Raw genomic sequence first — 101,806 nt, 5'->3', positions numbered from 1 at the left:
CACCGTGGCTTGCTCCTTCGTCGCCTGCGCCACGGCGCCTGATCGGCGGGACGGCCGCGACCCGCCGACTGCGTCGGCGGACCCTCCTCGAGGTCGGGTCGTGCGGGCCGGGTTCGGGCGGTGGGTGCGGCTCAGATCGGGGGCTCGGCCAGCCAGCCGCCCATCGCTACAGTGCGGAAATGGGTTGTGAGCGTGTTGGTCTCGTCGATGACGTGCAGCGCGACGGCCGGATCGGGGGCGTAGTCCATCACCTTGTGCGGCAGCGTCACCTCCCATTCCCCGCCGAGGACGGAGGCGGTGCTCGGGCAGGTGATCATCGGTTTGCCCGCGAAGGTGGTGGCGATGGGGGAGTGCGCGTGGCCGGTGAGGACGCCGATGACGCGGGGATCCCCGGCCACCACGGCGGCGAGGCGGGCGGGTTCGGCGAGGGCGATCACGTCGACGACCGGGCTGGCGACGGGACGCGGCGGGTGGTGCAGCGCGATGAGGATCGGGCCGTCCGGTGCGGTGGCGAGCGCGTCGGCGAGCCAGTCGTAGGTCTCCTCGGCCAGCAGGCCGCTCGGTTCGCCGGGGATGGTGGAGTCGAGCATGAGGACGGTGAGCGCGCCGACGCGGTGGACGCTGTTGATCGGTGCGTCCGAGGCCGGTTCGCCCAGCAGTTCGGTGCGGAAAGCGGTGCGATCGTCGTGATTGCCCGGCAGCAGGCAGACGGGGATGTCGGCGCGCAGTGCCAGCCGCGCCTCGGCGTACTGCTCCGGCTTCCCGGAGTCGGTGATGTCGCCCGTGACGAGGATGACGTCGGGCCTGCGGGGCAGGTCGGCCAGATAGGCCATCACCCGCTCCACGCGCTCGGTGTTGCGCGGGGTGAGATCGAAGTGGGTATCGCTGAGCTGAGCCGCCAGGATCATCGGCAGTCGCTTTCTTCTCTGGGATCGCTCCGTTGCGTCAGAGTGTGCCGGTATGACTCGTCGGCACCTCTCAAGGCTAGATGACCTGCGTATATCCGTCTTCATGAGGCGTACCACGGGTCGAAACCTCATCGGTGGTCTGTGTCACTTCTCACGCTCGGCGAGGTATTGCAAGACGCGCAGGAACGTGCGCCGATCCTCGGCGGGCACGTCGGCGAGCAGCCGCTGCTCCTGCTCCTGGATGTCGCGCTGGGCGCGGTCACGCAGACGCGCGCCGGCCGGGGTGCTTGCCCGGCACGCGCGGGCGGTGCGGATGAGCGCCGCTGCGGCGCGCGGCCTGGACGACCCGGCCGTGTGGGAGGTGCGCCCGGCCGCCGACCCGGTCTGTGATTTCCTGAGCTCGGCCAAGGACGTCGTCGCGGCCTTCGCCGAGCCCGGCGCGCTCGCCCGGACCCTGGCCCTGCCCGAGATCCCGCCCGGCCGGTTTCCGGCCACCGCCGCCCTCGGCTTCCATCTGATCGACAGCGTCGTCCACGCCTGGGACGTCGCCCGATCCGTCGGCCGTCCGGTCGAGCTCGACGCCGACCTGGCGCCGACCGCCCTGCGCGTCGCGCTGGCCGTGCCGGGTGGGACGTCGCGGGAGCGCCAGGGCGCGGCTTTCGGTCCGGCGCTCGACGTGCGGGCCGAAGCGGCGCCCCTCGATCGCATCCTGCGCCTGCTCGGCCGCTCGCCGCAGTGGCGGCCGTCGCCCGCGGGTGGCGCCGCCGCACCCGAATGGCCGACGATGGGGAGATGACGCGTACCGACCGAGCCGATGTCTTCGAGGCCGCGCGCGGCCGCCTCGAGGCGATCGCCTACCGGCTGCTCGGCTCGGCCGGCGACGCCGAAGACGCGGTGCAGGACACCTACCTGCGCTGGCACGCGGCCGACAAGGACCTGATCGAGACGCCGGAGGCCTGGCTGACGAAGGTACTCACCAACCTCTGCCTCAACCAGCTCACCTCCGCCAGGGCACGCCGGGAAACCTATGTGGGCCAATGGCTTCCGGAGCCGGTACTGGCCGGCGACCGGATGCTCGGTCCGGCCGAGACCGTCGAGCAGCGCGAGTCGGTGTCGCTGGCGATGCTCACCCTGATGGAGCGGCTCTCGCCCAACGAGCGCGTGGTGTACGTGCTGCGCGAGGCGTTCGGCTATCAGCATCGGGAGATCGCCGAGCTGCTCGACCTCACCGAGTCGAACTGCCAGCAGATCTATCGGCGCGCCAAACAGCACGTCGGCGGACGCTCGCGCGCGAGCGTCGACTCCGCCACCGCCCAGCGGATCGTCGAGGAATTCCTGGCCGCCGTCCTCAGCGGCGACACCGACCCGCTGATCCGGCTGCTCGCCGACGACGCGGTGAGCGTGGCCGACGGCGGCGGCCGCGTGCCTGCCCGCAAGACCCCGGTCGTCGGCGCGTTCGCGATCGCCCGCTACCTCTCGCACGTGTTCCGCCGGACCCCGGCCAAGCTCACCTACGTCGGCGGCGAACCGGTGTTCTACGCGGACGTGGTCAACGGGGAGCCCGCGGTGCTCGCGGTGGTCGACGACCGGATCATCACCGTGCTGAGTGTGGTCGCGACGCCCGACGGCGTCGCCGCGGTGCACCTGCAGGTCAATCCCGAGAAGCTGGACCGGCTCAACCGGCAGTGGGTGGCCGCGGGACCGCATCGGCCGCTCGCCGTCGTCTGGTGACCCACATCACAGCGCCGCGCTGTCAGGGATCGCGTGCCTGTCCGGTTCAGGAGGGGAGTCCATCCCGATAGGAGCGAGCCATGAAGCACCGCATTGTCGTCCTCGGAGCCGGGTACGCCGGAGCTACCACCGCCGGTCGTCTCGCGAAGCGGCTGCACCGCGACGACGTCGAGATCACCCTCGTCAGCGCCGACGCCGATTTCGTCGAACGGGTGCGCATGCACCAGCTCGCGGCGGGCCAGGAGCTGCGGCAGCGGCCGCTGCGTGAGCTGTTCGCGGGCACCGGTGTGCGGGTGGTGAACGAGCTGGTCACCGCGGTCGACGTGGACCGCCGGATCGTCGAGCCGGCCGACGCCGAACCGCTGGCCTACGACTCGCTCGTCTACGCGCTCGGCAGCACCGGCGCCACCGACGTGCCCGGTGTCGTCGAGCACGCCCACAGCGTGGCGGGCAAGCAGGCGGCCCTGCGGCTGCGCGCCCGGCTCGAGACGCTGGCTCCCGGCGCGACGGTCCTGATCGTCGGCGGCGGCCTGACCGCGATCGAAGCGGCCACCGAGATCGCCGAGGCGCACCCGGATCTCGCGGTGACGATCCTCGCGCGCGGCGGGGTGGGGGACTGGCTGCACGAGAAGGCGCAGCGGCACCTGCGCACCGTGTTCGACCGGCTCGGCATCACCGTGCGCACCGGCACCGACGTCACCCGGGTCACCGCGAACGGCGTGATCACCGGCGCGGCAACGGAACTCGACGCCGACGTCACGGTGTGGACGGCCGGTTTCGCCGTGCACCCGATCGCCGCGGCGTCCGGCCTGACCGTGTCGGACACCGGCCGGATCGTCGTCGACATCACCATGCGGTCGGTCTCGCACCCCGAGGTCTACGCCGTGGGCGATGCCGCCCAGGCCCCCGGACCGGACGGCCGTCCGCTGCGCATGTCCTGCGCCGCGGGCACGCCGATGGGCTGGCGCGCCGCCGACGCCCTTGCCGCCCGGCTCACCGGAGGAACGGCGCCCGAGGACCCGATCGGCTATGCCGCGCAGTGCATCAGCCTCGGCCGCCGCGACGCCGTCTTCCAGCGCGTGAGCTTCGCCGACGAGCCCACCTCGACCGTCCTCACCGGCCGGCTCGGCGCCCGCGTCAAGGAATTCATCTGCGCGGGCGCTGCCTGGGGCGTCGGCCACCCGACCGTGCTGATGCCGACCCGGCGTCGGCGGATCGTCGCGGCGGGAGCGCCCGACGGTAGAATCGCCGCACGCTGATCGCCTGCGAGGTCCGACCGGTAGCAGCGCCGAGGCGCGCCGAGCTGCCGGTCGGATTATGTTGCTGCGCAAGAGGTTACGGATGGCGCCGGCAAGCCTTTCACCGAGGAGCATTCGCGGCTCGAGTTGCTCCCCGTCGGCCGAGCTGGTTCCCGACGCCACCGGCCACGAACAGTCCGCGGGGCGCCGAGCCGCCGGTGGACCCGAATTTCGGCCGGCCGGGTCGCCGGGGCGCCGTCAGTGCCTGGCGGCCGTACCGCGAACGCGCTGAAACTCGCGGCCGCGAAAAGCGTTCGGTCGGCGCGGGTGCTCAGCCGTTGAGCGCTGACAGCCGCTGGTTCGCGGTGGTCAGCAGGTCGGCCGCCGCGGCCGGGTCGGCGCCGAGCGGTTCCCAGAAATCGGGGCCGGGGGTGGCCCGGACGTCGAGGACCGGTGGGGTGAGCCAGTCGGCGTCCAGGCGCAGCTGCCAGGAGTGCAGGTGGGTGCGGGGGAAGGCGGCGGTGCGGTCGAAGAGCGGGTCGCCCAGGATGGGGTGGCCGATCCAGGCCAGCTGGACGCGGATCTGGTGCCGCCGACCGGTGACCGGGGCGAGCGCGAGCAGCGTGTGCTCCCCGTGGGTGGCCACCGTGGCGAAACGGGTGAGCGACGGATAGTTCTTCGCCGCGAGCAGGTCGGCCTCGTCGACGAACCAGCGCCCGCCCGCACGGCGGATCGCCTCGCGCGGTGCCGCGATCCGCACCCGGTTCTTCCGCCCGACACTGAGCGGCAGGTCGAGTTCGCCGCGCTCGGGCAGCTCGGTGCCCGCCACGATCGCCAGGTAGGCCTTGCGGGCGGTCTGCTTGTTGAACTGCTTGGTCAGCGGCCCGTGCGCGGCCAGGTCGGTGGCCAGCAGCACCAGCCCGGAGGTCACCTTGTCGATCCGGTGCACCGGGTACAGCTGGGTGCCCGCCGCCTGCGCGAGCTCGACCAGGTCGGTGTCGTGCCGCTCGCCGGTCACCGAGATCCCCGCGGGCTTGTTCAGCGCGAGTACGGCGTCGTCGGCGTACACGGTGTACCGCTCGCGTACGGTCTGCCAGTCCATCTCCACGACGACACCCTAGAGAACGGTGTGCGTGGCCGCCGCTAGGAGGCCGAGCGCAGCCGGTGCGGGCGCAATCGGTTGAAGCCGCGGACCCGCACGCTGCGCAGATGCCGGATGGCGAATTCGGGGTCGCCGTCGAGCGCCTCGGCTGCGGCATCGTCGATGAGGATGTTGCCGGGCCGCGCTACACCGGTGAGGCGGGCGGCGATGTTGACCACCGAGCCGTACAGGTCGCCGAAGCGCTGCAGCACCTCGCCGTAGGCGAAGGCCACCCGCAGCTCCGGCGTCCCGCCGACCAGCATCGTCGATTCCTGGATGGCGAGCGAGATGCGCGCCGCGGCCACCGCGCTCTCGGCCGCGAACATCACCTCGTCGCCGACGTTCTTGATCACCCACCCGCCGTTGTCGGTGATCGCCGAGGTGGTGGTCGACTCGAAAGCCTCCAGCAGCGTGGACAATTCGTCGGGATGCAGGTGCCGGGTGAGCCGGGTGAAGCCGACCATGTCGGCAAATCCGACGGCCAGGGTGCGCAGCGTGTCGCCGCCCACCTCGGCGTCGATCGAACGGGCGACCGCCGCCGCCAGATGCCTGCGCCACACGTACGACTGCAGCTGCTCGATGCTCGACATGGTGGATTCGGTTGCGGCGCTGATCCTTTCCTCGAGCGGGATCGCGGGATCGCCCGCCGCGGCGCGCGCCTTGATCTCGGCGAGCACCAGATCGGCCTGCCATTCGGCCAGCCGCGCCATGCCCTGGCCGATCGTGCGCGCGGCGGCGGCCTGCTGGCGGATGTCGGAGGCCGCAACGACTTTCATGCTGCGGAAGTTGGTGACGGCGGTGATGTCGAGCTGGGTGTAGTCGACCTCGTCGTTCTCGTTGGCGGGGAAGCCGAGCGCCGTCCACAGCCGCCGTGATTCGACCTCGGGAACGCCGGACTGCTCGGCCACCTGGGTGCGGGTGTACCGGCGCGGCCCGGCCAGCAGCGCTTCCTCCACCGTGCGCTGGACCAGCTCGTTCATCTCGGCATCCGACATAGCAGTGACTCTACGGCGCGCGGCGTCGCCGCAGGTCACACCGATGCGGCGTTGGGTGTCGTCACAGTCGTGGCCGTGTCGAGAGTGACCCCGGGCACACTCGCCGCCCACCCGCGCCGCTGACCTGGATCCTTACCTCGAGGTGCGGAACTCCGGTGCCGAGTGCGTACTTGCCCGGCCTGTCCGCCGCGCCGACAGTGAGAACACCGCGGCGGTCATCGGGCCCGCCCGTTCTCGATCGGAGTGACCATGACGAAGCCGTCGGTGACCGTGCTCGGAACCGGATCGATGGGCGCCGCGCTGGCCCGCGCCCTGCTCGCCGCCGGTCACCCGACCCACGTCTGGAACCGGAGCCAGGAGCGAACGAAAGACCTGGCCGCGGCGGGCGCGACCGCGCACCTGTCCATCGCCGACGCCGTCGCGGCGGGTTCGGTGTCCGTCGCGATCATGACCGGTTTCGACGCCACTCGTTCGAGCCTCGCCGACGCGGACCTGACCGGCCGCGACATCATCACTCTCAACAGCGGAGCGCCCACCCAGGCAAGGGAATTCGCGCGGTGGGTGGAGCAGCAGGGCGGGCGCTATCTGGGCGGTGCGATCAAGAATGTGGCCGCGGCCGTGGGTGACCCGGACACGCAGCTGTACTTCGGCGGTGACCGCGCCGTCTTCGACGCCCATCGCGAGGCATTGCGCGTTTTCGGCGGTGACCTCGAATTCCTCGGTCCAGAACCGGATCTCGCCGCACTGTACGAGGCCGCCGTCGGCGCCACCCTGCTGCCGGCGCTGCTCGGTTTCGCCGAGGGCGCCGCGCTCCTCGCCTCGCGCGGGCTGCCGGCGCGCAGCATGGTCCCGTACTCGGCGAAGTGGCTGCGGATGATCGAGTCGCTGCTGCCGACCCTGGCCGAGGAGATCGACACCAAGGACTACACCCTGGTCGGCTCCTCGATCGATCTCTTCGCGAGCGCGCTGTCCGAGGACGCCGCCATCGCCGCCGAGTCCGGCGTCGACCTGTCCTGGCACGCCCCGATGCACGAGCTGCTGCGGCGCGCCGTCGCGGAGGGGCGCGGCGCACAGAGCGTCACCGCCCTGTTCGAATTGCTCGCCCCGCGTAGGTGATTCAGTACAGCACGCTGTACGTGGCGGACAGCGTGAACCCGTGCTCGCCGACCTCGCAGGTGACGGTGCCCTGATAGCCGACACCGCACGTGGCGTTGCCCGAGGTGACGCGGTGGCCCTCGGGCAGCACCTTCGCCTCGGGGTGGGTGAAGGTCGGGCTCGCACTGTCGACGTAGTGCGCGGCCTCCAGCGTCCCGACCCGCAGCTGGTCGGCCCAGTCGGGCGCGTCGATCGGGACCGCGTCACAGCCGGTCGGGCCGTTGTTCCAGTAGATCGCGCAGTGCCGTCCATCCGGGGTGCGGAAGAAGACGTTGCCGCCGTACGGCTCGGACACCACGTACTCCGCGCGGTCGACCGGCGTGTAGTCCCACAAGCCCGATTGCGCGTGCGCCGTGCCCGCCGCCAGCATCACCGCCGCCCCCGACAGCACCGCGAGCGTGGATCGATTCCCCATGAGAGCCCTCCCTTGTCTCGTCTACCTGGTGTTTCGCCGAGCGCGCCGACATCGTTAACCCGCGGGTATCCGTTCCAGGTCCGCGCCTGTGGATGTCTGGGTATGGTCGGCGCACAGTGCCATGAGCTGGAGGTGGAGTCGGTGGGTATCAAGCAGCGGGCCGCGGTGCGGATGACCGAGGAGGAGATCGCGCGCTTCCTCGATCGCAGCCGGGTGCTCACCCTGGCCACCCTCGACGCGGCGGGCAAGCCGCACCTGACGGCCATGTGGTTCGGCCACATCGACGGCACCATCTACTTCGAGACCAAGTCGAAGTCGCAGAAGGCGGTCAACCTGCGCCGCGACCCCACCCTCACCTGCATGGCCGAGGCGGGCGACACCTACGACCAGCTGCGCGGCGTCGCCATCGAGGGCACCGCCCACCTCATCGAGGACACCGACGACGAGGAGTACTGGAAGGCGGGCATCGACATCTACGAGCGCTACGTCGGCCCGTACAGTCCCGAGGTCCGCCCCTTCGTGGAGGCCATGATGAACAACCGCATCGTGGTGCGCGTCGAACCGACCCGCGTACGGTCCTGGGATCACCGCAAACTCGGGCTGCCCGCCATGCCGCTCGGCGGCAGCACCGCGGAGTCGCCCGCACCGTGACCGAGTAGTTCGGCCAGCATCGCCGACGCCTCGAGGAGCGCGAGCGAACGGGCCGTGACGGCGGCGTCCCTGGCGGCCAGCGCCCGCCGCACGTCGGCGGTGTCACGGCGGAATTCGGGCATGATCGCGCGGATCTGCGGGATCCGATAGCCCGCCCTGCGCAGCTGACGGACGATGCGGACATCGCGTACCTGGGCCGGGTTGTACTGTCGCGCAGTCCCTTTCGAGGCCGGGCGGTCCGGCACGGCCAAACCTTCCGCGTCCCAGTGCCGCAGCGTCGACGTCCGGACGCCGAGTGCCGCGGCGAGTTCGGCGATGTTCATCGCATCGGCCGCGCGGACATCGCTGATCTCCTCCGTGGCAATGGCTTCCGCGGCGGCGCGGGCCAGCGCGAGGTCGACGCGCTCGCCGTGCAGGCCTGCGTGGGCTTCGTCGAGCGCGGCCAGCGCACGTGCCCGCGGGCCGGTGTGCACGATCCGCAGGAGCCGCTTCGCCGCCACCGGGCCCAGCGCCGCCGCGAGCGCGCGATAGGCCAGCGCCGAGCGGAGGTGGATCTCCCGATACACCCGGTGGCCGCCCGCCGTGCGATCCGCCGGCGGTAACGCACCGTCGCGTTCGAGATTGCGCACCTGCTGCACCGAGTACCCGGCGCGGCGCGCGACGTCGACCGTACGGCCGACAGGCGAGTTGAGGTTTCGCATCCACAATCCCTCGTCAGTGCGGAAAAAGTCCACACTAGCGCTTCAATGAGACGCTCGAACCATGACGATAGACGACATCATCGAATTCCTCGGTTCGCTCGACGGCGTGCTGATCCTGCGCCCGGAAGCGGGCAGCGACGCACCGGAGATCAGCTGGGGCGATTCGTTCTGCTACTACGCGCCCGACGGCGTCGTCCCCACCACGGTCCAGCCCTTCGCCACCATCGTGACCAAGCAGTACCCCGACGAGCACGACACCGGCCTCGACCGCCCCGGCGCCTTCCGGGTCAATATCGCCGCCGGTCGTGACGTCTTCACCGAATGGACCGGCCACGCACCGGGCCGGGCACCAGCGCGACCCGCGACCGACGACACGGTGGTGGCGCATCCGACCTACGGATCGGCGGGCTGGCTCGCCGTCGTCAATCCGGGCGAGCGCACGGCCGCCGCGATCCGGGAACTCCTCACCGCGGCGCACGCCCGCGCGCTGACCCGTTTCGAGCGCCGGTCGTCGTGACGCGGGCTCCTGACACGCGGGAACAGTCCTGTTCACGAAGCGTGTTCGGTGTCAGCATGAGGGCATGAGATCGGACGAGGTCATAGTCGGCGGCCCCACCTTGTCGACCGCGGCGGTGTCGCGGCGGGAGTCGTTCGAGCTGTGGTCCTCGATCGTCAGCGACGCCATGGTCGGTTGCTCGATGGAGCCGCTCGACGACGGTCCGTTCCACGGTTCGCTGACCCCGAAGGTGAGCTCGGGGACGTTGTCGATCGCCCTCGTGACGAACTCCGCCGAGCGCGCCCGGCGCACGCGCGCCCACATCTCGCGCGCTCCGGAGTCGGCCGCGATCATCGGCGTGACGCTGTCCGGCGTCGCGCACGTGACCGGTGACGGGCAGACGATCCGGATACCGCCCGGCGCGATGTTCATCGTCGACGGCGAACATCCGCAGGAGGTGCTGACCTCCGCCTACCAGGGCATTCTCATGCGGGCACCCAAGGACGCGCTGCTGCGTTCGTCCGGGCTCGCCGCGGATGATTTTCCCGCCGTCCTCGGCGTCGAACCGGTCGCGCACGGCGCGCTGGCGACCGAGTACTTCCGCAGGCTCGTCACCTTGCCGCCCGAGACCGCCGGAATGGTCCAGCTGCTCGACGCGGGCATCGAACTGCTCGGTGCCGCGCTGGCCATCGGCAGCGGTCACGCGCCGTCGGGCCAGTCCGGTCAGACACTCGACCGTGAGCAGCTGGTCCGGTATCTCCGGGCGAACCTGGCCGATCCCCGGCTGACCGCGCAGAGCATCGCCGACGCGTGCGGCATGTCGCGCCGCAAGATGTTCCGTGCCATCGGCTCGGACGAGGGCGGTCCGATGGCCCTGCTGCGCAGCATGCGCGTCCAGCACGCCCGCGAGCTGCTGATCGCCGGCCCGGACCGGACCATCTCCTCGGTCGCCCGAGCGTGCGGCTTCTCGACCGACCGGCACTTCTACCGTGTCTTCCGCGGCGAGACCGGGATGACGCCCGCCGAGTACCGCGAGTACATCCTCTCCCGGCCGCGCCCCGCCTGACGCATTCGTGCGAATGAAGTGGCACGTTCTGTCGCTGAATGGTTGCTGAATGTCGGTTCGCGCGTCGGACCGGTCTCCGCGGAGCCGATTCCCCGCTGTCACGCGGTACCGTGATGTGACCGTTTCACAGGCTTTCGAGTACGTGAGCGAAAGGAACGTCATGACCGTCGACCATCGTTTGCTGCTGACTGGCTCGCGCTCCAGAGGTACCTTGGGTCCGGTCGAGTTGATCACCGGAGGTCTGCTGCTCACCGCGGCGGGACTCGCGATGGTCGGCCCGCTCGTCGCCGCCCTCCTGATCCGCCGCAGCGGCTCGGCCAGGGTGGTCGAGACCGCGGCGACCACGCCGCTGATCCTGCTTTCCGTCGCCGTCACCCTCGCCCTCACCGCGGGCATCGGCATGGTGGTGACGGCGGTGCGCCGCCGCTGATCTCTGCGAGAATGCGGCGGTGGGTGACTATTTCGAACGAATCGTCGATGTCGAGGTCTCCGGCGTCGACGCGGCCGCGACGGCCGAGCGGATGGTCGACTGGATGGTCTCGCGCGGGTGGCTGACGCGGGAGATGTCCGGCGACGTGATGTACAGCCTGCAGGTCTCGGAAGGCCATGTGCCCGGACCTGATTGGGGCCAGATCACCCAGGAATGGGGTGCGGACTGGATGCCGGGACCGGTCGCGGTGATCGCCGTCCGCGACGCCCACTATCCAGGGCAGGGCGGCATCCCGCCGTCCTCGGTGGACTGCCCGCGCTGCGCGGCGACCGCGGTCATCATCGACTACCCCAACGCGTGGGAACCCGATGAGGCTGTGTGGCAACCGTTCTCGGCAGCCATCGACAACTGGAGATACACCGGCGACGGCCCGATGACCTGCCAGGCCTGCGGCGTCGACAGTCCGATCACCAGCTGGGAGTGGGCCGACGGCTTCGCCCTCGGCGCGCTGGCGTTCGACTTCTGGAACTGGCCGCCGCTGTCGGATTCCTTTGTGGCCGAGTTCGCTTCGCGCCTCGGCCACCGGATCGTCCAGCACGGCGGCAAGTTCTGAGCGGCATCGCTCAGCCGCGGTAGACCTCGACGTAGGCGTTGGTGGCCACGGCGACGATGCCCGGCCCCATGCCGGTGCAGCCCGCGGTGACGCGCTGACCCTCGGGCGTGAACGGGTAGCTGAGCGAGTAGTACGGGCCGATCGTGTACATCGGGAACGGACCACTCGCGTACAGGCCGACGCAGTCGACGTGCAGCACGTAGTTGCTGCCGCCATCGGGCTGACACGTCGCCGACGCGCCGAACATGTCCCGCTGCACGGCGCAATCCTGCGGAGCCGCCTGCGCTGACCCCGTTCCGATGATCGCCACAGCGGCCAAACCAGAAATACCAGCGGCCGCGACACGCGCCGCGGCGAATACTGCTCGTTTCATAGGGAAACTCCTCCGGTGTCATGGTGATCTTCGGGCCGCTCCGGCGAATTGTTACTCGTCCGAACGACAAGCTTGACCTGAAGTTGGGTTGAGCTCCTAACGTCCGATCTCGAATGTTGTTCCACGAGAACGGAGAAGACGATGACGGTCACGGTACTCGGTCTCGGTGAGATGGGGACGGCCCTGGCTCTCGCCACGCTGGCGGCTGATCAGCAGGTCACGGTGTGGAACCGGTCGGCGGACAAGGCCGCTCCGCTGGTGGACAAGGGCGCGCGCGAGGCCGCGACGGTGGCGGCCGCCGTGGCCGGGTCCGAGGTGGTGCTCGTCAATGTGAAGGGCGGCGAGGTCGCTGCGGCATTGTTGCGCGAGGCGGGGTCGGCATTGGCTGGCCGAACCGTCCTCAACCTGACCGATGGTCCCTCCGAGCAGGCGCGGGCCACGGCGCAGCTGGTGGCCGAACTCGGCGCCGACTATCTGCACGGGCAGATCATGACCATCGCCCCGGCGATCGGCTCGCCGGACGCGGTGATCTTCCTCGGCGGTTCCCGCGCCGCCTTCGACCGGCACGAAGGTCTGCTGCGGGCACTTGGCGGGCGCGCCACCTACGTGTCACCGAACCCGACCGTTCCCGTCCAGTACGGAATGGCCGTGCACGACACCATGTGGGGCCTGCTCAACGGATTCCTGCACGCTTCGGCGCTGCTCGGGAAGGCCGGCCTGTCCGTCGGTGAATTCACCGAACACGCCGAGCCGTCACTGGCCGGGATGCTGGCGATGTTCCCGATGCTGGCCACCGAGATCGACCGCGCCGAGCATGCCACCCCCTACGGCGCGCTCGTGCACCATCTGCCCTCCATCGACGATCTGATCGCCGAGAGCGCGGAGCTTGGCATCGACACGGACCTGCCGAAGTACAGCCGCGGCCTCGTCGCGCGGGCCATCGAGGCCGGTCACCGCGACGACAGCTACTCGAGGCTGGTCGAGTACTTCCGGCGCTGACGGGGCATTGCCACTTCCTGCGGTGTCGGCGGACACTGGAGGAATGGTTGACAGAGAGCAACGCACACCGTTCTACGGGGTGGTGCTGATTCTCGCGGCCCTCGGCGCATCGATGGCGGTCAGTTACTACGGGCCCACCTGGATCCGCGTCACCGTCTACATCCTCACGGCGATGATCGTCGTGGTCGGCGGTGTGATGACCTTCCGCGACTACTCGCGCTGACCCCGCGACGACGCGTCGCCCCCGGTCCGCCAGGGGCGACGCGCTCCGGCGCGCGATGCCGAACTCAATCCGCCGGGCAGGAGACGTCGGCGGGCGGCATCGTTCCGTCGACCAGGAAGGCGGTGGTCGCCGCCTTTCCGCACGCGCTGTCGTGGTTGACGTAGGCGCCGTGGCCGCTCTGATCCACACTCACCAGCCGCGCCCGGTCACCGAACTTCGCCCGCAGCAGCTCCGCGTTGCGATGCGGGGTGACCGGGTCTCGCCGGTTCTGCACCAGCAGGACATTGCGCGGACCCGTGTCGTCGACCCGCACCGGTGGCTCGGCAGGCGCGGTCGGCCAGAAGGCGCACGGCAGCACGTTCGCACTGGCGGCGCCGAACAGCGGATATTTCGCCCGGTCCTCGGCCACGGCCTGTCGATAGGGTTCCACGCCTCGCGGCCAGGCCACATCGTTGCAGGTCACCGAGATGAACACCGACCAGCCGTTGTCGGCCGGGTGCAGGCTCTGCGCGGTCGGCGTGGCAGTGGCGTCGCCCGTTGGCTCGGCCAGTTCGCGCTGCAATGCCGCGTCGTCGTTGTCGCGCACCGCTCGCCAGATGTCGCCGATCCAGTCGTATTGGCGCGGGCTGTAGAGGCCGAAGTAGGTGACGAACCGGAAGGCGCGGCCGTCGAGGCTGGGCATCGGCTCCCGGTCGAGGCGGTCGGCCAGGGCGAGATAGGTCTCGCGCACCTGGTCGGGCGTCGCGCCGAGGTGGTCTTCGCCGTCGCGTTCGGCGAGCCGACGGGCCAGGTCGGGGAAGGTGTCTTCGGCCCCGAGGCCGAAGCGGCGCATGCCGTCCTGATCCAGGTGGGTGTCGGCGATATTGCTGTCGAGCACGATCCGGTCGGCGCGGTCCGGGAACATCGACGCGTACGCCGCGCCCAGCGCGGAGCCGTAGGACGCGCCGTAATAGCTGGCCTTCTCCTCGCCGAGCGCCGCCCGGACCAGGTCCAGATCGCGGGCCATGTTCACCGTCGACAGGTGGCGCGTGAGTGCGTCGTTCGCGCAGCGTCCGGCGACCTCCTCGGCGATCGCGGCCTGCGTGGTGACGGCCGCGTCGTTCACCGCGTAGGGCGGGATGTTGCCGGTGTAGTTCAGATCCGTGGTGAAGCCGCAGCTGACCGGCGCCGAATGGCCGATGCCCCTGGTGTCCATGCCGATCAGGTCGTAGCTCTCGGCGACGGCCGCCGGCAGTCCGTGCTCGACCAAGGACGCGCCGAACGTCAGCCCGGAGCCGCCGGGACCGCCGGGGTTCAGCAGCAGGACTCCGCGACGTTTGTCCGGGTTCGTCGCCGCGAGTCGCGAGACCATCAGTTCGATCGTCGGTCCCTTCGGGGCGGCGTAGTCCACCGGCACCGGCACGGTGGCGCATTGCAGGCGCGGTGCTGCCTCAGCGACCTCCGCGGGACACGCGCCCCATGGCAATTCCGGAGTTCTGGCCGAAACCGGCGCTGCGGCAAGCGAACCCGCGAGCACGGCCGCTGTCAGCAGGGCGGCCGCCGCCGGGGTGTTGCCGTTCGTGAGATTCCGGATCATAGGACTCCCTTTCGCCTGATCCGCATCGGAGTCGCGCGGTCCGTCGGTGGGCCGGGCCGTTCCAATACGCTGTACTAGAGCCGATGGGGCGAGACTAACACACTGTGCTAGTACAGTGTGTTGGTGACGGATGGGAGGATGGTGCGCATGCCGGAACGTGAGCTCAGCTCGAGAGAGAAGATCATCGTGGCGGCCGCCGAGATGCTCGGTGAGGACGCGGGCGCGAACCTGTCCGTGCGGGCGGTCGCGGCACGAGCCGGGGTGAGCACGGGTTCGCTGCGGCACCATTTCCCGACCCAGCGCGATCTCCAGGACGCGGTGTTCACCACCATCTACGACGTCGTCCTTTCCGACGACGAGCTGATCCGCGACCGCACGAAACCGGCCCGTGAGCGGCTGGTCGAATGCCTGCGCCAGGTCCTCGCGCTGGCAGGCGTCGGCGAGCAGGCGCGCGCGGCGTGGGGCAAGGTCTACGCGTCGTTCATCGCACCCGAACCGACCGATGAACTGCGCGCCTCGTACCTGGCCATCGAGCGGGAAGCGCTGCGCCGCACCGAACACTGGCTCACCGCGCTGGTCGAGGAAGGCGCCCTGCCCGAAGGCGACAACGTCCAGCGGGCCCGATTCCTGTGCACGGTCCTCAACGGCCTCACCGTCGAGCGAGCCCTTCCGGCCGAGGAATCGCTGCTGCGCTCCGAAACGCAGACTCTCGACGCCGCGGTCGACTGGGTCTTCCGGTCGGCGGAAAGTACTCGAGCGCGACTGATTCCCCGGCGCTTCCGGCTGCCTAACGTCGTGAGGACAGCAGCAGAACCCGAGGAGTCACCGTGAACGCCTACGTCATCGCCCGCCTGCGCGACGCCGCGCCGCACGCCGACATCGCCGAGTACATCGAGCGCATCCCCGGCACCTTCGAGCCCTACGGTGGGCGCTTTCTGGTCCACGTCACACCGCACGAGGTGCTCGAAGGCGAGTGGACCGGCGGTGTCGTGATGATCGGTTTCCCCGGCCTCGACCAGGCGCGGGCCTGGTGGGGCTCGGCCGCGTACCAGGAGATCGCGCCACTGCGCTCCCGGCACATCGAGGGCGACATCATCATGGTCGGCGGTGTTCCCGAAGGCTACGACCCCGCCGCCACCGCCGCCGGTATGCGGGCCGCGCTGGGGTCCTGACGCTCAGAGTCCGGACGCGTGCTGAGACGCCGCGTCGGTGTTGTGGGAGACCCGGCGCAGCAGGTCGGCCAGTGTGCGGCGCTCCTGCTCGTCGAGGCCGTCCAGCAGCCGATGGTCCCGCTCGGCCCGGCTCGGCAGTTCGGCGTCGACGAGTTCGCGGCCCGCCGCGGTCAGTCGCAGCAGCACCACCCGACCATCCCGCTCGAACGGCAGCCGTTCGATCAGGCCGATCTTCGTCAGCCGGTCGGCGTTCTTCGTCGTGGACGCGCCGCTGGTCATGGTCCGCTCGGTGACTTCGCTGGCGCGGAGTGGACGGTCGGCGCGGGCCAGGGCGCACAGCACCTCGAACTCGCCGCGGGTGATGCCCCGCGGCGCGAGCGCGCGGTCGAGCTGGTGCAGTGCCAGCGCGCTGATCCGGTTGATGCGCCCGATCACCTCGACCGTGAAGGTGTCGACCTCGGGATACGCCCGAGCCCATTCGGCCCGGACGCCGTCGACGAAATCGGGGGAGGTGTCGCCCATGGGTCCATCCTAGCGACCGGTTTCACACTATTTCAGATGTATTTTACTAGTGAAATATATCTAGGATGGTGGAGTGCCCACCGATCTGCTCAATCCTCCCCGCGCCACCTCCGCGCGTCTGCGGCACTCCGGCGGTGCCCTGGCGCACTCCGTCTCCGCGTCGACCTGGCGGCGCGCGCTCGAGGTGCGTCCGGCGGACGCGACCGTGGCCGCCTCGCTGCGCGTCGGGGCCGCCGCCGCGCTGGTGTTCGTCGGCTGTGGCCTGCTCGACCTGCGGCAATACGTCGGCTTCGCGGTCCTCGGCGCCCTGGCCTCCGCGTTCGCCAGGCACGAGCCGCTGGTCCGGGTGACGGCGAAGGTGTCGCTGGTCGGCGCGCTCGTCGTCGCCTTCGTCGCCGGGGGCGGGCTGCTCGCGCTCGCGCGGGTGCCGATGTGGGCAGAGGTCGCGCTCATGGCCGTGGGTGCCGCCGTCGCGGCCATGTCGGTGTCGGCGTTCCGGATCACCGGTCCCGGTCCGGTGATTCTCGTCTTCGCGGCGACCGCGGCGGTCGGCGCCGTCGCGGTGCCCGCCGACATCGTCCACGCCTGCCTCGCGGCGGCGATCGGCGCCGGGATCGGCCTGCTCGCACAATTGGTGCCCCTGCTGGTGCTGCCGCTCGGCCCGGCTCGGCTGGCCGTCGCGCGAGCGCTGTCGGCCGTCGCCGCACTCGCGGACGGCAGGCCCGTCGAACCGGCCCGCGCCGCCATCGCCCAGGCTCGGGAGAAGCTGGCGCTCAGCGGTGTTCGCGGTGCCGACGCTGCTCACCACCGCGACCTCGTCGCGCTGCTCGACGAGGCGGAAGCCGCCGTCGACGAGCTGGCCGCGGGCGACCCGGCCAGGCTGCTCGACGTGGTCCGGCACGAAGCGGAACTGCGAAAGATCAAGCGGCGCAGCGTCATCTTCGACCGCGTCCCCGAGGTCTCCGCGCTGCCGAGGCCCGCGGGTTTCGTGGCGACGGGCCTGTCCGGCCTGCGTTCGCGCCCGGTGCTCGGCAACGCCGCCCGCATCGCCCTCGCCGCGGCCTGCGCGGGCTGGTTCGCCGCCGCGGCCGGCCTGCACCACGCGCTGTGGGCGTCGATGGGCGCACTGGCCGCGATGCAGGGCGTCTCCTACGCGATGACCGTGCAGCGCGGCATCCAGCGACTGCTCGGCAACGTCGGCGGCGCCCTCATCGGCGCCCTGCTGATCGGCGCCGGCCTCGGCTACTGGGCCACCGCCCTCGTCATCGTCGTCCTCCAGGTGACCGCCGAACTCATGGCCACCCGCAGCTACGCCCTCACCTCACTCGCCGTTACCCCGATGGCCCTGCTCATGGTCGGCCTCGGCACCCCCATCACCCCCGACATCGGCGTCAGCCGCATCATGGACACCCTCATCGGCGTCGCCATGGGCGTCCTCATCGCGGCCCTCACCATCAGCCACACCGACCGCCACCACCTCCAGCCCGCCGGGTAGGTATCCCGCCGAATTTTGTCTAGAATGAGAATCACTATGCCTGCCGCAAGCCCCCTCATCGGGGATGTCGCTCGCGCTGAGCTCGCCACGCTCGGCGGGTTGCTCCGCGCTCATCGCAAGAGCCTGCGGATCAGTGCGACGGCGGCAGCGGAATCGGCGGGCATCTCGCGAGTCACCCTGCATCGGATCGAGCGCGGTGAGCCCTCGGTCACCATGGGCGCATATCTGAGTGTGATCGCGGCGCTGGGGATGAGTCTGCAGGTTACGCAAACCGGCCATCGGACCGATTCGCAACCGACGTCGTCAATGCCGGAAACATCGGGAATTCGGGTCGGGGACTATCCGGAGTTGCGCAGGATCTCCTGGCAGCTCGCGAAAAGCGCGGTTGTCACTCCACGGGAAGCGCTCAATCTCTATGAGCGCAATTGGCGCCACGTCGACCACGAGGCGATGGAAGCGCGGGAAAAGGAACTGATTCAGTACCTTGTCGATACCCATGGTGGCGGAGTGCTGCTTGTTTGAGCGCGAGCATCATCGACGTATCGCCGCCGTGCTGGAGTCCTTGGACGGCGATCTGCTGGCCGCCAACAGCTGCTACTTCGGTGGCGGCACCGCTATGGCATTGCGGTTCGGCGAATACCGGGAATCGGTCGACATAGATTTCCTGGTCTCGGACCTCGATGGCTACCGTGTTTTGCGCCAACTGGTCACCGGGCCGGCGGGGATCGGCGCGCTGGCTCGTCCTGGATCGGATCTGGCCCCGGCCCGTGAGCTGATGGCCGACCGCTACGGAATCCGGACCGCCGTGCGTGTCGACGCGGTGGCGATCAAGTTCGAGATCGTTCTCGAAGGCCGGATCGCCCTCGCCACCCCCACCGCCGACGACAAGCTGTGCGATGTGGCGACCCTGACGCCCTTGGACATGGCCACAAGCAAACTGCTCGCCAATTCCGACCGTTGGGCAGACAGCTCCGTGCACAGCCGGGATCTCATCGACCTCGCCATGATGACCCCGTCCCGTGATCTCCTACGGTCGGCCACCGAGAAGGCGACCGCTGCCTACGGCGACAGCATCAGCCGCGACCTCGGAAAAGCCGTCCAGAACCTCAAGGACCGACCGACGCGGCTCGACCGATGCATGGAGGCCCTACAGATCACCGCAGTGCCCAAGGCCCTCCTGTGGCAAAGGATCAGGTCCCTCGCTCCCAAACCGGGACAGGGCATACCGGGGTCTGTCGCGCTGGACTCTGAGGATTGATGCAACCATAGGGACCCATGGGAACCCGTGACCTTGATGCCGAGGACCCCGCCGCCGACGGAACCCTTGTCAGCATCGGCTACGAGGGCAAAACCGCGGGCGATCTCGTTGCTCAGCTCGCCGACTTGGGCGTGCGGGTACTCGTCGATGTGCGCCTGACCCCACTGAGCCGGAAGCCGGGGCTGTCGAAGACGAAACTCGCCGAAGCTCTCGCCGCGGTGGGCATCGAATACGTTCACCACCGTGCGCTCGGTAACCCGAAGGACAACCGGGAGGGATTCCGCGCCGGTGAGCCGGAATCGCGCGCCCGGTACCGCGACATCCTCGACAGCGCCGCGGCGACCGACGCGCTGGAGCATGTCTGCGAGCTCATCGATGGTGGGGTGGTGGCTCTGCTGTGCTTCGAGCATGACCACGCCGAGTGCCATCGGGACATTGTTGTGCGTCGGTTGCTGGAAGCCCGGCCTCGTGCCGCTGTCATGCACGTCTAGAACAAAGCGAGCTCAGCCTTGGGGTACCAGACACCGAGTACCGAGAAGGCTCGGCGGTATTGATTCTGATTGCCGACGTAGAAGTGGACGTCTCGGTCGGGAGCGAGCATCGTGTCGCGCCACTTCCCGAGAAGCATCTCGCGCGCCCTTGTGTCGCCATCAGATTTCAGCCATCTGCGGCTGGCTTGGCCCGCCTCCCAGTCGAGCAACTTCTGGTCATGGCCACGGCACCTCGGTGCTGCACAGCGATAGCGGTACCGCACAGCGAACGGTGCCGGTTCCAGTGGTGTGAGCGAGGTTCCGAAAAGATCCGGTGCAGAGGACTTATCGATCTTCGCCTGTTCTGCTTCGGTCCATGGGTCGCCCTCGACGACACTCACCTCGACATCGGTCGGCTTGATCAGGCCGAGCGAGGGCGAGGGGATTCCCATGCCCCCGACGGGATTTTGTGCGAGGAGCTCGCACATCGTAGTGGCGCCGACGAGTCCGCCGAGGTACATGCGCCGTCGCTGCCAATTGCCGCCTGTGCCGATCAGTTCGATGTGCGCCAGCTCATCCTGTCGTGGTCGGAACGATTCCGGGCGATTGTCGTTGGGTTGCCTGTAGGTCCCGTTGAGGCGCAGGACCTCGTACTTCTTGAACTGTTTGTCGAAGGCCTCGTTGCGGAATCTCACCGGGTACAGGCGAATCCACTCGGGCCGCCGTCGGTCGAGCCTGACGCCCGCGACACACACGGTTTCGCCGTACGTTTCGCTCGGCGTCGGATAGGTCTTGACGGTGATCATGACCTCTGCGGTTTCGTCGCCGGCGCGTGGTCGTCCGAGCTTTCCTCCGCGAGCGCCTGACAGATCGAACTCCCCCATGGATCAAGCGTAACGACTTTCGCGGCCCCTCGACGCGGGTTCTGCCGGTTGAATTATGTTCCCCTGCAACTGATCATGCTAAGAAGTGCGGTTCGACCCCCGCTTCGCAGCCAACAGTGTGACGGCCAGGACGACGGTCCCGACCGTCGCCGCCAGGTAGCAGAGGATCGCCACACCGCTGATCGTGTGATAGATCTCCGCCTGAGAGTTGGTCAATGTCCCCGACTCGCCGAAGAGCGCCACGATCGGGACACCGTTCTCGTCCGCCACATCGGTGAAGTCGGGCATGGTCGCCGCCGCTGTCAACAGTGCGGCGTAGACGGTGCCGAGTGCGGTCGCGCAAGCCGCCCGCGCTCGAGAACCGCCCTGCCGCATCACCGGCACCGCGACCGCGACAGCCAGCACCGACGGCGCGAACACCGCCAGGAACCCGCCGAAGAGGAAGATCACCAGCAGCCACCCGCCCGCCGAGAACCGCAGGGCGGTGACGGCGAGCATCACCAGCAGTTGCGTCCCGAGCGCTGCCCAGGTGATGGTTCCGGCGTCGATGCCGACCGGCTTCGGTCGTGTCGTGGTGGAGGTCATGCGAACCATGGTCGACACTTTGGCACCACCGGAACTCCGTACGACTACTCAATGGCGCCGGGTAGTTCCGCGAAACGTCCCCGCGGCGCGTCCATGGCGAATGCCGACCAGGTTCGCGTCGCGGAACCCGCTGGTGTCGACCCGAGCGTTCGGTGCCGCACACCGGGCACCAGGTGGTCGACGTGGGGAAGCGGCAGTGGCTCAGGTGGCAGGTGTGGTCCACAGGGCGCTGATCGGGATGCCGGACAGGCCGTCGCCGAAGGGGAGTTGCTGATCGCCGCAGTAGACCACGAAACCGGCGTGGAAGCGGTCGCCGAGGCGGCGTTGGAGAGCGCGAAGTCCCCGGAAATCATCGGTGCGGATGGTCTCGGCGGCCTTGACCTCCAGCGCGACGACACGGCCCGCGTTGTCTTCGAGGACTGCGTCGACTTCGTAGCCGTCGCGGTCGCGGTAGTGATGCAGCCTGGCCATGGTCGTACTCCAGGTGAGCTGGCGGGTCAATTCGCCGAGCACGAAGGTTTCCATGATGGCGCCGGTGGTCGCGTCGTTGGTGACGCCGGTCAGGAGATGGGCGGCGAGGCCGGAGTCGGTGAACGTCAGCTTCGGCGTCGAAATGGCACGGGCAGTGGCGTTGGCCGACCACGCGGGGACGAGACGGATGAGGTAGATGAGCTCCAAAATGTCGACATAGTCCCGGAGCGTTGTCACCGGTATTCCAAGGTCGGCGGACAGGCGGCTGTAGTTGAGCAGTCCGCCGGTCTGGGCGGCCAAGGCGGCGACGAGGCGACGCATGTCGGATCCACGTCGGATGTCGGCGATCTGGTGGACATCACGGCTCATGATGTCGTCGAGGTAGGAGCTGAAGAACTGGGCGCGTCGGCGGGGCGCCGTGCGGCGGATGGCTTCGGGGTATCCGCCCCTTGCCGCCAAGGCAAGGTAGTCCTTGCGCCTCAGGTCCGACGGGCCGGTGCGAAAATCGTTGCCCGCACCGAACGCGGCATCGATGAAACCATCTGGGGCGTGGTTGATTTCACCCTGGGAGAGTGGAAACAGCTCGACGGTCTCGGACCGCCCCGGCAGCGAATCGCCGAGACTGCTCAGCCCGAGCAGGCGGGCCGAGCCGGTCAGCAGAAAACGCCCGGGACGTGGGTCGCGGTCGACGGCGTGTTTGATCGACAGCCACAGGTCCGGGACGCGCTGCACTTCGTCGATCATCATCGTGCCGGGGACATCGAGGAAAGCCGCGGGATCGGCCGCCGCGGAGGTGCGAGTTCGGACATCGTCGAGATAGCGTTTGGTGGCCTCAGGGATGCCACGCAGGCACTGCTCAGCCAGCGTGCTCTTGCCGGTTTGGCGGGCGCCGTTGACGATGACAACTCGCGTGTCCGCAAGAGCGTCTTTTACCAGCTCAGACGCCTTTCTGGGCAGGAGGTCGGTGGCCTGATACATAGCCATACCCTATCCTGAGCTGTCAATCTGCCGGATGGTGTTCCGTCAATCCGCCGGGGTTGCTCCTGTCAATCTGCCGCAATTGTTCCCGTCAATCTGCCGAACCTGTCCGCTTCAGGTCAGTGGCCGGGGTGATTCGGGGACGATCGCCAGGCCCGTCGGAGCGCGATCAAAAGGGGGCTCCGGCACAGTGGTGCCATGGGTTCGTCGGTCGCTGACTCTTTCACTGTCGCCACATTCAATGTCAACGGAATCCGCGCGGCGCGGCGTCGTGGATTCGACGAGTGGTTGGGGGCGCGGTCGGTCGATGTGCTCGCACTGCAGGAGTTGCGTTGTCCCGCAGCCGATGTGGGAACTTTCCCGGGCTATGCGGCGGCGGTGGACGTCGGTTCCGTGGCCGGGCGCAACGGTGTCGGCGTACTGACGAGGGTTCCCGCCGCTGCCGTGCGGACGTGGGTGACCCACCCGCCCAGGGCCCGCGGGCTCGGTGAGTTCGCCACGCAGGGCCGCTATATCGAGGTCGATCTGGCCGATCGCCCGGTGACATTGGGCTGCGTCTATCTCCCCAAGGGCGGTCTGCCCGCGCACCTGCAGCGCCCCGGATCGATGCGCGACCAGCCCGACGGCGGCGTCAAGTACGAACGGAAGCAGCGGTTCCTCGCGGCCTTCGCCCGCGAAGTGCACCGGAACCGCCTCGCCGCGCTGAGTGCGGGACGCGAGTTCGTCCTCACCGGGGACCTGAACATCGCGCACACCCCGCACGACGTGACCAACTGGCGTGCCGCCCGCACGATGGACGGCTTCCTCCCCGCCGACCGCGAGTGGTTCAGCTCGGTTCTCGGCGCGCGCCGGCTCGTCGACGTGGTGCGACAGGTCCACGGCGACCGCCCCGGCCCCCTCACCTGGTGGAGTTGGGCGGGTGCGTCGTTCGCCAAGGATGTGGGCTGGCGAGTGGACCACCAACTCGCGACCCCCGGCCTCGCCCGCCGCGCCACCGCTGTCATCGTGGACAAGGAACCTTCCCCCGCCGAGCGACTCTCCGACCACGCGCCCCTCGTGGTGACTTACTCGGACATGCCTTGACGCCTGTTTCGCTCGCGAAGCACCACGCGTGATTCAGCCGGACCGGCGGGTCCACGCTGCCTGAACTGCGAAGTTCGGGCGCCCCGGTAGAGCACATCGATGGAAGCTATCGGGCTCGCCGCCAGGATGTATATCACTTTCGGGCGAACGATTTTCCAAGGTCGAGAGCCAGCGCATGGTGAGTACCGTTCGAAGTAAGCTGGCGAGAGATCTCGGCGGTTTTCCAACGAATTCGGCAGCGTCGGCGACCGAACACTGAATCAAGCCAGACAAGCTCGCGGAGGCAGGCGTCGAAACCCGCGCATCCAGGTAAACGCGGGACGGTTGTTCAGGCTGCGGATCGTTGCCAGTCATGCGATGTAGTGCCAGACAAGCTGACTGGTGCATGTCGGTGTGGCTGATACCCGCACCGGGGCAGCACCTCGACTGCCCCGGTTTCGGGTGATTCACCGGAACACGTCATCCGGGCCGTGTTGCGTAATCCCCAGCGGGCCGAGCCCTCAAGGTCGCTCGTTCGAGGGTCGCGTCGAACGCTTTCCGCGAGGCGGTTCTCAGCGCTCGTGCCCGTGGCTCCCGCGGACTGGGGCACGCCCGGTTCGGCACGGGCGATCACGAAAGCCTGTGCGGGGTAGTGGCTTGCGCTCTCAGTATTCGAGGTCGCCCCAGCTGAGGGCGAGTGGGAAGGGGTGGTTCAAGGTGATCTCCGGGTGGACGGTCGGTGACCACTCACTGACCAGGGCGTACTGACGCGGGCGCAAGGGGGTGACGCCGCGCGGAAGGTCGGTGGGAGTCGCCAGCACGTAGGTCAAGATGGTGTCGATCCGGCGGCCTTCGCGGTCCAGCAGTACTTCCCAGTACTCCTCGATCCCGGCCTCGGCGTAGCGCGCCTGTTTCGTCAGCATTTGGCCGATGTGGTTGGACGGAGAGAGCACTTCGCCGACGATGACGACGTCCTCGGCGAAGATCGGCGTCCACGGCTCGTCAGGGCAGTGATAGACCATGAAATCCGGGGTGAGGAAATCATCCTTTGCGCGACTCAGAAAAACATTGGTCTCTGTGTCGACTTGCCAGCACTCACCGGGGCGGGCTTTCATGCTGCGTCGCGCGGCGTTCTCCAGCGCGTTGCGCAGGCGAGTGGCGAAGCGCTGGTGTTCCGGCGGGCCGGTACGAACCCACACCGGGCGCCCTTTGATCAATTCGATGCGTTCTGACTGTTCGGGGGGCAGGGCGCTCAACTCGGCCCAGGTCATGCGATCAGGTAGCGGGGGGAACTTTGTCGACGGGTTCGACATTGTCGTTCCTCCTCGCGTCCTGCGGACTCTGGTGCCCTCGGCAGGATTCGAACCTGCGACACCCGCTTTAGGAGAGCGGTGCTCTATCCCCTGAGCTACGAAGGCGGGGTTGGTCGGGGTCGGGGTTGGGCCCGGTTCGACCGAGCCGAGTATAGCCTGCGGGGGCGGTGGGGTGGCAAAGCCTGGGGTGGGGTTACTCCAGGTGGCGTTCGGCGTCGGCGGGGATGCGTACCTCGCCGGCGCGTTCCGGAGCGTCGTCGGGTGGACACAGGTCGCAGGCGTGCAGGCCGAGGCAGTAGTTCACGTCCTGGAGCCGCTGAACGGTCGCGAGCTTGTCGACGAACTCGGGCGGGACCGGGCCGGTCGGGTACGGGTGGCCCGCCTCCAGCCAGCCGACGTTCAGCCGGGTGTAGGTCGGGTGGAACCAGGCTGCCTTGAAGCCGGACTCGACGTCGAGGAACGAATCCTCCTCGAGATAGGAGTATTCGCTGAGATCTTCGAAGAACACCAGGCCGTCATGCGCGAGTTCAGAAGCCGCCGCCTCCGTCGAAACCGCCGCTGTCGAACCCCTCGGAGCCGCCCCAGCCGCCGGGGTCCTGGCCTGCGTCGTATCCGGGGTCCTGGCCGAAGTCGTCGGGATTGGGCTGGTCGAGGGCGGCTTCGCCGGTGCCGTCTTCGAAGGCCTGGGTGTCGTAGGGGACGCCGGGCATGCCGGCGAAGAGGGCGGTGAAGAGGATGGCCGTGCCCGCGCCCCAGGCGCCTGCGACGAGGGCGGGTTTCCACCAGGGTTCGGAGTACCAGCCCGCGGGGACGGGCCGGCCTGCGACGCGGCCGCCGGGGAAGTAGTTGGGGGTGAGGGGGGAAGGGGTGGGGGCCGCGGTGACGGGGCGGCCGTTGTGGTTGACGGTGCGTGGCTGGTCGACCTGGCCCGCGATGTCCTGGCCGTCGAGGGTGGGGATGGGCGGGCCGGGGTCCATGTCCATCGCGGTGCGGGCGGCGCGGATGTAATAGAGGCCCTCCAGAGCGGTCTGTTTGGCCAGGCGCGCCTTGGCGGCGGAGTCGGCGCGGTCGAGCTGGCCGCCCGCGGCGTTGTAGCGCTCCGAGGCGTCGGCCAGGGCCTGGCGCGACGCCTCGTTGCGGGGGGAGAGCTGGTAGACCTGGCCGCCGAGCCGCTCGGTCGTCACCCGGGCGTCGGCCTGGGCCTCCTCGAGTTCGCGCGCCGTCCGCTTGTTCTGTTCGGCGCGCAGGTACAGCAGTGCCACCACGCATACCACCACGATCACGATCAGCCACCACAGCATCGCGCACCTCTTTCGTCCGAGGTCTCGAGACGCTGTCCAGTTTACTGAACGGTTGCCCGCTCGCGCGCAGGCGCGATGATCAGCGCGTTGCCGGGTAGCTCACCCGGCCAGGTGGCGGGCGATCACCAGGCGCTGGATCTGATTGGTGCCCTCGAAGATCTGCATGACCTTGGCCTCGCGCATGTAGCGCTCGACCGGGAAGTCCTGGGTGTAGCCGTAGCCGCCGAACACCTGGACGGCGTCGGTGGTGACCTTCATGGCGGCGTCGGTGGCGGTCAGCTTGGCGACGCTGGCCTGGCGCGAGTACGGCAGGCCCGCGTCGCGGCGGCGGGCGGCGTCGAGGTAGGTGGCGCGGGCGGTGTCGACCGCGGCGGCCATGTCGGCCAGCACGAAGCCGAGGCCCTGATGATCGATGATCTTGCGGCCGAACGCCTCTCGCTCCTTGGCGTAGGCGACGGCCTCGTCGAGGGCGCGCTGGGCGACGCCGGTGGCCACGGCGGCGATGCCGAGGCGGCCCGCGTCCAGGGCGCTGAAGGCGATCGAAAGGCCCTGTCCCTCTTCGCCGATGCGGCGTTCGGTGGGCAGGAAGGCGTCGTCGTAGGCGGCGGTGGTGGTGGGGATGCCGCGCAGGCCCATCTTCTCCTCGGGCTTGCCGAAGCTCAGGCCCGCGGTGTCGGCGGGGACGAGGAAGCAGGAGATGCCGCGCGAGCCTTCACCGGTGCGGGCGAACAGGGTGTAGAAGTCGGCGCGGCCACCGTTGGTGATCCAGGCCTTGGTGCCGGTGAGGCGGTAGCCGCCGTCGACCGCGGTGGCACGGCAGCGCAGCGCGGCCGCGTCGGAACCGGCGTGGGCCTCGGAAAGGCTGTAGGCGCCGAAGGTTTCGCCGGAGAGCATGGTCGAGAGCCACTGCTGCTTCTGCTCGTCGGTGCCGTAGGTGAACAGGGGATGGCAGGACAGGCCGTGCACACTCACCGCCACCGCGACGGCGGCCCAGCGGCTCGCGAGCTCCTCGAGCACCTGCAGGTACACCTCGTAGGGCTGCGCGCCGCCGCCGAACTCCTCCGGGTACGGCAGGCTCAGCAGCCCGGCCGCGCCGAGGGCGGGGAACACCCCGTCGGGGAAGACACCGGTCTTCTCGCTCTCGGCGACGCGCGGTTCGAGCACCTTGTCGGCGATGTCGCGGGTCAGCTCGATCAGGTCGCGCGCCTCGTCGGTGGGCAGCATTCGGTCGACAGCCATGCGATCACAGTACGTCCAGCACTGAATTGCGTGCAAGGGAGCACGGAATTTTCTGGGTCTATACTGGGGCGATGCCGGGGCTGCCACCGAACAAACATCAGGAGAAGAGTCTGCGGACGCGCACGCAGTTGCTCGATGCCGCGATCGAGAGCCTGGCCGAGGTCGGCTATGCAGGCGCCTCCATCGCCGACATCACCGCCAGGGCAGGGGTCACCCGTGGCGCGCAGCTGCACCAGTTCCACACCCGCGCCGAACTCTTCGCCCAGACCATCGGGCACCTCACCGAGCGGCAGCGAGAAGCCATGCAGCGCAAGGCCAGAGCGCTCGACGGCGCCACGGCGCCGGGCGCGGTGCTGGTGGAGCTGGTCACCGCGACCTTCGCCGGTCAGCTCGGGCGCGCGTCGGTGGAGCTCTACGTCGGCATCGCGCACGACCCGCCGCTGCGCCGGGAGATGTTGCGCGTGCAGCACGAGCTCACCGTCGAGCTGCTCGACCGCTGTGCCGGGCTGATCGACGCCGCGATCGCCCGCGAGCGGCTGGAGAGCGCCTTCTGGCTCACCATCAACCTGGTCCGTGGCGCCACCCTCGACGAGATGGTCGGTCGCGACCGGGTGCGTCGCAAGCAGGTGCTGGCGGACTGGACCGCCCTGGCCGAGACCGCCCTGCGCTGACGGCGGCGGTGCGCAGGCGCGACCGGCCTATCATCTGCGCATGGACGCAGCGCCCCGCCCGCCCCTCGACGAAGACCAGGTGGGTCTGGTGGTCGAGGTGTTCCGGATGCTCGCCGACGCGACCAGGGTGCGGGTGCTGTGGGCGCTGACCGACCGGGAACTGTCGGTGAACGAACTCGCGACCGAGGTCGGCAAACCCGGCCCCGCGGTCTCGCAGCACCTGGCGAAACTGCGGATGGCGCGGTTGGTGCGGACCCGGCGCGAGGGCACCACGATCTTCTACAGCCTGGACAACGATCACGTGCGCCGACTCGTCGTCGACGCCGTGCACAACGCCGAGCACGCCGGGCCGGGAGTGCCGGCGCATCATCGCGGACCCGATGCCGAGCCGCCGCATCGGTGACCGCACGGCTGACGCTGAACACTCGGTTCCACAGGAATAGTTGTGCTCAGGAACAGTTACCACCGGCCGACTCTTCGGTAGCATCCGGCGTGTGACGTGGCTCATGCCACCGCGGGACCGAAGGAGTTTTCGATGCTGAGCACCATGCAGGACGACCAGCTGTCGCTGGCCAAGCTGCTCAATTACGCCGCCACCTTCCAGGGGGATTCGACCGTGTCCACCTGGACCGGTGACGGGGTGCGCACCATGACCTTCCGCGAGCTCGGCGCCGACGCCGCGCGGCTGGCCAACGCGCTGCGTGGGCTCGGTGTCGAGGAGGGCGACCGGGTCGGCACCTTCATGTGGAACAACAACGAGCACATGGTCGCCTACATCGCGGTGCCCGCCATGGGCTCGGTGCTGCACGCGCTCAACATCCGCCTGTTCCCGGAGCAGCTGGTGTTCGTCGCCAACCACGCCGAGGACAAGGTCGTGCTCGTCGACGGCACGTTGGTCCCGCTGTTCGCGCAGTACCTGCCGAACCTGAAGACCGTCAAGCATGTCATCGTGGTCAACGGTGACGCGTCCGCGCTCACCGCGCCCGAGGGCGTCACCGTGCACTCCTACCGCGAGCTGCTCGACAGCCAGCCGGCCGAGTTCGACTTCCCGATCGTCGACGAGCGGTCGGCCGCCGCGATGTGCTACACCTCCGGCACCACCGGCGACCCGAAGGGCGTCGTCTACTCGCACCGGTCCAACTGGCTGCACGCCATGCAGGTGAACTCGCCCAACGGCATGGGCTTCCACGGTGGCGACTACGTGCTCGCGATCGTGCCGCTGTTCCACGCCAACGCCTGGGGCCTGCCGTACGCGGCGCTGATGTCGGGCGCCAACATCCTGATGCCGGACCGCTTCCTGCAGCCGGGCCCGCTGCTGGAGATGATGGCCGCCGAGAAGCCCACCTTCGCCGCCGCCGTGCCGACCATCTGGGGTGGCGTGCTGGCCGGGCTGGCCGCGCAGCCGCAGGACATCTCGCACCTGCGCACCGCCGTCGTCGGCGGTTCGGCGGTGCCGCCGTCGATGATGCGCGCGTTCGAGGAGAAGCACGGCGTGCGGATCCTGCACGCGTGGGGCATGACCGAGACCTCGCCACTGGGCAGCGTCGCGCACGCGCCCTCGGGCGTGGAGGGAGAGGAAGCCTGGGCCTACCGCTACACGCAGGGCCGTTTCCCCGCCAATGTCGAGGCGCGGCTCGTCGGCGACGACGGCAAGGTCGTCCCCAACGACGGTGAATCGCTGGGTGAGCTCGAGGTCCGCGGCGCGTGGATCACCGGCTCCTACTACTCGCCGACCGGCGCGGAGATCGACCCGGACAAGTTCGACGACGGCTGGCTGCGCACCGGTGACGTCGGCAAGATCAGCCCCAACGGCTACCTGACCCTGGTCGACCGCTCCAAGGACGTCATCAAGTCCGGCGGCGAGTGGATCTCCTCGGTGGATCTGGAGAACGCCGTGATGGGCCACCCGGCCGTCGCCGAGGCCGCCGTCATCGGTGTGCCGGACGAGAAGTGGGACGAGCGTCCGCTGGTCGCCATCGTGCTGGCCGAGGGCGCCGCCGCCGAGGCCGCCGAGCTGAAGGGCTTCCTGGCCGACAAGTTCGCCAAGTGGCAGCTGCCCGAGCGCTGGACCTTCATCGCCGAGGTGCCCAAGACCAGCGTCGGCAAGTTCGACAAGAAGCGGCTGCGCGCGCAGTACGCGGAGGGCGAACTCGACGTGGTCACCGCGGACTGACACACGAGAAAGGCGGGCGTGGAACGGCTTCCACGCCCGCCTTTCGTCTGCGGTGTCAGCAGTTGCGCAGCTCGGGGCTCTGGTTGAGCAGCTGGGCGCGCGGGCTGATGTAGCGGGAATAGGTCTCGCCGCCGACCGCCGAGAGCGGGAAGGCCGCGACCCGGTGGCAGTTCTGGAAGGCCAGCTTCACGCCGAAGTGGCGCTCCAGGCCGCCGCGGATGGCGTCGGAGGCCAGGGCGCGCAGCAGCTGACCGCGCGCCACCTCGTCCGGCGGCGGCACCACGTTGTCGGCGAATTCCGCGTCGCCGGCCCGCAGTTCACCGGCGACGCGGCTCACGACCTCCCAGGCGTAGGGCAGTGACGTACGGACGCATTCGACGAATTCCGCGTCGTCGATATCGCCCTGTTCGGCGCGCTCGAGCAAGGCGGCGGGAACATCGAGGGACATGGCGCTCTCCTCCTGCTTGGGGGTGGTCGGCGTGATGCGATGCGCCTATGAGTCTAAACGAAATCCGTTGTCAATAACCCTGGATTCATTCCGAAAGTGCTTTTCGGAGTGCGTTTTTCGCGTCCGCGGCCAGCTCCGCGACCAGTTCGCCCGCCGGTTGCTCCCGGGTCAGCGAATGGGCTTGCCCCGCCCACAGATTCACATCGTCGGAGTTGCCCGCCGCCCTGGCCGCGGCTCGCAACGGCGCCGTGGCGTAATGAATTTCGGGGTACGCGGCGGGTGCTGTCGCGGTGTGCGCTTCCAGAAAACTGTTGCGGATCCCGCGGGCGCGTCGTCCGGTGAAGGCGCGGGTGAGCATCGTCGGCTCCGTCGACCCGATGGCGGCGCGGTGCACGGCGTTGGTCCCCGCTTCGGGACAGCGCAGGAAGGCGGTGCCGAGCTGCCCGGCCGCGGCGCCCGCCGCGAGCACCGCGGCCAGTCCGGCGCCGGTGGCGATCCCGCCCGCGGCGATGATCGGCCGCGCGGTGACGGCGGTGAGCAGTTGCAGAAGGGTGAGCAGGCCGGGCGGGTCGAGCGGGTCCTCGGCCGGATCGTCGAGGAAGCTCGCGCGGTGGCCGCCCGCCTCCGCGCCCTGCGCGATGAGCGCGTCTGCCCCGGCGTCGAGGGCGATCAGTGCCTCGGCGGGGGAGGTGACCGTCACCCAGACCTCGGTGCCGACGGCGTGCAGCCGGTCGACCTCGACCGCGGTCGGGCAGCCGAAGGTCGTCGAGACCACCGCTATCGGATCGGCGACCAGCAGGTCGAGCTTGTCCTCCCAGGCGTCGGTGTCGTGCTTGGGCGTGCCGAGCGGATGGTCGACGCCGAGTTCGGCGAGGTAGGCGGCGTAGACAGCGGGCTCGGCGACCGGGCCGGGGGCGAAGAGGTTCATGCCGAACGGCGCCGTGGTGGCGGCCCTGGTCGCCGCGATCTGCGCGGCCATCGCGTCGGCGGCCAGGTAGCCCGCGGCCAGTTGGCCGAAGCCGCCCGCCGCCGAGACGGCGGCGACCAGTTCCGGGGTGGTGGGGCCGCCCGCCATGGGCGCGGCGACGATGGGGACACGCAAGCTCTCGATCACCATGGTCCGAGTCTGGCCTGTCGGGGTGCGCGACGACCGCGACAACGGCCCGGATAACGGTCGACGGGGTGCGATTGTTACCGTCCGACACGGCCCGTACCTGCGACTTCCACCCGGAAGGTTGCGGAATGGTCACGACCGGGTAGAGTTCCCGTCACAACGGATGCCGAAACGTTACGTCGAGTCGGCAGCGGGAACCGCGAGAGCGGCTTCCGGGCCGGGTCGCCAGAGCCGGTGTCGTTTCCTTTGTTGCCGGACGCTAGGACGAAACTTTGTCGCAGCACCGTATGGGCCCCGAATCCATCTCCGTCAAGGCCCTGCTGGGTGACGGAGGCGCCGGGCGCCCGAGCCGGCACCGCGCCGAACCGTCCAGGACCGATCGGGTGCGGGTCGCCGCCAGCGCCGCGGTCGCCACCGGCGCACTGGTCGGCATCGCCGCCCAGGTCGCGCCGACCATCGCCTACGCGGCGCCGCTGCTGCCGACGCAGAAGGACGACGTCGAGGCATCCGTCGTTCCCGATTCCGCTCGCGAGGCGGCCGAGGTCAGCCTGATCGCCGCGCAGCACACCGCTCCCGCAGCCGAGGCGCCCGCGCAGATCGACGCCGTCGCCGCGCCGATCGCCGCGCCCGTGGCCGCGCCGTTCGGCATCGGCAACCTGCCGCCCGAGATCTCCGCGCCGCTCGCCCAGGTCGAGGACATCATCCAGGGCATCCAGCACCAGGTCGCGCCGCCGCAGGCCGCCCGCCCGGTCGCAGGCCCGATCAGCTCCGGCTTCGGTGCCCGCTGGGGTGCCATGCACAGCGGCATCGACTTCGCCGATTCGCTCGGCGCCCCGATCCACTCCGTCATGAGCGGCACCGTCGTCGAGGCGGGCCCTGCCTCGGGCTTCGGCCTGTGGGTGCGCGTGCTCCAGGACGACGGCACCACCGCCGTGTACGGCCACGTCAACGACATGCTCGTCACCCAGGGCCAGCGGGTGAACGCGGGCGATGTCATCGCGACCGTCGGCAACCGCGGCCAGTCCACCGGCCCGCACCTGCACCTCGAGATCTGGGACCAGGGCGGCACCAAGATCGACCCGCTGCCCTACCTCGCCTCCAAGGGCGTGCCGATGGAGTGGGGCCCGTCCGCTCACTGAGCTTCCAGCGCGGATTTCACCGCGAAAACCAAAGTGACGGTGGTTCGCTATGAGCCCCGTCACTTTGCTGTGTGATGCGGCAACACCGCTGGTCGGCGGGCCGATAATCCCCAGGGCCCATGGAACCTGGGGCCCCGGAAACCGGGCTGGATATGATGGCTCGATCTGCACCGGGCGGCCGTCAGCGCGTCCAGGCTCGATGAGAGGTGAATGAACTCGAATGGAAACCGCCCGTCGTTCTGCCCGCGGTAACCGCCGTCGCCGGTCGAGCAGTCCGACATTCGGGCAGTTACTGACCGGGGCGGTCGAGTCGTCGGCCGATCGGGTCGCCGTCCGATTCAACCCGACCGGTGCGCCCGCGGACCAGCGCGAGCTCACCTACTCCGAGTTCGATCAGCGCTCCGCCCAGCTGGCCAGGGAACTGATCGGGCGCGGGATCGGCCCCGGCGACGTGGTCGCCATCGGCATCGCCCGCAGCATCGAATCGGTCCTCGCCGTGTGGGCCATCGCCAAGACGGGCGCCGCCTACGTGCCCGTCGACCCGAACTACCCGGCCGACCGCATCGCGCACATCCTGTCCGATTCCGGCGCCGTGCTCGGCCTCACCACCGGCGCGCATCGCGGTGTCCTCGGCGACACCCTGCCGTGGCTCGAACTCGACGACGCGGCGACCGCGGCGCGCATCGCCACCCAGCCCGCGCACCCGGTTTCCTACGCCGACCGGGTCCGCACGCTCGACGAGCGCCACCCGGCCTACCTGATCTACACCTCGGGCTCCACCGGCAAGCCCAAGGGCGTCGTGGTGACCCACACCGGTCTGGCGCCGCTGGTGGCCGCCGAGCGGGAGCACTACCGCGTCACCGCCGAGGCGCGGGTCCTGCACGTGTGCTCGCCGAACTTCGACGTCTCGGTGCTCGAGCTGCTGCTGACCTTCTCCGCGGGCGCCACCCTGGTGATCGCGCCGCCGCAGGTGTTCGGCGGTTTCGAACTCGCCGATCTGCTGCGCCGCGAGCGGGTGACGCACATGCTGATCACCCCGGGCGCGCTGGAATCGGTCGATCCCACCGACCTGGACGACCTGCGCGTCGTCGTGGTCGCCGGTGACAAGTTCGGCCCCGAGCTGGTCGGCCGCTGGGCGGTCGGCGAGCGCGAGTTCTACAACGGCTACGGCCCGACCGAGGCCACGATCCTCGCCACCAGCACCCCACCGATGGACCCCGCCGCGCCGGTGACGATCGGTTCCGCGATCGCGGGGGTCGGCGCCTTCGTGCTGGACGCGCGCCTGCGCCCGGTGCCCGCCGGGGTGATCGGCGAGCTGTACCTGTCCGGCCCCGCGCTGGCCCAGGGCTACCTGAACCGGCCCGGCCTGACCGCCGAACGGTTCGTCGCGAGCCCGTTCGGCGCGCAGAGCGGCGATGCCAACGCCCGGCTGTACCGCACCGGTGACCTGGTGCGCCGCACCGAATCCGGCGACGGCGTCATCGAATACATGGGCCGCTCGGACTTCCAGGTGAAGATCCGCGGCTTCCGGATCGAGCTGGGCGAGATCGACAACGCGCTCACCGCGCATCCCGACATCGACTTCGCGGCCACCCTCGGCAAGACCCTGCCCTCCGGCGTGACCGCGCTGGTGTCGTACGTGCTGCCGAGGGCGGGCGCCTCCGTCGAGGTGAGCGCGCTCGACGCGTTCCTGGCGGAATCGTTGCCCGGCTACATGATTCCGGCCTCGATCATGGTGCTCGACCAGATCCCGCTGACGCCGGTGGGCAAGCTGGATCGCAAGGCGCTGCCCGAACCGGTCTTCGCCGCAAGGGAATTCCGCGCGCCGTCGACACCGGTGCAGGAGATCGTCGCCGAGGTCTTCGCGACGCTGCTGACCGCGGGCGGAGCCGAGGAGATCCGCGTCGGCGCCGACGACGATTTCTTCGAGCTCGGCGGCAACTCGCTGCTGGCCGCCCAGGCCGCCACCCGGATCGGCGCCGCACTCGACACCAGGGTGCCGGTGCAGGTGCTGTTCGAGGCGAGCACCGTCGCCGCGCTGGCCGAGCGGGTGGAACGCCACATCGGCACCGGCTCCGGGCAGGAACTGGTGCCGCAGGAGCGACCCGAGATCATCCCGCTCTCGTTCGCGCAGCAGCGGATGTGGTTCCTCAACCGGTTCGACCCCACCAGCGCGGTCAACAACATGCCGATCGCGGTGCGCCTGTCCGGTGCGCTCGACGTCGACGCGTTGCGCGCGGCGGTCCGTGATCTGGTGGCGCGCCACGAGGTGCTGCGCACCATGTACCCGCAGGTCGACGGCGCGGGCCAGCAGCTGATCCTGCCGCTGAGCGATCCGCGCGCGGTGCCCGGCCTCGACTGCGAACAGGTCACCGAGGACCAGGTGCCCGCGCTGGTCGCCGAGACGGTCGGCGTCGGCTTCGACGTCGCGCTCGCCCCGCCGATCCGGCTGCGCCTGCTGCGGCTGCGCGCGGACGAGCACGTGCTGGTGTGCGTGGTGCACCACATCGCCGGTGACGGTGTCTCGATGGGCCCGCTCACCCGCGACCTGATGGGCGCCTACGTCCAGCGCAGCGCGGGGCAGGAATCGCGGCTGCCCGAACTCGCCGTGCAGTACGCCGATTTCACGCTCTGGCAGCGCGCGGTGCTCGGCACCGAGGACGACGCGGATTCGGTGCTGGCCCAGCAGATCGACTACTGGCGGGCCCAGCTCGCCGGACTGCCCGATCAGCTCGACCTGCCGACCGATCGCCCGCGCCCGGCCGAGGCCACCTATCGCGGTGCCACCCTCGATTTCCGGATCCCGGCCGAGGTGCACGCGGGGCTCGACAAGCTCGCGCACACACACAATTCGACGCTGTTCATGGTCGTGCACGCGGCGCTGTCGGCGCTGCTCGCGCGGCTCTCCGGCAACACCGACATCGCCGTCGGCACGCCGGTGGCCGGTCGCGGTGACGCCGCCCTCGACGACCTGATCGGCATGTTCGTCAACACCCTGGTGCTGCGCACCGAGGTGGACCCGGCGGCCAGCTTCGACGATCTGCTCGTGCGCACCCGCGCCACCGACATCGCCGCGTTCGGCCACGCCGACGTGCCGTTCGAGCGGCTGGTCGAGCTGCTCGACCCGGCCCGTTCCACCTCGCGGCACCCGCTGTTCCAGGTGATGCTGGCGTTCCAGAACATGGCGCGCACCGCGCTCGAGCTGCCCGGCATGACGGTCAGCGGTGTCGACCTGAGCATCCCGTTCGCCAAGTTCGACCTGCAGTTCGAGATGGTCGAGGACACCGACCGCCACGGCGTGCCGCACGGCATCGCGGTGGGCCTGACCTACTCGACCGACCTGTTCGACGCGGCAACGGTCGAGGGCGTCGCCGATCGTTTCGTGCGCCTGCTCACCGCGATCGTCGCCGACCCGGCGGCTCCGCTGGGCGGGCACGAACTGATGGATCCGGCCGAGCTGGATCGAATCCTGGTGCGCTGGAACGACACCGACCACGAGCTCGCGCCCGCGCTGCTGCTCGACGGCTACCGGCGCGCCGTCGCCGCGCACCCCGATGCCGTCGCGGTGGCGTACGAGGGCGCCGAGCTCACGTACCGGGAGTTCGACGAGCGGGTCAACCGGCTGGCTCGGCGGCTGATCGCCGACGGGGTCGGCCCGGAATCATATGTCGGTCTCGCGGTGCGGCGTTCGCTGGATCTGGTGGTCGGCATGTACGCGATCGTCACCGCGGGTGGTGCGTACGTGCCGCTTGACCCGGATCATCCGGCCGAGCGGATCGCGCACATCCTGGAGACGGCGGCGCCGGTGTGCGTGCTCACCACCACCGCCGACGCGGTCGAGGTGCCCGCGCACACGCCCGTCGTTCTGCTCGATACCGTTGCGCTGCAAGACTTCGCGGGCGAACCGGTGACGCAGGCAGAGCTGGTGCGGCCCGTGCTGCCCGCCCATCCGGCCTACGTCATCTTCACCTCCGGCTCGACCGGCAGGCCCAAGGGCGTCGCGGTCTCGCACGCGGCGATCGAGAACCAGACCAGCTGGATGCTCGCCGAGTACCCGCTCGGCCCCGGTGATGTGTACCTGCAGAAGACCGCGACCACCTTCGACGTGTCGCTGTGGGGCTACTTCATGCCGCTGCGCACCGGCGCGAAGCTGGTCGTCGCCACCCACGACGGCCATCGCGATCCCGCCTACATCGCCGAAACCATTGCGGCGCAGGGCGTCACGGTGACGGATTTCGTGCCGTCGATGCTCACCGTGTTCGCCGCGCACACCACCCCCGGTGCCATTCCCACCCTGCGTGAGGTCTTCGTCGTCGGCGAGGCGCTGCCGCCGGAGACGGTCGCGGCGATGAACGCGGTGTCCACCGCGCGGGTGCACAACCTGTACGGGCCGACCGAGGCCGCGGTCTCGGTGACCTACTGGCCCGCCGAACGGACGGGCCGGGGCACGGTGCCGATCGGTGTGCCGGAGTGGAACACCCAGGTGTACGTGCTGGATTCGCGGCTGCGCCCGGTGCCCGCCGGGGTGGTCGGCGAGCTGTACCTGGCCGGTGACCAGCTCGCCCGCGGCTACGTCGCCAGGCCCGACATCACCGCCGACCGGTTCGTCGCCAACCCCTTCGCACCCGGTCTGCGGATGTACCGCACCGGCGACCTCGTGGTGTGGCGGACCCAGGACGACGGCAGCGGCGCCCTGGAATACCTGGGCCGCACCGACTTCCAGGTGAAGTTCCGTGGTCAGCGGATCGAGCTCGGCGAGATCGAGACGGCGCTGCTGGCCCAGCCGACGGTGAGCCAGGCCGTCGCGCTCGTCGCCGATTCGCCGGCCGGTGAACAGCTGGTCGCCTACGTGGTGCCCAAACCCGGCGCCGAGATCGAGCAGGCCACACTGCTGGCCGCCATCGGTGATTCGTTGCCCACGTACATGATTCCCGCCGCGCTGGTGGCGCTGGCGGAGTTCCCGCTCAACCCGAGTGGCAAGCTCGACCGCAAGGCGCTGCCCGCGCCCACGTTCACCGTCGGCGAGTTCCGTGCCCCGGCGACGCCGGTCGAGGAGATCGTGGCCGGTGTCTACGCCGAACTGCTCGGGATGTGCCGCGTCGGCGCCGACGACGACTACTTCGCCCTCGGCGGTAACTCGCTGCTGGCCACCCGCGCCATCGCCAGGATCAACGAGGCGCTCGACGCCGACATCACCATCCGCGACCTGTTCGAGGCGCCCACCGTCACCGCGCTGGCCGCCCGCGTCGGCGCCGTCGGTGGCGCGGCCGCCCGGCCCGCGCTGGTGGCTGCCGAACGGCCGCAACGGATTCCGCTGTCGCTGGCCCAGCAGCGGATGTGGGTGCTGAACCAGCTCGACCCCGCGTCGGGCTCGTACAACCTGCCGTTCGCGATCCGGCTCACCGGCGCGCTCGACGTGGCCGCGCTCGACGCCGCCGTGACCGATGTCCTCGGCAGGCACGAGTCCCTGCGCACCCGCTTCCCGTCGGTCGATGGCACGCCCACCCAGGAGGTCGTGCCGGTGGCCGAGGTGCTGCCGAGCGGGCTCGAGGTCGAGACCACCACCGACGTGCTCGCCAGGGCCGCGGAACTGACCGGCGCCGGATTCGACGTCACCCGCGAGGTCCCGGTGCGCGCCCGGCTGCTCACCGACGGCGCGGCGGCTGACTGGCTGCTCGTGTTCGTGGTGCACCACATTTCCGCCGACGGCGCCTCGCTGGCCCCGCTGGCCCGCGACCTGATGACGGCCTACGTCGCCAGGACCGGGCAGCAGAGCCCGGCCTGGACGCCGCTGCCGGTGCAGTACGCCGACTTCGCGCTGTGGCAGCGCGAGGTGGTCGGGTCCGACGACGAGCCGGGCTCGGTCGCCGCCGCCCAGCTCGCGTACTGGCAGCAGCAGCTGGCCGGTGTTCCGCCGCTGCTCGAGCTGCCGCAGGACCGGCCGCGCCCCGCGGTGCCGACCCTGCGCGGCGCCACCACCGAACTGCGTCTGCCCGCCGAGGTGCACGCCCAGCTGAATCACATCGCGCGCGAACACAAGTCGTCGCTGTTCATGGTCGTGCACGCGGCGCTGGCCGTGCTGCTGGCCCGGCTGTCGGGCACCACCGACATCGCCATCGGCACCGCGGTCGCCGGGCGCGGGGAACGGGCGCTCGACGAGCTGGTCGGCATGTTCGTCAACACGCTGACGCTGCGCACGCCGCTGGACCCGGCCGGGTCCTTCGACGAGGCCGTCGACCTGGCCCGCGAAACCGACCTCGGTGCCTTCGCGCACGCCGATCTGCCGTTCGAGCGGGTCGTCGAGGTGGTCGCGCCGGGCAAGGGCAGCGCGCACAATCCGCTGTTCCAGGTCGCCCTGACCTTCAGCAACAACGAGGTGGCCGCGCTCGAGCTGCCCGGTCTCACCGTGGCGGCGCTGGAGACCGCGGTGGCGGCCAAGTTCGACCTGCAGGTCGACGTGGAGCCGCGGTACACCGCCGAGGGCGCGCCGGACGAGCTCGTCGCGCTGTTCAACTACGCCACCGACCTGTTCGACGAGTCGACGGTGCACACCCTCGGCGAGCGGTTCGCCCGCATCCTGACCGCGGTCGCCGCCGATCCGCAGCAGCGCGTCGGCGACATCGACATCCTCGACGAGCAGGAGCGGGCGCGGCTGCTGGCCGGCGCGGCGCAGGCGCCCGCGCCGACGGCCCCGACCGGCGGAACCACGCTCGCGCAGGCGTTCACGGCCGCCGCCGAGGACGACCCGGACGGCCCCGCGCTGGTCTGGGGCGAGGAGTCGCTCACCTACGAGCAGCTCGACGCCCGCTCCTCGCGCCTGGCCAGGCTGCTCATCGGCCGCGGGTTCGGTCCGGGAGCCGGTGTGGCCGTTGATCTTCCGCGCGGTATCGACTGGGCCGTCGCGGTCTGGGCGGTGCTCAAGTCCGGCGCCGCGGTGGTGCCGGTCGCGGGCCCGCTGCCAGGGGAGCCGACCGCCAAGATCGGGATCACCACGGGCGCACCGGGTTCGGGCGATCTCGACTGGCTGGTGCTCGACGATCCGGCGATTCGCACCGAATTGTCCACGCAGTCGGCGCGTCCGGTGACCTACGCCGACCGCACCAGGGCACTGCGCGGCACCGACCCGGCCTTCGTAGGCGCCGACGGAGTCCGCAGCTACGACGAACTCGCCACCGCGGGCGCCCGGGTGCGCACCGGCGCCGAGCTGACCTTCGAGTCGCGGACCTTCGCCAGCGGCGCCGCGGACAGCTTCGCCGCGCTGGTGGAGCCGGTGGCGGCGGGTGTGGCCGGCGCGTCCATGGTGCTGGTTCCGGCCGGGACCGACCTGTCCGGCGCGCTCGCCGACGAGTGGGTGAGCCACCTGTTCGGTGACCGGGCGGGTCTGGAGACGGTCGAGACGGCCGGGCTGGAGGACCTGCGCGCGGTGATCGCCGACGACGCGGCGCCCGCCGATACCGGCCGGGCCGAGGTCGTGCTTGTACTCGGGGAACTGCGTACCCCGGCGGTCTGAGAGTCGTGTCTTCGACAGCGACACAACGATGTTCGGTGATGGGTGAGGTGGAATCGCGATGACACGACCGGTACGGACCCGCCCGGTGCGCACACGCCCCACTCGGGTGACCGCGCTGCCGCAGCTGCTGGCCACCGCCGTGGAGACCAACCCCGACGGTGTCGCGGTGGTGCTCGCCGACGCCGCGCGCGCCCTCGGCAGCCTGAGCTACGCCGAACTCGACGAGCGCTCCAGCCGCCTCGCGCGACTGCTCATCGCGCGCGGCATCGGCGCGGGCGACCTGGTGGCGCTCGGGATCCCGCGCTCGATCGAGTCGGTGCTCGCGGTGTGGGCGGTCGCCAAGACCGGCGCCGGTTTCGTGCCGGTGGACCCGAACTATCCGCCGGATCGCGTGGCGCACATGGTCTCCGACTCCGGCGCCGTCTTCGGCCTCACCGTGTCGAAGGTCGCCGGGCAACTGCCCGCGCGGGTGGACTGGCTCGCCATCGACGACGACGCCATGGCCGACGAGTTCGCCGGTGACCCGGTCACCAATGCCGATCGGGTGCGCCAGATCCGCGCGGAGGACCTCGCCTACGTCATCTACACCTCGGGCTCGACCGGCCTGCCCAAGGGCGTTGCCGTCTCCCAGGCCGGTCTCGCGGGTTTCTGTGCCGAGCAGCGGCTGCACTACGGCGTCGAATCGGACTCGCGCACCCTGCATTTCGCCTCGCCGTCGTTCGATGCCTCGGTGCTGGAGCTGTTGCTCGCGGTCGGTGCGGGTGCCACTATGGTGATCGTCGACCCGAGCGTGTACGGCGGTGACGACCTGGCCGCGCTGCTACGCCGCGAACGGGTGAGTCACGCGTTCATCACCCCGGCCGCGCTCGCCTCCATCGACCCCGCCGGCCTCGACGACTTCCGGGTGGTGGCGGTCGGTGGCGAGGCGTGTCCGCCGGATCTGCTGCGCCGCTGGGCGATTCCGCTCGCCGACGGCAGGCTGCGGCAGTTCCACAATGTCTACGGCCCGACCGAGACGACCATCGTCACCAACATCAGTGTGCCGCTGAAGCCCGGCGACCCGCTCACCATCGGCGGACCGCTGCGCGGGGTCGCCGAATACGTGCTCGACGACCGGCTGCGGCCGGTGCCGCCCGGCGTCACGGGTGAGCTGTACATCACCGGGGCCCAGCTCACGCGCGGTTATCACGCCAGGCCCGGACTCACGGCCTCGCGCTATGTGTCGAATCCGTTCGACCCGGCCGGTTCCCGGCTCTACCGCACCGGCGACCTCGTCCGCTGGACCGCCGACGGTGCACTGGACTATGTGGGCCGCAACGACTTCCAGGTGAAGATCCGCGGCTTCCGGATCGAACTCGGCGAGATCGACGCCGTGCTCTCCGCGCACGAGAGCCTCGACTTCGCCGCCACCGTCGGACACGAACTCGACAGCGGCGCCACGATTCTCGTCTCCTACGTGCACGCGGCACCCGGCGCGACCGTCGATCCGGCCGCCCTCACCGAGTTCGCCGAGCGCAGCCTGCCCGCGCACATGGTGCCCACGGTGGTGATGACGCTCGACACCATTCCGCTGACGCCCGTAGGCAAGCTGGATCGCCGCGCGCTGCCCGCGCCGGTGCTCGAGCACGCCGAGTTCCGCGCTCCGGCAACGCCGGTGGAGCAGATCGTCGCGGGGACCTTCGCCCAGGTGCTCGATGTCGGCGCCGACACCCAGCTCGGGCTCGACGACGACTTCTTCGCCCTCGGCGGCAACTCCCTGCTCGCCACCCAGGTCGCGGCCCGGCTCGGCGCCGCGCTCGACACCGACTTCCCGGTCCGGCTGCTGTTCGAGGCGCCGACGGTGGAGGAGCTCGCGCGCAGGCTCGCCGAGTCGGCCGGTGCCGGTGCGCGACCCGCGCTGGTGGCGGGGGAGCGGCCGGAGCGGATTCCGCTCTCGCTGGCCCAGCAGCGGATGTGGTTCCTCAACCAGTTCGATCCCGAATCGGTCGCCTACAACATCCCGATGGCGGTGCGGCTCGGCGGCGCCATCGACGTGGCGGCGCTGCGGGCGGCCGTCGGCGATCTGGTAGCCCGGCACGAGACGCTGCGCACGATCTACCCCGAGACCGACGACGGCCCGATCCAGCGCGTGCTGCCGGAATCGGCGGCGACGCCGCAGCTCGAGGTGCGCCGGATCGAGGCCGCCGAACTGGACGCGGCCATCCACGCGCTCGGTTCGTCCGGGTTCGACGTGCGCACGCAGGTGCCGTTGCGGGTCGCCCTGTTCGAGCTCGGGCCCGAGGAGTCGGTGCTGGCCGTGGTGGTGCACCACATCGCCGGCGACGGTTCCTCGCTCACCCCGCTGACCAGGGACCTCATGCTCGCCTACGCCGCCCGCTCGGCGGGCTCGGCCCCGGCGTGGGAGCCGCTGGCGGTGCAGTACGCCGACTACGCGCTGTGGCAGCGGGCGCTGCTCGGCAGCGAGGACGACCCGGATTCGCTCGCCTCGGCCCAGCTCGCCTATTGGCGCGCGGCGCTGGCGGGACTGCCGGATCAGCTCGATCTGCCCGCCGACCGGCCGCGACCCGCCGTGCAATCCTTCGCGGGCGGCCGGGTCCCGATCGAGATCGACGCCGAGACCCATCGCGCGCTGCTCGCGCTGGCCCGCGCCCAGGGCGCGACGCTGTTCATGGTGGTGCACACCGCGCTCGCGGTGACACTGGCGCGGCTGGCAGGCACCGACGACCTCGCGATCGGCACGCCCATCGCGGGCCGCGGCGAGGCCGCGCTCGACGACCTCATCGGCATGTTCGTCAACACCCTGGTCTTCCGCACCACCTTACGGCCGGGCGAGCCGTTCACCGAGCTGCTGGCCCGGCAGCGCGACACCGATCTGCAGGTCTTCGCCCACGCCGACCTGCCGTTCGAGCGGCTCGTGGAGGCGATCAACCCGGCCCGCTCCACCGCGCGGCACCCGCTGTTCCAGGTGGGCCTGTCGTTCCAGAACCTCACCCGCACCGGCCTCGAACTCGGTGCGCTCGCCGTCGACGCGGTGGACGTGGATCTGGCGGTCTCGCAGTTCGACCTGCACGCGATCATCGCCGACACCTACGACGCCGACGGTGTCGCCCAGGGCATCAACGGCGTCTTCACCTACGCCACCGACCTTTTCGACGAGACCACCGCGCGCGACTTCGCCGACCGCTTCGCCCGCGTCCTCGCGGCCGTCGCCGCCGCACCGCAGCGTCCCGCCGACGAACTCGACCTGCTCTCGGCGTCGGAGCGCGACCGAATCCTGCACGGCTGGAACGCCACCGGTCATCCGGTCCGGCCTGCGACCCTCGCGTCGCTGTTCGCCGACACCGCCACCGCCTATCCGGACGGCACCGCCGTGCTCGCGCCGGACGGCACCGCGCTGACCTATCGCGCGTTCGCCGCGCGCGTGCACCAGCTGGCCAGGTATCTGATCGCCCAGGGTGTCGGAGTGGAAGACCGCGTCGCACTGGCGATTCCGCGTTCGGTCGAGCTGGTCGTCGCCATGTACGCCGTCAGCCAGACCGGCGCCGCCTACGTCCCGATCGACCCCACCCAGCCCGCCGACCGCATCGGCCACGTCCTCACTACCGCCGCACCGGCGCTGGTGCTGACGACCACGGCTTCCGGCCCGGACAGCGATAGCCGCCCCGGTGCGGTCACGGAAGCTGGAGCCGTCGCCTCTCGTGCCCACGATGCCGATCCGGCAGTGGAGAATCCCGCTGCGCGAACCGGATTCGCTGCGGCGGCGCGCGTCGTCGAGCTCGATGCCCTCGATCTGTCGGGGTTCTCGGACGCGCCGGTCACGGCGAACGAGCGCCGCGGTGTGCTCCGTCCGGAGAACACGGCGTATGTGATCTTCACGTCCGGTTCGACGGGCGTGCCGAAGGGCGTCGCCGTCTCGCACGGGGCGATCGTCAACCAGTTGCTGTGGAAGACCGAGGCTTTCGGACTCGGCCGCGACGATTCGGTGCTGTTGAAGACCGCGGCGACCTTCGATCTGTCGGTGTGGGAGTTCTGGTCCGCGGCGGTCTGCGGCGGCACGTTGGTGATCGCCGCGCCAGACGGACACCGCGACCCCGCGTACCTGCTCGGTGTTCTCGCGCGGCACTCGGTGACCACGCTGCACGTCGTGCCGTCGATGCTCGACGCGCTCCTCACCGAAGCGGGCGGCACGCTGCCGCGCACGCTGCGCCGGGTGCTCGCCATCGGTGAGGCGCTGCCCGCCGCGACGGCGCAGCGCTTCGTCGCGGGCAATCAGGCGGCGCTGCACAACCTGTACGGCCCGACCGAGGCCGCCGTCTCCATCACCGACCACCGCGTCACGGCGGCCGACCGCACGACGGTGCCGATCGGCGCGCCCGAGTGGAACAGCCGGGTCTACGTCCTGGACGCCCGCTTGCGGCCGGTGCCGGTCGGCGTCTCCGGCGAGCTGTATCTCGCGGGCGCGCAACTGGCCCGCGGGTACTTCGCGCGCCCCGACCTCACCGCCGACCGCTTCGTCGCCGACCCCTTCGCCGGAGCGGGCCGGTCCGCCGGCGAGTCGGCCCGCCCGCACGGCGCCAGGATGTACCGCACCGGCGACCTGGTGGCCTGGACCGCCGACGGCGAGCTGGAATACCGCGGCCGCACCGACTTCCAGGTGAAGATCCGCGGGTTCCGCATCGAGCTCGGCGAGATCGAAGCCGCGCTGCTGGCCGTGCCGATGGTGGCCAATGCCGCCGTCCTCGCGCAGTCCGACCCGCGGCTGGGCGACCGGCTGGTGGCCTACGTGGTCCCGGCGCAGGATGCCGAGATCACCGGCGCGAGCGTGAAAGCCGCCGTGGCCCAGGTGCTGCCGTCGTACATGGTGCCCGCCGCCTTCGTCGTGCTCGACCGGCTGCCGCTGAACGCGAACGGAAAGCTCGACCGGGCCGCCCTGCCCGCGCCGGCAATCGAGCCGCGCACCTACCGCGAACCGGTGGGCGAGAACGAGATCGCCGTGGCCGAGGTGTTCGGCGAGGTCCTCGGAGTCCAGCGGCCCGGTCGCGACGACGACTTCTTCTCCCTCGGCGGCAACTCGCTGCTGGCCACCAGGGTCGTGCACCGGCTGCGCGAGCGCACCGGTACCGAACTCACCGTGGCCGCCTTCTTCGCCGACCCGACCGTCACCGGACTCGCCGACCGGCTCGGCGCCGGGTCGGCGGCGCTCGGCGGCGATCTCGACGCGGCACTGGCGACCACATTGCCGCTGCGCCGGGGTGGGGACGTGGCACCGCTGTTCTGCCTGCATCCGGTGTCCGGGTTGGCGTGGGCGTACGCGGGGCTCGCCCCGTACCTGCCCGAGGACCGGCCGATCATCGGCATCCAGTCACCGGCCCTGCGCGACCCGGACTACCGGCCCGCCTCGGCCGACGAGCTGATCGAGCACTACCTCACCGAGATCAGGGCGACCCAGCCGCACGGCCCGTACCATCTGCTCGGCTGGTCGCTGGGCGGCGTGCTCGCCGAGGCCGTGGCGACCAGGCTGCAAGCCGCGGGCGAACAGGTGGCGACGCTGACCATGCTCGACAGCCTGCCCGGCGCCGACCTGGCCCACTTCGGCGCCGAACTCCGCGACGCCTTCCGCGAACTCGGCATCCCCGAGCAGCAGCTGCCCGCACCCGAACGGCTCGCGGCCCTCGGCGACGACGCCCTCGCCGCCCTGCACGCGGCGCTGGCCGGTTCGACCCCGATCTCCTTGGCGCGCTTCGTCGGCATGTATCGCGGTGCGCTGCACATGGTCGGATTGGTTACCCAACTGACGCCCGATCGTTTCGTGGGTGATCTCACCTACTTCACCGCGCTGCGGACGACTGGCGATGCGCCGGGCGGAGCGTCCAGGTGGCGGCCGTTCGTCAGCGGGATCATCGCCGATCATCCGGTCGACGCCGGTCATCAACAGATGCTGTCTCCGGTGGCCCTCGCCACTGTCGGACCGGTAACCGCGCAGGTCATGGGCATCTCGGGCGGGTAGGGCCGAAGCTCCGCGTAACAGGCCACGGGCAGATTACGATTCTGTTGCTACAGAGTCGGTGTGTCGTGGCGCACACCTCGGCGACGAGCGGCGACAGCAGTTAGGTGTGACTATGCTGTGTCCGACTCCGCCGCCGGACGCGAGAGGTGTATTGGTCTGTGGAAACCCCCCGCCGCACTGGCCGTGCCGGCCGTCGACGCATCGCCGGCACGCCTTTGTTCGGTCAGTTGCTCACGGCAGCGGTCGAATCCGCGGCCGAGTCGATAGCTGTCCGCTACAACCCGACGGGGATGCCGGGCGCCGAGCGCCAGCTCACCTACCGTGAACTCGACGAGCAATCCTCGCGCCTGGCCAGGGAACTCATCGACCGCGGCGTCGGCGCGGGCGACGTGGTCGCCATCGCGATCGCGCGGTCCATCGAGTCGGTGCTCGCGGTCTGGGCGGTCGCCAAGACCGGCGCCGCGTACGTGCCCGTCGATCCGGCCTACCCGCGCGAGCGCATCGCCCACATCGTCGCCGATTCCGGCGCGGTGCTCGGCCTGACCGTCGCCACGCACCGGCCCACCCTCGGCACCGGCCTGTACTGGATCGAACTCGACGATCCGGTGGTCGCCCAGCGCATCTCCGCCCGGCCCGCGCACGCGGTGAGCTACGCCGACCGGGTGCGCCAGATCGACGACCGGCACCCGGCCTATGTCATCTACACCTCGGGTTCCACCGGCAAGCCCAAGGGCGTCGTCGTCACCCACGCGGGGCTCGCCTCGCTCGCCGGTGCCGAGCGCGAACACTTCGACGTGCGGCCGGAATCGCGCGTGCTGCACGTTTGCTCGCCGAATTTCGACGTCTCCGTGCTGGAACTGCTGCTGGCGTTCACCGCTGGCGCGACCCTGGTGATCTCGCCGCCGCGGATCTTCGGCGGCTTCGAGCTGTCGGATCTGCTGCGCCGCGAACACATCACGCACCTGCTGATCACGCCGGGCGCGCTCGAGTCGGTGGACCCGGCCGGGCTGCCGGATCTACGGGTCGTCGTGGTCGCCGGTGACCGCTTCGGGCCGGAACTGGTGGGCCGTTGGGCCGTCGATGGCCGCACCTTCCACAACGGTTACGGGCCGACCGAGGCGACCATCCTCGCCACCAGCACCGGGCCGCTGCACCCGCACGCGCCGATCACGCTCGGCGCGGCCGTGCCGGGCATGGGGCTGTACGTGCTCGACGCCCGGTTGCGGCCGGTGCCCGCCGGCGTCGTCGGCGAGCTGTATCTGTCCGGTCCCGCACTGGCCCAGGGCTATCTGGGCAGGCCCGGGCTCACCGCGGAACGCTTCGTCGCCTCGCCCTTCGGCGAGGGCAGGCTCTACCGCACCGGCGACCTGGTCCGAAGACTGGAGTCCGACGGCACCCTGGAGTACCTGGGGCGTACCGACTTCCAGGTGAAGGTGCGCGGTTTCCGCATCGAACTCGGCGAGATCGACAACGCACTCACGGCGCATCCCGACCTCGACTACGCGGTGACCATCGGCAAGACGATGCCCTCCGGGGCCACCGCGCTGGTGTCGTACGTGCTGCCCCGCGTCGGTCGCACGGTCGACACCGGGGAGCTGGCCGAGTTCCTGTCCGGATCGCTGCCCGCGTACATGATCCCGGCCGTGATGATGGTGCTCGACGAGCTGCCGCTGACCCCGGTCGGCAAGCTCGACCGGGCCGCGCTGCCGACCCCGGTGTTTACCGCCCGCGGGTTCCGCGCCCCGGCCACGCCCGCCGAACAGGTGGTCGCCGACGTATTCGCCGCCCTGTTGCTGCGCGACGGCGCCGGACGCGTCGGCGCCGACGACGACTTCTTCGAACTCGGCGGCGACTCGTTGCTGGCCGCGCAGGCCGTCGCCAGGATCGGTGCCGCACTGGACGTGCGCGTGCCGGTGCAGGCCGTCTTCGAGGCGCCGACCGTGGCCGCGCTGGCCCTCAAGGCCGAACAGCAACGGCTCTCGGCGCACACGCTGCCACTGACCAGACAGCACCGGCCCGAGCTGATCCCGCTGTCCTACGCCCAGCAGCGGATGTGGTTCCTGAACCGCTTCGATCCCGATTCCGCGGTGGACAACATCCCCGTCGCGGTCCGCCTGTCCGGCCGCCTCGATCTGCCCGCCCTGCGCGCGGCGGTCACCGATCTGGTCACCCGGCACGAAGTCCTGCGCACCGTCTACCCGGCGCGCGACGGCGGCACCGGCGAGGCGTGGGCGCGGCCCGACGCCCTGGTGCTCGACGGTGAAGGCCACCAGGTGGTCCTCGCACCGGGCGACCCGGCCGCTGCGCCGGAATTCGAGGTGCGCGAGGTCGCCGAGAGCGAGTTGGGCGAGGCCATCGCCGACGCCGCGCTGACCGGCTTCGACGTCACCACCGCCCCGCCGGTGCGGGTGCGGGTGCTGGCGATCGCCGAATCGCGCGTCGACACCGACGGCGAGTCCGCGGCGACCGAACACGTCGTGGTCTGCGTGGTGCACCACATCGCCGCCGACGGCTTCTCCTTCGCGCCGCTGACCAGGGACCTGCTGGCCGCCTACGCCGAACGACGCGGTGGCGGCGCGCCGCACTGGCCGCCGCTGCCCGTGCAGTACGTGGACTACACGCTGTGGCAGCGCGCGCTGCTCGGCGCCGAGGACGACCCGAACTCGCTGCTCGCCGCGCAGGTCGCGTTCTGGCGGCAGACCCTGTCCGGTCTGCCCGAACAGCTGGAACTGCCCGCCGATCGCCCGCGTCCCGCCGTCGCCAGCCGATCCGGCGGTACCCTGCGCATCCAGGTGCCCGCCTCGGTGCACGCGGGCCTGACCGCGCTCTCGCGCGAGCACAACGCGACACTGTTCATGGTCGTGCACACCGCGCTGGCGCTGCTGCTGGCCCGGCTCTCCGGCACCCGCGACATCGCGATCGGCACCCCCGTCGCCGGTCGCGGCGAGCAGGCCCTCGACGAACTGATCGGCATGTTCGTCAACACCCTGGTCCTGCGCACCGAGGTCGACCCGGCGGCGAGCTTCAGCGACCTGCTCACCGACGTGCGGACCCGCGATCTCGCCGCGTTCGGCCACGCCGACGTGCCGTTCGAACGACTCGTCGACCTGCTGCAGCCGGTGCGCTCGACCGCGCGGCACCCACTGTTCCAGGTGATGCTGACCTTCCAGAATCTGGCCCGCACCGACCTGGCCCTGCCCGGCCTGTCGGTGTCGGCGGCGGACTTCGCCGTGCCGCTGGCGAAATTCGACCTGCAGGTGGAGCTGGCCGAGCGGATCGGCGCCGACGGCGCGCCGCAGGGCATGGCCGCGACCTTCGTCTACGCCACCGACCTGTTCGACCACGCGACCGTCGCCGATTTCGCCGACCGCTGGACCAGGGTGCTGGCCGCGGTGGTCGCCGACCCGTCGGTGCCGGTCGGCGACATCGACGTCCTCGCCCCCGGCGAACGCGAACTCGTGCTGCGCGAAGGCGATTCGCCCGGCATCGAGGTGCCGGAGGTGACCCTCGCGGACCTGATCTGCGCGCAGGCGCAGCAGCGTCCCGACGCGCTCGCGGTGCGGGCGGGGGAGTACTCGCTCACCTTCGGCGATCTGCTCGGCCGCGCCTCGGCGCTGGCCCGCGCGCTCATCGCACACGGCGCCGGGCCGGAAACCCTGGTGGCCGTGGCGGTTCCGCGCACTGAGGAGCTGCCGGTCGCGCTGTTCGCCGTGCTGCTCGCCGGCGCGGGTTACCTGCCGATCGACACCAGCTACCCGACCCAGCGCCTCGAGTACGTGCTCGGCGACGCGAAACCCGCTGTGCTGCTGACCACCTCGGCCGAGCGTGACCTGGTGCCCGCTCCCGAACTGCCCGTCGTCCTCGTCGACGCCGCGCCCGCCTACCCGAGCACCCCGCTGCGGCCTGCCGAGCGCCGCGCGCCGCTGCGGCCGGACCACCTGGCCTACGTCATCTACACCTCGGGGTCGACGGGGCTGCCCAAGGGCGTCGGCGTCAGCCACCGCAATGTGCTCGAGCTCTTCGCGAACACCCAGCTGCTGTTCGAGTTCGACGTCGACGACGTGTGGTCGGTGTTCCACTCCTTCGCCTTCGACTTCTCGGTGTGGGAACTGTGGTGCGCGCTGGCCGGTGGCGCGTCGGTGGTCGTCGTCGACCATCTCACCTCGCGCTCGCCGATCCAGTTCCGCGAGCTGCTCGAACGCGAACGGGTGACGGTGCTCAGCCAGACCCCCACCGCCTTCGCCCAGCTCGACGAGGCCGACCGCGCCGCACAGGCCGCCGGCGCCGCCCCGCTGTCGTTGCGCTACATCGTCTTCGGCGGTGAGGCGCTCGATCCGCGCAAGCTCAGCCGCTGGTACGGCAGGTACGGAACCGGTTCCGGCGCACCGCAGCTGGTGAACATGTACGGCATCACCGAGACCACGGTGCATGTCTCGCACCTCAACATGGACGCCGGCGCGATCGAGCTGCCGAGCAGCCTGATCGGGCGTGCGCTGCCCGGACTCTCGGTCGCCGTGCTCGACGACCGGTTGCGGCCGGTGCCCTTCGGTGTCGCCGGCGAGCTCTACATCGCGGGCCAGCAGGTGTCGCGCGGTTACCTCGGCAAGCCGGGCCTGACCGCCACACGGTTCGTCGCCGACCCGTTCGGTCCGCCCGGATCGCGGCGCTACCGCTCCGGTGACCTCGGCCGCTGGATCGGCTTCCGCGGCACGCCGGTGCTCGAGTACGGCGGGCGCGGCGATCAGCAGGTGCAGCTGCGCGGGTTCCGGATCGAGCCGGGCGAGATCGAGGCGGCGCTGCTCGGCGTGCCGGGTGTCGGCCAGGCGGCGGTCGTCGTGCGGGCCGACGAGCACGCGGGTGACCGGCTGATCGGCTACGTCGTCGGTGTCGACGGCGCGGCGCTCGACCCCGCGGGTGTCCGGGCCGCCGTCGCCGAATTCCTCACCGGCTACATGGTTCCCGACGCGGTGGTGGTGCTCGACGCCCTGCCGCTGACCACCAACGGCAAGCTCGACCGGGCCGCGCTGCCCGCGCCCGAGTTCAGCGCGGTCGGCCCGTTCCGCGCGCCGACGACGCCGATCGAACTCGCCGTCGCCGAGGTCTTCGCGACACTGCTCGGGGTGCCCGAGGTCGGCCTCGACGACGACTTCTTCGACCGCGGCGGCAACTCGCTGCTGGCCACCAGGGCCATCGCCCGCATCGACCAGGCCCTCGGCACCGACCTGGTGGTGCGCGACCTGTTCGAGGCGCCGACCGTGGCCGCGCTGGCCGCCCGGGTGCGTCCAGGGGCCGTCGCCGCGCCGCGCCCGCCGCTGGTCCCGGCGCAGGATCGCGGCGTCATCCCGCTCTCGCCCGCGCAGCAGCGGATGTGGCTGCTCAACCGGATCGACCCCGATTCGCCTGCCTACAACATCCCGCTGGCGTTGCGGCTGCGCGGCGCGCTGGACACCTCCGCGCTGCGCTACGCGGTCGCCGATGTGCTGGAGCGGCACGAGGCGCTGCGCACCCGCTTCCCCGCCGACGGCCCCGACGCCGTGCCGTACCAGGAGATCATGCCGGTCAGCGCGGTCCTTCCGACCGGGCTGCCGATCGAGGAGACCGACGACCTCCGCGACCGGGTGATGTGGCTGCTGGCAGGCGGATTCGATGTCGCCGAGCGAGTTCCCCTGCGCGCCGGACTGTTCACGGTCCCCGACACCGACCCGCTGGCCGAGGAAGAGCACGTGCTCGCGGTCGTGGTGCAGCACATCATCGCCGACGGCGCCTCGCTGGCGCCGCTGGCCCGCGACCTGGTGATCGCCTACCGCGCCCGGGTGGAGGGCCGTTCGCCGAGCTGGGCGCCGCTGCCGGTGCAGTACGCCGACTACGCGCTGTGGCAGCGCGCGGTCCTCGGCGAGGAGAGCGACGAGAATTCCACCGCCGCAAGGCAACTCGCCTTCTGGCGGCACACCCTGGGTGGATACTCCGGCGCGGTCGAACTGCCGCACGATCATCCGCGCCCGCCGCACGCCTCGCTGCGCGGTGCCGACGTGAGCACCACCCTGCCCGCCGACGTGCACGCCCGGCTGGCCGAGATCGCCCGCGAGCACAACGCGTCGCTGTTCATGGTCGTGCACGCCGCGCTGGCCGTGCTGCTGGCGAGAGTGTCCGGCAGCACCGACATCGTCATCGGCACCCCGATCGCGGGCCGCGGCGAGCCCGAACTCGACGACCTGGTCGGCATGTTCGTCAACACGCTGCCGCTGCGCACCGAGGTGTCGCCGACGCGCGGCTTCGACGAGCTGGTCACCGCGGCCCGCGAAGTCGATCTGGCCGCGTTCGCCAATGCCGACCTGCCGTTCGAGCGGATCGTCGACGAGGTCGCGCCCAGCGGGACCGTTTCGCACAATCCGCTGTTCCAGGTGGTGCTCTCGTTCCACAACACCGAGACGCCGGTGCTGCGGCTGCCCGGCCTCACCATCGAGGCGATGGACCTGGCAGCCCGGCCCGCCAAGTTCGACCTGCAGGTGAACGTGGAACCGCGGCTGACGGCCACGGGCGAGCCCGACGAGCTCGGGGTCGTGCTCACCTACGCCACCGACCTGTTCGACGAGCAGACCGTCGCCGCGTTCGCGCGCGGGCTGGCCGAGATCGTCACCGCCGTCGCCGCCGACCCGGCGGTGCGCGTCGGCGACATCGACCTGCGCGACGCCAGGGAGCGCGAACGCGAACTGACCGCGGCGGCCTACGCGCCCGCGCCGTCGGCCAACGGCGCCGCGCTGGCCCAGGAACTCGCCTCCGCCGTGGAGGAGGACCCGGAGGCGCCCGCGATCGACCTGGGCGACGCCGAGCTCACCTACCACGAGTTCGATGCCAGGTCGTCGCGGCTGGCGCGCTCGCTCATCGCGCGCGGCGCCGGTCCAGGCACCGGCGTCGCGGTCCGCCTCGAGCGCGGGCAGCACGCGGCCGTCGCCACCTGGGCCGTGCTCAAAGCGGGCGCGGCCGTGGTGCCGATGATGACGATGGACGCCGCGCTCACCGACCGGCTCGAGGTGAAGCTGGGCCTGGCCCTCGACATACTCGACCCGCCGGACGGCCTGGACTGGTACGACCTCGCCGACCCCGCGCTGATCGCGGAACTGGCCGCGGAATCGCCGCGCCCGATCGGCTACGCGCATCGCACCAGGGCCCTGCGCGGTGACGACGTCGCCTTCGTCGGCGGTGGCCGCACCCTGACCTACGACGAGTTGGCCGGCGCCGCCGAACGGGTGGCCCAGCGCACCGGACTCAGCTTCGAATCACGGACGAGGGCGGCGGGCAGGCCGGATTCGGTGGCAGGCGTGCTGGAGATCGTCGCGACCGGTATCGCGGGCGCGACCTTGGTGATGGCGCCGGACGACGGCGGCGAGGACGAGGTGAGCCATGTGTTCACCGAGTCGGCGGTCGCGGTGGCCGCACCCGGTGACGGCACCGGTGCGACGATCGTGGCGTTGAGTGAGATGATCGGCAACGCCGGGGTGCCGCAGCAGCGGCGCACGGCGGCGGGGATGGATGGATAGGTGCAGGTGCGCATGACTGGGCAACGGCTGGTCGGCTCCGTCGAGCGGAGGGACCTGGCGTGACCCGGGCCAGCAGGGCATCCGGTGCCAGGGGCAGGCAACGCGGCAAGTCGCTGCCGCAGCTGATCTCCGTCGCCGTGGAGTCGAATCCGGGCGGCCTCGCGCTGACCTGGGACGACGGCGTCGCGGCACCCGTTCGCCTGACCTACGCCGAACTCGACGAACGCGCCAACCGGCTGGCCCGCCTGCTGATCGCGCGCGGGGTCGGCCCGGAGGACATCGTCGCCATCGGCATCCCACGCTCGGCCGCCTCGGTACTGGCCATGTGGGCGGTCACCAAGGCGGGCGCGGCCTTCCTGCCGGTCGACCCGAACTATCCGCCTGCCCGGGTGACCCACATGCTCGCCGACTCCGGCGCGGTCCTCGGCCTCGCCGTCGGCGCAGCGCTGGACCGGCTGCCCGGCACCGTCGACTGGCTGTGTCTCGACGATCCGGCCGTGCGCCGCGCCACCGAGGAACAGCCGGGCGACCCGGTGACCTTCGCCGACCGGGTGCGCCCCCTGCGGCTGACCCACCCCGCCTACATCACCTACACCTCGGGCTCCACCGGCCTGCCCAAGGGCGTCGTGGTGACCCACGCGGGCCTGGCAGGTTTCAGCGCCGAACAGCGCGCGCTCTACGGCATCGAGCCCACCTCACGCACCCTGCACTTCGCCTCGCCCTCCTTCGACGGCGCCGTGCTGGAACTGCTGATGGCGGTCGGCGCCGCCGCGACCATGGTGGTCGCGCCCGCCGGGATCCTCGGCGGCGCCGAACTCGCCGAGGTGCTGCGCCGCGAGTCGGTGACGCACATGTTCATCACGGCCGCCGCGCTCGCCTCGCTCGACCCGGCCGGCCTCGACGACCTGGTCGTGATCGCCAGCGGCGGCGAGGACGTCCCGCCCGCCATGATCCGCAAGTGGGCCATCGAATTGCCCTCGGGCACACGGCGTTTCCACAACGGCTACGGGCCGACCGAGACCACCATCATGACCAACATCAGCGCCGCGCTGGCGCCGGGTGCGGCCGTGAACTTCGGCCCGCCGCTGCGCGGGGTCACCGAATACGTGCTCGACGAGCGCCTCGTCCGGGTGCCGGACGGGATGATCGGCGAGTTGTACATCGCGGGCAACGAGCTGGCTCGCGGCTATCACGGGAAGCCGGCACTGACGGCCGCCCGTTTCGTCACCGACCCGTTCGATCCGGCCGGTGGCCGCATGTACCGCACCGGTGACCTGGTGCGCAGGCGCCCCGACGGCGCGGTGGAATTCGTGGGCCGCAACGACTTCCAGGTGAAGGTCCGTGGCTTCCGGATCGAGCTGGGCGAGATCGACGCCGTGCTCTCCACACACGACTCCGTCGACTTCGCGGTGACGGTGGGACATCAGCTCGACACCGGCACCACCATTCTCGCCTCCTACGTGCACGCCGCGCCGGGCGCGCGGATCGACTCCGACGAGCTGCTCGCCCACGCCAGAGCCGGGCTGCCCGCGCACATGGTGCCGACCGCGCTGACGGTGCTCGACGCCATCCCGCTCACGCCCGTCGGCAAGCTCGACCGTGCCGCGCTTCCCGCACCGACCCTGCGCGCCAAGGAATTCCGCGCACCCTCGGGTGCCATGGAGGAACTGGTCGCGCACGTCTTCACCGAACTGCTCGCGCCCGAACAGCGGATCGGCGCCGACGACGACTTCTTCGCCCTCGGCGGCAACTCGCTGCTGGCGACCCAGGCCGCCGCCCGGCTCGGCGCGGAGTTGTCCGCGCGCGTGCCAGCAGGTCACCTCTTCGAGAGCCCGACGGTCGCCGGCCTGGCCGAACTGCTCGAGCCGCTCAAGGGCGCGGGTGGCCATGCCGCGCCGACGCGCCGCGAGCGCCCCGAATTCCTGCCGCTCTCGCCCGCGCAGCAGCGGATGTGGTTCCTCAACCAGTTCGATCCGGCCTCGACGGCCGAGACCATCCCGTTCGCGCTGCGGCTGGCCGGACCCTTCGACCCGCGCGCGCTGCACGCGGCGCTCACCGACCTGGTGCAACGGCACGAATCGCTGCGGACCTATTACCCGGTGTCAGACGGCGTCGGCCACCAGGTGGTGCTGCCGATCGCCGAGGCCGTCCCGGACGTGCTCGTGGACACGCTCAGCGAGGACGAATTGCCGCTGTGGCTGGGCGAATTCGCCGCCACCGGCTTCGATGTGGCCGCCGAGGTGCCGTTGCGGGTGGCGCTGGCCGAGCTGGGTCCGCGCGACCACGTGCTCGCCGTGGCGCTGCACCACATCACCGCTGACGGCGCCTCCATCGCGCCGCTGCTGCGCGACCTGCTCGGCGCGTACCTGGCCCGGCGCAACCGGTCGCGGCCCAGCTGGCGACCGCTGCCGGTGCAGTACGCCGACTACACCATCTGGCATCGCGAGCTGCTCGGCGCCGAAGACGATCCGAACTCACTGGCCTCGGCCCAGCTCGCGCACTGGCGCACCGCGCTGGCCGGGCTGCCCGACCGGCTCGACCTGCCCACCGATCGGCCGCGTCCGCCGGTGTTCACCGGGCGCGGTGCCGAATTCGCGTTCGAGATCCCCGCGGCGGTCCACACCGCGCTGGCCGAGCTGGCCCAGCGTTGCGGCGCCTCGGAGTTCATGGTCGTGCACGCCGCCTTCGCGGTGCTGCTGAGCAGGCTCGCGCACACCGACGACATCGCCATCGGCACGCCCGTCGCCGGTCGTGGCGCGCGGGAACTCGATGACCTGATCGGCATGTTCGTCAACACGCTGGTGCTGCGCACCCGCGTCGACGAGCGGGTGAGTTTCGCCGAGCTGCTGCGCGAGACCAAGCGCACCGACCTCGCCGCGTTCGGGCACGCCGACCTGCCGTTCGAGCGGCTCGTCGAGTTGCTCGACCCGGTCCGTTCGCAGGCGCACCACCCGCTGTTCCAGGTGGCGCTGTTCTTCCAGAACCTGGACCTGCCCAACCTGCGCCTGCCCGGGCTCGATGCCACCCCGGTCGAATTCGGCGGCACCGTGGCCCGTTTCGACCTGCAGCTGACCATCGTGCCCGGCGCGGCGCCGACCGAACCGATGGGCGCCTCCTTCACCTACGCCACGGATCTGTTCGACGCCGAGTCGATCGAGACGATGGCCGCGCGCTTCACCCATCTGCTCGGTGCGGTGGCCGCCGACGCCGAGCTGGCGGTCGGCGAGATCGACCTGCTCACCGCGGCCGAGCGCGACACGACCGTCCTCGCCTGGAACGACACCACCCACCCGGTGGCCCCCGAGCTGATGCTCGACGCGTATCGCCGTGCGGTACAGGCGCATCCGGACGCCACCGCGCTGGTGTATGAGGGCGCCGAGCTGAGCTACCGGCAGTTCGACGAGCGAGTCAACGCGCTGGCCCGGCTGCTGATCCGGGCCGGTGCCGGGCCGGAGGAGCTGGTCGGCCTGGCGATCCGGCGCTCGCCGGATCTGGTGATCGCGATGTACGCCGTGCTCACCGCGGGCGGGGCGTATGTGCCGCTCGACCCGGACCATCCGGCCGAGCGCATCGCCTACATTCTCGAAACCGCCCGTCCCGCCGCAGTTCTCAGTGCCGAGCCGATGGCCGTGCCCGCCGGCACGGAGCTGCTGCTCCTCGGCGAACTCGACACCCGCGGCGTGCCCGCCGACTCGGTGCTGCCGACGGAACTGCGCGGTCCCGTGCGCCCCGACCATCCGGCGTATGTCATCTTCACCTCGGGTTCCACCGGAAAACCCAAGGGCGTGGCCGTCTCCCACGCCGCCATCCACAACCAGCTCGTGTGGATGCTGGCGAAATACCCGCTGGCCCTGGGTGATGTGTATCTGCAGAAGACCGCGACCACCTTCGACGTGTCGCTGTGGGGCTACTTCCTGCCGCTGCGCGTCGGCGCGACGCTGGTGCTCGCGACGCCGGACGGCCACCGCGACCCGGCGTACCTGATCGACCTGATCGAACGGCACGGCGTCACCGTCACCGACTTCGTGCCGTCCATGCTGACCGTGTTCGCGGCCCAGGCCGCCGCGCTGGACCCGGCGGTCGGCGCGTCGCCGTCGCCTGGATCCGGTGCGGCAGCGGACAACGCGGGCGGCCCCGTGGGTGCGCTGGCCTCGCTGCGGGACGTGTTCGTGATCGGCGAGGCGCTGCCGCCCGAGACCGTGGACGCCATGGCGGCCGTGTGCCCGGCGCGCCTGCACAACCTGTACGGGCCGACCGAAGCCGCCGTCTCGGTGACCTACTGGCCCGCCCGTGCGGGCGAGCGCACCGTGCCGATCGGGCTGCCGGAGTGGAACACCCGTGTCTACGTGCTGGATTCGCGACTGCGGCCCGTGCCGCCCGGCATCGCGGGTGAGCTGTACCTCGCGGGCGATCAGCTGGCGCGCGGCTACGTCGCGCGGCCCGGCCTGACCGCGGATCGGTTCGTCGCCGACCCGTTCGACGCGGGCAGGCGGATGTACCGCACCGGTGACCTCGTGGTGTGGCGGCCACCGACCGCGACCGCGCCGCACCGTCTCGACTACCTGGGCCGCATCGACTTCCAGGTGAAGTTCCGTGGCCAGCGCATCGAGCTCGGCGAGATCGAGACCGCGCTGCTCGGGCACGAATCCGTCAGCCAGGCAGTGGCGCTGGTGTCCGCGAGCGAGCTGGGCGACCAGCTGGTCGCCTATGTCGTGCCGGCCCCGGGACAGGCCGCCGATCCCGATCGGCTGCGCGCCGTGGCGTCGAAAACCCTGCCCGCCTACATGGTTCCGGCCGCGATCACCGTGCTCGACGCGCTGCCGCTCAACGCGAGCGGCAAGCTCGACCGCAAGGCGCTGCCCGCCCCGCAGTTCACCACGCGCGCCTTCCGCGCGCCGGGTACCGAGCGGGAACGGCTCGTCGCCGCGCTGTTCGGGGAAGTGCTCGGCCGCACCGACATCGGCGCCGACGACGACTTCTTCGCCCTCGGCGGCAACTCGCTGATCGCCACCAAGCTGGCCGCCCGCCTCGGCGCCGCCACCGGTAGCCGCGTGGCCGTGCGCACCCTGTTCGAGAGCCCGACCGTCGCCGCGCTGGCCGCGACCCTGGGGGAGGGCGCCGGGCCCGAGACCGACAGCGGACTCGGCACGCTCGCGCGTCCCGCCGAACTGCCGCTCTCGCCCGCCCAGCGGCGCATGTGGTTCCTCAACCGATTCGACCAGGGCGTCGCCACCGACGGCGCCGCCGCCTACAACCTGCCCTTCGCGCTGCGCCTCACCGGCACCCTGGACGTCGCAGCCCTCACCGCGGCGCTGCGGGATGTGCTCGCCCGGCACGAGGTGCTGCGCACGATCTATCCGGATACACCCACCGGCCCGGTCCAGCAGGTGCTGGCACCGGACGAGGTGTCGCTCGACTTCGCCGTGCATCGGACCGGACCGGGTCCCAGTGGAAACGACCAGGCATCGCGGGCCATCGGTGTGTCGTCGGAGCCGGGCGGAGGGTCGTCGGAGTCGGGCGGTGCGGCGGCCTCGCCGATCGAGCACGGTGCGGTGGGGGCGCGGCATACGGACGCGCGGATGTCAGCGGCACGTGGCGCGGCCGATGCTGGGACAGAGGTAGCCGCGGAGCTGGTCGAGCAGATCGCCGCGGTCGCCGCCACGGCCTTCGATGTGACCACCGAGGTGCCGCTTCGGGTCCGGCTGTTCGACGTCACCGGGGATGCGCCCGACGCGCCCGCCGAATACGTTCTCGCTGTCGTCGTGCACCACATCGCGGCCGACGCCTCGTCGATGGCGCCGCTGGTGCGCGACGTGACCACCGCCTACCTGGCGCGCACGGCCGGCCAGGCCCCGGGCTGGGCGCCGCTGCCCGTGCAGTACGCGGACTACGCGCTCTGGCAGGTGGCCCGGCTCGGTTCCGAGGATGCCGCCGATTCCGTTGCCGCCCAGCAGGTCTCGTTCTGGCGCGCAGAACTTTCCGGGGTGCCCGATCTGCTGGAACTTCCGGCCGACCGGCCGCGCCCTGCGGTCGCCTCGCTCGCGGGCGGCCGGGTGCCGGTCGGTATCGACGCGGCCACCCACGCCGGGCTCGCCCGGATCGCGCAGGACAGCGGCGCCACCGTCTTCATGGTGCTGCACACCGCCTTCGCCGTGCTGCTGGCGCGGCTGGCCGCGACCACCGATGTCACCGTCGGCACCCCGGTGGCCGGGCGTGGCGAGCGCGAACTCGACGACCTGATCGGCATGTTCGTCAACACCGTCGTGCTGCGCACCCGCTACGACGGCGGCGCGACCTTCACCGAACTCCTCGCCGCACAGCGGGCAAGCGATCTGGCCGCCTTCGCCGCGGCCGACCTGCCGTTCGAGCGGCTCGTCGAGGTGCTCGACCCGCCGCGCTCCACCGCGCGGCATCCGCTGTTCCAGGTGGGCCTGTCATTCCAGAACATGGACCGGGCCGCGCTCGAGCTGCCGGGACTGCGGATCGCGCCCGTCGCGGCGGAACTGGCTGTCTCACAGTTCGATCTGCATCTGATCGTCGGGGACGGCTACGACGCCGACGGCGTACCCACCGGCATCGAGGGCTTCTTCACCTACGCCACCGACCTGTTCGACGAGTCCACCGTGCGTGCCTTCGCCGACCGGCTGACGCTGCTCCTCGATGCGGTCGTCGCCGAGCCCGGCGTGGTCGTCGGCGACGTCGACCTGCGCACCGGCCAGGAGCGCGCCGCCGAGATCACCGCGGGCGCGGCCGATCTCGCCGCGTTCGGCGGAACCCTGGCCGACCTGCCCGCGCGGGCGAGGCCGGAGGCGATCGCCGTGGTCGCGGATCTGCCCGAGGGCAGGCTCGAACTCACCTACGCCGAATTCGAGTCGAGGGTGAATCGCCTCGCCCGGCACCTGATCTCGATGGGCGTCGGCCCCGAATCGCTGGTCGCGCTCGCGCTGCCGCGTTCGATCGACCTCGTCGTCGCGATGTTCGCGGTGACCAGGTCGGGTGGCGCGTATGTGCCGATCGATCCGGACCAGCCCGCCGAGCGCACCGACTACATCCTGGGCACCGCGGCGCCGATCTGCGTGCTCAGCAAGGGTTTCCGCACGGATGTCTCGCCCGTGGTCCGTGTCGATCATCCGGCGGTGGCCTCGGCCGATCCGTCGCCGATCACCGACGCCGACCGCCGCGCGCCGCTGCGCCCGGAGAACACGGCCTACGTCATCTTCACCTCCGGGTCCACCGGCCGTCCCAAGGGCGTCGCCGTGCCGCACGCCGCGGTGGTCAACCAATTGCAGTGGCTGCGCGGCGAATTCGGTACCGGGCCCACCGACGCCTTCCTGCTGAAGACGCCGGCCACCTTCGACCTCTCGGTCTGGGAGTTCTGGTCCGCCGCCGCCTGCGGTGGCCGCCTGGTGATCGCCGCGCCGGACGGTCATCGTGACCCCGCCTATCTCGACGCCCTGATCGCCGACGCGGGCGTCACCACGCTCACCGCGGTGCCAGCCCTGCTCGACGCCCTCGTCGGATACTGGGAGGCGCCGGGGGTGCAGGCTGAGCCACGGTCGCGCGTGCCGTCGCCGGCGGCCGCCGCGCCGCCGCGGCGACCCTTGGCGCGCATCCTCGCGATCGGTGAGGCGCTGCCCGCGCAGCTCGCCCAGCGCCTGCTCGCCGCCCTGCCCGAGACCAGGATCGACAACCTGTACGGCCCCACCGAGGCGGCCGTGTCGATCACCGACCACCGGGTGACCACGGCCGACATGCTGACCGTGCCGATCGGCCTGCCCGAATGGAACTGCCGCGTCTACGTGCTCGACGATCGGCTCCGTCCGGTGCCGCCGGGCGTCCGGGGTGAGCTGTACCTCGGCGGCGTCCAGCTGGCCCGCGGCTACCTCCGCAAGGCCGCGCTCACCGCCGAGCGCTTCCTTGCCGACCCCTTCGAGCCCGGCGCCCGCATGTACCGCACCGGCGACCTGGTGGCCCGAGGCACCGACGGTGCGCTGATCTATTTGGGCCGCACTGATTTCCAGGTGAAGATCCGTGGTTTCCGGGTCGAGCCGGGTGAGGTGGAGACCGCGCTGCTCGGCCTGCCGGGAATCACCAAGGCCGCCGTCCTCGCCCGACACGATCAGCACTTCGGTGACCGGCTGGTGGCCTACCTCGTCGGCGACGCCGGGGAAGCATCCCCCGGTGACCGCGCGGATATCGATGTGGCACAGGTGAAGTCGGCTCTGCGGGATCGCCTCCCCGGCTACCTGGTGCCGGAGGCGTTCGTCGTGCTCGACGATCTGCCGCGCACGGTCAACGGCAAGCTGGACCGGGCCGCGCTGCCCGCGCCGGTTTTCGAGGCCGCGGCGTTCCGCGCGCCTGCGACGCCCACCGAACAGCTCGTCGCCGACGTGTACGCCGAGATCCTCGGTGTCGACCCGGTCGGCGCCGACGACGACTTCTTCGCCCTCGGCGGCAATTCGCTGCTGGCGACCAGGGCGGCCGCCCGGATCGGCGCGGCGCTCGACCGCACCGTCGGCGTGCGGCTGCTGTTCGAGGCGCCGTCGGTCTCGGACCTCGCGGTCCGCGTCACCCGGTCCGACGAGCTGGCCGCGCGTCCGCTCGTCGCCGGACCACGCCCCGAGCGGCTCCCGCTCTCGCTGGCCCAGCAGCGCATGTGGCTGCTCAACCGCCTCGACCCCGAGGCCACCGTCTACAACATCCCCGCGGCCCTGCGCCTCACCGGCACCCTCGACCTCGCCGCCCTGCGCGTCGCCGTCACCGACCTGTTCGCCCGGCACGAAGTGCTGCGCACCCGCTACCCGGTCGTCGATTCGTCGCGTCCGGCGCCGTACTCCGTCGTCACCCCCGCGAATCATGGTGTGCTGGACACTGGCTCGATGTCGTCGAGGTCTGCCGATGCGGCGGGCACCACGCAGAATGGTCGCCCCGTGGGGCAAGGCATTTCGGGCAATGCCGTATCGCCGTCGACTGTCGACCGTGGCCGCAGTCAGCCGCTGCCTACGGACAGCGGAACGCGGGTGGGCGCACCGGGCCATGCCGAGCAGGACTCGTGGCCAGTGCAGGAGGTGCTGGCGCCCGGTGCGATGCGAATCGACCTGACGCCGGTTCCGGTCGACGCAGCCAACTTGGCCGACGAAGTGCGCCGCACCGTCGCCGTCGGATTCGATGTCACCGCGGCCCCGCCGGTGCGGTTGCGGCTGCTGCGGCTGGCCGAGGACGAGCACGTGCTGGTGTTCGTCGTCCACCACATCGCGGCCGACGGCTTCTCCATGGGCCCGCTCACCCGCGACCTGGTACTGGCATACACCGCGCGCACCGAGGGCGTCGAGCCCACGTGGTCCCCACTGCCGTTGCAATACGCGGATTACGCGGTGTGGCAACGGGAATCGCTCGGCGACGAGCGTGATCCCGACTCCACTGCCGCCGCGCAGCTGGCCTACTGGACCGGGGAACTCGCCGGGCTGCCCGAGGAGATCGCGCTGCCGTCCGATCGGCCGCGTCCGCCGGTGCAGTCGTTCGCGGGTGCGCTGAGCACCGTCGAGATCGATGCCGCGCTGCACGCCGAGCTGGCCGCGCTCGCCCGCGCGCAGGGCGTCACCGTGTTCATGGTGGTGCAGGCGGCGCTGGCGCTGCTGCTCGCCCGCACCAGCGGTACCGACGACGTCGCGATCGGCACCCCGATCGCGGGCCGCGGCGCCCGCGAACTCGACGACCTCGTCGGCATGTTCGTCAACACGCTGGTGCTGCGCAGCCGCGTCAGCGCCGACGAGCCGTTCACGGCGCTGCTGCGGCAGACCAGGGACACCGATCTGCGCGCCTTCGCCCATGCCGATGTGCCGTTCGAGCGCGTCGTCGACGCGGTGGCGCCGGCCAGGTCGGCGGGCAGGCATCCGCTGTTCCAGGTGGCCCTGTCGTTCGAGAACCTAGCTCCGGTGGCCGTCGAACTGCCCGGCATCGCGGTGAGCGCGCTCGACGCCCGCACCGCCGACGCCAAGTTCGACCTGCTGCTCACCGTGCGCGAACTGCCCGAACACGGCGGAATGCACGCCGAATTCACTTACGCCACCGATCTTTTCGACGAGCCGACCGTCCAGGCCTTCGGCCGCCGATTCGCCAGGGTCCTCGCCGAGGTGGTGGCCGAGCCCGACCGCGCGGTCGGCCGGGTGCCCCTGCTCGACGAGGCCGAGTTCCGCGCCCAGACCACTTTCGCCGGTCCGCTCGCCGAACCGGAACGCACGCTGGCCCAGCTGATGGACGACGCGGTGCGCGCCAACCCGACCGGCCTGGCCGTGCGCGGCGACGGTCGCGGTTTCACCTATCTGGCGCTCGACGCGGCCGCCAACCAGCTGGCCCGTGGCCTCGTCGCGCGCGGCGCCGGCCCGGAAGTCGCGGTGGCCGTGGCCATCCGGCGTTCCATCGAATCGGTGCTCGCTGTCTGGGCCATCGCCCGCACCGGCGCGGTGATCGTGCCGATCGACCCCGGCTACCCGGCCGAGCGGATCAGCCACATGGTCGCGGACTCGGGCGCGGTCATCGGCGTCACGCTCACCGCCGAACTGGCCGGGCTGCCGCCGCTGGCCGAGACGGGCTGGATCGCCCTCGACGACCCGGACTTCACCGCCGAGATCGCGGGCCAGGCCTCCATCGGCCTGCGCGAGATCGAACTGCGGGCCGTCCCGCGCCCCGGCAACGGCGCGTACATGATCTACACCTCCGGATCCACCGGCCTGCCCAAAGGTGTGCTGGTCACCCATGCCGGTCTCGCCAATTTCCGCGCCGAGCAGAAGCAGCGGTACGGGCTCGATTCCGACAGCCGCGCACTGGCTTTCGCCTCGCCCTCGTTCGACGCGTCGATGCTGGAACTGCTGCTCGCGCTCGGTGGCCCCGGCACGCTGGTCGTCGCGCCGTCCGGCACGGTCGGCGGCGCCGAGCTCGCCGAGCTGATCCGGTCCGAGGAGGTCACCCACGCCTTCCTCACCCCGGCGGTCCTCGCCACGCTCGACCCGGCGAGCGTGCCGGGCCTGCGCGCGCTGGCGGTGGGTGGCGAGCATGTGCCCGCCGACCTCGTCGCCCGCTGGAACACACTGCCGCGGCGCGCGTTCCACAACGGCTACGGTCCCACCGAGACCACCATCATGACCTGCATCAGCGACCCGCTGAAGCCCGGCGACAGCACGCACATGGGCGGCCCCATCCGGGGCACCACCGCCTTCGTCCTCGACGGGCGGCTGCGTCCCGTGCCCGAGGGTGTCACCGGTGAGCTCTACCTGGGCGGTATCCAGCTGGCCCGCGGCTATCACCGGCGCTCCGGCCTCACGGCGGCCCGGTTCGTCGCCGACCCGTTCGGCGGGGGCGGGCGGCTCTATCGCACCGGCGACCTGGTGCGGCGCCGCGGCGACGTGCTGGAGTTCGTCGGCCGCAACGACTTCCAGGTGAAGATCCGCGGCCTGCGGATCGAGCTCGGCGAGATCGACGCGGTGCTGGCCGCCGCGCCGGGCGTCTCCTGGGTCACCACCCTTGGCCGCGACAACGGCGCCGGGTCGACCATGCTGGTCTCCTACGTCATGGGCGAGCGGCTCGACCCCGCGGAGCTGACCGCGCTGGCCGCGACGAAGCTGCCCGACTACATGGTGCCCGCGGCGATCATCGTCCTCGACGCACTGCCGCTGACCCCCGTCGGCAAGCTCGACCGCGCCGCCCTGCCGGATCCGGTCAGCGCGCGCGAGGAGTACCGCGCGCCGACGACCACCGCCGAGCGGGTCATCGCCCGGGTGATCGGCGAGGTCGTCGGGCACGAGCGGGTCGGCCTCGACGACGACTTCTTCGCCCTCGGCGGCGACAGCATCACCGCCATCCAGGTCGTCTCGCGCGCCGCGGCGGCCGGGGTGGTGCTGCGCCCGCGCGACCTGTTCGACGCGCGCACTGTGGCCGCGCTGGCCGGGCGCGCCGAGGTCACCACCGATGTCGGCACCCAGCCCGCCGCGCTGCCGCTCACCGCGACCGCGGCCCAGCTGATCGAGGCGGGGGAGAGCGCCGTCGAACCGCGCGCGGTGCTGCTCGACGTACCCGCCGACTGCCCCGACGACGCGGTCGCCGAGGTGGCGACCGCGGTGATGAACCAGCATCCGATGCTGTGGGCGGTGCTCGACCGCACCGGCGCCACCCCGGTGCTGCGCATCCCGTCGCACCAGGAGCGCACCGGCGGCGCGTTCCGCAGGCTCGACGCCGAGGACGGCGAGTCCTCGCTGCCCGTCGACGACATCGTCAGCGCGGCCGCCGCCGCGCTCGATCCGGACGAGGGCCGCAACATCCACTTCGTCCTCACCGGCGACGGCGACGGCCCGGCGACCCTCATCGTGGTCGCCAACGCGCTCGTGCTGGACGAGGTCTCGCTGCGCGCGGTCGTCGACCAGCTGACCACCGCGTGGAGCAGGGGCAGGCACGCCGCGCCGTTCGCGCCGGACGCCGGCCTCGGCGACCTGGTACGCAGGCTCGCCGACTACCCCGCGAGCGCCCGAGCCCGTGCCGAACGCACCTACTGGCACCGCGCGATCCGGTCGCGGGCCGCCGACTCCGCCGACCTGCGCCAGCGCAACCGGGTCTCGCTCAGCATCACCGGCGAGGGCACCGCCGCCGTGAGCGCCGTCGCCGAGGCCTACCGCGCCACCGTCGACGAGGTGCTGCTCACCGCCGCCGCGCTGGCCCTGCAGACCGCCGCCGACACCCCCGTGGCGCGGGCGATCGGCACCGTGGTGCGGCTGCGCGCCGACCAGCGGGTGCTCGGCAGGCCCGACGCGGAGAACGTGGTCGGCGGCTTCACCACCGACTATCCGCTGGCCCTTCGCCTCGACGGGGTCGACGTCGCCGACGCCCTGGTCGGCGGGCCCGCCGCGGGCGCGGCACTGGCCCAGACCAAGGAACTGCGCCGGGCGGTCCCCGCGCACGGCGCCGGATTCGGGCTGCTGCGCCACCTCGACGGCGACGCCGCCGACAGCGTCCGCACCCTCGACCGCGGCCGCTTCGCGGTGCGATTCCGCGACCTGCGCCCGGCCCGGGTGCACACCGATCTCGCCACCGACGACCTGGCGCTCGTGCTCACCGTCGACGCCACCGACGACGGCATGGTCGCCCGCTTCGACTACGCCACCGCGGTCCTCACCGCCGACGACGTCAAAACCTTCGCCGAGCACTGGATCCGCGCGCTCGGCGGCCTCGCCGAACACGGATTGCGGCCCGGCGCAGGCGGATTCACCCCGTCGGACTTCCCGCTGGTGCGGCTCGGCCAGGCCGAACTCGGCCGGCTGGTCCGGCGCTATCCGCTGCTCGGCGACATCTGGCCGGTGACGCCGCTGCAGTCGGGCATGCTGTTCCACGCGCTGCTCGCGGAGAACTCGGTCGACCCCTACATCACCCAGTTCGTCCTCGATCTCGACCCGGCCGTGGACGACGAGCGGCTGCACCAGGCCGCGCAGACCGTGCTCGACCGCCACGACAACCTGCGCGTGGCCTTCGCGACCGATGCCGCGGGCACCCCGCTGCAGGTGGTGCTCGAGGATCTCGACGTGCCGTGGCGCGTCATCGACGCCGACGCCGCGACCTATCCGCGGATCAAGGCGGCCGACCTGGCCACCCATTTCGACATGGCCACCGCCCCGCTGCTGCGCTTCACCGTCGTGCGCACCCCGGAGTCCGCGCACCTGCTGGTCACCAGCCACCACATCCTGATCGACGGCTGGTCGATGCCGCTGCTGCTGCAGGAACTGCTCATCGCCTACGCGGTGGGCAGTCGCACCCGGCGCCTGCCCAAGGTGGCGCCGTATCGCGACTACCTGGCCTGGCTGGTCGACCAGGATCCCGAGGCCGCGCGCCAGGCCTGGCGCACCGCGCTCACCGGCCTGGCCGAGCCGACGCCGCTGGCCCCGGTCGACCAGGGCCGCGAGATCGCCGCGGGGACAGGCGAAACCGGGTTCGCGCTCACCGAGGCCGATACCGCCGCGCTCGGCGAACTCGCCGCGCGCCTCGGCGTCACGGTGAACACCGTCGTCCAGGCGGCGTGGGGCCTGCTCATCGCCCGCCTCGTCGATCGCGACGACGTGGTCTTCGGCGCCACCGTGTCCGGCAGGCCCGCCGATCTCGACGGCGTGGAACGCATGGTCGGCCTGTTCCTCAACGCCATCCCGGTGCGGGTGCGGGTGCGGCCCGGCGACACCGTCGCCGACCTGCTGCGCGGACTGCAGGCCGAGCAGGCCGCCTTGCTCGACCACCACTACCTCGGGCTCGGCGAGATCCAGGAGATCGCCGGGATCGACGCCCTGTTCGACTCGCTCGTGGTCTTCGAGTCCTTCCCCGTCGACCGGGCCGGGCTGGCGCAGGCCGCCTCCGGCTCGGCCGGTGTGCTCGGCATGGACGCCGCCAACGGCACGCACTACCCGCTGACCGTGCAGGTCGTCGCGGACTCCCAGTTGCGCGTCTCGGTGAAATACCTGCGCGACGTCTTCGGCGAGCCCACCGCGAACGCGCTGGCCCAGCGGCTCTCGATGCTGCTGGCCCGCTTCACCGCGGCGCCGGACGCGCGCATCGCCGAGATCGACGTGCTGCTGGCCGAGGAACGCGCGACGCTGTCCGCGGTGAACGCCACCGACGCGCCGGAACTGCTCGACGAGGCGACGCTGCTCGACCTGTTCGACGCGCAGGTCGCGAAGACCCCCGACGCCGTGGCACTCGTCGACGGCGAAACCACCCTCACCTACGGCGAATTCGACGCCAGGGTGCGCGCGCTGGCCACCGCGCTGCGGGCCGAGGGCGCGCGCCCGGAGACGCTCGTCGCGGTCGCCATGCGCCGCGGCATCGACCTGGTGACCGCGATCTACGCCGTGCTGCGGACCGGCGCGGCCTACGTGCCGGTCGACCCGGACCACCCCGCCGAGCGCACCGAGCGGGTGCTGGCTGCGGCAGCGCCGATCCGGGTCCTCACCATCACGGAGACCGGGTTCGGCACCGCCGCCGCGGTACCGGTCCTCGCGATCGACACGCTGGACCTCGGGGCCGGGAGCACGGAGTTCGAGCGGCCGCGGCCGGACAGCCTCGCCTACGTCATCCACACCTCCGGCTCCACCGGAAAGCCCAAGGGCGTCATGCTCACCCATCGGCAGCTGGTCGCCCAGTTCCGCTGGGCGCAGCGGGCCCACCGGCACGGCCCCGGCGATGTGGTGCTGCACAAGACCCCGGTCACCTTCGACATCTCCACGTGGGAACTGTTGTGGCCGTTGCAGACCGGCGCCGCCGTGGTCATCGCCGCGCCGGACGGTCATCGCGATCCGGTCTACCTCGCCGGGGTGCTCGCCGAACACGGTGTCACCACCGTGCATTTCGTGCCGTCCATGCTCGACGCCTTCCTCGCTGACGGCGGCGCGGGCGAGTACCCGGCGCTGCGCCGGGTGTTCGCGGCAGGCGAGGCGCTCTCGACCGCGACCGCCCTGCGGTTCGCCGACGCGCTGCCCGGCGTCGACCTGATCAACTGGTACGGCCCGGCGGAGGCGACCGTCGTCACCGCCGCCACCGCAGAACCCGGTGCGGGCGTGAGCATCCCGATCGGCAGCCCGGTCGCCAACACGCGCGTGCACGTGCTGGACCGCCAGTTGCGGCCGGTCCCGCCCGGCACGGCGGGCGAGCTGTACCTGGCCGGCGTGCAGCTGGCCCGCGGCTACCTCGCCGCGCCCGCGCTGACCGCCGAACGCTTCGTCGCCCATGCCGGTGGCGAGCGGATCTACCGCACGGGCGACGTGGTCCGGCTCACCGCCGACGGCACCCTGGAGTACCTGGGCCGCAGCGACTTCCAGGTGAAGCTGCGCGGTCAGCGGATCGAACTCGGCGAGGTCGAGGCCGTGCTGCGCGATCATCCGTCGATCCGGCACGCGGCCGTCGCGCTCGTGCACGGGCCGACCGGCGACCGCCTGGTCGGCTACGTGGTCCCGGCCGACGCCGCAGCCGAACCGACCGAGCCGTCGACCCCGGCCGCCGGATACTCGATCGAGAGCGGCGCGGCGGCCGTCGGCCTCGACGAGGCGGCGCTGCTGGCCCACGCCAGGGCCGCGCTGCCGTCGTACATGGTGCCGTCCACCCTGGTGACCTTGAAGGCGTTGCCGCTCAACGCGAGCGGCAAGCTCGACCGCAACGCGCTGCCCGTGCCCGCCGTCACCACCCGGCCCTACCGCCCACCGGCCACGCCGCTGCAGCGGGCCGTCGCCGAGGTGTTCGCGGAGGTGCTCGGCGCGGGCAAGGTCGGTCTCGACGACGACTTCTTCGAGCTCGGCGGCAACTCGCTGATCGCCACCAAGGCGATCAGCAGGCTGCGCACCCGGGTCGGCGCCGACGTGCGGGTGCAGTGGTTCTTCACCGACGCCACCGTCGCCGCCCTCGCCGCGCGCATCGACGCCAGCTCCGGGGACTACGACCTCGAATCCGACGACGCCCTCGGCGTGCTGCTGCCCATCCGCAACCGGGTGCCGCACGGCACCGAGGCAGGCGGGCCGCTGTTCTGCGTGCACCCGATGTACGGCCTGTCCTGGTGCTATGCCGGGCTCGCCCAGTACATCCCGTCGCGGCGGCCGATCTTCGGCCTGCAGTCACCGGCGCTGAGCGAGGCGGGCTACCTGCCCGGCACCCTCGCCGAGATGGCCAAGCGCTACGTCGACGAGATCAGGGCCGAACAGCCGCATGGTCCGTACCGGCTGCTCGGGTGGTCGCTCGGTGGTGTGCTCGCGCACGCTGTCGCCACCCAGCTGCAGGCGGCGGGGGAGCGGGTCTCGCTGCTGGCGATGCTCGACTCGCACCCCGACATCGACGTCCCCGACTTCCACACCGCGGTGCGCGACGCCCTCGCCGAACTCGGCGTCGACGTGAGCGCGGCGCTGCCGGCCTCGGGCGTGCGCGACCTCAGCGAGGAGGGGCTGGCCGCGCTGCACGCGATCATCCCCGCCAACATGGCCGTGCTCACCCCGGAGCGGGTGCGCCGGATCTACCGCAGCGCCGTGCGCTCGGCCGAACTCATCGCCGAGCACCGGCCCGGCGTCTACCGGGGCAGGCTCGAGTACTTCAGCGCACTGGGACACGACGCGGCCGCGGCGAATTGGGCGCCGTATGTCGACGGCGAGGTCCGCGATCGACCGGTCCCGGTGGTGCATGATCAGATGACCTCGCCGCAGGCGCTGGCCGAGATCGGCCCGCGGGTGGCGGAGTTGCTGGACGCGGGCGACCGGGAGGCCGGGGCGCGATGACATCGGTGATGCCCGTGAGGCATGATGTGACCGCGCTGTTGTAACGATTCCTACTGTTGTATCGGCTGGGTAACCCGTAGGGTTTGCCCGTGGTGCAACCCATTCGAAACGAAGCGAAGGTGCGAAATTGATTCGTCGGCACACCCGGCGTCGCGGCTCCCGCGCCGCGGCGATGATCGCGGCGACGGCAGTAGCCGCCGGACTGCTGTCCGGTCTCGGCGCGAGTCCCGCCTCGGCTGACCCGATCATCGATTCGAAGAGCCTGCTCGCCAACCCCGTTTCCGAGGACGGCTCCAAGATCGTCAAGGCCGAGGTGAAGGATTCGCGCAGCCTGCGGCTGCACGTGTACTCCGCGGCCATGGACGAGAACATCATCGTCGACGTGCAGCGCCCCGCCGACGCCTCCGTTCCGCGCCCCACCCTGTACCTGCTCAACGGTGCGGGCGGCGGCGAGGACTCCGCGTCCTGGGTCGCCAAGACCGACGCGCTCGAGTTCCTCGGCGACAAGAACGTCAACGTGATCCAGCCGATCGGCGGCTCCTGGAGCTACTACACCGACTGGATCAAGGACGACCCGGTCGTCGGCCGCAACAAGTGGAAGACTTTCTTCACCGAGGAGCTGCCCCCGCTGGTCGACGGCGCGCTGGGCACCAACGGCGTGAACGCGATCGCCGGCCTGTCCACCTCGGGCACCACCGTGCTCGCGCTGCCGATCGCCAAGCCCGGCCTGTACAAGGCGGCCGCGGCCTACTCCGGCTGCGCGCAGACCTCCGACCCGGTGGGCTCGGAGTTCGTCAAGCTCACGGTGGAGACCTGGGGCGGTGGCGACACCATGAACATGTGGGGCCCGCAGGGCTCGGAGGAATGGGTCAAGAACGATCCGTACGTGAACGCCGAGGGTCTGCGTGGCCTCGACCTCTACATCTCCACCGGCAACGGCCTGCCCGGCCCGTACGACACCCTCGACGGTCCGTACGCCCTGCCCGGTGCCTACGGCCTGGCCAACCAGATCGTCATCGGTGGCGTCATCGAGGCGGGCACCAACTACTGCACCCACAACCTGGCGAACCGGCTCAACGAGCTCGGCATCCCGGCGACCTTCAACTTCCGCCCCAACGGCACCCACTCGTGGGGCTACTGGAAGGACGAGCTGAAGCTGTCGTGGCCGACGCTGGCCCGCGGGCTCGGCCTGTAGGTCCCCTCGCTCGACGAACCGCCCCGGTATCCCCGGGGCGGTTCGCATTTTCCCGACTCTCTCTCTCGCCGTTTGCGAATTGTGGTTAACTTAGGTTGACTGGTCCGGCGCTGCCCAGCGGTGGCGTCAGCCCAGTCGACAGCCCGGAACGCGGAACGGAAAGTGAGTGCATGGTCGCCGATCGCAGTGAGGCCGAACGCGCCTGCGAGCCGACCGAAGCACCGGCGAAGGTCGTGCGCCGCAGGCCCAAGGACCGCAAGATGCAGATCATGCGGGCCGCCGCCCGCGCGTTCAGCGCCCGCGGTTACTACCCGGTGGGCGTCGACGAGATCGCGGCCGAGGTCGGCATCTCGGGGCCCGCCCTCTACCGCCACTTCGCCAACAAGTACGCGCTGCTCGTCGCCGCCGCTGAGGCGGGCGCGCGCGGGCTGCGCGATGTCGCCAAGGCCGCCGACGACCCGTCCGCCGACCCGGAGGCCAGGCTCGACGCGCTGCTCACCGCCGTCGCCGAACAGAACATCGACATCCGCCGCGAAGGCGGTCTCTACCGCTGGGAACGGCGCTACCTCGAGCGCGAGGACCGGGTCCGGATCCGCGCGTTCTATCGCGAACTCGAGGCGCTGGTCGCCGCGCCGATCGCCGAGCTCAGGCCGGAACTGACCGAGGACGATGTCACCGTGCTCGCCGTCGGCGCGCTGTCCGCGCTGGCCAGCATCGCCGCGCACCGCACCACGCTCTCGCACGCGCGCATGCTCGCGCTGCAACTCGACATGGCCTGGTCGATCGTGCGCGCCGACCTGCCGCCCGCGCCCGCTGAGCCCGACCACGGCAAGCAGAACCGCGGCCTACCCGTCACGTCGAAACGCGAACAACTGCTCACCGAGGCGATCCGCATCTTCGGCCGCAACGGGTACCACGAGTCCGGCATCGAGGAGATCGGCGCCGCCGTCGGCATCAACGCCTCCAGCGTCTACCGGCACTTCGACAGCAAGGCCGACCTGCTCGCCGCCGCTTTTCATCGCACGGGCGACCGGATGGCCGTCGCGATCGGCGAGGCGCTGGCCGAATCGGAGAACCGCGCCGACGCCGCGCGCCGCATCGCCGACCGCTACGCCCGGCTCACCTTCTCGACGCCGGAGATCATGCCGGTCTACTACGCGGAGTTCAGCAATCTGCCGCAGGCCGAGCAGCACCGGCTGCGCGCCCTGCAGCGCCAGAACATCCTCGAATGGGCCAACCTGCTCGACGACGACCCCATCGAGGCCCGCTTCCGGGTGCACGCGGCCATCGGTCAGATCATCGACGTCGGCCGCCTGCTGCGCTTCGACTCCCGCCCCGAACAGCTCGCCCGGCTCGCGGCCCTGACCGGCGCGGTACTGCTCGGCGACGCGCCGAAGCCGGACTGAGCCGCGCCGGTCAGCGCCCGTGCCGGAGCCGGAACAGGGCCTTGGCCGTGCGCAGGTGCCGGGGATGACGATCGAAGGTCGACAGGCGCACCGGCGCCCGATACCGCCTGCGCGCGATCGACATCGTGCGGCTGAACTCCTGCAACCCCTGCTCGCCGTGGCTGTGCCCCTGCCCGTACTCGCCGACCCCGCCGAAGGGCAGCGCCGGGATGCCGGTGAACGCGGTCGACGAATTCACCGTCACCACACCCACGCTGAGCTGCTCGGCGATGAACTCCGCGCTGGGGATGTCGCGGGTGAACACGGTGACCGCGATGCCGTTGCCCGCGGCGTTCACCCGCGCGACCGCGTCGGCGAGATCGGCCACCCGGTTCACCACGAGCACCGGGCCGATGCCCTCGCCGGTGATGGCGATGCTCTCCTCGGGCACCTCGGCCAGCACGATCGGCTCCACATACGGATCGCGGAACGAGTCGAGCCCGCCCAGGACCGCGTGGCCGCCGCGGGCGATGGCGTCGCGGACCTGCCTGCGCACCACGTCGACCTGGGCGGCATTGATCATCGGACCGTAGGCGGCGCGATTGTCGGCGCCCGGCCGCAGCTTCGCGGCCCGCTCGGCCGCCCTGGCCAGGAAGTCGTCGAACACCGAATCGGCGACATAACAGCGCTGGATGCCCGAGGCGTTCTGGCCCGCGTTGGCCATGGCCCCGAACACGGCGGCCTCGGCGGCGGCGTCGAGATCGGCGTCGACGTGCACGATCATGCTGCCCTTGCCGCTGTGTTCCACCACGACCGGCGTCAGCGTCTGCGCGCACAGCGCGATCACCTCGCGGCCGCCCGCTTCCGGGCCCGCGTAGGCGATCTTGTCGACCTTGGCCTTGCACAGCGCGGTCGCCGTGCGGGTGTCACCGGTGACGGCCTGCAGCACCGGCTGGTCGGGGACGACCGTGGCCCAGCTACGGGCCAGCCACACCCCGACCCCGGTGGTGATCTCGTGCGGATGGAACACCATCGCGTTGCCCGCCGCCATCGCGTAGGCGATCGAACCCATCGGGGTGAAGACCGGGTTGTTCCACGCGCCGAGCACACCGACCACACCCAGGGGCAGATAGCCGACCGAGGCGTGCTGATTGCGCGTGAACCACCCTGTCGCCAAGCGTTTCCGGCCCAGCGCGCGTTCGGCGTTGCGGGCCGCCCAGTCCAGATTCTCGACCGCGAGCATCACCTCGAGCGCCGCGTCGGCCTCCGGTTTGCCGGTCTCGGCACGCAGCACCTCCACCAATTCGCCCGCGTTCCTGGCGATCTGGGCCCGCCAGTCCAGCAGCAGCCTGCGGCGTTCGGCGAATCTCAGTTCGCCCCACCAGCTCTGGGTCGCGCGCGCCGTGCGCACCGCGCGGGTGACCTCGGCGGGACCGTCGACGGAATACTGCGCGAGCTGCTCGCCGGTGCGCGGGTCGAACGACGTCAGCACGTCGGACCGCCCCGTCGGCGCAGCGGTGGCCTCTGTCATCGTCACCTCTCACGGGAGATCGAACGCGCCCTGGCACGGGCAGGTGAGACGAGTGTTTCCCCGTCGGCCAGCGTATGGGCGTCCGGGCGAGCCGACAAGGTGGATTTGCGCACACGACAAACGGCCGGGCGAACGGCCGGACCGGTAACATCGCGCCGAACGGTACAGATCACTTACCGACAAGCTAATTTCCGTGATGGTGGAGAGTTGATGCCGAGTTCGATCTCAATGGATTCGCCCGCAGGGGGCGTCGCGTCGCGTGCCGATGAGCCCGCGGTGCTGGTGTCCGATGTGCGCAAGTCCTTCGGCGACGTGCACGCGTTGCAAGGCATCAGCTTCCGGGCGGAGAAGGCCAGTGTGCTCGGCATCCTCGGGCCCAACGGCGCGGGCAAGACCACCACGGTCAAGATCCTGTCGACGCTGCTGCGCCCCGACTCCGGCACCGCCGTCGTGGCGGGTCACGACGTGCGCACCGACGCCGCGGGCGTGCGCCGCGCGATCATGATGACCGGCCAGTACGCCGCCCTCGACGAGAACCTGACCGGCCGCGAGAACCTCGAGCTGTTCGGGCGGCTGATGGGCCTGTCCAAGTCGGCCGCGCGCAAGCGCGCCGAAGTCCTGCTCGAGGAGTTCGACCTGGTCAGCGCCGGTAAGCGGGCCGTGCGCAACTACTCGGGCGGCATGCGCCGTCGCGTCGACATCGCCTGCGGGCTGGTCGTGCGGCCCGAGGTGGTGTTCCTCGACGAGCCGACCACCGGCCTCGACCCGCGCAGCCGCCAGGGCGTGTGGGACCTGGTCACCGCGCTCAAGAACCAGGGCATCACGGTGCTGCTCACCACGCAGTACCTCGAAGAGGCCGACGTGCTCAGCGACAACATCATCGTCATCGACAAGGGCACCGTCATCGCGGAGGGCACCGCCGACCAGCTCAAGGCCAAGACCGGCGGCAGCTTCTGCGAGATCGTCCCGCTCGACCCCAGCCGCCTCGCCGCGACCGTCGAGGCGCTCGGTGACCTGGTCCCCGCCGCCGTCGCGGCCGAGATCGCCGGCGCCGACAAACTCTCCGTCCCCGCGCCCGACGGTGCCGCCACCCTCGCCGAAGCGCTGCGCAGGCTCGACAGCGCCGGCATCGACCTGGCCGACATCGCGCTGCGCAGGCCTTCGCTCGACGACGTGTTCCTCTCGATCACCGGCCATTCGGGCGGCCACCAGTGAGTGCCCCGACCGTCGCGGGGACCACCCTGTTCGACGACCTCCCCCCGGCACAGCCGAGCAGCTTCGCGCAGTGGCGCGCGCTGACCGGCCGCGTCGTCTGGACCATGGTCACCAAGGGCGAGCTGATCGTCGCGGTGCTGTTCCCGCTGGTGATCACCGTGGCCTTCTACCTGCCGCTGCGGTACGTGATGAAGGTCCAGGGCATCGACTACGCGCAGTACGTCATGCCGATCATCGTGCTCCAGACGATGGCGATGACCATGATGTCGAACGCGCAGCTGGCCGCCTTCGAGGCGCTCACCGGCCTGAGCTCGCGGCTGCAGACCATGCCGATCGGCTCGCTGGTTCCGCTGGTCTCGCGGATCAGCGCGGGCCTGGTGCGCTCGGTGATCTCGCTGGCCGCCACCATCGGCTACGGCTACCTGATCGGCTTCCGGTTCACCGGCGGCTGGCTGCAGGCGCTGGCGTTCTGCGGTTTCGCGCTGGCCGTCGGCCTGGTGCTGACGCTCGGCGCCGACGCGCTCGGCAGCCTCACCAAGAACCCCGAGTCGCTGAGCCAGGCGCTCACCCTGCCGATCCTGATCTTCGGGATGCTGTCCACCGGGTTCGTGCCCGAGCAGGCCTTTCCGAGCTGGGCGCGCGGCTTCGCCCGCAACCAGCCGATCTCGCAGGCCGCCCAGACCCTCAGCGACATGGCCGCGGGCCAGGTGAGCTGGGCGGGGACCTGGGTGTCGCTGGCGTGGCTCGGTGGCCTGGCCATCTTCTTCCTCCCACTGGCTGTGTGGGCGAGTGTGAGGCGATCATGACGACGACCACTCCCGAGCGGAACTCGCTGCCCGCCGACGAGACCGCGGCGCTGCTGCCGGTGGTGCACGCCAAGCCGGAAGGCGCGGTGTCGAACTGGGCGACCCACAGCCTCCTGCAGTGCAAGCGCCTGCTGATGGTGTGGCTGCGCGATCCGGCGACGACGATCCAGACCATCGTCTACCCCGCGGTGACGCTGATGATGTTCCGCATCGTGCTCGGCGACTACATCACCGCCTACGGCGGCATGCCCGCGATCTACGGCCAGGCCGCGCTGCTCACCCTGGTGGCGGCCATGACCGGCGCGGTGGTCAGCGCGCTCGGCTTCAAGCGGGAGAAGGCCGCCGGGCTGCTCAGCCGGTTCTACACGATGCCGCTGAACAAGGCCTCGCTGCTGACGGGCCGGTTGCTGGCCGAGGCGGTGCGCATCCTCATCACCACGGTGATCGTGCTGCTCGTCGCGGTGCCGCTGGGCTTCCTGTTCATGGAGGACCCGCTCACCAACATCGCGCTGGTCTGCGTGCCGGTGGTGTTCGGGCTCGGCTTCGCGGTGATGGTGACCGCGCTGGCCACCGTCACCGAGGGCGTGATGCTGATCAGCCTGATCAGCATCGTCAACACGCTGCTGATGTTCTTCAACACCGGCTTCGTCCCGATCATCGCCTACCCGACCTGGCTGCAGGCCACCGTGGAGAACCAGCCGATGAGCTGCGCGATCAACGCGATGATCGGCCTGTCCTACGGCGGACCGGTCGCCGAGCCGCTGCTGAAGACGCTGGCCTGGACGGTCGGCATGATCGCGGTCTTCGCCTACCCGGCGATCGTCGGCTACAAGCGCGCCGCGCAGACCGCCTGAGACCCACCACGATCGTCCCGCGGTCCGGGTGACCGCGGGGCGATCGTGGTGTCAGTGGGTGGGCGCCTCGGCGGGCGCGAACGGGTAGTCGACCCACCGATTACGGTTGGTCCAGCCGACCAGGTCGTAGCGCCAGCGGAACGGCCAGGTGTGGGCGACCGTGTTGAACAGGACGGCGCCGAGGGCGGTGTAGTCCTCGTGCGCCGAGAGCAGCGCCCGCTGCCCCCGCGCGGATTCGGTGAAGAACGCCTCGAACATGGCGATCGACTGGTCGGTGGTGAGCCTGCCCAGCCCCCACAGCCCGCGCATCCGCATCCAGTACACCGCGCGCGCCCGCCATGGCCACAGCGCCTCGATCGGGTCGTTGCCCTGTTGCACGGCGGCGACCGCGGTGTCGATCAGCGCGAGCGAGTCGCCGACGGAGTAGCCGGTGCACGGGTGCATCATTCCGCCGCGCGAACCGAACGGCACGGCGACGGCGGTGCCCTTCTTCGGCGGCGGCTGGTCGAGCGGGTAGTGCGCGGCCTCGTGCGGCTCGTCGCCGGTGAGGCGGATGCCGTGCGCGGCCAGCCTGTTCAGCGTCCGCTTGCGCAGCTCGTGCTGGGGCATGCCGCCGCGCAGGCCGAGGCTGGTCTCCTCGAAGATCACCGTGCCGTCGCCGAGCGGCACCGCGTACAGGAACGACGGCGGCTCGTCGGGGCCGGCGCCGTTCTCCGGCCGCCAGTCCAGCAGCAGCCCTTCGCCGTCGGCCACCATCGGCGCCGCGGTCTCCGCGTCGACGAAGATGCCGTGCGCGGAGGCGGCCCTGCGCTTGCCGAGGGTCGGCAGCCCCCTGGTGTCGAACACCGTCGCCGCCTTGATCACGGCGCCGTCGGCGAGTTCCACCTCGTGCCGGTCGACCCTGGTCGCCCGCGCGGCGACCACCGTCGCGTCGTCGAGGGCGAGCGCCGCGTGCAGCCCCGCCTTGGACAGCACGCAGTACGGGCGGTCGATCCGGTGCTCGGTCTTGGTCCAGACCGTCGGCGTGGCGATCCGCTGTGCGATGGCACTCGCGGGCAACCACTCCGGCAGCTCGTCCACCCAGCACGAGAAGGTCGGCGGGAACAGCCGGTCGGGCCGGGGATCCACCGCGGCCACCCGCAATCCCGCGCCCGCGGCGCGATGCGCCAGCCCCCGCCCGGTCGGCCCCAACCCGACCACACACACATCGAACTCCCGCGCACTGTCCACGCTCGCATTCAATCCGCTGCCGCCCGCGGCGCGCAACAAGCCGGACGGGCGGGCAGGGCACATCGGCCCGCGAGCCATGGTTCCTGGGCGGAACTCAGTCCTCCAGCGCGAGCGCTTGGCGCATCGTCAATCGCCCCTGGGTCTGCATCAGCGACCGGCGGTAGATCTTCTCCGCCACCACCACGATCCCGTAGGCGGCCACCGCCATCACCGCCAGCGCGACGACCGGTTCCCACCAGACCGCGCTGCCCTCGGCGAGCCGGCCGGGCATGGCGACGATCGACATGATCGGCACATACGACGCCACCACCCGCGCGGTCCCGGTGAGGAAGATGCCCGCGAACAACACGATCATGATCAGCATCGACAGGGGAGTGGCCGTGGACTGCAGGTCCTCGCTGCGGGTGGCCAGCGAGCCAGCGACCGCCCACAGGCAGGCCAGCGCGAGGAAACCGACCAGGAAGAACACGATGAACCAGCCTGCGGCTCCGGCGATCCGGCCCAGCTGATCGCCCTGCCCGATCGCCGCGAGTCCCACCAGCCCGGCACCGACGAACAAACCGAGCTGGATGAACGCCAGCACCGCGTTGCCCGCGACCTTGCCGATCAGCAACTGCCGCAACGGCATCGCGCTGGCCAGGATCTCGACGATCCGGTTCTGCTTCTCCTCCACCACGCTCTGCGCGATGGACATGCCGAACAGCACCGAGGACAGATAGAAGAGGAAGGCGAACACGAACGCCACGATCTTGGCGAGACCGGGATCGACGGCGCCCTGCTCCAGCAGGTCGTAGGTCACCCCGGCGCCGCGGCCGAGTTCCTCCAGCGAGACGCCCGCCGCCGCGGCATTGCGTTCCAGGGCGAGCTGGGTCGCGGCGGCGGTGATGTAGGTGGTGGCGTTGTCGTCCTCGGCCGTCTTGCCGATCAGCCGCCACCCGGAGTCGACCGGCACCAGCCCGACCTCGGCCCGCTCGTCGCGCACCGCCTGCTCGACGGCGGCCCGATCAGCCATCGGCTCGGTGGTGAAGGTGACATCGGTATCGGCCGCCGAGGCCAGCCCGTCGGCCGTCTGCACGACCGTCGCGGCGTCCGGCCCGGTGACCGCGACCGCGATCCGATCCGGCCTGCTGCTCAGGAAACCGGTGACGGCCAGCGACGCGACGATGGCCACGATGGTCACCACCGTCGAAATGACGAAGTTGCGATCCCGCAGCTTCACCACGATCTCCCTGGCGGCGACGATCCGCCACACTCCGCGCGACCCGCTCATGTCCTGCCCTCCTGGCATGCTCGGGCGCCCTGCGTGGTGACGCGAGCTACCGCCTCCGGGCGCTGACCGTTCATGCCGTCACCTCCCGGTAGATCTCCGCCACCGTGGGCCGCAGCTCGGCGAACTCGCGCACCGACCCGCGCGCGAGCGCCTCGGTGAGGACCGAATCGGTGCTCGCGCCCGTCAATTCGAGTACCGCCGCCGACCCGTTCGTCTCGACCACCCTGACCCCGGCGAATGCGCGCAGCCATCCCGGGTCGCTGTCGACGACCAGCCGGTATCGCGCCGCGCTGCCCGCCCGCAACGACTCCACCGAGCCCTGCCCGACCACCCGCCCACCGGCGAGGATCACCAGCTGATCGCACAGCCGCTCGACCAGATCGAGCTGATGCGAGGAGAACAGCACCGGCACCCCCTGGTCGGCGTACTCGCGCAGCAGCTCGGCCATGGAGTCGACCGCGACGGGGTCGAGCCCCGAGAACGGCTCGTCGAGGATGAGGGCCGTCGGCCGCGCGATCACCGCCGCCGCGATCTGCACGCGCTGCTGGTTCCCGAGCGACAGCGATTCGAGCTTGTCCCTGCCCCGCTCCCCGAGCCCGAACCGCTCCAGCAGGTCCCCGGCCCGCGCCCTGGCCGCCGCCGCGCTCACGCCACGCAACCGCGCCAGATAGACCAGCTGATCGACGACCGGCTGTTTGGGATAGAGCCCGCGTTCCTCCGGCATGTAGCCGAAGGCGCGGCGATCGGCGGCGGTCACCGGACGCCCTGCCCAGCTGATCTCGCCCGCGTGCACGGCGAGTACCCCCATGATCATCCGCATGGTGGTGGTCTTGCCCGCTCCGTTGCCGCCGACGAACCCGGTCAGCGCGCCGGGCGCCACCGTGAACGACACGTGGTCGACCGCCACGTTGTCGCCGAAACGCCGGACCAGTCGCGCGACTTCCAACATCCCACAACCGTACCGATCCAAGGGCTTTCGCCGAGGTAGGTCAGCGCGGAGTGACCCAGGTGGTGATGTCGGCGTGCACGACCTCGACGCCGTCCTTGTCGTAGATCGACACGGGCACGGTCAGTTCGGTGCCCTCGGTGATGGCGGCGAAGTCGGGGATCTCGGCCAGCTTCGCCACGGCGCGCAGGCCGGTCTCGGCCTTGGTCAGGTACTGCACATTCATCGCCTTGGGGATCCAGCGATGCGTGGTCGGCACCGTGGCCTCGCTGAGCATGCCCATCGCGACCTCGGCGAGGTTGCAGGCCGCGATCGCGTGGAAGGTGCCCAGATGGTTGTGGATGCCGAACCACTTGGGGGAGGTCACCTCGCAGATCCCGGGCTCGAGCCGGACCACCTGCGGCAGCACGGTACCGAAGTAGGGGACCCGGGCGACCATGCCCAGCGAGAACAGCGTGTGCCCGAGACGATTGTCGGGCAGTTTCTTCCAGCCGCGGTACGTCGCGGTTTCCTGTGCCATTCCCGTATCTTACTCAAAAGTAAGGTAGCGCGGAACCCGCCCCGGCGGGGTGTCGGCGCCGCGCCAGCTACCATGGACCGGCACAGCTCGATCGGCGGTGCGGTCCAGGTAGAAGGCCCCTCGCGGCGTGATCGATACCTCATGACCCCCGATTTGAAGACCGCCGACGGCATGGTGCATACTGTTCGGGTTGCCTTTCACAGGATCATGTCTTCTCCTCGGAGGAGGCGGGTCGCGTGAGGCGAGCAGTAGTTTGTATCCCGCCGGTTCGCCGGGGTGGATACGTCCGGGACCACCGTTCCAGGCCAAGGTGAGCAAGCGACCAGGGCTGAGGAATGAGCGAAAAGGCGACACGCCCGACCGCGTGGACCGGAGAACCATGACAGATGAACAGCGGCGAGGATCGGGCGGTGCCCGGTCGCGGTCTCCAGACTGAGATCTTCGTGTGTTCGGGCTGTGCAAATGAGGGTGGTGCAGGAGCCAGCTCCTGTGACCACGAAGGAAAGCGGAGAAAAGGACACTTAGCGTGGCGGGACAAAAGATCCGCATCAGGCTCAAGGCCTATGACCACGAGGCGATCGACGCGTCTGCGCGCAAGATCGTGGAGACGGTGACCCGCACTGGCGCCCGTGTGGTCGGGCCTGTGCCGTTGCCCACCGAGAAGAACGTGTACTGCGTCATCCGTTCGCCGCACAAGTACAAGGACTCGCGCGAACACTTCGAGATGCGTACGCACAAGCGCCTCATCGACATCCTCGACCCGACGCCGAAGACGGTCGACGCGCTCATGCGCATCGATCTGCCGGCCAGCGTCGACGTCAACATCCAGTGACGGGGACTCGAGATATGACTGACAACAAGAACCGGCCCGCGGCCGGCATCCTGGGCACCAAGCTCGGCATGACCCAGGTCTTCGACGAGAAGAACCGCGTCGTCCCGGTCACCGTCATCAAGGCGGGCCCGAACGTGGTCACCCAGATCCGCACCGTGGAGCGCGACGGCTACTCGGCCGTCCAGATCGCTTTCGGCGCCATCGACCCGCGCAAGGTGAACAAGCCGGACGCCGGCCAGTTCGCCAAGGCCGGTGTCACCCCGCGCCGCCACGTCACCGAGATCCGCGTCGCGGATGCCTCCACCTTCGAGGTCGGCCAGGAGCTCTCCGCCGACGTCTTCGAAGAGGGCACCTACGTCGACGTGACCGGTATCAGCAAGGGCAAGGGCTTCGCCGGCACCATGAAGCGTCACGGCTTCGCCGGTCAGGGCGCCTCGCACGGTGCGCAGGCTGTGCACCGTCGCCCCGGCTCCATCGGTGGCTGCGCCACCCCCGGCCGCGTGTTCAAGGGCATGCGCATGTCGGGTCGCATGGGTAAGGAACGCGTCACCACGCAGAACCTCTCGGTTCACAAGGTCGACGCCGAGAACGGCCTGCTCCTGGTCAAGGGTGCCATCCCGGGCCGCAAGGGCAACGTCGTGATCGTCAAGAGCGCCGTGAAGGGTGGTGCGCACGCATGACCAGCCTCGACAAGAAGGCCAACCTGACGCTGACCGTGAAGGCCGCAGGCGGCAAGACCGAAGGCACCGTCGAACTCCCCGCGGAGATCTTCGACGTGACCGCCAACGTCGCGCTGATGCACCAGGTCGTCATCGCGCAGCTGGCCGCCGCTCGCCAGGGCACCCACGCCACGAAGACTCGTGGTCAGGTCTCCGGTGGCGGCAAGAAGCCGTACCGCCAGAAGGGCACCGGTCGCGCCCGCCAGGGTTCGACCCGCGCGCCGCAGTTCGCCGGCGGTGGCACCGTCCACGGCCCGCAGCCGCGTGACTACAGCCAGCGGACCCCCAAGAAGATGAAGGCCGCCGCCCTGCGTGGCGCCCTGTCCGACCGGGCCCGCAACGAGCGCATCCACGTGATCACCGAGCTGGTCGCGGGTCAGACCCCGTCGACCAAGGCCGCCAAGAGCTTCCTGTCCGAGCTGTCGGACCGCAAGAAGTTCCTGGTCGTCGTCGGTCGCGAGGACGTCGCCGCGTGGAAGAGCGTGGCGAACCTGCAGAACGTGCTGCCGATCGCCCCGGATCAGCTCAACACCTACGACGTCCTCAACAGCGACGAACTGGTGTTCAGCGTCGAGGCCCTGAACGCGTTCGTTCACGGTCCCGCCGAGGCGGCCCAGGAGGAGAGCAAGTGAGCACCATCGCCGACCCCCGCGACATCCTGCTCGCACCGGTCATCTCGGAGAAGTCCTACGGACTGATCGAGGAAGGCACCTACACCTTCCTGGTGCACCCGGATTCGAACAAGACGCAGATCAAGATCGCCGTCGAGAAGGTCTTCGGCGTCAAGGTCACCAGCGTCAACACCGCCAACCGTCAGGGCAAGCGCAAGCGGACCCGCTTCGGTTACGGCAAGCGCAAGGACACCAAGCGCGCGCTCGTGACCATCTCGGCCGACAGCAAGCCCATCGAGATCTTCGGAGGCCCGGTCGCGTAAGCGGCTGGTCATCCAGAAAGTAGAGAAGAACTCATGGCAATCCGTAAGTACAAGCCGACAACGCCGGGCCGTCGTGGCTCCAGCGTCTCGGACTTCGCCGAGATCACCCGGTCGACGCCGGAGAAGTCGCTGCTGCGCCCGCTCACCAAGTCCGGTGGTCGTAACGCGCACGGTCGCATCACCACGCGTCACCGCGGTGGCGGTCACAAGCGTGCCTACCGTCTGATCGACTTCCGTCGCCTGGACAAGGACGGCATCCCGGCCAAGGTCGCGCACATCGAGTACGACCCCAACCGCACCGCCAACATCGCACTGCTGCACTACGCCGACGGCGAGAAGCGCTACATCATCGCGCCGAAGGGCATCCAGCAGGGCAGCCCGATCGAGTCCGGCCCCACGGCCGACATCAAGCCGGGCAACAACCTGCCGCTGCGCAACATCCCGACCGGTACCACGATCCACAACGTGGAGCTGCGTCCGGGCGGCGGCGCCAAGATGGCCCGTGCCGCAGGCATGAGCATCCAGCTGCTGGGCAAGGAGGGTCCGTACGCGACCCTGCGTATGCCCTCCGGTGAAATCCGCCGTGTCGACGTGCGCTGCCGCGCCACCGTCGGCGAGGTCGGCAACGCCGAGCAGTCGAACATCAACTGGGGCAAGGCCGGCCGTATGCGCTGGAAGGGCCGCCGTCCCACCGTCCGTGGTGTCGTCATGAACCCGGTCGACCACCCGCACGGTGGTGGTGAGGGCAAGACCTCCGGTGGTCGCCACCCGGTCTCCCCGTGGGGTCAGCCTGAGGGCCGCACCCGCAAGCCCAACCGCCCGAGCGACAAGCTCATCGTCCGCCGCCGCAAGACCGGCAAGAAGCGCTAAGGAGGAGGTAAGAAATGCCACGCAGCCTCAAGAAGGGCCCGTTCGTCGACGACCACCTCCTCGCGAAGGTGGACGTGCAGAACGAGAAGGGCACGAAGCAGGTCATCAAGACCTGGTCGCGTCGCTCGACCATCATCCCCGATTTCATCGGCCACACCTTCGCCGTCCACGACGGTCGCAAGCATGTCCCGGTGTTCATCTCGGACAACATGGTCGGCCACAAGCTCGGTGAGTTCGCGCCGACCAGGACGTTCAAGAGCCACGTCAAGGACGACCGGAAGAGCAAGCGGCGATGACTGAAACCAACACCGAAACGGTTCAGAACCCGACTGCCCGCGCCACCGCTAAGCACGTGCGGGTCACCCCGATGAAGGCGCGTCGCGTCGTGGACCTGGTCCGCGGCAAGCGTGTCGAGGACGCCCTGGCGATCCTGAAGTTCGCGCCGCAGGCCGCGAGCGAGCCGGTCGCCAAGGTCGTGGCCAGCGCCGCGGCGAACGCCGAGAACAACCTCGGTCTGAACCCGGCCACCCTGGTCATCTCGACCGCGTTCGTCGACGAGGGTGCCACCATGAAGCGTTTCCAGCCGCGGGCCCAGGGCCGCGCGTTCCGGATCCGCAAGCGCACCAGCCACATCACCATCGAGGTCGAGAGCGTGCCCACTGCCGGCGCTGCCACTCGTAGCCGCCGGAAGGGAGGGGCAAAGTAAATGGGACAGAAAATCAACCCCCATGGCTTCCGCCTCGGTATCACCACCGACTGGAAGTCGCGTTGGTACGCGGACAAGCAGTACGCGGAATACGTGAAGGAAGACGTTCAGATCCGCAAGCTCCTCGCCACCGGCATGGAGCGGGCAGGCATCTCGAAGGTCGAGATCGAGCGCACCCGTGACCGCGTGCGTGTGGACATCCACACCGCGCGTCCCGGCATCGTGATCGGTCGCCGTGGCGCGGAGGCCGACCGCATCCGCGCCGAGCTGGAGAAGCTCACCAAGAAGCAGGTTCAGCTGAACATCCTCGAGGTCAAGAACCCCGAGTCGGATGCGCAGCTGGTCGCTCAGGGTGTCGCCGAGCAGCTCAGCAACCGTGTGGCGTTCCGTCGCGCGATGCGCAAGGCCATCCAGTCGGCCATGCGTTCGCCGAACGTCAAGGGCATCCGTGTGCAGTGCTCGGGCCGCCTCGGTGGCGCCGAAATGTCGCGCTCGGAGTTCTACCGCGAGGGTCGCGTCCCGCTGCACACGCTGCGCGCGGACATCGACTACGGCCTCTACGAGGCCAAGACCACCTTCGGTCGCATCGGCGTGAAGGTCTGGATCTACAAGGGTGACATCGTCGGTGGTCGTCGTGAGCTGACCGCCGCCGCCGCTGCTCCGGAGCGCCCGCGTCGCGAGCGTCCGAGCCGCCCGCGTCGTTCCGGTTCCGCCGGCACCACCGCGACCTCGACCGAGGTCGGTCGCGCCGCCACCGCTGTGGCGGACGCACCGGCAGAGAACCAGGAGGGCTGACGCATGCTGATGCCCCGTCGCGTCAAGCACCGCAAGCAGCACCACCCGTCCCGCTCCGGCATGTCCAAGGGCGGCACCGCGGTGGCGTTCGGTGAGTACGGCATCCAGGCTCTCGAGCCCGCCTACGTCACCAACCGTCAGATCGAGTCGGCGCGTATCGCGATGACCCGCCACATCAAGCGTGGCGGCAAGATCTGGATCAACATCTACCCCGACCGCCCGCTCACCAAGAAGCCTGCCGAGACCCGCATGGGTTCCGGTAAGGGTTCGCCGGAGTGGTGGGTCGCGAACGTGAAGCCCGGTCGGGTCATGTTCGAGATGTCTTACCCGAATGAGGAGATCGCTCGCGAGGCCCTGCGTCGCGCGATGCACAAGCTCCCGATGAAGTGCAGGATCGTGACCAGGGAGGAGCAGTTCTGATGGCTACCGGAACACCGGCCGCAGAGCTCCGCGAGCTCAACGAAGAAGAGCTCGTGGCCAAACTGCGCGAGAGCAAGGAAGAGCTCTTCAACCTGCGCTTCCAGATGGCGACGGGTCAGCTCGACAACAACCGTCGTCTGCGCGTCGTCCGCCACGAGATCGCGCGCATCTACACGGTCATGCGTGAGCGCGAGCTCGGCCTGGCCACGGCACCCGCTGGCAAGGGAGACGCGGCATGAGCGAGAACAAGGAAGAGCGCAACAGCCGCAAGGTACGCAGCGGCTACGTCGTCTCGGACAAGATGAACAAGACGATCGTCGTCGAGCTGGAAGACCGTCACCGGCACCCGCTCTACGGCAAGATCATTCGCACCACCTCCAAGGTGAAGGCGCATGACGAGAACGAGATCGCCGGCATCGGCGACCGCGTTCAGCTGATGGAGACCCGTCCGCTGTCGGCCACCAAGCGCTGGCGTCTGGTCGAGGTCCTGGAGAAGGCCAAGTAAGGTCCCTCCTCGATCCATCGAGATCGTACGCACGAAGGCCCGTTTCCCCCTGGGAGGCGGGCCTTCGTCGTTCCCTCGGCTACCACGGAAGTGGTGTCATCTTTGATACCATGATGCGGTGGCCTGGACGATGCGGCTGACAGCCGAAGAAGAGGCGGCGCTGGCGGCGCAAGCCGACGATGAGGGCCGCTCCAAGAACGAGATCATGCGCGACGCGCTACGCGCCTATCTGCTGCGGAACCGCACATGGGACACACCGCTGCTGACCGACGATGACACCTTCGACCTCGGCGGCCCGATCAGCAAGGACGACATCCACGATGCGATGAATCGCTCCGCATGATCGTCGTCGCCGATACTTCCGGACTGCTCGCCCTGTTCAACCGCACCGATCCGGAGCATTTCGCGGTGCGTCGAGCGGCCGATTCGGCGAGCGCGCTGGTGGTCAGTCCGATGGCATTGACGGAAGTCCACCATGTCGCCAGCGTTCGCGCGGGTCGCAAGGTCGCCGATCGCATTCTCGATCTGCTCGCCGAGCGCATCGGATCCACTCGTATCGTGCTGGCGCAGGTTGATGCGCTCCAACTCGCGGCGGCGGTCAAGATTCGCGCCATGTACGACGGTCTCGACCTCGACCTGGTCGACGCTGTGTGCGTTGCCCTGGCGGCCGAGTTCGACACCGACGCGATCCTCACGCTGGACCGCAGGGACTTCCGGGCGCTCCGTCCGCTGAATGGTTTTCCGGCGTTTCGGCTGTTTCCCGACGACGCCGAGGAGCCGGCCGTCAGCCGGTGAAGGCGTAAGGGTGGCGGATCTTTCGGGCGAATTCGACGATGTTGGTGACGGTGGTGCCGGAGACGCCCACCTCGGCGCCGATGCTGCGGGCAGACCAGGACTGGTCGGTGAGTTCGAGGATTTCCTCGATCTGATCGAGGGTCAGGCGCAGGGGGCTGCGGTGGGCGATCTGGCGGGCCAGGGCGCGGACCTCGTTGTCGTCGTCGAAGTCGTAGTCGTCGAGGTCTTCGGGCTCGACGGGCTCGTCCTCGACGAGGTCGCTTGATTCGATCTTCCGCAGCGGCTTCTTCGGCGCGGGCTTGGCCAGGGGCTGCTCGGCTGTCATCGGCTGAGCCTGCGTGATCGGCTCGCTCGGCGCGGATTCGGTCTCCGGGCGCTGGTGCGAGCCGGAATCCGGTTCGTTGTTCGTCAGCGGTGATTCCGGTGCGAGCGTCGTCGCGGGCTGGGAATCCTGGCCGGATCCTGCGGGTTCGTTGCCCGCGACCGATGCGGGATCGGTGTCGCGTCGGGCAGGTTCGTCGACCGATGCCGGTGTGGAATCACTGAGTTCGCGCTCGCGGGCAGGCGCGGGCTCGACGTCGAGTTCCGCGGTGAGGGTGAGCTGTTCGGGCTCGTCGGCCTCGGGCTGTGGATCGTTGTGCACCACTGGGGATGCCGCGGTGTCGCCGTTGCGGTCACGGGCGACGGAGCCGGCGTGCGCCGTCGCCTCGGGAACCGGGTCGGTACCGCTGGCCGCGTCCGCAGTGGCCTGCGCGCCGGCCGTGACCGGTATTCGCCGCACGGTGGGGGCGGCGCCGTTCGCGCGGGCGTAGTCGCCGTTGCGCCGGTGCTCGGCGGCGGCCTTGTGGATCAGCTCCAGCGTGCCGGGCACGGCCGCTTTGTCGACCGAGGCCCGGCGCCCGACCGCGAGCTTGCGCTCGACCTTCGCGGCCACCACGACCTCATCGGCAGGCAGATCGGTCGACGAAACTGTTTCCGCCGCCACGTGATCCGAACCGGCTTCGGCATTCGCCCGAACCGTATCGCGGACCGCGCTGTCGGCGACAGTACGGGAGCCGTCATTTGTCGAGTCCATGCCGAGTACATCGGGCACGCCGGCGCTGGCGTCCACCTCGGACAGGGCCGCCGTGGCGTCCATGCCGGCCGAGGCTGCTACGCCATTCGCGCCGGTGGTGGCAGCATCAGCGGTATCGGCTGCAATGCCGTTGGTGCCGGTCGTGACGGCGTCGGTGGTACCGGCTGCGGTGCCGTTCGTGTGGGAGGTGGCTGCAGGGGTGGGGCCGGTTGCTGCGGCGCTGATCGTCTCATGCGCGCCGACGGTGCCTGCCATGGTCGGGTCGACACCACCGATGACAGCAGGCGCGGAGCCAGTCGCGACGTCCGCCAAGTCGGTCGGCGACTCGTACGCACCGGGAGCGCCCTTCGGGATCGCGGTGTCGACCTGGACGACTGCCGTGCCGCCTGCGTGCTCCGTGCGCGGGCGAGGCTCGGCGGCAGGCGAATTCACCTCGGCTGCGGTCGATGCCGCGAGGTGGCTGAATCCGTTGCGCGCGCTCTCGTCGGTGTGTGCCGGCGATCCGGCCGCGACGCGCTCGGGTTGCGGGGCGCGCACTCCGGTGGAGGCGAGCGGAGTACCGACCGCCTCGGATGTCGGCACATCGCGGTGATGGGCGTTGACGCCGGAAATCTGATGCGCGGCCGAGGCCGCGGCAGTCGCGGGCTCAGCGGCCACCTGCTCAGTCGGCGCGTAACTCGGCGATGCGGTCATTGCCGAAAGCCTGTGGTCGCGAACGGAACCCGGTTCGCGCACGGTGCCGGCATCCGAGACCTGTTCCGACCGAGCGAAACTCGTGCCCACTTCCCCGGGTAGCTCCACCGAGGCGCTCTCGATGAGCAGGGCGTAACGCGCGGAGACCCAGGCGTGCAACCAGATCACGACGCCGACCATGACGGGCGCGATCGAGTATTCGGCCGCGCGGCCCCAGGCGCCGGCGGCCAGGTGGGGGCCGGCGTTGAGGGCGACGGTGGTGCCGAGGAGGGCGAGTTCGAAGACGAGGACCTTGCCGCGTTCGAGTTCGCGGCCCCAGCGGGCGGCGGTGGTGGCGGCGACCATGATCGTGATGATCGGGATCGAGATCATCGCCTCGATCCCGAAACTGAGCCAGTACAGCGGGTCGCTCATGTCCCCGCTCGGCACGAGGTTGTGCTGCACGTTCACCCCGGCCCACACCATGCCGAGGACGACGACGCCGATCAGCGCCCGCGACGACCACTCCGCGCGCCGGTAGAGCTGAGCGAGCCGGGCGTCGGCGCTGGAGACCCGGCGGCGCGCGGCCAGCGCCTTGCGGTGCCAGCGCGCGTCGGCCTCGTCGGTGCGGCGGATGAGTGCCCCGGTGCGCCGGTCCCGCTGCTCGGCGGCGAGTTCGTCGGCGACGGCGCGGCGGCGCTGCTTGCGGCGCTGCGCGCGAATCCATTCGGCGAGTTCACGTTCGGCGCGGATCTCGGAGTCGGAGAGCGCGTCGTAGAGGGCGGTGTCGTGCTGGAGGGGGAGCTTGCCGCGCGCGGTCGCGACCTGCTGCGCGAGTGCCGTGATCTCGGTGTTCGGCGTGCTGACGGCATCATCGATCGACCGCTCGTCGGACATCTGGCGCCTTCCGGTCACTCGAACATATGGACTATCGAACATATGTGTGATTGCCAGAGAGCGTAAACGCCGACCGGTCGCCGGTCAACGACAACGGCGGATCACACCGGTGCCGACGGCCCGGCGTGACGGCGTGTCCAGGGCGAACGTCGCGTCCGCCTACTCGCGCGAATCGGGCCCGGTGATCCGCCGCTCGTAGTCCGCGCGCGCCGACGAAGAGGCAACGGCGGCGACCTGATTCGGCACGGTGCGGCGCAGGACGAGATCGCGCGCACGCTGGGGAAGCAGGCCGGCCAGCCGCAGCAGCGGACCGACCTGCGCGGGCAGGACGACCTCGAAGCGCGGTCGTTCGACGACGGCGAGCACGGCGCGGGCAACATCGGCGGGCTGCAGGAGTTTCGCGGCGCCGGTGGCGGTTCCGGCCGCGAGTTCGGTGTCGACCACGCCCGGCATGATCGCGGTCAGTTCGACGCCGCTGCCGCGCAGTTCCTCGCGCACGCCGGTCAGGTAGCCGAGGACGCCGTGTTTGGTGGCGGCGTAGGTGGATTCCCCGGCGGGCGAGACCTTGGCCGCGATCGAGGCGATGGTGACGATGTGCCCACGTCCGCGCGTGCGCATCGCCGGCGCGGCCAGCCGCACGCCACGGATCACCCCGTGCAGATTCACCGCGAGCATTCGCGTCGTCGCGGTGTCGGGCTCGGTGTCGAACGAGCCGACCCACATCACCCCGGCATTGTTGACCAGCACATCGATCGGCCCGAGCAGCGCCTCGGTGGTGGCGAGGAAGTCGTGGAAGGACCGCTCGTCGGTGACGTCGAGTTCGCACCCGTGCACCGTTCCCGGCAGTTCCCGCGCGGTCGTGCGCGCCGCCGTCCCGGACAGGTCGCCGACGCAGACCCGGGCGCCCGCCTCGGCGAACTGCCGCGCGATCTCGCGGCCGATGCCCGTGGCGCCACCGGTGACAGCGACGACCAGCCCGGCATGGGTGCGTTTCATCGGCGAAGCCTTTCGATGCAGCGGGAACACGCTTTCTGACATGTCGTCATGTCAGAAATTTCCGCCTAGTATTCCACGCAGTCGCACAGAAGGACAGGCGTCGATGACAGAGGATTCCGCCGATCGTCCGGCGGGTCGGCGGTATTCGGGCCGCACCACCGCGGAGCGCGTCGAGCAGCGCCGCGCGGCCCTGCTCGCCGCCGCGCTCGACCTGTTCGGCACCCAGGGGTACGCGGCGGGTTCGGTGAAGCAGCTGTGCGGCATCGCCGGGCTCACCGAGCGCTACTTCTACGAATCCTTCCGCGACCGCGAGGCCTGCCTGTCGGCCCTCTACGACGAGCTCACCGCGGCCCTGCGCGAGCGCACACTGGCCGCGCTGCGGACGACCGCTCGGGATCTGGACGACCTGATCGCCGCGGGCCTGGCCGCGTTCATCGGCTACCTGACCGAGGACCCGCGGCGGGCCAGGGTGGTGCTGATCGAGGTGGTCGGCGTGTCGGCGCGGATGGAGCAACGCAGGCACGGCGTGCTGCGCGACTACGCCGAGCTGGTGGCGGGCCTGTGGGCGACGGCCCGCGCCGAGCCGCTGTCCGAACACGGCCGTCTGACCTGCGTCACCGTGGTCGGGGGCGTCAACCACCTGCTGGTCGACTGGCTGATGGACGGTCGCGCGACCGAGCCGGACGACCTCGTCGAGGTCTGCGCCGGTGTCTTCGCCGCCGTCCGGGCCACCGATCCGGCCCTGGCCGAGGAGCGCTGACTCAGCGCAGCGCGGTGTGCCAGACGATCGCCGCGGCGAGCGCGCCCGCGCCGTTGAGCGACCAGTGCAGGGCGATGGGGGCGAGCAGGCTGCCGCTGCGCCTGCGCAACCAGGTGAAGACGACGCCCGCGGCGGCGGTGGCCGCGACGGCCAGCGCGATGCCGACGATCTGGCCGAGCAGCCCGCCGCCGACGATGCCGGACAGCCCGGCATTGCCGCTGGTCAGCCCGAGGGACGAGGCGATGTGCCAGAGCCCGAACAGCAGCGAGCCCGCCGCGAACAGCCCGCGCACCCCGAGCACCCGATCGAGGGTGCCGTGCAGGACGCCGCGGAAGGCGAGTTCCTCGGGGATGACGGTCTGCAACGGGATGACGATCATCGACGCGATCAGCGCGCCGGAGATGGTGGCATAGCGGTCAGCGAGGAAGAACGGCCTGGTCACCGGCAGCAGCGCGCCGATCGCGACGGCGGTGAGCACGATGCCGACCGCGCCCACCGCGTACATCGTCCCGCGTCGCCAGTGCCGGGGCGACAGGCCGAGTTCGGCCCAGCCGAGCCCGCGTTTGCGCATCAGCGCCAGCAGCGCGAAGGCCGCGATCGGCACGGTGACGATATTGGCCCAGGCGGTGGTGAAATGCGCGATCAGATTGGTCCCGGCCAGCACGACGACGACCACTGCGATGTCGATATACGCGTGCAGCTTGGGCCGGGGCGCGGTGACGGGGACGGACACCCGACCGAGTGTACGGAATTATCACGAAATGGAAACGGCCGGGTGAATGGCTGGTCCGGGTGGGAAACCGGCCGCCACCGGCCCGGCGGGCCAGCGATCAAGATCGATCGGAACCGGCGGGCTGTGAGGTATCCGACCATCCGGCGTGATCCGTCCACGCCTGCAATTCGCGCCGCGTCTCGAATCGGCGCGGTTCCCCGCTGAGCGGATCGGTGAATTCGAGCGAGGCGGCGAGCAACTGCAGCGGCCTGCGGTAATCGTCGACGGATTTGTCGGTGAGCACCGGATAGAAGTCGTCGCCGAGAATCGGCACTCCGAGACTGTTCATGTGCAGTCGCAGCTGATGGGTCCGGCCGGTGTGCGGTCGCAGCCGGTACCGGCCGAGTCCGTCGCGGTGCTCGATCAGTTCCACCTCGGTCTCGGCGTTGGGCTCGCCGTCCACCTCGTAGGCGGCCAGCACCTGCTTCTCCTTGACGATCCGGCTGCGCACCACGCGCGGCAGCTCCAGCGCCGGATCGTAGGGCGCGACGGCCTCGTACTCCTTGCGCACGGTCCGGCGGTGGAACATCGTCTGATAGGCCCCGCGCGCGGCCGGATTCACCACGAACAGCACCAGCCCGGCGGTCACCCGGTCGAGCCGGTGGGCCGGGATCAGGTCGGGCAGGTCGAGCTCGCGGCGCAACCGCACCAGCGCGGTCTGCAGGATGTGCTGACCGCGCGGGATCGTCGCCAGGAAGTGTGGTTTGTCGATCACCAGGATGTCGTCGTCGCGATGCACGATCCCGATCTCGAACGGCACCTCCCGCTCGACGGGCAGATCGCGGTGGAACCACACCGCGCCGCCGGGCACGAACGGCGCGTCCGGGGCGAGCGGCCCGTCCAGGTCGACGATCTCGCCCGCGCGCAGCATCTCGTCGATCCGGGCCGGATCGACGCGCGGCAGCCGCTCGACCAGGTGCTCACGCACCGTCGCCCAGTGCCCGTCCTCCGGGAGCCGGAGCCGGGCCGGGTCGAGGCCGTGCCGCTTGGGCAGCGGCGGCTGCTGCCTGCGTCGCATGGCACCAGTCTCGCCGGTTCTCAGCCCGCGCGTTCGGCCAGCCCCGGATAGTCGACGATCAGCCCGGCCGCGTCGTATTCCAGCGTGGCCCGGAAATCGAAGGCCTCGGCGCTGTAGTCATAGCGCTGACCAGCGCCGTCGACGACCCTGCGGTAGTGCTGGGACAACCGGGAGACCGCGAGGTCGGCCGCGCTCACGTAGACCGCGGGCGCGTGCGCGGCGTCACCGACGGCGAGGCGGAGCCGGTGCACGGGCAGCGTGTTGGTGCAGGCCGACGCCTCGAGGTCCACGTCGAGACAGCCGTCGAGCTGCGGCGCGTGCACGCCGTCGACCTGCCAGCGGCCGAGCCCGTCGGAGTGCAGTACCAGCGAGCGCCGGGCATCGGCGTAGCGGCCGGTGATCTGCGCCGAGCGCGTGTGCCAACCGCCGTCGACGCGGAGCCGGTAGTCGACGGCCCAGACGTGACCGTCCTCGATCGCGGTCGCGCACCCTTCGATGATCACTCCGCGCGCGTCGTCGCGGAAATAGGTCACTTCGAATCCGGTGCGCGCCTCGCGATGCACCCAGGCGGCCGAGGCGGGCAGGGGAGTGAACACCCTCGGGGAATTCCCGGAATCGCGCCGGTTAACCGGCGCGCTGATCGAGCACCATCAATTTCGCCTCGACGAGGGTATGTCGCGCCCGGCGGCGCACCCGGCACAGATCCACGCTGCATTCGAGGTGTATCTGCATGGCCCGATGCGCCTGTTCGGGCGTGAGCTTTCCGGGATCGGCCTGACAGTCCGCGATTGTCGAAATTATTGATGTGACAAACATTTTCGTTCTCCCGCCGCTGAAAGTCTCTGAGAGGTAGGGAGAAAATTACGCCCGGATTGTCGCCGCGCCGAGGGGGTTGACCGGCAGTTCACACAACTTTCCCCGGGCAGCCACAACCGCTCAACTTAGGCTAACCTACCTTTGGCGCAATGCCGTGGACAGTCGAGAGGGCGAGAACGTTATGACGGTGCAGGTAGCGCCGCCGCCGGGGGCGGAGTCGGGCAACCGGCCGTCCAAGGCGGCGGCGAAAGCGCGTAAACAACAGGAAGCGCGGGCGCGCAAGGAGATTCTGGCCCCGGTCTCGGGCATGCTGACGATCGCGAGCCTGCTCGTCGCCGTCGCCTCGGTGTGCACCGTCGTGCCGTTCCTGCTGATCGTGCAGGCCTGCCGGGAACTGCTCGAAACCCCGGTGGACACCGACCGGGTGTGGTGGCTGTTCGGCGCGGCCGTCGCGGTGCTCGTCGTGCGCGCGCTGCTGCAGGCAGTGGCACTGACCTGGTCACACGCCCTCGATGCCAACTATCAGCTCACCCTGCGCCGGCTGCTGGCCGACAAACTCACCAGGGTGCCGCTCGGCTGGTTCGGCGAGCGCAGCTCCGGTGAGGTCAAGACCTATCTGCGCGACGACGTGGAGGCCCTGCACTACCTCGTCGCGCACGCCCGGCTGGAGTTCGTCGGCGCGCTGGTGGTTCCGCTGGTCACCCTCGGCTACCTGTTCACCGTCGACTGGCGGCTCACCCTGGTGCTGCTGATCCCGCTGATCGCCTACTTCGTGCTGTTCGGCCGCATCATGGACCGCGACGGCCGCGACCGCCTCGCCGTCTACACCCGCTGGGAGCGGCGCACCGCCGAGGCCACCATCGAATTCGTCGACGGCATCCAGGTGGTGCGCGCGTTCGGTCAGGCGGGCAAGGCGCACACCGAGTTCCAGACCGCCGTCGACGGCCAGGTGGCCGCGGCGCAGCGGCTGAAGATGCCGATCATTCGCGTGCAGTCGGCCTCCGACATCGTGGTGATGCCGGTGTTCGTGATGCTGATCGTGCTCGTCGGTGGGCTGGCCTTCGTCGGCCTCGACTGGGTGAATCCGCTCGACCTGCTGCCGTTCCTGCTGGTGGGCCTCGGTATCGGTAGTTCGCTGCTCGGCCTCGGCTACGGCTCGCAGGCGCTGCGGGCCGGTGGCGCCGCGGCGCTGCGCCTGCACGAACTGCAGCAGACGCCGGAACTCGCCGCCGTCGAGTCCGCGACCCCGGCCACCGGGCAGGGCGGCGTCGTCCGCTTCGACGGTGTCGAATTCGCCTACCGCACCGGCCACGACGTGCTGCGCGGCATCGATCTCGAACTGACACCGGGCACCATCACCGCGCTGGTCGGACCGAGCGGTTCCGGCAAGTCCACGCTGGCCAAGCTGCTGCCCCGCTTCTACGACGTCGGCGCGGGCCGGATCACCATCGACGGCCGCGACATCCGCGAGTTCACCAGCGAAGAGCTCTATCGCACCGTCGGTTTCGTCTTCCAGGACGTGCGCCTGATCCGTGGCTCGATCCGCGAGAACCTGCTGATCGCGCGCCGCGACGCCGACGACGCCGCCCTCGAGCGCGCCTGCCGCGCCGCGCAGATCCACGACCGGATCGCGGCGCTGCCGCGGGGCTACGACTCCGAGATCGGCACCGACGCGGCGCTGTCCGGCGGTGAGGCGCAACGACTCTCGATCGCCCGCGCGCTGCTCGCCGACACCCCGGTGCTCGTGCTCGACGAGGCCACCGCCTTCGCCGATCCCGAGTCCGAGGCGGCGGTGCAGGACGCGCTGGCCGCGCTCGTCGCCGGGCGCACGGTGCTGGTGATCGCGCATCGCCTGCACACCATCACCGAGGTCGACCGGATCCTGGTGCTGGAGAACGGATCCCTGGTGGAGGAGGGCACGCACGCCGACCTGCGGGCCGCCGGTGGCCTGTACCAGCGGCTGTGGGAGATCAACGAGGCCGCGCTCGGCACCCTCGCCCTGGTGGAGGAAACACGATGATTCGCAAGGTTTTTCGCCTCGTCCCCGACGAGCTCACCCCGCTCATCCCGCGGCTGCTCGCCGCCATTGTGGTGCAGGCGCTGTGCCAGGCCATCGCCTATCTGCTGCTGGTGCCGGTGCTGGAGGCGCTGTTCGGTGACGACCTGCGCGGCGCCTGGCTGTGGGCGCTGGGCATGGGCGTCGCGGTGCTCGGCGTGGTGATCTTCGGCTACCTGCAGGCCGTGCTCGGCCTGCGGATCGGGCTGGGGATGCAGCGCTCGCTGCAGACCAGCCTCGGCGACAAGCTCAACGCGCTGCCGCTCGGCTGGTTCGAGGGCCGCGACGCCGGTCCGCTGTCGCGGGTGATGGTCGAGCAGGTGCGCGAGATGCAGGGCCTGATCGCCTACCTGCTCACCAAGGTGCTCACCGGCATCATCGTGCCGCTGGTGGTGGCGTTGGGCATGCTGTTCATCGACTGGCGCGTGGGACTTGCCATGCTGCTGGCCGCCCCGGTGCTGTATCTGGTGAACAACCTCGCCAATCGGGCCTACACCGGCGCCGATGCCCGGCTGCACACCGCCGCGGCCGAGGCCGACTCACGGGTGGTCGAGTTCGCGCAGGCGCAGCCGGTGCTGCGCGCGTTCGGCGCGGTCGGCGCGGGCAACAAGGCACTCGACGGCGCGCTGGTCGCGCAGCGCTCGGCGGTGCGCAAGATGATGGTCGCCACCGTGCCGGGCCTGATCGTGTTCGCGCTGTTCGTGCAGGCCGTGTTCCTGGTGCTCGCCTACCTCGCGGTGGTGCGGGTGACCGACGGCGCGATCTCGGCCGCCGCCGCCATCGCGCTCATCGCGGTGAGTTCGCGCTTCATCGAGCCGGTGAACCAGGCCGCCCAGCTCGGCGCCGCCCTGCGCTCGGCGGCGGCCGCCGCCGACCGGATCACCGGCCTCCTGGCCGAACCGACCCTGCCCACGCCGACCGACCCGGTGACCCCCGGTGCGCCCGCGGTGGTCTTCGACGAGGTGAGCTTCGGCTACCGCCCCGGCGAGCCGGTGCTCGCCGACCTGTCCTTCACCGTCCCGGCCGGTACCACCACGGCCATCGTCGGCCCGAGCGGCGCGGGCAAGACCACGCTGCTGCGCCTGGCCGCCCGCTTCTACGATGTGGACGCGGGCGCGGTCTCGGTCGGCGGACACGATGTGCGCGAACAGCCTTCGGACACCCTGCTCGACCAGCTCTCGCTGGTCTTCCAGAACGTCTACCTGTTCAACCGCTCGGTCGCCGACAACATCCGCATCGGCAAGCCCGACGCCACCGACGCCGAACTGGAGCGCGCCGCTGTGGCCGCCCGGGTCGACGAGATCGTGGAGCGGCTGCCCGACGGCTTCGACACGGCCGTCGGCGAGGGTGGCGCCTCACTGTCCGGTGGTGAGCGGCAACGTGTTTCGATCGCGCGCGCCCTGCTCAAGGACGCCCCGATCGTGTTGCTCGACGAGGCCACCAGCGCGCTCGATCCGCATTCGGAGGCGGTCGTGGTGCGAGGCATCCACGAATTGACCAGGGACAAGACGGTTCTCGTCGTCGCGCACCGGTTGTCGACCATCGCGCACGCCGACCAGATCCTGTTCCTCGACGGCGGCCGCATCGTCGAGCGCGGCACCCACGCGGAGCTGCTGGCGCTGGACGGACGCTACGCCGCGTTCTGGAACGAACGCGAGCGCGCGACCGGCTGGCGGCTGGAGCCCGCTGCCGTCTGAGCACGGTGAACACCCGGCGGCCGCTGTGCGCAGCGGTCGCCGAGTGCGTTCTCAGAAGCCGCGCAGGCGGTCGGGGGTGATCCGGATCGGGGTGGAGTAGGAGGCGAAGAACTCGGCCTCGGTCATCTTGATGTCGACGAAGCCCTGCGTGTATTTGCGCACGTAGTCGGCGATCTCCTCCGTGTCGGCCTGCTCGCCGACCCTGGCCTCGCCCGCGAACACCACGACGTCGCCGCCGGAGTGGGTGCTGTTGAGATTCAGGGCGACGCGCGGTCGCTCGGCGATGTGGCGCAGCCGCTTGGCCGCCGGCTGGGTGAACAGCAGGAACTCGCCCGCACGCCACAGGAACCAGACGGGATTCGGCTGCGGGGTGCCGTCGGCGCCGACGGTGGTCAGCCAGATCACGTGTTCGTCGGCCAGTCGCTTGGCGACCATGGCGCCGAAGGGGGTGCTCTCGTCGAGAACGGACACGGTGTGCTCCTCGTGTGGGTGGGTTCCGGTGACGTTCCGCCGTCCACCATGACGCAGATCCGTCGCGATCGCCACTAACGCGGGACCGGTCCGCCCGTGACGCCGGAATGGGCACGCGCGGCGCGATCCACCGCGTCGAGTTCGCCCAGCAGGAACGGCGCCAGGATGTCGTTGGTGGCCCGCTGGGTGGCCGCCGGTCCACGCGAGCCGCCGATCACCAGCGAAGCCGCGAATCGTGCTGGTGGGGCGAGGAATTGGGCGACATCGGTGAAGCTGTAGTGGTTGGCGTCGCTGAACTCGTAGCGGAAGGCGGGCGCCTCGGCGCGTTCCAGCAGCCCGCGGTTCCCGTCGAGATAGCGCTGGGAATGGCCGGTTTCGGCGCGGTCGCTCTCGAGCAGCAGGACGGGACGGGTGACCGGCCGCGTGAGCGGGGTGCCGTAGAGGGTGCCGTCGAGATTGGCCGCGGCCGTGATCCGCTGGTCGGCGATCGTCGCCGACCACGCGGCGGCGCCACCGAAGGAATGTCCGGCGGCGGTGATCCGGTCGAGGTCGAGGTGGCCGTCGAGTGGGCCGAGCACCTCGGGGCGGTTCAGCTGGTCGAGCACGAAGCGCAGGTCGGCCGTGCGGGTTTCGAGCCGTTCGGTCATGTAGCGATCGCCGTCGGGGTCGTCGGCGGGGATGTTCTCGACGGCCGTGGCGACGGTGCCGTCGGCGAGTTCGGTCACCGCCACCTCGTAGGGGTGGTCGACGGCGAGCACGATGAATCCGCGACTCGCCAGGTCGGCGAGCAGGCCGGAGTAGAAGGCGCGCGGCGCGCCGTAGCCGGGGGAGAAGAGGACGACGGGCCAGCGTTGCTCCGCCGGTGACACCGGAACGCCCGCGGTCGCGTTCGTGTCCGGACTCGGAACGAGGAAGCTCGGAATCCCGGAGATCCGCGCGGGCAGCCTGCCGTATCCGTCCAGGTACACCCACTGCCGACCGGACGCCACGTCGGTCGGATACCACGCCTGCACAACGACATTGCGCCGATCGTCGGCGGCGGTGACCGGTTCGGGTCGCTGCTCGTCGACCCAGCGGAAGATCTCCGAGCCCACGAGGTAGGGCCCTGTCGGCGCGGGCAGTTCCGGGCGCGGCGGCACGGCCCACGGCAGGATCGACAGCGCCGCGAGCACGCCGATCCCGGACCGGAACAGCACCCGGCGCCGGGTACCCGCGGCATCGGTCACCACGAAGGCGAACATCAGCACGATCAGCAGGTACACCGGCCACCAGTGCCAGTAGCCCTCGAGCACCCACACGCCCAGCGCGCCGATGACCAGCACCGGAAGGGCGAACGGCGCCACCCGTCTGCCGACCCGCGGCACGGCGACCAGGGTGCTCGCCAGCGCCACGGCGGCGAGCAGCAACAGGGCATCGATGACGGACACGCTCGCTCGATTCGGTCGGGTCGGCTCCGATGTTCCGACTTGTCCGACCAGCCTGCCGCAGCGCGGGCTACCGGCGCATCAGCCGCGAGGCGCAGTCGCGGTCAGCCTCGGGGGTGATCCCCCCGGCTCACTTCCAGTAGGCCTGCGATTTGATCGCGGTCTTGGGCAGCGCGTGCTGGGTCTTGAGGGTCTTCACGATCGAGCGGGTGGTCTGTCCGCAGCAGGCCACCCAGGCGAACGCGTCGGCGGGGCAGCTCATCTCCTGCGCGGCCTCGCGCAGC

General features: G+C 70.5%; 78 protein-coding genes and 1 tRNA gene (1 of these 79 only partly in view). 48 read left to right on the top strand and 31 right to left on the bottom strand.

Annotation, left to right across the window (positions count from 1 at the left end; genetic code table 11):
• Positions 1-131: 131 nt before the first annotated feature.
• Positions 132-908 carry a metallophosphoesterase gene (locus AB0H56_RS10620; protein ID WP_357160235.1) on the bottom strand — a complete coding sequence of 259 codons (777 nt, stop codon included), beginning with the start codon at positions 906-908 and terminating at the stop codon, positions 132-134.
• 52 nt (positions 909-960) lie between these two features.
• Here AB0H56_RS10620 and AB0H56_RS10615 point away from each other — a divergent pair, with 52 nt between their 5' ends.
• From AB0H56_RS10615 to AB0H56_RS10605, 3 genes are all read left to right on the top strand, one after another.
• A complete protein-coding gene (locus AB0H56_RS10615) occupies positions 961-1,704 on the top strand; it encodes a TIGR03086 family metal-binding protein (RefSeq protein ID WP_357160232.1) in 744 nt (247 codons plus the stop codon).
• A complete protein-coding gene (locus tag AB0H56_RS10610) occupies positions 1,701-2,639 on the top strand; it encodes an RNA polymerase sigma-70 factor (RefSeq protein WP_357160229.1) in 939 nt (312 codons plus the stop codon). The genes AB0H56_RS10615 and AB0H56_RS10610 overlap by 4 nt, the downstream gene beginning before the upstream one ends.
• Positions 2,640-2,719: 80 nt before the next feature.
• Positions 2,720-3,898 carry an FAD-dependent oxidoreductase gene (locus AB0H56_RS10605; RefSeq protein ID WP_357160226.1) on the top strand — a complete coding sequence of 393 codons (1,179 nt, stop codon included), beginning with the start codon at positions 2,720-2,722 and terminating at the stop codon, positions 3,896-3,898.
• Positions 3,899-4,208: 310 nt separating this feature from the next.
• Here the strand turns inward: AB0H56_RS10605 and AB0H56_RS10600 are convergent, their stop codons facing one another.
• Both AB0H56_RS10600 and AB0H56_RS10595 read right to left on the bottom strand, forming a co-directional pair.
• Positions 4,209-4,979 (bottom strand): RNA pseudouridine synthase, encoded by a 771-nt coding sequence (locus AB0H56_RS10600; RefSeq protein WP_357160274.1) that lies wholly within the window; start codon positions 4,977-4,979, stop codon positions 4,209-4,211.
• Positions 4,980-5,020: 41 nt separating this feature from the next.
• Positions 5,021-6,013: an adenylate/guanylate cyclase domain-containing protein gene (locus AB0H56_RS10595; protein WP_357160223.1), complete on the bottom strand. Its 993-nt coding sequence runs from the start codon at positions 6,011-6,013 to the stop codon at positions 5,021-5,023.
• Positions 6,014-6,262: 249 nt separating this feature from the next.
• Here AB0H56_RS10595 and AB0H56_RS10590 point away from each other — a divergent pair, with 249 nt between their 5' ends.
• The gene (locus AB0H56_RS10590; protein ID WP_357160220.1) at positions 6,263-7,129 is read left to right on the top strand and encodes an NAD(P)-binding domain-containing protein; all 867 of its coding nucleotides are present in this window, start codon (positions 6,263-6,265) and stop codon (positions 7,127-7,129) included.
• Position 7,130: 1 nt separating this feature from the next.
• On the opposite strand, the gene AB0H56_RS10585 is transcribed toward AB0H56_RS10590, so the two are convergent.
• A complete protein-coding gene (locus AB0H56_RS10585) occupies positions 7,131-7,583 on the bottom strand; it encodes a hypothetical protein (RefSeq protein ID WP_357160217.1) in 453 nt (150 codons plus the stop codon).
• A 141-nt stretch (positions 7,584-7,724) separates the two neighbouring features.
• Here AB0H56_RS10585 and AB0H56_RS10580 point away from each other — a divergent pair, with 141 nt between their 5' ends.
• Positions 7,725-8,234, top strand: coding sequence for a TIGR03618 family F420-dependent PPOX class oxidoreductase (locus tag AB0H56_RS10580; protein WP_357160271.1), 510 nt, complete (start codon positions 7,725-7,727; stop codon positions 8,232-8,234).
• Here AB0H56_RS10580 and AB0H56_RS10575 read toward each other — a convergent pair.
• Positions 8,168-8,935 (bottom strand): MerR family transcriptional regulator, encoded by a 768-nt coding sequence (locus AB0H56_RS10575; protein ID WP_357160214.1) that lies wholly within the window; start codon positions 8,933-8,935, stop codon positions 8,168-8,170. The genes AB0H56_RS10580 and AB0H56_RS10575 overlap by 67 nt on opposite strands.
• Positions 8,936-8,996: 61 nt before the next feature.
• Between AB0H56_RS10575 and AB0H56_RS10570 the strand changes: the two genes are divergently transcribed.
• From AB0H56_RS10570 to AB0H56_RS10555, 4 genes are all read left to right on the top strand, one after another.
• Positions 8,997-9,452, top strand: a complete 456-nt coding sequence (locus tag AB0H56_RS10570; protein ID WP_357160211.1) for a DUF6194 family protein — start codon at positions 8,997-8,999, stop codon at positions 9,450-9,452.
• A gap of 64 nt (positions 9,453-9,516) precedes the next feature.
• Entirely contained in the window at positions 9,517-10,497 is a 981-nt protein-coding gene (locus AB0H56_RS10565; protein ID WP_357160208.1) for an AraC family transcriptional regulator, read from the top strand.
• 160 nt (positions 10,498-10,657) lie between these two features.
• A complete protein-coding gene (locus AB0H56_RS10560; protein ID WP_357160205.1) occupies positions 10,658-10,927 on the top strand; it encodes a hypothetical protein in 270 nt (89 codons plus the stop codon).
• 19 nt (positions 10,928-10,946) lie between these two features.
• Positions 10,947-11,540 (top strand): hypothetical protein, encoded by a 594-nt coding sequence (locus AB0H56_RS10555; RefSeq protein ID WP_357160202.1) that lies wholly within the window; start codon positions 10,947-10,949, stop codon positions 11,538-11,540.
• 10 nt (positions 11,541-11,550) lie between these two features.
• Here AB0H56_RS10555 and AB0H56_RS10550 read toward each other — a convergent pair whose 3' ends face one another.
• Positions 11,551-11,799 (bottom strand): hypothetical protein, encoded by a 249-nt coding sequence (locus tag AB0H56_RS10550; RefSeq protein ID WP_357160199.1) that lies wholly within the window; start codon positions 11,797-11,799, stop codon positions 11,551-11,553.
• Between the two features lie 255 nt (positions 11,800-12,054).
• Between AB0H56_RS10550 and AB0H56_RS10545 the strand changes: the two genes are divergently transcribed.
• Together AB0H56_RS10545 and AB0H56_RS10540 are read left to right on the top strand one after the other, a co-directional pair.
• The gene (locus AB0H56_RS10545; protein ID WP_357160196.1) at positions 12,055-12,912 is read left to right on the top strand and encodes an NAD(P)-binding domain-containing protein; all 858 of its coding nucleotides are present in this window, start codon (positions 12,055-12,057) and stop codon (positions 12,910-12,912) included.
• A 43-nt stretch (positions 12,913-12,955) separates the two neighbouring features.
• Positions 12,956-13,135 carry a hypothetical protein gene (locus AB0H56_RS10540; protein ID WP_357160193.1) on the top strand — a complete coding sequence of 60 codons (180 nt, stop codon included), beginning with the start codon at positions 12,956-12,958 and terminating at the stop codon, positions 13,133-13,135.
• A gap of 64 nt (positions 13,136-13,199) precedes the next feature.
• Here AB0H56_RS10540 and AB0H56_RS10535 read toward each other — a convergent pair whose 3' ends face one another.
• The gene (locus AB0H56_RS10535) at positions 13,200-14,711 is read right to left on the bottom strand and encodes an alpha/beta hydrolase (protein WP_357160190.1); all 1,512 of its coding nucleotides are present in this window, start codon (positions 14,709-14,711) and stop codon (positions 13,200-13,202) included.
• A 147-nt stretch (positions 14,712-14,858) separates the two neighbouring features.
• Between AB0H56_RS10535 and AB0H56_RS10530 the strand changes: the two genes are divergently transcribed.
• Positions 14,859-15,542: a TetR/AcrR family transcriptional regulator gene (locus tag AB0H56_RS10530; RefSeq protein WP_357160187.1), complete on the top strand. Its 684-nt coding sequence runs from the start codon at positions 14,859-14,861 to the stop codon at positions 15,540-15,542.
• Positions 15,539-15,883 carry a DUF1330 domain-containing protein gene (locus AB0H56_RS10525; RefSeq protein ID WP_357160184.1) on the top strand — a complete coding sequence of 115 codons (345 nt, stop codon included), beginning with the start codon at positions 15,539-15,541 and terminating at the stop codon, positions 15,881-15,883. The genes AB0H56_RS10530 and AB0H56_RS10525 overlap by 4 nt, the downstream gene beginning before the upstream one ends.
• Before the next feature lie 3 nt (positions 15,884-15,886).
• Here AB0H56_RS10525 and AB0H56_RS10520 read toward each other — a convergent pair whose 3' ends face one another.
• A complete protein-coding gene (locus AB0H56_RS10520) occupies positions 15,887-16,405 on the bottom strand; it encodes a MarR family transcriptional regulator (RefSeq protein WP_357160181.1) in 519 nt (172 codons plus the stop codon).
• Between the two features lie 73 nt (positions 16,406-16,478).
• On the opposite strand from AB0H56_RS10520, the gene AB0H56_RS10515 reads away from it, so the two are divergent.
• Genes AB0H56_RS10515 through AB0H56_RS10500 form a run of 4 tightly spaced genes read left to right on the top strand, consistent with a single transcriptional unit; the run spans position 16,479 to position 19,649 of the window.
• Positions 16,479-17,900, top strand: a complete 1,422-nt coding sequence (locus tag AB0H56_RS10515; protein ID WP_357160178.1) for an FUSC family protein — start codon at positions 16,479-16,481, stop codon at positions 17,898-17,900.
• 36 nt (positions 17,901-17,936) lie between these two features.
• Complete coding sequence (locus tag AB0H56_RS10510) at positions 17,937-18,422, top strand: helix-turn-helix transcriptional regulator (protein ID WP_357160175.1); 486 nt, start codon at positions 17,937-17,939, stop codon at positions 18,420-18,422.
• Positions 18,415-19,158, top strand: coding sequence for a nucleotidyl transferase AbiEii/AbiGii toxin family protein (locus AB0H56_RS10505; RefSeq protein ID WP_357160172.1), 744 nt, complete (start codon positions 18,415-18,417; stop codon positions 19,156-19,158). The genes AB0H56_RS10510 and AB0H56_RS10505 overlap by 8 nt, the downstream gene beginning before the upstream one ends.
• 17 nt (positions 19,159-19,175) lie before the next feature.
• The gene (locus AB0H56_RS10500) at positions 19,176-19,649 is read left to right on the top strand and encodes a DUF488 domain-containing protein (protein ID WP_357160169.1); all 474 of its coding nucleotides are present in this window, start codon (positions 19,176-19,178) and stop codon (positions 19,647-19,649) included.
• Here AB0H56_RS10500 and AB0H56_RS10495 read toward each other — a convergent pair.
• The 3 genes from AB0H56_RS10495 to AB0H56_RS10485 form a co-directional block, all read right to left on the bottom strand.
• On the bottom strand, positions 19,646-20,512 hold the full coding sequence (locus AB0H56_RS10495; protein WP_357160166.1) for a hypothetical protein: 867 nt from the start codon (positions 20,510-20,512) through the stop codon (positions 19,646-19,648). The genes AB0H56_RS10500 and AB0H56_RS10495 overlap by 4 nt on opposite strands.
• 78 nt (positions 20,513-20,590) lie before the next feature.
• Positions 20,591-21,097, bottom strand: coding sequence for a hypothetical protein (locus tag AB0H56_RS10490; RefSeq protein ID WP_357160163.1), 507 nt, complete (start codon positions 21,095-21,097; stop codon positions 20,591-20,593).
• Positions 21,098-21,298: 201 nt separating this feature from the next.
• Positions 21,299-22,546, bottom strand: a complete 1,248-nt coding sequence (locus AB0H56_RS10485; protein ID WP_357160160.1) for an ATP-binding protein — start codon at positions 22,544-22,546, stop codon at positions 21,299-21,301.
• 198 nt (positions 22,547-22,744) lie between these two features.
• Between AB0H56_RS10485 and AB0H56_RS10480 the strand changes: the two genes are divergently transcribed.
• Positions 22,745-23,629: an exodeoxyribonuclease III gene (locus tag AB0H56_RS10480; RefSeq protein ID WP_357160157.1), complete on the top strand. Its 885-nt coding sequence runs from the start codon at positions 22,745-22,747 to the stop codon at positions 23,627-23,629.
• A 644-nt stretch (positions 23,630-24,273) separates the two neighbouring features.
• Here AB0H56_RS10480 and AB0H56_RS10475 read toward each other — a convergent pair.
• The 5 genes from AB0H56_RS10475 to AB0H56_RS10455 all read right to left on the bottom strand — a co-directional run bounded on the left by AB0H56_RS10475 (position 24,274) and on the right by AB0H56_RS10455 (position 27,461).
• Positions 24,274-24,879 carry a Uma2 family endonuclease gene (locus AB0H56_RS10475; RefSeq protein ID WP_357160154.1) on the bottom strand — a complete coding sequence of 202 codons (606 nt, stop codon included), beginning with the start codon at positions 24,877-24,879 and terminating at the stop codon, positions 24,274-24,276.
• 71 nt (positions 24,880-24,950) lie between these two features.
• A tRNA-Arg gene (locus tag AB0H56_RS10470) sits at positions 24,951-25,026 on the bottom strand.
• Positions 25,027-25,114: 88 nt separating this feature from the next.
• Complete coding sequence (locus AB0H56_RS10465; protein ID WP_357160151.1) at positions 25,115-25,429, bottom strand: hypothetical protein; 315 nt, start codon at positions 25,427-25,429, stop codon at positions 25,115-25,117.
• A gap of 19 nt (positions 25,430-25,448) precedes the next feature.
• The gene (locus AB0H56_RS10460; protein ID WP_357160268.1) at positions 25,449-26,219 is read right to left on the bottom strand and encodes a DUF1542 domain-containing protein; all 771 of its coding nucleotides are present in this window, start codon (positions 26,217-26,219) and stop codon (positions 25,449-25,451) included.
• Between the two features lie 102 nt (positions 26,220-26,321).
• The gene (locus AB0H56_RS10455; RefSeq protein WP_357160148.1) at positions 26,322-27,461 is read right to left on the bottom strand and encodes an acyl-CoA dehydrogenase family protein; all 1,140 of its coding nucleotides are present in this window, start codon (positions 27,459-27,461) and stop codon (positions 26,322-26,324) included.
• Positions 27,462-27,532: 71 nt separating this feature from the next.
• On the opposite strand from AB0H56_RS10455, the gene AB0H56_RS10450 reads away from it, so the two are divergent.
• The 3 genes from AB0H56_RS10450 to AB0H56_RS10440 all read left to right on the top strand — a co-directional run bounded on the left by AB0H56_RS10450 (position 27,533) and on the right by AB0H56_RS10440 (position 30,305).
• Positions 27,533-28,132, top strand: a complete 600-nt coding sequence (locus AB0H56_RS10450) for a TetR family transcriptional regulator (RefSeq protein ID WP_357160145.1) — start codon at positions 27,533-27,535, stop codon at positions 28,130-28,132.
• A 40-nt stretch (positions 28,133-28,172) separates the two neighbouring features.
• Positions 28,173-28,535: a metalloregulator ArsR/SmtB family transcription factor gene (locus tag AB0H56_RS10445; protein ID WP_357160143.1), complete on the top strand. Its 363-nt coding sequence runs from the start codon at positions 28,173-28,175 to the stop codon at positions 28,533-28,535.
• A 132-nt stretch (positions 28,536-28,667) separates the two neighbouring features.
• Positions 28,668-30,305, top strand: coding sequence for a long-chain fatty acid--CoA ligase (locus AB0H56_RS10440; RefSeq protein ID WP_357160140.1), 1,638 nt, complete (start codon positions 28,668-28,670; stop codon positions 30,303-30,305).
• 55 nt (positions 30,306-30,360) lie between these two features.
• Here the strand turns inward: AB0H56_RS10440 and AB0H56_RS10435 are convergent, their stop codons facing one another.
• Both AB0H56_RS10435 and AB0H56_RS10430 read right to left on the bottom strand, forming a co-directional pair.
• Positions 30,361-30,753, bottom strand: a complete 393-nt coding sequence (locus tag AB0H56_RS10435; RefSeq protein WP_232996587.1) for an SCO5389 family protein — start codon at positions 30,751-30,753, stop codon at positions 30,361-30,363.
• A gap of 85 nt (positions 30,754-30,838) precedes the next feature.
• Entirely contained in the window at positions 30,839-31,870 is a 1,032-nt protein-coding gene (locus AB0H56_RS10430; protein WP_357160137.1) for a nitronate monooxygenase, read from the bottom strand.
• 269 nt (positions 31,871-32,139) lie between these two features.
• On the opposite strand from AB0H56_RS10430, the gene AB0H56_RS10425 reads away from it, so the two are divergent.
• The 7 genes from AB0H56_RS10425 to AB0H56_RS10395 all read left to right on the top strand — a co-directional run bounded on the left by AB0H56_RS10425 (position 32,140) and on the right by AB0H56_RS10395 (position 73,941).
• A complete protein-coding gene (locus AB0H56_RS10425; protein WP_280339657.1) occupies positions 32,140-33,006 on the top strand; it encodes a M23 family metallopeptidase in 867 nt (288 codons plus the stop codon).
• A 220-nt stretch (positions 33,007-33,226) separates the two neighbouring features.
• On the top strand, positions 33,227-40,516 hold the full coding sequence (locus AB0H56_RS10420; protein ID WP_357160134.1) for an amino acid adenylation domain-containing protein: 7,290 nt from the start codon (positions 33,227-33,229) through the stop codon (positions 40,514-40,516).
• A gap of 58 nt (positions 40,517-40,574) precedes the next feature.
• Positions 40,575-46,523 carry an amino acid adenylation domain-containing protein gene (locus AB0H56_RS10415; protein WP_357160131.1) on the top strand — a complete coding sequence of 1,983 codons (5,949 nt, stop codon included), beginning with the start codon at positions 40,575-40,577 and terminating at the stop codon, positions 46,521-46,523.
• Positions 46,524-46,750: 227 nt separating this feature from the next.
• Positions 46,751-54,061, top strand: coding sequence for an amino acid adenylation domain-containing protein (locus AB0H56_RS10410; protein ID WP_357160128.1), 7,311 nt, complete (start codon positions 46,751-46,753; stop codon positions 54,059-54,061).
• Between the two features lie 59 nt (positions 54,062-54,120).
• The gene (locus tag AB0H56_RS10405; RefSeq protein WP_357160125.1) at positions 54,121-71,340 is read left to right on the top strand and encodes an amino acid adenylation domain-containing protein; all 17,220 of its coding nucleotides are present in this window, start codon (positions 54,121-54,123) and stop codon (positions 71,338-71,340) included.
• A gap of 172 nt (positions 71,341-71,512) precedes the next feature.
• A complete protein-coding gene (locus AB0H56_RS10400) occupies positions 71,513-72,535 on the top strand; it encodes an alpha/beta hydrolase family protein (protein WP_110037237.1) in 1,023 nt (340 codons plus the stop codon).
• A gap of 170 nt (positions 72,536-72,705) precedes the next feature.
• On the top strand, positions 72,706-73,941 hold the full coding sequence (locus tag AB0H56_RS10395) for a TetR/AcrR family transcriptional regulator (protein WP_357160122.1): 1,236 nt from the start codon (positions 72,706-72,708) through the stop codon (positions 73,939-73,941).
• Positions 73,942-73,951: 10 nt separating this feature from the next.
• Here AB0H56_RS10395 and AB0H56_RS10390 read toward each other — a convergent pair whose 3' ends face one another.
• Positions 73,952-75,451: an aldehyde dehydrogenase family protein gene (locus AB0H56_RS10390; protein WP_357160119.1), complete on the bottom strand. Its 1,500-nt coding sequence runs from the start codon at positions 75,449-75,451 to the stop codon at positions 73,952-73,954.
• A gap of 228 nt (positions 75,452-75,679) precedes the next feature.
• Between AB0H56_RS10390 and AB0H56_RS10385 the strand changes: the two genes are divergently transcribed.
• The 3 genes from AB0H56_RS10385 to AB0H56_RS10375 are packed head-to-tail and all read left to right on the top strand — an operon-like array spanning position 75,680 to position 78,326.
• Positions 75,680-76,666 (top strand): ATP-binding cassette domain-containing protein, encoded by a 987-nt coding sequence (locus tag AB0H56_RS10385; protein ID WP_110037235.1) that lies wholly within the window; start codon positions 75,680-75,682, stop codon positions 76,664-76,666.
• A complete protein-coding gene (locus AB0H56_RS10380) occupies positions 76,663-77,472 on the top strand; it encodes an ABC transporter permease (protein ID WP_357160116.1) in 810 nt (269 codons plus the stop codon). The genes AB0H56_RS10385 and AB0H56_RS10380 overlap by 4 nt, the downstream gene beginning before the upstream one ends.
• A complete protein-coding gene (locus AB0H56_RS10375; RefSeq protein WP_357160113.1) occupies positions 77,469-78,326 on the top strand; it encodes an ABC transporter permease in 858 nt (285 codons plus the stop codon). The genes AB0H56_RS10380 and AB0H56_RS10375 overlap by 4 nt, the downstream gene beginning before the upstream one ends.
• A 51-nt stretch (positions 78,327-78,377) precedes the next feature.
• Here the strand turns inward: AB0H56_RS10375 and AB0H56_RS10370 are convergent, their stop codons facing one another.
• From AB0H56_RS10370 to AB0H56_RS10355, 4 genes are all read right to left on the bottom strand, one after another.
• Positions 78,378-79,556 (bottom strand): lycopene cyclase family protein, encoded by a 1,179-nt coding sequence (locus tag AB0H56_RS10370; protein WP_357160110.1) that lies wholly within the window; start codon positions 79,554-79,556, stop codon positions 78,378-78,380.
• 94 nt (positions 79,557-79,650) lie between these two features.
• Positions 79,651-80,826 carry an ABC transporter permease gene (locus tag AB0H56_RS10365; protein WP_357160107.1) on the bottom strand — a complete coding sequence of 392 codons (1,176 nt, stop codon included), beginning with the start codon at positions 80,824-80,826 and terminating at the stop codon, positions 79,651-79,653.
• Positions 80,827-80,896: 70 nt separating this feature from the next.
• The gene (locus tag AB0H56_RS10360) at positions 80,897-81,775 is read right to left on the bottom strand and encodes an ATP-binding cassette domain-containing protein (protein WP_357160104.1); all 879 of its coding nucleotides are present in this window, start codon (positions 81,773-81,775) and stop codon (positions 80,897-80,899) included.
• 40 nt (positions 81,776-81,815) lie between these two features.
• Complete coding sequence (locus AB0H56_RS10355; RefSeq protein ID WP_357160101.1) at positions 81,816-82,292, bottom strand: hotdog fold domain-containing protein; 477 nt, start codon at positions 82,290-82,292, stop codon at positions 81,816-81,818.
• Between the two features lie 526 nt (positions 82,293-82,818).
• On the opposite strand from AB0H56_RS10355, the gene rpsJ reads away from it, so the two are divergent.
• The 13 genes from rpsJ to AB0H56_RS10290 all read left to right on the top strand — a co-directional run bounded on the left by rpsJ (position 82,819) and on the right by AB0H56_RS10290 (position 88,868).
• Complete coding sequence (gene rpsJ, locus AB0H56_RS10350; RefSeq protein ID WP_003938093.1) at positions 82,819-83,124, top strand: 30S ribosomal protein S10; 306 nt, start codon at positions 82,819-82,821, stop codon at positions 83,122-83,124.
• 14 nt (positions 83,125-83,138) lie between these two features.
• Positions 83,139-83,804, top strand: a complete 666-nt coding sequence (rplC, locus tag AB0H56_RS10345; protein ID WP_110037229.1) for a 50S ribosomal protein L3 — start codon at positions 83,139-83,141, stop codon at positions 83,802-83,804.
• Positions 83,801-84,475, top strand: coding sequence for a 50S ribosomal protein L4 (rplD, locus tag AB0H56_RS10340; protein WP_019045017.1), 675 nt, complete (start codon positions 83,801-83,803; stop codon positions 84,473-84,475). The genes rplC and rplD overlap by 4 nt, the downstream gene beginning before the upstream one ends.
• On the top strand, positions 84,472-84,777 hold the full coding sequence (gene rplW, locus AB0H56_RS10335; protein ID WP_019045018.1) for a 50S ribosomal protein L23: 306 nt from the start codon (positions 84,472-84,474) through the stop codon (positions 84,775-84,777). Before rplD ends, rplW begins: the two co-directional genes overlap by 4 nt.
• 33 nt (positions 84,778-84,810) lie before the next feature.
• On the top strand, positions 84,811-85,647 hold the full coding sequence (gene rplB, locus AB0H56_RS10330; protein WP_110037227.1) for a 50S ribosomal protein L2: 837 nt from the start codon (positions 84,811-84,813) through the stop codon (positions 85,645-85,647).
• Between the two features lie 14 nt (positions 85,648-85,661).
• Positions 85,662-85,943, top strand: a complete 282-nt coding sequence (gene rpsS / locus AB0H56_RS10325; protein ID WP_056818481.1) for a 30S ribosomal protein S19 — start codon at positions 85,662-85,664, stop codon at positions 85,941-85,943.
• Entirely contained in the window at positions 85,940-86,353 is a 414-nt protein-coding gene (gene rplV, locus AB0H56_RS10320) for a 50S ribosomal protein L22 (RefSeq protein ID WP_019045021.1), read from the top strand. Before rpsS ends, rplV begins: the two co-directional genes overlap by 4 nt.
• The gene (rpsC, locus tag AB0H56_RS10315) at positions 86,354-87,148 is read left to right on the top strand and encodes a 30S ribosomal protein S3 (protein ID WP_019045022.1); all 795 of its coding nucleotides are present in this window, start codon (positions 86,354-86,356) and stop codon (positions 87,146-87,148) included.
• Positions 87,149-87,151: 3 nt separating this feature from the next.
• Positions 87,152-87,568 carry a 50S ribosomal protein L16 gene (gene rplP / locus AB0H56_RS10310; RefSeq protein ID WP_019045023.1) on the top strand — a complete coding sequence of 139 codons (417 nt, stop codon included), beginning with the start codon at positions 87,152-87,154 and terminating at the stop codon, positions 87,566-87,568.
• A complete protein-coding gene (rpmC, locus tag AB0H56_RS10305) occupies positions 87,568-87,807 on the top strand; it encodes a 50S ribosomal protein L29 (protein WP_019045024.1) in 240 nt (79 codons plus the stop codon). The genes rplP and rpmC overlap by 1 nt, the downstream gene beginning before the upstream one ends.
• Positions 87,804-88,073, top strand: a complete 270-nt coding sequence (rpsQ, locus tag AB0H56_RS10300) for a 30S ribosomal protein S17 (protein ID WP_232996603.1) — start codon at positions 87,804-87,806, stop codon at positions 88,071-88,073. The genes rpmC and rpsQ overlap by 4 nt, the downstream gene beginning before the upstream one ends.
• A 118-nt stretch (positions 88,074-88,191) precedes the next feature.
• Positions 88,192-88,416 carry a ribbon-helix-helix protein, CopG family gene (locus tag AB0H56_RS10295; RefSeq protein ID WP_357160092.1) on the top strand — a complete coding sequence of 75 codons (225 nt, stop codon included), beginning with the start codon at positions 88,192-88,194 and terminating at the stop codon, positions 88,414-88,416.
• On the top strand, positions 88,413-88,868 hold the full coding sequence (locus tag AB0H56_RS10290) for a PIN domain-containing protein (RefSeq protein WP_357160089.1): 456 nt from the start codon (positions 88,413-88,415) through the stop codon (positions 88,866-88,868). Before AB0H56_RS10295 ends, AB0H56_RS10290 begins: the two co-directional genes overlap by 4 nt.
• Here the strand turns inward: AB0H56_RS10290 and AB0H56_RS10285 are convergent.
• Positions 88,858-91,512, bottom strand: a complete 2,655-nt coding sequence (locus AB0H56_RS10285) for a hypothetical protein (protein ID WP_357160086.1) — start codon at positions 91,510-91,512, stop codon at positions 88,858-88,860. The genes AB0H56_RS10290 and AB0H56_RS10285 overlap by 11 nt on opposite strands.
• Positions 91,513-91,671: 159 nt before the next feature.
• Entirely contained in the window at positions 91,672-92,508 is an 837-nt protein-coding gene (locus tag AB0H56_RS10280) for an SDR family oxidoreductase (RefSeq protein WP_357160083.1), read from the bottom strand.
• Between the two features lie 103 nt (positions 92,509-92,611).
• On the opposite strand from AB0H56_RS10280, the gene AB0H56_RS10275 reads away from it, so the two are divergent.
• Entirely contained in the window at positions 92,612-93,268 is a 657-nt protein-coding gene (locus AB0H56_RS10275) for a TetR/AcrR family transcriptional regulator (protein ID WP_357160080.1), read from the top strand.
• Position 93,269: 1 nt separating this feature from the next.
• Here AB0H56_RS10275 and AB0H56_RS10270 read toward each other — a convergent pair whose 3' ends face one another.
• From AB0H56_RS10270 to AB0H56_RS10260, 3 genes are all read right to left on the bottom strand, one after another.
• A complete protein-coding gene (locus tag AB0H56_RS10270) occupies positions 93,270-94,001 on the bottom strand; it encodes a CPBP family intramembrane glutamic endopeptidase (protein WP_357160077.1) in 732 nt (243 codons plus the stop codon).
• Positions 94,002-94,098: 97 nt separating this feature from the next.
• Entirely contained in the window at positions 94,099-95,058 is a 960-nt protein-coding gene (locus tag AB0H56_RS10265) for an RluA family pseudouridine synthase (protein ID WP_357160074.1), read from the bottom strand.
• A gap of 20 nt (positions 95,059-95,078) precedes the next feature.
• Complete coding sequence (locus AB0H56_RS10260; RefSeq protein WP_357160071.1) at positions 95,079-95,654, bottom strand: putative glycolipid-binding domain-containing protein; 576 nt, start codon at positions 95,652-95,654, stop codon at positions 95,079-95,081.
• On the opposite strand from AB0H56_RS10260, the gene AB0H56_RS10255 reads away from it, so the two are divergent.
• The 3 genes from AB0H56_RS10255 (at position 95,647) to AB0H56_RS10245 (ending at position 99,627) form a co-directional block, all read left to right on the top strand.
• Positions 95,647-95,862, top strand: coding sequence for a hypothetical protein (locus AB0H56_RS10255; RefSeq protein WP_357160068.1), 216 nt, complete (start codon positions 95,647-95,649; stop codon positions 95,860-95,862). The two genes, AB0H56_RS10260 and AB0H56_RS10255, sit on opposite strands and share 8 nt — an antisense overlap.
• Positions 95,863-96,055: 193 nt before the next feature.
• A complete protein-coding gene (locus AB0H56_RS10250) occupies positions 96,056-97,894 on the top strand; it encodes an ABC transporter ATP-binding protein (protein WP_357160065.1) in 1,839 nt (612 codons plus the stop codon).
• The gene (locus tag AB0H56_RS10245; RefSeq protein ID WP_357160062.1) at positions 97,891-99,627 is read left to right on the top strand and encodes an ABC transporter ATP-binding protein; all 1,737 of its coding nucleotides are present in this window, start codon (positions 97,891-97,893) and stop codon (positions 99,625-99,627) included. The genes AB0H56_RS10250 and AB0H56_RS10245 overlap by 4 nt, the downstream gene beginning before the upstream one ends.
• Positions 99,628-99,678: 51 nt before the next feature.
• On the opposite strand, the gene AB0H56_RS10240 is transcribed toward AB0H56_RS10245, so the two are convergent.
• From AB0H56_RS10240 to AB0H56_RS10230, 3 genes are all read right to left on the bottom strand, one after another.
• The gene (locus tag AB0H56_RS10240) at positions 99,679-100,098 is read right to left on the bottom strand and encodes a TIGR03667 family PPOX class F420-dependent oxidoreductase (protein WP_357160059.1); all 420 of its coding nucleotides are present in this window, start codon (positions 100,096-100,098) and stop codon (positions 99,679-99,681) included.
• Positions 100,099-100,172: 74 nt separating this feature from the next.
• Entirely contained in the window at positions 100,173-101,525 is a 1,353-nt protein-coding gene (locus AB0H56_RS10235; RefSeq protein ID WP_357160056.1) for a hypothetical protein, read from the bottom strand.
• A gap of 127 nt (positions 101,526-101,652) precedes the next feature.
• Positions 101,653-101,806: the final stretch of a siderophore-interacting protein gene (locus tag AB0H56_RS10230; RefSeq protein ID WP_357160053.1), read on the bottom strand. Its footprint extends 554 nt past the window's final position; the window shows 154 of its 708 coding nt (coding positions 555-708); its start codon lies beyond the right edge, outside the window; the stop codon is at positions 101,653-101,655.

Source organism: Nocardia sp. NPDC050717 (genome assembly GCF_040654275.1).
Lineage (GTDB): Bacteria > Actinomycetota > Actinomycetes > Mycobacteriales > Mycobacteriaceae > Nocardia.
The sequence above is the reverse complement of the archived record's forward strand: the minus strand, read 5'-3'. Positions and strand labels throughout refer to the sequence as shown.

Bases quoted from the DNA above. Each gene is read 5' to 3' on its own strand.
- rpsC (WP_019045022.1), top strand. From the start codon at position 86,354: ATGGGACAGAAAATCAACCCCCATGGCTTCCGCCTCGGTATCACCACC.
- rplC (WP_110037229.1), top strand. From the start codon at position 83,139: ATGACTGACAACAAGAACCGGCCCGCGGCCGGCATCCTGGGCACCAAG.
- rplB (WP_110037227.1), top strand. From the start codon at position 84,811: ATGGCAATCCGTAAGTACAAGCCGACAACGCCGGGCCGTCGTGGCTCC.
- AB0H56_RS10265 (WP_357160074.1), bottom strand. From the start codon at position 95,058: ATGCGACGCAGGCAGCAGCCGCCGCTGCCCAAGCGGCACGGCCTCGAC.
- AB0H56_RS10450 (WP_357160145.1), top strand. From the start codon at position 27,533: ATGCCGGGGCTGCCACCGAACAAACATCAGGAGAAGAGTCTGCGGACG.
- AB0H56_RS10415 (WP_357160131.1), top strand. From the start codon at position 40,575: ATGACACGACCGGTACGGACCCGCCCGGTGCGCACACGCCCCACTCGG.
- AB0H56_RS10475 (WP_357160154.1), bottom strand. From the start codon at position 24,879: ATGACCTGGGCCGAGTTGAGCGCCCTGCCCCCCGAACAGTCAGAACGC.
- AB0H56_RS10455 (WP_357160148.1), bottom strand. From the start codon at position 27,461: ATGGCTGTCGACCGAATGCTGCCCACCGACGAGGCGCGCGACCTGATC.
- AB0H56_RS10540 (WP_357160193.1), top strand. From the start codon at position 12,956: ATGGTTGACAGAGAGCAACGCACACCGTTCTACGGGGTGGTGCTGATT.
- AB0H56_RS10575 (WP_357160214.1), bottom strand. From the start codon at position 8,935: ATGCGAAACCTCAACTCGCCTGTCGGCCGTACGGTCGACGTCGCGCGC.
- AB0H56_RS10365 (WP_357160107.1), bottom strand. From the start codon at position 80,826: ATGAGCGGGTCGCGCGGAGTGTGGCGGATCGTCGCCGCCAGGGAGATC.
- AB0H56_RS10605 (WP_357160226.1), top strand. From the start codon at position 2,720: ATGAAGCACCGCATTGTCGTCCTCGGAGCCGGGTACGCCGGAGCTACC.
- rpmC (WP_019045024.1), top strand. From the start codon at position 87,568: ATGGCTACCGGAACACCGGCCGCAGAGCTCCGCGAGCTCAACGAAGAA.
- AB0H56_RS10615 (WP_357160232.1), top strand. From the start codon at position 961: ATGACTCGTCGGCACCTCTCAAGGCTAGATGACCTGCGTATATCCGTC.
- AB0H56_RS10420 (WP_357160134.1), top strand. From the start codon at position 33,227: ATGGAAACCGCCCGTCGTTCTGCCCGCGGTAACCGCCGTCGCCGGTCG.
- AB0H56_RS10500 (WP_357160169.1), top strand. From the start codon at position 19,176: ATGGGAACCCGTGACCTTGATGCCGAGGACCCCGCCGCCGACGGAACC.
- AB0H56_RS10245 (WP_357160062.1), top strand. From the start codon at position 97,891: ATGATTCGCAAGGTTTTTCGCCTCGTCCCCGACGAGCTCACCCCGCTC.
- AB0H56_RS10480 (WP_357160157.1), top strand. From the start codon at position 22,745: ATGGGTTCGTCGGTCGCTGACTCTTTCACTGTCGCCACATTCAATGTC.
- AB0H56_RS10570 (WP_357160211.1), top strand. From the start codon at position 8,997: ATGACGATAGACGACATCATCGAATTCCTCGGTTCGCTCGACGGCGTG.
- AB0H56_RS10495 (WP_357160166.1), bottom strand. From the start codon at position 20,512: ATGGGGGAGTTCGATCTGTCAGGCGCTCGCGGAGGAAAGCTCGGACGA.
- AB0H56_RS10375 (WP_357160113.1), top strand. From the start codon at position 77,469: ATGACGACGACCACTCCCGAGCGGAACTCGCTGCCCGCCGACGAGACC.
- AB0H56_RS10535 (WP_357160190.1), bottom strand. From the start codon at position 14,711: ATGATCCGGAATCTCACGAACGGCAACACCCCGGCGGCGGCCGCCCTG.
- AB0H56_RS10280 (WP_357160083.1), bottom strand. From the start codon at position 92,508: ATGAAACGCACCCATGCCGGGCTGGTCGTCGCTGTCACCGGTGGCGCC.
- AB0H56_RS10435 (WP_232996587.1), bottom strand. From the start codon at position 30,753: ATGTCCCTCGATGTTCCCGCCGCCTTGCTCGAGCGCGCCGAACAGGGC.
- AB0H56_RS10595 (WP_357160223.1), bottom strand. From the start codon at position 6,013: ATGTCGGATGCCGAGATGAACGAGCTGGTCCAGCGCACGGTGGAGGAA.
- rplV (WP_019045021.1), top strand. From the start codon at position 85,940: ATGACTGAAACCAACACCGAAACGGTTCAGAACCCGACTGCCCGCGCC.
- AB0H56_RS10485 (WP_357160160.1), bottom strand. From the start codon at position 22,546: ATGTATCAGGCCACCGACCTCCTGCCCAGAAAGGCGTCTGAGCTGGTA.
- AB0H56_RS10290 (WP_357160089.1), top strand. From the start codon at position 88,413: ATGATCGTCGTCGCCGATACTTCCGGACTGCTCGCCCTGTTCAACCGC.
- AB0H56_RS10430 (WP_357160137.1), bottom strand. From the start codon at position 31,870: ATGGTGATCGAGAGCTTGCGTGTCCCCATCGTCGCCGCGCCCATGGCG.
- AB0H56_RS10385 (WP_110037235.1), top strand. From the start codon at position 75,680: ATGGATTCGCCCGCAGGGGGCGTCGCGTCGCGTGCCGATGAGCCCGCG.
- AB0H56_RS10520 (WP_357160181.1), bottom strand. From the start codon at position 16,405: ATGGGCGACACCTCCCCCGATTTCGTCGACGGCGTCCGGGCCGAATGG.
- AB0H56_RS10545 (WP_357160196.1), top strand. From the start codon at position 12,055: ATGACGGTCACGGTACTCGGTCTCGGTGAGATGGGGACGGCCCTGGCT.
- AB0H56_RS10585 (WP_357160217.1), bottom strand. From the start codon at position 7,583: ATGGGGAATCGATCCACGCTCGCGGTGCTGTCGGGGGCGGCGGTGATG.
- AB0H56_RS10445 (WP_357160143.1), top strand. From the start codon at position 28,173: ATGGACGCAGCGCCCCGCCCGCCCCTCGACGAAGACCAGGTGGGTCTG.
- rpsS (WP_056818481.1), top strand. From the start codon at position 85,662: ATGCCACGCAGCCTCAAGAAGGGCCCGTTCGTCGACGACCACCTCCTC.
- AB0H56_RS10275 (WP_357160080.1), top strand. From the start codon at position 92,612: ATGACAGAGGATTCCGCCGATCGTCCGGCGGGTCGGCGGTATTCGGGC.
- AB0H56_RS10560 (WP_357160205.1), top strand. From the start codon at position 10,658: ATGACCGTCGACCATCGTTTGCTGCTGACTGGCTCGCGCTCCAGAGGT.
- AB0H56_RS10285 (WP_357160086.1), bottom strand. From the start codon at position 91,512: ATGTCCGACGAGCGGTCGATCGATGATGCCGTCAGCACGCCGAACACC.
- AB0H56_RS10600 (WP_357160274.1), bottom strand. From the start codon at position 4,979: ATGGACTGGCAGACCGTACGCGAGCGGTACACCGTGTACGCCGACGAC.
- AB0H56_RS10530 (WP_357160187.1), top strand. From the start codon at position 14,859: ATGCCGGAACGTGAGCTCAGCTCGAGAGAGAAGATCATCGTGGCGGCC.
- AB0H56_RS10590 (WP_357160220.1), top strand. From the start codon at position 6,263: ATGACGAAGCCGTCGGTGACCGTGCTCGGAACCGGATCGATGGGCGCC.
- AB0H56_RS10610 (WP_357160229.1), top strand. From the start codon at position 1,701: ATGACGCGTACCGACCGAGCCGATGTCTTCGAGGCCGCGCGCGGCCGC.
- AB0H56_RS10360 (WP_357160104.1), bottom strand. From the start codon at position 81,775: ATGTTGGAAGTCGCGCGACTGGTCCGGCGTTTCGGCGACAACGTGGCG.
- AB0H56_RS10355 (WP_357160101.1), bottom strand. From the start codon at position 82,292: ATGGCACAGGAAACCGCGACGTACCGCGGCTGGAAGAAACTGCCCGAC.
- AB0H56_RS10400 (WP_110037237.1), top strand. From the start codon at position 71,513: ATGATCGCGGCGACGGCAGTAGCCGCCGGACTGCTGTCCGGTCTCGGC.
- AB0H56_RS10390 (WP_357160119.1), bottom strand. From the start codon at position 75,451: ATGACAGAGGCCACCGCTGCGCCGACGGGGCGGTCCGACGTGCTGACG.
- rplP (WP_019045023.1), top strand. From the start codon at position 87,152: ATGCTGATGCCCCGTCGCGTCAAGCACCGCAAGCAGCACCACCCGTCC.
- AB0H56_RS10510 (WP_357160175.1), top strand. From the start codon at position 17,937: ATGCCTGCCGCAAGCCCCCTCATCGGGGATGTCGCTCGCGCTGAGCTC.
- AB0H56_RS10620 (WP_357160235.1), bottom strand. From the start codon at position 908: ATGATCCTGGCGGCTCAGCTCAGCGATACCCACTTCGATCTCACCCCG.
- AB0H56_RS10395 (WP_357160122.1), top strand. From the start codon at position 72,706: ATGGTCGCCGATCGCAGTGAGGCCGAACGCGCCTGCGAGCCGACCGAA.
- rplD (WP_019045017.1), top strand. From the start codon at position 83,801: ATGACCAGCCTCGACAAGAAGGCCAACCTGACGCTGACCGTGAAGGCC.
- AB0H56_RS10490 (WP_357160163.1), bottom strand. From the start codon at position 21,097: ATGACCTCCACCACGACACGACCGAAGCCGGTCGGCATCGACGCCGGA.
- AB0H56_RS10440 (WP_357160140.1), top strand. From the start codon at position 28,668: ATGCTGAGCACCATGCAGGACGACCAGCTGTCGCTGGCCAAGCTGCTC.
- rpsQ (WP_232996603.1), top strand. From the start codon at position 87,804: ATGAGCGAGAACAAGGAAGAGCGCAACAGCCGCAAGGTACGCAGCGGC.
- AB0H56_RS10250 (WP_357160065.1), top strand. From the start codon at position 96,056: ATGACGGTGCAGGTAGCGCCGCCGCCGGGGGCGGAGTCGGGCAACCGG.
- AB0H56_RS10565 (WP_357160208.1), top strand. From the start codon at position 9,517: ATGAGATCGGACGAGGTCATAGTCGGCGGCCCCACCTTGTCGACCGCG.